Annotated in this window: 103 protein-coding genes (2 of these 103 running past the window's edge); 52 read left to right on the plus strand and 51 right to left on the minus strand. The window is 63.2% G+C overall.

Annotated features, from left to right (window positions below; genetic code table 11):
* The 4 genes from BLQ01_RS14660 to BLQ01_RS22410 form a co-directional block, all read right to left on the minus strand.
* Positions 1–953, minus strand: partial view of a flavin reductase gene (locus BLQ01_RS14660; RefSeq protein ID WP_091552555.1) — the 5' portion only. The gene continues 835 nt to the left of window position 1, outside the view; the window shows 953 of its 1788 coding nt (coding positions 1–953); the start codon lies at positions 951–953; its stop codon lies off the left edge, out of view.
* Between the two features lie 27 nt (positions 954–980).
* Positions 981–2222: a styrene monooxygenase/indole monooxygenase family protein gene (locus BLQ01_RS14665; RefSeq protein WP_091552557.1), complete on the minus strand. Its 1242-nt coding sequence runs from the start codon at positions 2220–2222 to the stop codon at positions 981–983.
* A gap of 64 nt (positions 2223–2286) precedes the next feature.
* Entirely contained in the window at positions 2287–3075 is a 789-nt protein-coding gene (locus tag BLQ01_RS14670; protein WP_026541733.1) for an SDR family oxidoreductase, read from the minus strand.
* A gap of 124 nt (positions 3076–3199) precedes the next feature.
* The gene (locus BLQ01_RS22410) at positions 3200–3349 is read right to left on the minus strand and encodes a hypothetical protein (RefSeq protein ID WP_175493453.1); all 150 of its coding nucleotides are present in this window, start codon (positions 3347–3349) and stop codon (positions 3200–3202) included.
* 215 nt (positions 3350–3564) lie between these two features.
* Here BLQ01_RS22410 and BLQ01_RS14675 point away from each other — a divergent pair, with 215 nt between their 5' ends.
* Positions 3565–4488, plus strand: coding sequence for an AraC family transcriptional regulator (locus tag BLQ01_RS14675; protein WP_254779467.1), 924 nt, complete (start codon positions 3565–3567; stop codon positions 4486–4488).
* A gap of 20 nt (positions 4489–4508) precedes the next feature.
* Here BLQ01_RS14675 and BLQ01_RS14680 read toward each other — a convergent pair whose 3' ends face one another.
* The 3 genes from BLQ01_RS14680 to BLQ01_RS14690 form a co-directional block, all read right to left on the minus strand.
* Positions 4509–5333 carry a Fic family protein gene (locus BLQ01_RS14680; protein WP_091552560.1) on the minus strand — a complete coding sequence of 275 codons (825 nt, stop codon included), beginning with the start codon at positions 5331–5333 and terminating at the stop codon, positions 4509–4511.
* Between the two features lie 18 nt (positions 5334–5351).
* The gene (locus BLQ01_RS14685) at positions 5352–6053 is read right to left on the minus strand and encodes a FadR/GntR family transcriptional regulator (protein ID WP_091552561.1); all 702 of its coding nucleotides are present in this window, start codon (positions 6051–6053) and stop codon (positions 5352–5354) included.
* Between the two features lie 75 nt (positions 6054–6128).
* Positions 6129–6947, minus strand: coding sequence for an alpha/beta fold hydrolase (locus BLQ01_RS14690; RefSeq protein WP_091552563.1), 819 nt, complete (start codon positions 6945–6947; stop codon positions 6129–6131).
* A 129-nt stretch (positions 6948–7076) separates the two neighbouring features.
* On the opposite strand from BLQ01_RS14690, the gene BLQ01_RS14695 reads away from it, so the two are divergent.
* The 5 genes from BLQ01_RS14695 to BLQ01_RS14715 all read left to right on the plus strand — a co-directional run bounded on the left by BLQ01_RS14695 (position 7077) and on the right by BLQ01_RS14715 (position 12425).
* Positions 7077–8600, plus strand: coding sequence for a four-carbon acid sugar kinase family protein (locus BLQ01_RS14695; protein ID WP_091552565.1), 1524 nt, complete (start codon positions 7077–7079; stop codon positions 8598–8600).
* Positions 8601–8635: 35 nt separating this feature from the next.
* On the plus strand, positions 8636–9538 hold the full coding sequence (locus BLQ01_RS14700) for an NAD(P)-dependent oxidoreductase (RefSeq protein ID WP_091552566.1): 903 nt from the start codon (positions 8636–8638) through the stop codon (positions 9536–9538).
* 102 nt (positions 9539–9640) lie between these two features.
* Positions 9641–11107 (plus strand): GntP family transporter, encoded by a 1467-nt coding sequence (locus tag BLQ01_RS14705; RefSeq protein WP_026541739.1) that lies wholly within the window; start codon positions 9641–9643, stop codon positions 11105–11107.
* Positions 11107–11982, plus strand: coding sequence for a class II fructose-bisphosphate aldolase (locus BLQ01_RS14710; protein ID WP_091552568.1), 876 nt, complete (start codon positions 11107–11109; stop codon positions 11980–11982). Before BLQ01_RS14705 ends, BLQ01_RS14710 begins: the two co-directional genes overlap by 1 nt.
* Before the next feature lie 50 nt (positions 11983–12032).
* Positions 12033–12425 (plus strand): DUF1304 domain-containing protein, encoded by a 393-nt coding sequence (locus BLQ01_RS14715; protein ID WP_026541741.1) that lies wholly within the window; start codon positions 12033–12035, stop codon positions 12423–12425.
* Between the two features lie 89 nt (positions 12426–12514).
* Here the strand turns inward: BLQ01_RS14715 and BLQ01_RS14720 are convergent, their stop codons facing one another.
* Positions 12515–12934, minus strand: coding sequence for a VOC family protein (locus tag BLQ01_RS14720; RefSeq protein WP_091552570.1), 420 nt, complete (start codon positions 12932–12934; stop codon positions 12515–12517).
* Positions 12935–13092: 158 nt separating this feature from the next.
* Between BLQ01_RS14720 and BLQ01_RS14725 the strand changes: the two genes are divergently transcribed.
* Both BLQ01_RS14725 and BLQ01_RS14730 read left to right on the plus strand, forming a co-directional pair.
* Positions 13093–14457 (plus strand): acyltransferase family protein, encoded by a 1365-nt coding sequence (locus tag BLQ01_RS14725; RefSeq protein WP_254779468.1) that lies wholly within the window; start codon positions 13093–13095, stop codon positions 14455–14457.
* On the plus strand, positions 14454–14810 hold the full coding sequence (locus BLQ01_RS14730) for a GNAT family N-acetyltransferase (RefSeq protein ID WP_026541744.1): 357 nt from the start codon (positions 14454–14456) through the stop codon (positions 14808–14810). The genes BLQ01_RS14725 and BLQ01_RS14730 overlap by 4 nt, the downstream gene beginning before the upstream one ends.
* 3 nt (positions 14811–14813) lie before the next feature.
* On the opposite strand, the gene BLQ01_RS14735 is transcribed toward BLQ01_RS14730, so the two are convergent.
* Positions 14814–15395, minus strand: coding sequence for a DUF11 domain-containing protein (locus tag BLQ01_RS14735; RefSeq protein WP_091552571.1), 582 nt, complete (start codon positions 15393–15395; stop codon positions 14814–14816).
* A 144-nt stretch (positions 15396–15539) separates the two neighbouring features.
* On the opposite strand from BLQ01_RS14735, the gene BLQ01_RS14740 reads away from it, so the two are divergent.
* The 3 genes from BLQ01_RS14740 to BLQ01_RS14780 all read left to right on the plus strand — a co-directional run bounded on the left by BLQ01_RS14740 (position 15540) and on the right by BLQ01_RS14780 (position 28571).
* Positions 15540–17225, plus strand: coding sequence for a sigma-70 family RNA polymerase sigma factor (locus BLQ01_RS14740; RefSeq protein ID WP_091552573.1), 1686 nt, complete (start codon positions 15540–15542; stop codon positions 17223–17225).
* A gap of 263 nt (positions 17226–17488) precedes the next feature.
* Positions 17489–28051, plus strand: coding sequence for a DUF7507 domain-containing protein (locus BLQ01_RS22670; RefSeq protein ID WP_254779469.1), 10563 nt, complete (start codon positions 17489–17491; stop codon positions 28049–28051).
* Positions 28052–28142: 91 nt separating this feature from the next.
* Complete coding sequence (locus BLQ01_RS14780; protein ID WP_026541746.1) at positions 28143–28571, plus strand: hypothetical protein; 429 nt, start codon at positions 28143–28145, stop codon at positions 28569–28571.
* 49 nt (positions 28572–28620) lie between these two features.
* On the opposite strand, the gene BLQ01_RS14785 is transcribed toward BLQ01_RS14780, so the two are convergent.
* Positions 28621–28980, minus strand: a complete 360-nt coding sequence (locus BLQ01_RS14785; protein ID WP_026547368.1) for a hypothetical protein — start codon at positions 28978–28980, stop codon at positions 28621–28623.
* Positions 28981–29200: 220 nt separating this feature from the next.
* Here BLQ01_RS14785 and BLQ01_RS14790 point away from each other — a divergent pair, with 220 nt between their 5' ends.
* The 4 genes from BLQ01_RS14790 to BLQ01_RS14805 are packed head-to-tail and all read left to right on the plus strand — an operon-like array spanning position 29201 to position 34543.
* Positions 29201–30763: a pyridoxal phosphate-dependent decarboxylase family protein gene (locus BLQ01_RS14790; protein ID WP_091552575.1), complete on the plus strand. Its 1563-nt coding sequence runs from the start codon at positions 29201–29203 to the stop codon at positions 30761–30763.
* Entirely contained in the window at positions 30760–32109 is a 1350-nt protein-coding gene (locus BLQ01_RS14795; RefSeq protein ID WP_091552577.1) for a lysine N(6)-hydroxylase/L-ornithine N(5)-oxygenase family protein, read from the plus strand. Before BLQ01_RS14790 ends, BLQ01_RS14795 begins: the two co-directional genes overlap by 4 nt.
* Complete coding sequence (locus BLQ01_RS14800) at positions 32106–32696, plus strand: GNAT family N-acetyltransferase (RefSeq protein WP_091552579.1); 591 nt, start codon at positions 32106–32108, stop codon at positions 32694–32696. The genes BLQ01_RS14795 and BLQ01_RS14800 overlap by 4 nt, the downstream gene beginning before the upstream one ends.
* The gene (locus BLQ01_RS14805; protein ID WP_302846720.1) at positions 32693–34543 is read left to right on the plus strand and encodes an IucA/IucC family protein; all 1851 of its coding nucleotides are present in this window, start codon (positions 32693–32695) and stop codon (positions 34541–34543) included. Before BLQ01_RS14800 ends, BLQ01_RS14805 begins: the two co-directional genes overlap by 4 nt.
* 56 nt (positions 34544–34599) lie before the next feature.
* On the opposite strand, the gene BLQ01_RS14810 is transcribed toward BLQ01_RS14805, so the two are convergent.
* Entirely contained in the window at positions 34600–35925 is a 1326-nt protein-coding gene (locus BLQ01_RS14810) for a BNR-4 repeat-containing protein (protein ID WP_091552580.1), read from the minus strand.
* Positions 35926–36210: 285 nt separating this feature from the next.
* On the opposite strand from BLQ01_RS14810, the gene BLQ01_RS14815 reads away from it, so the two are divergent.
* From BLQ01_RS14815 to BLQ01_RS14830, 4 genes are all read left to right on the plus strand, one after another.
* Entirely contained in the window at positions 36211–38793 is a 2583-nt protein-coding gene (locus tag BLQ01_RS14815) for a DUF7507 domain-containing protein (RefSeq protein WP_254779470.1), read from the plus strand.
* Positions 38794–38882: 89 nt separating this feature from the next.
* Positions 38883–40364, plus strand: coding sequence for a SpaH/EbpB family LPXTG-anchored major pilin (locus BLQ01_RS14820; RefSeq protein ID WP_026547374.1), 1482 nt, complete (start codon positions 38883–38885; stop codon positions 40362–40364).
* Between the two features lie 115 nt (positions 40365–40479).
* Positions 40480–41559, plus strand: coding sequence for a class C sortase (locus BLQ01_RS14825; protein WP_091552582.1), 1080 nt, complete (start codon positions 40480–40482; stop codon positions 41557–41559).
* Between the two features lie 40 nt (positions 41560–41599).
* Positions 41600–42379 (plus strand): SDR family NAD(P)-dependent oxidoreductase, encoded by a 780-nt coding sequence (locus BLQ01_RS14830; protein WP_026541754.1) that lies wholly within the window; start codon positions 41600–41602, stop codon positions 42377–42379.
* 22 nt (positions 42380–42401) lie between these two features.
* On the opposite strand, the gene BLQ01_RS14835 is transcribed toward BLQ01_RS14830, so the two are convergent.
* Positions 42402–43469 (minus strand): FUSC family protein, encoded by a 1068-nt coding sequence (locus BLQ01_RS14835; RefSeq protein WP_091552584.1) that lies wholly within the window; start codon positions 43467–43469, stop codon positions 42402–42404.
* A gap of 134 nt (positions 43470–43603) precedes the next feature.
* On the opposite strand from BLQ01_RS14835, the gene BLQ01_RS14840 reads away from it, so the two are divergent.
* Positions 43604–44092, plus strand: a complete 489-nt coding sequence (locus BLQ01_RS14840; RefSeq protein ID WP_091552585.1) for an SRPBCC family protein — start codon at positions 43604–43606, stop codon at positions 44090–44092.
* 29 nt (positions 44093–44121) lie between these two features.
* Positions 44122–44622: a GNAT family N-acetyltransferase gene (locus tag BLQ01_RS14845; protein WP_254779471.1), complete on the plus strand. Its 501-nt coding sequence runs from the start codon at positions 44122–44124 to the stop codon at positions 44620–44622.
* A gap of 20 nt (positions 44623–44642) precedes the next feature.
* On the opposite strand, the gene BLQ01_RS14850 is transcribed toward BLQ01_RS14845, so the two are convergent.
* The 3 genes from BLQ01_RS14850 to BLQ01_RS14860 all read right to left on the minus strand — a co-directional run bounded on the left by BLQ01_RS14850 (position 44643) and on the right by BLQ01_RS14860 (position 46729).
* The gene (locus tag BLQ01_RS14850; protein ID WP_091552589.1) at positions 44643–45182 is read right to left on the minus strand and encodes an HPP family protein; all 540 of its coding nucleotides are present in this window, start codon (positions 45180–45182) and stop codon (positions 44643–44645) included.
* A 138-nt stretch (positions 45183–45320) separates the two neighbouring features.
* Positions 45321–45740 carry a VOC family protein gene (locus BLQ01_RS14855; protein WP_026541757.1) on the minus strand — a complete coding sequence of 140 codons (420 nt, stop codon included), beginning with the start codon at positions 45738–45740 and terminating at the stop codon, positions 45321–45323.
* Between the two features lie 68 nt (positions 45741–45808).
* Complete coding sequence (locus tag BLQ01_RS14860) at positions 45809–46729, minus strand: DMT family transporter (protein WP_091552590.1); 921 nt, start codon at positions 46727–46729, stop codon at positions 45809–45811.
* Here BLQ01_RS14860 and BLQ01_RS14865 point away from each other — a divergent pair.
* Complete coding sequence (locus BLQ01_RS14865; protein ID WP_091552591.1) at positions 46728–48143, plus strand: aminotransferase-like domain-containing protein; 1416 nt, start codon at positions 46728–46730, stop codon at positions 48141–48143. The genes BLQ01_RS14860 and BLQ01_RS14865 overlap by 2 nt on opposite strands.
* 129 nt (positions 48144–48272) lie before the next feature.
* On the opposite strand, the gene BLQ01_RS14870 is transcribed toward BLQ01_RS14865, so the two are convergent.
* Positions 48273–49895: an MFS transporter gene (locus BLQ01_RS14870; protein WP_091552593.1), complete on the minus strand. Its 1623-nt coding sequence runs from the start codon at positions 49893–49895 to the stop codon at positions 48273–48275.
* An 817-nt stretch (positions 49896–50712) separates the two neighbouring features.
* Positions 50713–51501, minus strand: a complete 789-nt coding sequence (locus BLQ01_RS14875; RefSeq protein ID WP_091552767.1) for a putative protein N(5)-glutamine methyltransferase — start codon at positions 51499–51501, stop codon at positions 50713–50715.
* Between the two features lie 238 nt (positions 51502–51739).
* On the opposite strand from BLQ01_RS14875, the gene BLQ01_RS14880 reads away from it, so the two are divergent.
* Entirely contained in the window at positions 51740–51973 is a 234-nt protein-coding gene (locus tag BLQ01_RS14880) for a hypothetical protein (protein WP_091552595.1), read from the plus strand.
* Positions 51974–52043: 70 nt separating this feature from the next.
* Positions 52044–52304 (plus strand): hypothetical protein, encoded by a 261-nt coding sequence (locus tag BLQ01_RS14885; protein WP_026547384.1) that lies wholly within the window; start codon positions 52044–52046, stop codon positions 52302–52304.
* 85 nt (positions 52305–52389) lie between these two features.
* On the opposite strand, the gene BLQ01_RS14890 is transcribed toward BLQ01_RS14885, so the two are convergent.
* Positions 52390–54978 (minus strand): ATP-dependent DNA ligase, encoded by a 2589-nt coding sequence (locus BLQ01_RS14890; RefSeq protein ID WP_091552596.1) that lies wholly within the window; start codon positions 54976–54978, stop codon positions 52390–52392.
* Between the two features lie 38 nt (positions 54979–55016).
* On the opposite strand from BLQ01_RS14890, the gene BLQ01_RS14895 reads away from it, so the two are divergent.
* Positions 55017–55883 carry a non-homologous end joining protein Ku gene (locus tag BLQ01_RS14895; RefSeq protein ID WP_026541765.1) on the plus strand — a complete coding sequence of 289 codons (867 nt, stop codon included), beginning with the start codon at positions 55017–55019 and terminating at the stop codon, positions 55881–55883.
* A 79-nt stretch (positions 55884–55962) separates the two neighbouring features.
* Here the strand turns inward: BLQ01_RS14895 and BLQ01_RS14900 are convergent, their stop codons facing one another.
* The 3 genes from BLQ01_RS14900 to BLQ01_RS14910 are packed head-to-tail and all read right to left on the minus strand — an operon-like array spanning position 55963 to position 57491.
* Positions 55963–56229 (minus strand): DUF7218 family protein, encoded by a 267-nt coding sequence (locus BLQ01_RS14900; protein ID WP_026541766.1) that lies wholly within the window; start codon positions 56227–56229, stop codon positions 55963–55965.
* 24 nt (positions 56230–56253) lie between these two features.
* On the minus strand, positions 56254–56961 hold the full coding sequence (locus tag BLQ01_RS14905; RefSeq protein WP_091552769.1) for a DUF6766 family protein: 708 nt from the start codon (positions 56959–56961) through the stop codon (positions 56254–56256).
* A 5-nt stretch (positions 56962–56966) separates the two neighbouring features.
* Complete coding sequence (locus BLQ01_RS14910; RefSeq protein WP_035761033.1) at positions 56967–57491, minus strand: DUF6328 family protein; 525 nt, start codon at positions 57489–57491, stop codon at positions 56967–56969.
* 116 nt (positions 57492–57607) lie between these two features.
* Between BLQ01_RS14910 and BLQ01_RS14915 the strand changes: the two genes are divergently transcribed.
* Positions 57608–57823: a hypothetical protein gene (locus BLQ01_RS14915; RefSeq protein ID WP_026541769.1), complete on the plus strand. Its 216-nt coding sequence runs from the start codon at positions 57608–57610 to the stop codon at positions 57821–57823.
* Positions 57824–57955: 132 nt separating this feature from the next.
* Here the strand turns inward: BLQ01_RS14915 and BLQ01_RS22415 are convergent, their stop codons facing one another.
* Positions 57956–58126, minus strand: a complete 171-nt coding sequence (locus BLQ01_RS22415; RefSeq protein WP_167332885.1) for a hypothetical protein — start codon at positions 58124–58126, stop codon at positions 57956–57958.
* Positions 58127–58435: 309 nt separating this feature from the next.
* On the opposite strand from BLQ01_RS22415, the gene BLQ01_RS14920 reads away from it, so the two are divergent.
* The 4 genes from BLQ01_RS14920 (at position 58436) to BLQ01_RS14935 (ending at position 61207) form a co-directional block, all read left to right on the plus strand.
* Positions 58436–58915, plus strand: a complete 480-nt coding sequence (locus BLQ01_RS14920) for a Dps family protein (protein WP_026541770.1) — start codon at positions 58436–58438, stop codon at positions 58913–58915.
* A 42-nt stretch (positions 58916–58957) separates the two neighbouring features.
* The gene (locus BLQ01_RS14925; protein WP_091552598.1) at positions 58958–59920 is read left to right on the plus strand and encodes a DNA topoisomerase IB; all 963 of its coding nucleotides are present in this window, start codon (positions 58958–58960) and stop codon (positions 59918–59920) included.
* Positions 59921–60055: 135 nt separating this feature from the next.
* A complete protein-coding gene (locus tag BLQ01_RS14930; RefSeq protein ID WP_091552600.1) occupies positions 60056–60613 on the plus strand; it encodes a hypothetical protein in 558 nt (185 codons plus the stop codon).
* A 6-nt stretch (positions 60614–60619) separates the two neighbouring features.
* Positions 60620–61207 carry a TetR/AcrR family transcriptional regulator gene (locus BLQ01_RS14935; protein WP_091552602.1) on the plus strand — a complete coding sequence of 196 codons (588 nt, stop codon included), beginning with the start codon at positions 60620–60622 and terminating at the stop codon, positions 61205–61207.
* 145 nt (positions 61208–61352) lie between these two features.
* Here BLQ01_RS14935 and BLQ01_RS14940 read toward each other — a convergent pair whose 3' ends face one another.
* The 5 genes from BLQ01_RS14940 to BLQ01_RS14960 form a co-directional block, all read right to left on the minus strand.
* Positions 61353–61631 carry an HPr family phosphocarrier protein gene (locus BLQ01_RS14940; protein ID WP_024819123.1) on the minus strand — a complete coding sequence of 93 codons (279 nt, stop codon included), beginning with the start codon at positions 61629–61631 and terminating at the stop codon, positions 61353–61355.
* Between the two features lie 84 nt (positions 61632–61715).
* Positions 61716–63746, minus strand: coding sequence for a PTS fructose transporter subunit IIABC (locus BLQ01_RS14945; protein ID WP_026541774.1), 2031 nt, complete (start codon positions 63744–63746; stop codon positions 61716–61718).
* A complete protein-coding gene (locus BLQ01_RS14950) occupies positions 63743–64735 on the minus strand; it encodes a 1-phosphofructokinase family hexose kinase (protein ID WP_026541775.1) in 993 nt (330 codons plus the stop codon). Before BLQ01_RS14950 ends, BLQ01_RS14945 begins: the two co-directional genes overlap by 4 nt.
* Positions 64732–65523, minus strand: coding sequence for a DeoR/GlpR family DNA-binding transcription regulator (locus tag BLQ01_RS14955; RefSeq protein WP_091552603.1), 792 nt, complete (start codon positions 65521–65523; stop codon positions 64732–64734). The genes BLQ01_RS14950 and BLQ01_RS14955 overlap by 4 nt, the downstream gene beginning before the upstream one ends.
* A 732-nt stretch (positions 65524–66255) precedes the next feature.
* Complete coding sequence (locus BLQ01_RS14960) at positions 66256–66687, minus strand: hypothetical protein (RefSeq protein WP_026541777.1); 432 nt, start codon at positions 66685–66687, stop codon at positions 66256–66258.
* Between the two features lie 179 nt (positions 66688–66866).
* Here BLQ01_RS14960 and BLQ01_RS14965 point away from each other — a divergent pair, with 179 nt between their 5' ends.
* The 3 genes from BLQ01_RS14965 (at position 66867) to BLQ01_RS14975 (ending at position 69537) form a co-directional block, all read left to right on the plus strand.
* Complete coding sequence (locus tag BLQ01_RS14965; RefSeq protein ID WP_026541778.1) at positions 66867–67640, plus strand: GAF and ANTAR domain-containing protein; 774 nt, start codon at positions 66867–66869, stop codon at positions 67638–67640.
* Between the two features lie 218 nt (positions 67641–67858).
* A complete protein-coding gene (locus BLQ01_RS14970) occupies positions 67859–68314 on the plus strand; it encodes a hypothetical protein (RefSeq protein WP_026541779.1) in 456 nt (151 codons plus the stop codon).
* 38 nt (positions 68315–68352) lie between these two features.
* On the plus strand, positions 68353–69537 hold the full coding sequence (locus BLQ01_RS14975) for a glutamate--cysteine ligase 2 (protein WP_091552605.1): 1185 nt from the start codon (positions 68353–68355) through the stop codon (positions 69535–69537).
* A gap of 277 nt (positions 69538–69814) precedes the next feature.
* On the opposite strand, the gene BLQ01_RS14980 is transcribed toward BLQ01_RS14975, so the two are convergent.
* A complete protein-coding gene (locus BLQ01_RS14980; RefSeq protein ID WP_011773069.1) occupies positions 69815–70216 on the minus strand; it encodes a VOC family protein in 402 nt (133 codons plus the stop codon).
* A gap of 10 nt (positions 70217–70226) precedes the next feature.
* Positions 70227–70703 (minus strand): helix-turn-helix transcriptional regulator, encoded by a 477-nt coding sequence (locus BLQ01_RS14985; RefSeq protein WP_091552607.1) that lies wholly within the window; start codon positions 70701–70703, stop codon positions 70227–70229.
* 26 nt (positions 70704–70729) lie between these two features.
* On the opposite strand from BLQ01_RS14985, the gene BLQ01_RS14990 reads away from it, so the two are divergent.
* The 4 genes from BLQ01_RS14990 (at position 70730) to BLQ01_RS15005 (ending at position 75731) form a co-directional block, all read left to right on the plus strand.
* Positions 70730–71347, plus strand: a complete 618-nt coding sequence (locus BLQ01_RS14990; RefSeq protein ID WP_091552771.1) for an alpha/beta hydrolase — start codon at positions 70730–70732, stop codon at positions 71345–71347.
* 239 nt (positions 71348–71586) lie between these two features.
* A complete protein-coding gene (locus BLQ01_RS14995) occupies positions 71587–72606 on the plus strand; it encodes a LacI family DNA-binding transcriptional regulator (protein WP_091552608.1) in 1020 nt (339 codons plus the stop codon).
* A gap of 14 nt (positions 72607–72620) precedes the next feature.
* Complete coding sequence (locus BLQ01_RS15000) at positions 72621–73346, plus strand: HAD family hydrolase (RefSeq protein ID WP_026547399.1); 726 nt, start codon at positions 72621–72623, stop codon at positions 73344–73346.
* A 30-nt stretch (positions 73347–73376) separates the two neighbouring features.
* Positions 73377–75731, plus strand: coding sequence for a glycoside hydrolase family 65 protein (locus BLQ01_RS15005; protein WP_091552610.1), 2355 nt, complete (start codon positions 73377–73379; stop codon positions 75729–75731).
* Positions 75732–75765: 34 nt separating this feature from the next.
* On the opposite strand, the gene BLQ01_RS15010 is transcribed toward BLQ01_RS15005, so the two are convergent.
* Positions 75766–77451 (minus strand): PucR family transcriptional regulator, encoded by a 1686-nt coding sequence (locus BLQ01_RS15010; protein WP_091552611.1) that lies wholly within the window; start codon positions 77449–77451, stop codon positions 75766–75768.
* Between the two features lie 126 nt (positions 77452–77577).
* Here BLQ01_RS15010 and BLQ01_RS15015 point away from each other — a divergent pair, with 126 nt between their 5' ends.
* The 6 genes from BLQ01_RS15015 (at position 77578) to BLQ01_RS15040 (ending at position 83023) form a co-directional block, all read left to right on the plus strand.
* Positions 77578–78873 (plus strand): alpha-hydroxy acid oxidase, encoded by a 1296-nt coding sequence (locus BLQ01_RS15015; protein WP_175493454.1) that lies wholly within the window; start codon positions 77578–77580, stop codon positions 78871–78873.
* Positions 78873–79814, plus strand: coding sequence for a transporter substrate-binding domain-containing protein (locus BLQ01_RS15020; protein ID WP_091552613.1), 942 nt, complete (start codon positions 78873–78875; stop codon positions 79812–79814). The genes BLQ01_RS15015 and BLQ01_RS15020 overlap by 1 nt, the downstream gene beginning before the upstream one ends.
* Positions 79815–79862: 48 nt before the next feature.
* The gene (locus tag BLQ01_RS15025) at positions 79863–80786 is read left to right on the plus strand and encodes an amino acid ABC transporter permease (RefSeq protein ID WP_035761107.1); all 924 of its coding nucleotides are present in this window, start codon (positions 79863–79865) and stop codon (positions 80784–80786) included.
* Entirely contained in the window at positions 80786–81550 is a 765-nt protein-coding gene (locus BLQ01_RS15030; protein WP_026542147.1) for an amino acid ABC transporter ATP-binding protein, read from the plus strand. Before BLQ01_RS15025 ends, BLQ01_RS15030 begins: the two co-directional genes overlap by 1 nt.
* An 88-nt stretch (positions 81551–81638) precedes the next feature.
* Complete coding sequence (locus BLQ01_RS15035; protein WP_026542146.1) at positions 81639–82019, plus strand: RidA family protein; 381 nt, start codon at positions 81639–81641, stop codon at positions 82017–82019.
* A 230-nt stretch (positions 82020–82249) separates the two neighbouring features.
* Positions 82250–83023, plus strand: a complete 774-nt coding sequence (locus tag BLQ01_RS15040) for a sigma-70 family RNA polymerase sigma factor (protein ID WP_091552614.1) — start codon at positions 82250–82252, stop codon at positions 83021–83023.
* Positions 83024–83124: 101 nt separating this feature from the next.
* Here the strand turns inward: BLQ01_RS15040 and BLQ01_RS15045 are convergent, their stop codons facing one another.
* Together BLQ01_RS15045 and BLQ01_RS15050 are read right to left on the minus strand one after the other, a co-directional pair.
* Entirely contained in the window at positions 83125–83601 is a 477-nt protein-coding gene (locus BLQ01_RS15045; protein WP_254779472.1) for a hypothetical protein, read from the minus strand.
* A 225-nt stretch (positions 83602–83826) separates the two neighbouring features.
* Positions 83827–84156, minus strand: coding sequence for a hypothetical protein (locus tag BLQ01_RS15050; RefSeq protein ID WP_139183502.1), 330 nt, complete (start codon positions 84154–84156; stop codon positions 83827–83829).
* Positions 84157–84274: 118 nt separating this feature from the next.
* On the opposite strand from BLQ01_RS15050, the gene BLQ01_RS15055 reads away from it, so the two are divergent.
* A complete protein-coding gene (locus BLQ01_RS15055) occupies positions 84275–84892 on the plus strand; it encodes a hypothetical protein (protein WP_091552618.1) in 618 nt (205 codons plus the stop codon).
* 159 nt (positions 84893–85051) lie between these two features.
* Here BLQ01_RS15055 and BLQ01_RS15060 read toward each other — a convergent pair whose 3' ends face one another.
* Positions 85052–86545: an MFS transporter gene (locus tag BLQ01_RS15060; protein ID WP_254779473.1), complete on the minus strand. Its 1494-nt coding sequence runs from the start codon at positions 86543–86545 to the stop codon at positions 85052–85054.
* A gap of 159 nt (positions 86546–86704) precedes the next feature.
* Between BLQ01_RS15060 and BLQ01_RS15065 the strand changes: the two genes are divergently transcribed.
* Complete coding sequence (locus BLQ01_RS15065; protein WP_254779474.1) at positions 86705–87952, plus strand: glycoside hydrolase family 26 protein; 1248 nt, start codon at positions 86705–86707, stop codon at positions 87950–87952.
* On the opposite strand, the gene BLQ01_RS15070 is transcribed toward BLQ01_RS15065, so the two are convergent.
* Positions 87888–88418 carry a MarR family winged helix-turn-helix transcriptional regulator gene (locus BLQ01_RS15070; RefSeq protein ID WP_081733579.1) on the minus strand — a complete coding sequence of 177 codons (531 nt, stop codon included), beginning with the start codon at positions 88416–88418 and terminating at the stop codon, positions 87888–87890. The two genes, BLQ01_RS15065 and BLQ01_RS15070, sit on opposite strands and share 65 nt — an antisense overlap.
* Before the next feature lie 64 nt (positions 88419–88482).
* Between BLQ01_RS15070 and BLQ01_RS15075 the strand changes: the two genes are divergently transcribed.
* From BLQ01_RS15075 to BLQ01_RS15090, 4 genes are all read left to right on the plus strand, one after another.
* Entirely contained in the window at positions 88483–89247 is a 765-nt protein-coding gene (locus BLQ01_RS15075; protein WP_091552775.1) for a class I SAM-dependent methyltransferase, read from the plus strand.
* Positions 89248–89295: 48 nt separating this feature from the next.
* Positions 89296–90393, plus strand: a complete 1098-nt coding sequence (locus BLQ01_RS15080) for a LysM peptidoglycan-binding domain-containing protein (RefSeq protein ID WP_091552622.1) — start codon at positions 89296–89298, stop codon at positions 90391–90393.
* 228 nt (positions 90394–90621) lie between these two features.
* Entirely contained in the window at positions 90622–91743 is a 1122-nt protein-coding gene (locus BLQ01_RS15085; protein WP_091552623.1) for a PheS-related mystery ligase SrmL, read from the plus strand.
* A 261-nt stretch (positions 91744–92004) separates the two neighbouring features.
* Positions 92005–92340, plus strand: a complete 336-nt coding sequence (locus tag BLQ01_RS15090; RefSeq protein ID WP_091552625.1) for a hypothetical protein — start codon at positions 92005–92007, stop codon at positions 92338–92340.
* A 108-nt stretch (positions 92341–92448) separates the two neighbouring features.
* Here the strand turns inward: BLQ01_RS15090 and BLQ01_RS15095 are convergent, their stop codons facing one another.
* Entirely contained in the window at positions 92449–94203 is a 1755-nt protein-coding gene (locus BLQ01_RS15095; RefSeq protein ID WP_091552777.1) for an HNH endonuclease signature motif containing protein, read from the minus strand.
* A 269-nt stretch (positions 94204–94472) separates the two neighbouring features.
* Positions 94473–95318 carry a TspO/MBR family protein gene (locus tag BLQ01_RS15100; protein WP_091552626.1) on the minus strand — a complete coding sequence of 282 codons (846 nt, stop codon included), beginning with the start codon at positions 95316–95318 and terminating at the stop codon, positions 94473–94475.
* A 176-nt stretch (positions 95319–95494) separates the two neighbouring features.
* Between BLQ01_RS15100 and BLQ01_RS15105 the strand changes: the two genes are divergently transcribed.
* The gene (locus tag BLQ01_RS15105; RefSeq protein ID WP_254779475.1) at positions 95495–96076 is read left to right on the plus strand and encodes a MarR family winged helix-turn-helix transcriptional regulator; all 582 of its coding nucleotides are present in this window, start codon (positions 95495–95497) and stop codon (positions 96074–96076) included.
* On the opposite strand, the gene BLQ01_RS15110 is transcribed toward BLQ01_RS15105, so the two are convergent.
* The 6 genes from BLQ01_RS15110 to idi are packed head-to-tail and all read right to left on the minus strand — an operon-like array spanning position 96071 to position 101963.
* On the minus strand, positions 96071–97282 hold the full coding sequence (locus tag BLQ01_RS15110) for a prenyltransferase (RefSeq protein ID WP_091552627.1): 1212 nt from the start codon (positions 97280–97282) through the stop codon (positions 96071–96073). The two genes, BLQ01_RS15105 and BLQ01_RS15110, sit on opposite strands and share 6 nt — an antisense overlap.
* Entirely contained in the window at positions 97279–97701 is a 423-nt protein-coding gene (locus BLQ01_RS15115) for a lycopene cyclase domain-containing protein (protein ID WP_254779476.1), read from the minus strand. Before BLQ01_RS15115 ends, BLQ01_RS15110 begins: the two co-directional genes overlap by 4 nt.
* Positions 97701–99365 (minus strand): phytoene desaturase family protein, encoded by a 1665-nt coding sequence (gene crtI / locus BLQ01_RS15120; RefSeq protein WP_091552629.1) that lies wholly within the window; start codon positions 99363–99365, stop codon positions 97701–97703. The genes BLQ01_RS15115 and crtI overlap by 1 nt, the downstream gene beginning before the upstream one ends.
* Entirely contained in the window at positions 99362–100285 is a 924-nt protein-coding gene (locus BLQ01_RS15125) for a phytoene/squalene synthase family protein (protein WP_026542135.1), read from the minus strand. The genes crtI and BLQ01_RS15125 overlap by 4 nt, the downstream gene beginning before the upstream one ends.
* On the minus strand, positions 100282–101376 hold the full coding sequence (locus BLQ01_RS15130) for a polyprenyl synthetase family protein (protein WP_091552630.1): 1095 nt from the start codon (positions 101374–101376) through the stop codon (positions 100282–100284). The genes BLQ01_RS15125 and BLQ01_RS15130 overlap by 4 nt, the downstream gene beginning before the upstream one ends.
* Positions 101373–101963 (minus strand): isopentenyl-diphosphate Delta-isomerase, encoded by a 591-nt coding sequence (idi, locus tag BLQ01_RS15135; protein ID WP_091552632.1) that lies wholly within the window; start codon positions 101961–101963, stop codon positions 101373–101375. The genes BLQ01_RS15130 and idi overlap by 4 nt, the downstream gene beginning before the upstream one ends.
* A 104-nt stretch (positions 101964–102067) precedes the next feature.
* Between idi and BLQ01_RS15140 the strand changes: the two genes are divergently transcribed.
* Positions 102068–102652, plus strand: coding sequence for a MarR family winged helix-turn-helix transcriptional regulator (locus BLQ01_RS15140; protein ID WP_026542133.1), 585 nt, complete (start codon positions 102068–102070; stop codon positions 102650–102652).
* Between the two features lie 19 nt (positions 102653–102671).
* On the opposite strand, the gene BLQ01_RS15145 is transcribed toward BLQ01_RS15140, so the two are convergent.
* Positions 102672–103490 carry a CPBP family intramembrane glutamic endopeptidase gene (locus tag BLQ01_RS15145; protein ID WP_091552634.1) on the minus strand — a complete coding sequence of 273 codons (819 nt, stop codon included), beginning with the start codon at positions 103488–103490 and terminating at the stop codon, positions 102672–102674.
* A gap of 202 nt (positions 103491–103692) precedes the next feature.
* Between BLQ01_RS15145 and BLQ01_RS15150 the strand changes: the two genes are divergently transcribed.
* Positions 103693–104838: an EAL domain-containing protein gene (locus BLQ01_RS15150; protein ID WP_026542131.1), complete on the plus strand. Its 1146-nt coding sequence runs from the start codon at positions 103693–103695 to the stop codon at positions 104836–104838.
* Between the two features lie 15 nt (positions 104839–104853).
* Here the strand turns inward: BLQ01_RS15150 and BLQ01_RS15155 are convergent, their stop codons facing one another.
* From BLQ01_RS15155 to BLQ01_RS15190, 8 genes are all read right to left on the minus strand, one after another.
* A complete protein-coding gene (locus tag BLQ01_RS15155) occupies positions 104854–105699 on the minus strand; it encodes an SGNH/GDSL hydrolase family protein (protein ID WP_026547420.1) in 846 nt (281 codons plus the stop codon).
* A gap of 220 nt (positions 105700–105919) precedes the next feature.
* On the minus strand, positions 105920–106897 hold the full coding sequence (locus BLQ01_RS15160; protein ID WP_091552635.1) for an alpha/beta hydrolase fold domain-containing protein: 978 nt from the start codon (positions 106895–106897) through the stop codon (positions 105920–105922).
* A gap of 47 nt (positions 106898–106944) precedes the next feature.
* Positions 106945–108591 (minus strand): GH35 family beta-galactosidase, encoded by a 1647-nt coding sequence (locus tag BLQ01_RS15165; protein ID WP_091552637.1) that lies wholly within the window; start codon positions 108589–108591, stop codon positions 106945–106947.
* A 5-nt stretch (positions 108592–108596) separates the two neighbouring features.
* Complete coding sequence (locus BLQ01_RS15170; RefSeq protein ID WP_254779477.1) at positions 108597–110834, minus strand: glycoside hydrolase family 3 N-terminal domain-containing protein; 2238 nt, start codon at positions 110832–110834, stop codon at positions 108597–108599.
* Entirely contained in the window at positions 110824–111852 is a 1029-nt protein-coding gene (locus BLQ01_RS15175; protein WP_091552640.1) for a Gfo/Idh/MocA family protein, read from the minus strand. The genes BLQ01_RS15170 and BLQ01_RS15175 overlap by 11 nt, the downstream gene beginning before the upstream one ends.
* Positions 111849–112775 (minus strand): alpha/beta hydrolase, encoded by a 927-nt coding sequence (locus BLQ01_RS15180; RefSeq protein ID WP_091552641.1) that lies wholly within the window; start codon positions 112773–112775, stop codon positions 111849–111851. The genes BLQ01_RS15175 and BLQ01_RS15180 overlap by 4 nt, the downstream gene beginning before the upstream one ends.
* 1 nt (position 112776) lies before the next feature.
* Positions 112777–114306 (minus strand): MFS transporter, encoded by a 1530-nt coding sequence (locus BLQ01_RS15185; protein ID WP_254779478.1) that lies wholly within the window; start codon positions 114304–114306, stop codon positions 112777–112779.
* Positions 114303–114672 carry the 3' end of a sugar phosphate isomerase/epimerase family protein gene (locus tag BLQ01_RS15190; protein ID WP_254779479.1) on the minus strand. It continues 524 nt past the right edge of the window, so the window shows 370 of its 894 coding nt (coding positions 525–894); its start codon lies beyond the right edge, outside the window — the gene reads right to left on this strand; it ends in the stop codon at positions 114303–114305. Before BLQ01_RS15190 ends, BLQ01_RS15185 begins: the two co-directional genes overlap by 4 nt.

A 114672-nucleotide genomic window follows, 5' to 3' on the forward strand; every position in this document is an offset into this window, starting at 1 on the left:
AGGACCACAGCGTCGCCGAGCCCGAACACCAGCTTTCCGTTCCCGAGCTCCCCGACAGCGGACCTCACCGTTGGCGTGATGCGCCCCAGAAGCGTGGCGCCGCTATCGGTCAGTTCGGCTGTTGCGAAGTTATCGGCCTCGTGCGGGAAGTGCTCGCGCAGGATTTCCAGCGAACGGTCCAGTTGTTCCTGAGGGGTTTCGATGCCGCTCCAGCGGTCCATGGGACCACCAACCACGCCTTCGAACACCATCATGCGGCACGGTCCGGAAACGGTCAGGCCGGGGAAGGTAAAGAACTCGCCGACGCCGGGGGCCATGGACATGCGGATGGCATCGGCGCCGTTGGAAGTGCTTTGGGGGGCGCTGTTGGAGGTGCTGTCCGGTGACTCATTGCCGGCGACCGGCACAGCACCGGCATCGGCCGTGACGTAATTGAGCGCGAGCACCCGTTGCGGCCGGTCGAAGGGCGATTTCGCCTTGTCCCGCGGGAAGATCTGGCCGATCTCACCCTTGCCAGTGCTGACAATGACCAGCTCATAATCGCGGGCCAGTTCTTCGAGCATGCGGGGGGTGACCTTCTCAATCCGGAAGTCACCCCCGGCGGCCACGAACGTCTCGATCCAGAGGGCGCTCTTGATGCGTTGATCGATCGAGCGGGCGGGGCCATCCAAGGGGGCTTCCCACTCGATGGGCTCGTCCGCATCCACACGGAGGCGGATGGAAGTGATCTCAGGGACGGAGCCGGAGTCGTAGAACCCGTTAAGGGAGGTGCCCAGCTGGGCTTCGGCATCCAGGGCGGTGGAGAACATGCACTGGCTGGACATGACTTTGCCGGTGCGGATCTGGGCTGCGGAACGGTCGGACAAGAGGGTTACCGCATAGCCGTCCCGTTGCAGTCCGAGCGCCAGCTGGGCGCCCGATTCCCCTGCCCCAATGATTGCTATTTTTCGCATGGTTGAGTCCTTTTTAGCAGGGTTGTGCTAAGAAACCTTGGCGGCGGAAAGGCCTGCAAGGTAGTCAGCGGCTTTGTCCGGGTACATGAACCAGTCCTGGAATTCGGGCGGGTGGTTGAAGCCGTTGGCGAAGCGGTGCGCGATGTCCGGCTCGTTGTTCGCGGCGCCAAGGAGTTCAAGGACGTGGGGCGGCGGCGGAGCCAGGAGGGCATTTGTCCAGTGTGCAACGTGCTGGGCGTAATCCCAATAGCGCTCGAACGTGGCCTGCATGAAACCGGCATCGAACGTCCCGCTTCCGTGCTGGAGGATGCTTTCCAGGTACGACGCCGCGCACTTGCTGGCGTTGTTGGAGCCTTGCCCGGTGATGGGATCGTTCAACACCACGACGTCGGCCAGGCCCAGTACCTGCCGTCCGCTGGGCAGCGTAGCAATGGGGTGGCGGACCGTGGGGGCAAAGCGTCCCTGAAGGATGCCATTGGGGTCGGTCAATTCCACGTCCGTGGCCCGTTCGGCTTCCCACGGCAGGAAGGTGTTGAGGATGTCTTTGGAGTTCTGCAGGTGTTCCTCGGGGGAGAGGCCCTTCCACGTATCCATGGGTCCGCCTGGAACTCCTTCGAACACCATGATCTCGCAGGGACCCGTGGTGGTCAGGGCCGGGAAGACGAAGTATTCGCCCACGCCGGGAATGAGGTTGAACGAGACCGCCGAGTACTCTTCGCGGGGTTTCAGGCCCTTGACGTAGGTCAATGCCAAGGCGCGCTGCGGGGCGTCGTAGGTGCTGCGTTCGGCGTCGCGGGTGAAGAGTTGCGCGATTTCGCCCTTGCCGGCCGCCACAATCACCAGATCCGAGTTCTGCGTGTACTTCTCCAGCTCGGCTACTCCGGCGTCCTCGAACACCAGTTCGCCGCCCCGTGCCGTGAACTCTTCCATGAATTTAGGGAACTTCACGCGCTGGTCGATGGACTTGGCGTGGTTGTCCAGGCGGGAAGCCCAGCTGATGGCCTTCCCGCCCGGCAACTCCGGGTGGGGGATGGTGAATGAAATGCCGTCAACGGTGGGCGCGTCCGGCCAGAAATCCAAGCCCAAGGCCCGCTCGTGCTCCAGGGCGTTGTGGAAAATACATTGGCTGGAGGCTACTTTGCCATCATGGATTTCCTCAGGCGTGCGGTTGGAGATGGTGGTGACCTGGAACCCGGCGTCGAGGAGGCCGATGCCGAGCTGTAGTCCTGACTGGCCCGCTCCGACGATGGTGATGTGGCGTTGCGTCATGGTGTTGCCCTTTTCTCTTGGTCTGTGCGGTCTCTGTTGCTGTTGTGCTTGGCTGTCGCTGTTATCAGTTGGCGGCAAGGAGGGGGATGGTTTCCTCGGCGCGTTCCGGTCCCAGGGCGGAGTAGCCGCCGTCGACGGCCCAATCCGCGCCGGTCACGAAACTGGCCTGGTCGCCGGCGAGGAACGCGACGACGTCGCCCACCTCGTGCGGTCGGCCAACGCGCTTGAGTGCATGGAACGGGGCGGCCACGGCGTCGGTCTTTTCGAGGTTCCCGTTGCTCAGGGAGTCCATGATGTTGCTCCACACCCAACCGGGGCTGACCGAGTTTACCCGAATGCCGTCCGGTGCGAAGTCCACGGCCATGCTGCGGGTGACCTGGACCAGGGCTGCTTTGCTGGCCGGGTAGAGCCAGCGCCCGGCCTGGGCCACCGAGCTGGAAATGGAGGTGAAGTTGATGATGGCCCCGTGTCCGGATGCCTTGAGGTAGGGGCGGGCTGCGTTGCTTGCCACTACCGCGCTGACGAGGTTGACGTTGAGTGCTTCGAGCCAGTCTGCCCGGCCTGATGCTCCGCCGTCGTCCTTGTATGTGCAGGCCAGGTTCACCAGGATGTCCAGACTGCCGTGCCGGGCCGCGGTCCCGCTGACCAGCCGGTCCACGGCCGCATCATCGGTGATATCTGTGTGGGAGTAGTGGACTCCTTCGCCCAACCCGGCGGCGAGGGAGGCGCCGTCGGGGTCTATATCCGCAACCACCACCACAGCTCCAGCGTCCCGCAAGGCGGTGACCACGCCCTGGCCCACCTTGGTGGCCCCACCGGTAACTATCGCTGTCCTGCCCTTGAGTGCTGACATGTGCCAAACCCTTTCCTGCGACGATGATGTTACGGAAATATGACGTGCGTCATAGTTGTCCTGCAAGTGACTCTAGGGAGCCGCGGTCTTTCGGAATATCCATTTGGTGCGGGGATTATCCGAATTACGCAGGGTCCTCCTCTTCTTCGTGCCAGCCAACCCAGGCCGCGGAAGTGAGGTGGGTTTCCCTGGCCCGAAGCTCCGCCGCCCAGAGTTCGAAGTGACCCTGTTCCCATTCGTCCCGCCGGTCATGCACCAGCTTGATGTTCTTCACTTGTCCTCACCTCGCTTCCGCAACTGTTGCAGTTCTGTGAGCTGCGTCATACTGGTCCTGAAAGCGACTCTAGAGAGTCGCTGGACTCCGGAATATCCGCTCGGCGCGGGGACCATCCGAAAAGCGAAAAAGACCCGTGCAGCAGAAAAAACCGGTGAAGCAGGTGGCGGATGGTGAGGATTCTTCCTCGTGACGTTTTGCGGGGTCGGCCAACCATGGCCACCACCGACGTAGACCAAGCGCACGCCAAAATTGCTGAGCTGTTCTGCAGCCACGAGCTGGCCCCGAGGGCCCGCCAAGCCTCCGTGGACATGAAGCTACGCTCCCTTCACCGCGGTGATGTGGGAATCGAGTTCCTGGACTACGGCGCGGACGTTCGGATTGAGCCGGAGGGCCTCCAGGATTTCCACCTGGTGCAGATCCCCTTGGCCGGGCATGCGTCCATGCAAGTGGGTGCCAGCACCGTGGACTCAAATCCGGCCATGGCCACCGTTCCTCCGCTGGACAGGCCCTTCTCCATGAGCTGGGACAGCGGCAGTCCGCACATGATTGTGTACGTCAGGCGCTCAGCGCTGGAGCGGGTTGCCTGGCAGCTCAACGGCACGGCGCCGGGTGGACTGGGCTACGGCATGGACCTTTCAGGTACCGCTGGCCGCGCATTCTTGAGGGCCGTCGTCGAACTTCATGACGACATGATCAGCCAGCCGCAGTCTGCGGCTCCCGCCTTTGTTCAGGGTTTATTGGCGGACAGCATGATGTCGCGCCTGCTGATGGCGATGGAGCCGGCCGTCGGGGAAGCCCGGGACGTGGATTCCGAGAGCCGTCTGGTCCGGGAATGCCGTGAACTGCTGGAAAAGCACGCTTTCGAAGAACTGACTGTCCCGGACATCGCTGAGTGCCTGGGCGTTTCGGTCCGCACGCTCCAAACCGCGCTGCGGGCGGAAACGGGAGCGACGCCGTCGGACATGCTCCGCAGTATCCGCCTGGACCGGGCCCGGGAGATGCTGTTGGAGGCCAGTCCCCGTGAGCAAAGCGTGACGGCGGTTGCGGAGTTGTGCGGTTTCACGCACCAAGGGCGCTTCTCTGCGCTGTATGTGAAGGCCTTCGGCGAGCTGCCCAGCGAGAGCTTGCGCCGCTGAGTAGGGGGCCGAGACTATTCTTAATCGCGCAGAATGCGGGGCAGGAATCCCCATTGATCCAATTCCCGAACCAGAAGTGGCGTTAGTTCACTCGGGGCCAGTCGAAGCCGGTAGGATCTCTTCCCCTCGGCGATCGGTTCAATGACGCCGCGGTCCAGGAGCTTTCGAATGGCTTGACTTCGTGTCGCGGCTGAGCCTGTGAATGCTGAACTAAGGTCTGCGGCCTTTACGTCAACCTTGCGCGCGATGATGGTCAAGGCCAGGGCTTCGTCCGCCGTGAAGCGCGAAGAGGCGAGGCCTCTTGCAATTGCGGGAACCAGCAGACCTTCCGTAACGAAGTCCTTGTCACCGAGTTTCGCCAGCCTCCTGAGGTCTGTCAGCAGTCCTTCGAGGACATACGTCGACCAGCGAATCAGGGACTCGGGTTCGAGGGAGTCGGCGTCTTCGAGTCGTTCGTAGTAGAGGGCACGGTTCTCCCCAAATACGGCCGTTGGGTTCAGCGCCCGGTATCCGGCGGTGTCGGAGAACCCTTGCCGCCGCATGGCGGCGTAAGTCATGAGTCTCCCGACACGACCATTGCCATTGCCATTGCCATTGCCGAAAGGATGAATCCAGACGAACCGATGGTGGGCGAGCGCAATCTTGAGGAGCTCGTAGTTTTGATCTACGTCCGCATTGATGAAGTCGAGGAGTGCCGTCATGTCTCCGTGCACACTCCCTGGCGAGGGCGGCCGGTCCGATGAGCCGCTGATGGTGACATCGGCGAGCCTGTAGGCACCAGGTTGGAAATCAATGATTTTCCTAGACCGTGCTAGTGCAGGATTTAAATCGCCCGAGTCCAGCAATTAAGACGCCGGTGCCAGCTACGCCTCCAGCACGTACGTCTTCAGGTCATCCAGTGTCTGCTGCATGTGCGCGTCCATCGCGAGGCGTGCCTCGTTGGCATTCCGGGATTCCAGGGCGGCAGCGATCTTCCGGTGGTGCCCGATCGCATGTTCCTGGATCTCCGGGAAAGCCGAGGTCTCCGTGCGGCGGGCTTCGAGGACCCGGTGCAGCGGTTCGAAAAGTACGGCAACAAAGACGTTGCCGGAGGCGTGCAGAATAACGTCGTGGAAGGCCAGGTCTGCTTCCACAAAGCCGGCGAGGTCGTTGACGTCGTGGGCGGCCTGCATCTTATTGACGTGTTCGGTCAGGGCCGCGAGTTCGGCATCGGAAATGCGCTCTGCGGCGAGCTCGCATGCGCCGGTTTCGAGCATGCGGCGGAGTTCAATGAGCTGGATCGCCGCGGCGGCGTCTTTGGTTCCTTCGGAAGCGGCACGAAGTACGGCTTCCAGCGAAGCCCACTGGTTGAGGGGATTGACGAACGTGCCACGGCCGCGCTCCACACTGAGAATCCGCTGCGCCTCGAGGGTTTTCATGGCCTCGCGCACGGTCATGCGGCTTACCTCGTGTTTGGCACTGAGCTCGAGCTCACCGGGGACCACTGTTCCGGGTGGAAATTCACCCGCGATGATGCGGTCCAGCAACTCATCTGCCACCACGCCCACCAGTGACTTGCGTGCCATGTATCCCCATTTCCTGTACTTCAGACCGTCCGGCTCCCCGCGGATTTCCCTCGGGACGGGCGGTTGTCAGACATCTTACGCTGGCCGTGGCCGGCTTGTTTCCCAAAATCCGGTGAGTGCCTCTACGCATTCCCGGGGTCGTTCCCAGTGGACGTTGTGGCCCGCACCGCTGATGGCTTTCAACTGACGCCCCGGGCCTTCGGCCACGAAGGCGCGCATCTGTTCCATGGGCCGGACCCGGTCATCAGTTCCGGCGATCACCAGCAGTGGTGCGTGGACGCGGCCGGGGACTGAAGGCTCGACGCCGGTCATGGCCGCCAGCGCGCTGGCGTACAGAACCGGGAAGGGGGCATCGAAACCGGTGCTGAGCCGCTCCATGTCTTCTGCGGAAAGGTCCCCGTACCAGGCATTCATGAGCTTCGCTTTGGTCGTGGTGTCGAAGAATCCCTGATTCAGCTGGGTTCTGAGTACGTCCTTGAAGTCCTGGTTTTGCGGCACCGGCGCCATGCCCACCAGGGTCAGCGAGGCCACCAGGTCGGGGCGGGCTGCCGCAAGGGTCAACGAGACACTGCCGCCCATCGAGTGGCCCACCAAGTGGACCGGTTCCTGCGCGGCGCGGGCTGGTCTTCGGGCGTCCAGGGCTGCCGCCACGGAAGCTGCTGCCGAGTCCAGCGTCCACGCGAAATCCGGAGGCAGGGACTCGCCCGGGTGGTAGCCGGGGAGGTCCAGGATCCAGACTTCGCGGCCGGCGTCGAGCAGTTTCGCTGCGAGTGGCTCCCAGTACACCGAGCCGGATGCCCAGCCGTGGATCAGCAGCACGGGAAGCGGCTCACCTGCGGGAATGGCCGGCGTAAGGACTTTCACGAACGGGAGCGGAACATCACTGTCAGCCATGGAGCCAGCCTAGTGATGCGCAGCACCTTGCGCCGTGAAGAGCCGTGTGTCACACTAATTCAAATGTTAGATGTCTGACATCTTACATTCACAAAACCGCTACAGAGATTTCCCACGATGGAGTGCACAGTGACCCTTGAAGCCGACGTTTTGGCCGCTTTCCCGGCGGAAGTCCAGATTCCCGCCCAGTTGGTTGCCGACGCCGTTGCGGCGTCGTCTGCGGCCGCACCCAAGATCCTGGTGGTCCTCGACGACGACCCCACGGGCACGCAGTCCGTTGCGGATCTCGCTGTGCTCACCCGCTGGGAAGTTGCAGACTTCATCTGGGCCTTCACCCACATCCACGAAAACAAGACCAAGCCTGCTGTCTACGTCCTCACCAATACCCGCAGCCTGGACCCGGCCGAAGCCGCCGCCCGGAATGAGGAGATTGTGCGCAACGCCCTCGCCGCAGCGGCCGGCAATGGGGTTGGTCCTCGGCTGCGCCTGGGTTTCGTCAGCCGCAGCGACTCCACCCTCCGTGGCCACTACCCCCTGGAGCCGGACGTCATCGCCGCCACCGTGGCGGCCGAAACCGGTGAAGCTACTGACGGCGTGGTGATCGTTCCAGCATTTCCCGACGCCGGCCGCGTCACCATCGGCGGCGTCCACTACATGCGCGGGACGGGCGACAATGCAGGCACCCTCACCCCTGTTGCCGAGACGGAATTCGCCAAGGACGCGAGCTTCGGCTTCGCCAACTCAGAGATGGCCAAGTATGTGGAGGAGAAGTCCGGCGGCCGCTTCCCCGCCGGCGACGTGATCGTCCTGGACCTGAACATCATCCGGGCCGGAGCTTCCGCCCAGGATCCCACCATCTCCGCAAAGGCCATCGCCGATGCCCTGGAGCCCGCCACCAACTCCACCCCGATCGTGGCCGACATCGTTACCGAGAACGACTTCCGCGCCCTCGCCCTGGGTCTCGAAGAAGCCGAACGCCGCGGCAAGAAGCTCCTGTACCGTGTGGGCCCGCCCTTCGTGAGGGGCCGGATCGGACAGGAAATCCGCAGCGCGCTGACCTCGGAGGAAGCCTACGCAGGCAACACTCCCTCCACAGCCGGCGGCCTGATCGTGGTGGGCTCCCATGTGGGTGTCACCACCCGCCAGCTCAACTCACTGACCGCAGAGCACAGCTCGGCCCGGATCATTGAGATCGACGTCGAGAAACTGATCGCCGGAACCGAAACCGCGGGCGAAGCAGACGCCGACGCCTACATCGAAACCGTCGTCTCCGACGTCGTCGACGCCCTCCACAAAGGCGACGTGATCGTCCACACCAGCCGCCTGCTCATCAAGACCGACGATCCCGCAGCGAGCCTGAAGATCGCCCGCACCGTCTCGGCCGCCGTCGTCGCCGTGGTGAACCGGACGCTGAAGACCTTCCCGCCGCGGTTCGTCATCGCCAAGGGCGGCATCACGTCATCGGACGTGGCCGCGCACGGCCTGGAAATCCGCCACGCCATTGTCCGCGGCCCCATGCTGCCAGGCATCGTCTCGCTCTGGGAGCCGGTGGACGGCCCCGCCAAGGGCATCCCGTACATCGTCTTTGCAGGCAACGTGGGCGATGACCAATCCCTCACCGACGTCACCCGCAAGCTCAGCGCCACTTTCTAGAACCCCAGCCGCAGAAAAATTCAATGGAGAACACCATGACCAGCAGCAACTACACCGTCACCGTCCTGGGCCTGGGCGCCATGGGCCTGCCCATGGCAACCCGCCTCGCCTCCGAGCTCACCGTTCACGGCTTCGACATCGCCGAGCCCAGGCTGGAACTCGCAGCAGCAGCCGGCATCAAGACCTTCGCCTCAGCCCGTGAGGCATCCGATGGCGCCGACGCCCTGCTCCTGGCCGTCCGCAACGGCGAACAACTCAACGACGTCCTCTTCGGTGAGAACGGCGTCGCTTCGGTGTTGAAGCCGGGCGCTGTAGTGATCCTTGGCAGCACCGTGGGCACCGACGCCATCCCCGCCACAGTGGAGAAGCTTGCAGAATACGGGGTGGCCCTGGTGGATGCGCCGCTTTCCGGTGGTCCGAAGCGCGCCGGAGAAGGCGACCTGCTGATCGTTGTCGGCGCCGAACCGGAGGCACTTGAAAAGGCCCGTCCGGCCCTGGAGCTGCTGGCGTCCACACTGAGCATCGTTGGAGACAAGCCCGGCGACGGCCAGGCACTGAAGACCGTCAACCAGCTCCTCTGCGGCGTCCACATTGCCGCCGCAGCCGAGGCCATGGCCCTCGCCGATGCCCTGGGCCTGGACCAGGCCAAGACCCTGGCCGCCCTCGAAGCCGGAGCTGCCGGTTCCTTCATGCTTTCCAACCGCGGCCCGCGCATCCTGGAGGCCTACTCCGAAAACGGCGCCGAGGTCCTGAGCCGCCTCGACATCTTCGTCAAGGACATGGGCATCGTAGGCAAGGCAACCCGCGCCGCGGGCCTCGCCGCCCCCGTTGCCGCCGCAGCAGAACAGCTTTATCTCCTCGGCCAGGCCCAGGGCCTCGCCGCCGCCGACGACTCCGCCGTCATCAAGGTTGTTGCGCCCGCAAAGCGCACCGCTTAAGCACCCCACCCAGAACGCGCGACGACGGCGATCCCCCCTTCGCCGTCGCCGCCACCTCCCGCCGGTCTTCTTTAGACTGGTTTGTCAAAGGAGACACCCCCAATGAATCCCCTCGTTAACTCCTTGATGGTCCGGGCGGCCGATGCCCCACCCATCAAACCCGCAGTGGAGCTGGGAACACCCCTTCTCCTGACCATCGCCGCAGCCGGTATTGCCCTGCTGCTGGTGCTGATCATCCGCTTCAAAATCCAGGCTTTCGTTGCCCTGCTGGCCGTCAGCATTCTGGTAGGCGTCGCAGCCCAGATTCCGCTGAAGGACATCTTCACCGTGGTGACCACCGGCGTTGGCAGCACCATGGGCAAAGTCGCATTGCTGATCGCCCTTGGCGCCATCCTCGGCCGGATGATCGAAGTATCAGGAGGGGTGCAATCACTGGCCACCCACTTCACCCAGAAGCTCGGCGCCAAGCGCGTCGCTGTCGCACTGACCGCCGTCGGCTTCCTTGTGGCGATCCCCGTGTTCTTCGAAGTGGGCGTGATCGTCCTGGTCCCGATCGTCTACGCTTTCGCCAAGATCGCCAATGTGCACCCCATCAAATTCGGCCTGCCCATGGCCGGCATCATGCTGTCCATCCACGTAGCTGTCCCGCCGCACCCGGGCATCGTGGCAGGGGCAGGCGTCTTCGGCGCGGACATCGGGCTCATCACCATGATCTCGCTCATCATCTGCATCCCCCTGGGCTTCCTGTCCTACTGGGTTGCCAGCATCATGAACCGCAAGGACTACGAGCTTCTGCCCGGCGTCAAAAAGCAGGTTGAAGAGTTCGGCTCCGAGTCCCTGGTCCACGTTGGCCACGAAGGTCCCGGCGCCCGTGCAATCGCCCCTCCACGTCCCGGCCTGATCATGTTCCTGATCGCCGCACCGATCGCCCAGATCCTCCTCGGAACCGTCGGCACGCTGACCATCCCCAAGGAGAACTACTGGTATGGCGTGGCCGCGTTCATCGGCAACCCCTTCTTCGCGCTCCTGGTAGCCGTGGCACTCTCCTTCTTCCTGCTCGCCGTCCGCCGCAACTGGTCCCTCAAGGAAACCGGCGAGATCTTCGAAGGCGCATTGCCTCCCATCGCTTCGATCCTGATGGTTGTTGCTGCCGGTGGCGTGTTCGGTGAAGTCCTCCGCACCTCGGGCATCGGCGCAGCACTGTCCCACACCCTGGACAGCCTCGGCCTGCCGGTGATCGTCCTTGGCTTCATCATCTCCCTGGCATTGCGCGCCGCGCAGGGTTCGGCCACCGTGGCAATCGTGACCACAACCGGCCTGCTCACCTCCGCGGTAATGGAGGGCGGTTACACTCCTGCCCAGATCGCCGTCATTGTGATCGCTATCGGCTTCGGTGCGCTGGGCCTGTCCCATGTGACGGACGCAGGCTTCTGGACCGTGATCCGCTACTACGGCCTCACTGTCTCCGACGGCCTCAAGACCTGGACCGTCCTCACCACCATCCTGGGCCTCGCCGGCTTCGTACTGACATACGTTGCCTGGATCCTGGTGGGAGGCCTGGGCCACTGATGCGTGCCAAACTCGACCACCTGGTTGGCTCGGCGCTGACGTCAGGTTCCGCTGTTCCCGCCTTCACCTGCTACGACTTCACCACCGCCCTGGCTGTAGTTTCGGCCGCGGAGGAAGCCCGCTTGGGAGTGATCCTGCTGGTTGCGCCCAAAACAGCATCCACCGCCAACGGCTTGAGGCTCATCGCCGCCCTTCGCGGCCTGGCCGACGACGCCACGGTCCCGGTCTCCGTCCAGCTGGATCATGCCTCGGACCTTGAGGTCATTCTCGAATCCGTGGCTGCCGGTGCCGACGCCGTGCTGGCCGATGGTTCGTCCTTGCCCTACGAGGACAACATCGCCCTGGTCCGCCAAGTCCGTGCCGCGCTGGACGCGGCCGGTGCTGCCGACGTCGTGATTGAAGCGGAACTCGGCGGCCTCGCGGGCGATGAGGACAAGGCTTTCAGCGCCGCTGATTCAGCGCTCGACGCCGGTGCTTCCGTTGCCGGACTCACTGACCCCGCACAGGTGGCGGACTTCGTGGAGCGGACGGGTGCCCAACTCCTGGCTGTGGCTGTGGGCAACGTGCATGGAAAGTACACGGGCGAGCCCAACATCCGCTGGGATGTCCTGCAGGACGTCGCCGCGCAGACCGCAGTCCCGCTGGTGCTGCACGGTGCCTCGGGAATCCCGTCCGATGAGCTCTCAAAGGCACCTTCCATGAACGTTGGCAAAGTGAACTTCAACACTGAACTCCGCACCGGGATTCTTGCCACGCTCGAATCCGAAACCGCAGCCCACCGGGCCGATGGCGAGAACCTGCAAGGCCTGCTGGGCCGGTGGAACGTCTCAGCAGCAACGTTTGCGGGGGCCACGCTGGAGCTGCTCAGCACCTGACGGCAGCGCGGCGCCCGGGCCCGCCATCACAGGGAGGCTAGGATCAAAACATGATCCTAGCCTCCCTGATTTTTGCTGCGATAGCTGCCCTGCTCCACGTCTACATCTTCACCATGGAGTCCATCACCTGGACCAAGCCGAAAACGTGGAAGACGTTCAGCATCACGTCCCAAGCCGATGCTGAAACCACCAAGCCGCTCGCTTACAACCAGGGCTTCTACAACCTGTTCCTGGCCATTGGCGCCCTGATCGGCATCATCGCCGTGGCAATGGGTGCACCCCAGGTGGGCTGGACCTTGGTCTTCAGCAGTTGCGGCTCCATGCTCCTGGCGGCACTGGTCCTTGCAGCGAGTGGCAAAAAGTACCTCCGCGCCGCGACCCTCCAGGGAACCACGCCTTTGCTGGCCGTCGTGCTGGGTGTGCTGGCACTGGCTATCAGCTAGGAACCCGGCCGCCGGCAGGACTTTGGCCGTCAGCCAGGAACCCGGCCGCCGGCAGGACTTTGGCCGCCAGCCAGTAGCCCTCCTCGCGGCTACGACTCCGGCGGACCATCCTGCGCTGCGGCAGCGTCCATCCAGAGAACTTCCCAATGGTGACCGTCCAGGTCGCGGAACGCCCGGCTGTACATGAAGCCGAGATCCTGGGCGTCGTACGTTTCGGATCCGCCGGCCTCCAGCGCTTTGGTGGCCAAGGCATCCACGTCTTCGCGGCTGTCGGCAGAAAGGGCAACAATTGCCGCCGTCGAGTTCTTAGTGTCTGCGATGGGCTGTTTGGTGAACTGGCTGAATTTCTCGTGGGTCAGGAGCATGGCGTAGATGGTGTCGCTGAAGACCACGCAGGCGGCAGTTTCATCGCTGAAGTTTGGGTTGATGGTGTAACCCAGTGCTGTGTAGAAGGCTTTGGATGCCTCGAGGTCGCTGACGGGCAGGTTCACGAAAATCGACGTAGTCATGCCTCTGATCCTGCCGGTGATTTGCCCCCTCGTCCAGACCTTTGTTTCCCGTTGTGGATACCCGTCGAAACCCCGTAACCCCGTGCCTGCTGGCTCCGCCCTTCCACCGGGCGGACAATGGAGACAGCACGCAGAGGCGTGGGTTCCAAGGGAGAGCCATGGAGCGGGAATCGCAAGCGCAGCCCCGCGCGGACCGGGACATGGTTGCGCAGAGGGATCCGGCGATCGACCTTGTCCGCTTCACCTGCCTGCTCCTTGTGGTGGCAGCCCATTGCATGATGGTCAGCCCTGTCCTGCAGAGGGACGGGACGGTGACCACGGGGAATGTGCTCATGGAGCAAAGCTGGTTTACTCCCGTGGCCTGGGCCCTCATGATTGTTCCGCTGTTCTTTGTGCTGGGTGGCGTGACGGGACTTCAGTCATGGCGACGCCTGAAAGCCCGCGGTGGTACCGGATTCGATTTCGCCCAACTCCGTCTCCTGCGGCTGGTCCGCCCCGCCATGGCGCTGCTGGCTGTCATGTGGGGGAGCTTGTGGTTGGCGCTCCTGCTGGGTGTCCACCCCCAGGTCATCCAGCTCATGACCGCCGGCGCTGCCATGCCGCTATGGTTCCTGGCCGCCTACCTCACAGCGCAGCTCAGTGTTCCGCTGCTGGCCCGCCTGCATGAACGCGCACCGTTGCTGACGTTCGCAGCGTTGGTGGCGCTCATCATCACCGTCGACTCCCTCCGTGGCGCCCTTCCCGTGCTGGCTTTTGCCAACATGGTCTTCGTGTGGTGCGCGGTCCAGCAGTTGGGATTCCTGATGGCCGACGGATTCTTCGAACACCGCAGCCGCACGTGGCTGGTGGGGGTCATTGTCTCCAGCAACTTGTTGCTGGGACTCGTGACCGGGGTGGGCGTGTACCCGGGAAACATGGTGGTCAATATCAACCCACCCAACCTTTGCATGCTGCTGTTGGGCATCTCGCAGGCCGCCACGCTCTACATGCTCCGGCCCGGCATCACCTGGCTTGCGGGAGTCGGGTGGGTCCGTACCGTTATTGCGGTGGCGGGCCGCAGGTCCATGACGGTCTACCTCTGGCATCTTCCGCTGCTGGTGGGCATGTCAGGGCTGCTGTTGCTCACCGACCTGCCCAAGCCCCTGGCCGGAACGGGGGAGTGGTGGTGGGCCCGGATCCCTGTATTCCTGGCTGTGGTCGCGGTGCTCGTGCCGGTGGTGTGGCTTTTTGGCCGCCTGGAGAACCGTCCGACGGCGGCAAGCCACGCGCGGGGGCCCTCGCGTACCGCTGTGGTGACGGCCGCCGTCGTCGTCTTGTTCCCGGTCGCAGACGCAGCCTTCAACGGACTGACGCTTGCATTGTTGGGTGGGGGAGCGGCGTGCTTTGCCCTTTCGGTCCTGCTGCTGGGCAGGGTCCCGACGCCGGTCATCCGGCTACCGTCGGCTGCGGACTTGGCGGGGCGGCGCGTTGGAGCGGTGTCCACGTTGCCAGAGCCAGGTTTTAGTGCCAATCTCGAACCATGACCGAGTACACGGATTCACTGGCAGAATCGTTCCGTCCTGGCGTCACTACGGTGCGCAACGACAAATTCCACCGCTATGAGCTGCACGTAGATGGCGAGTTGGCTGTGATTTCCCAGTTCCTTGATCGGCCCGGTCACATCGATTTCATCCACACCGAAACCAAGCCCGGGTTCAACGGCCAGGGCCTGGCAAAAGTCCTCGCACACTTTGCCCTGGACGATGTTGTGGCCTCCGGCAAGCGCATCATTCCGCACTGCCCGTACATCGCTGCATACCTGAAAAAGCACGAAGGCTACGAACAGGACGTTGATTGGCCCGCCGAGAAGCCGGTGGGCCAGCCGGACAACGAATAGGCCCTACGCAGGCACCGACTGCTCAACGTTCTTCCGCCGTTTTCGCATCTGCCCTGCCCTTTCACCCGGGAAGGGCCAGTCCTTTCGTGTGCCGCTGAGGGAGACGATTGCGTCGTTCTCGTCGAAGACCACCTGGCCGCGGCAGGTGGCATGGACCTGCATTGCGCTGACCAGGCTGCCCCCGTGGATATGGTCTGCGTCGGTCACCAGGTAAGAGAAGGTCCTCATCACGGATTGGCCCGGAGCCAGGAGCGGGATGAGAAGGTCGCGCTCAACCGGCTCAGAGCTGTAGCGCAACACCTCCATGCCTTCGTTGGTGAAGGACCGGGGGACCAATGTGACGTCGCGGAGGTGGCTGGCGGAGTTGTTGGTGATCCACGCCGTGAAGATGACGGTATCTCCCGGAATGGCTACGGGCCGGTCCGCTCCGTAGACCAAAGTGGCACGTCCGGCGTTCTTCCGGCGCGCCAGTGGAGCTGAGCGGTGGGGCGGCAATCCGCGGACAATAGCGCCAGGTTGCTGTGCTCCGTCCTTATGGACAGCACGCATCAGTTTCAGGAAGGGGCGGGGGCGGCGGATGTCCATGGTTCCTCGATTCGCACCAGGGTTTGGCAGGGTCACGTTTATTAGTGCAGCCAAGGCGTGAAACGTGATGCGAAAGTGGGAGTTCTCTACAGGCTGGCGACGGTCGATTCAAGTCACACGGTTTGTGATGTCACACTATTGTTTATGGATCAAGTAGTTGCGGTCAGCGCCGATGCGGCGTCACCATTTTCGGCGACGGCTTCCGGCAGCGATCCGCAGCTCATCGCTTTAGTCCGCGAAGGTGATACGAACGCCTTCGACGTCCTCTACCAGCGGCACATGAAAGTGGCGCAATTCGTGGCCCGCTCGCAAACGGATAACCCCAGCGACGCCGATGACGTGGTTGCCGAGTCATTCGCCACCATCTTTCAGTTGCTGACCGAAGGCAAAGGGCCAAAGGAGTTCTTCCGGTCCTATCTCCTCACCGTGGTGCGGCGCACCGCCCACGATCGAAACCGCAAAGCCCGCCGGCTGCCCATGGCGGAAGAAGACGCCATCCTCGACGCCCCGGTGATCGACAACGACCAAGTAGTCAGCGATCTCGAGTCGAGCATGATGGCCAAGGCGTTCAAATCCCTCCCGGAGCGCTGGCAAGCTGTCCTGTGGCACCTGGACATTGAAGGGCTGAAACCTGCAGCGGCTGCTCCTTTCGTTGGCCTGACACCGAACGGTGTTTCAGCCTTGGCGCTGAGGGCAAGGGAAGGCCTTCGCCAGGCCTACCTTCAACAGCACATCAGCCGGACCGTTGATGAAGCCTGTGACGAATACGCCAGCCAGTTGGGAAAGTACGCGCGGAATGCGTTGAAGCGTACGTCCAAGGAAAAGGTCAGCGTGCACCTGGAGAGCTGCGCCAAATGCACGGCGTTGTTGATCGAACTCAATGACATCCAGGGCGGTATGCGCTCCATCCTGTTCCCGTTGCTGACGGGAATCACCTTTACCCCGGCGGGAGCGGCGGCGATAGGACTCGGCGGTACCGCCATGGGTGCAGCCACCGGAAGCACAGCAAGCACAGGCATCCCCGGAAACGCTGGAAACGCTGGAAACACCGCCATCCCGGGGAACAGCGGTACGCATGGCATCCGGGGCCTCAGCAATGCATGGAAGTTGGCTGCTGCGCTGGTGGTGGGCGTCATGGCCTTGGCCGGAAGCTTGATGTGGTTCCTTCAGCCAAGCCCGTCTTCCCAGTCCACGGCGGCGTCGGAGGGCATCTTCAACCTCCCGCCGGCCCAGGAAACGTCTATGCCAACGGCAACCCCGAGCCCCGCGGAGTCTTTGCCCGCCTCCCCGGAGGTTCCCGCTGTTGTGGCTCCGCTGGAAACCCCCTCCACGGACAGTCCGGCAGCAACGGTGCCGCAGCCGCCCGCCGTCGTGGTTCCACCTGCTGTGGCGCCGCGGAAGGCTGTTGTGGTGGACTCCGGTACCGTGACTTCCACCCCCGTGCCTCCCGGCGCGCCGGGGGCACCCGCCACCCAAACGGTTAACGCAACGTTCGCGGCCTCGCAGGGGGCAAACCCTACGGAACGGGAACTTGGAGTGCAGTTCTCGCTCCAGGGGCAGGGCACACCGACCACCGGCCAAGTGGACTTCGCCTTGCCGGACCAGGCAACATTCCTGGCTGGAAAAACTGTTGCAGCCGCAGGGTGGACCTGCGCCGCGGTCTCGTCGGGAGACCGCAACATCCGCTGCAGCACCGCGTCCCTGGCCGGCGATGACCTTACGTTCGTTCTGGGAGTAGCCATGCCCGCTTCCGCCACGACAGGAACGCTGGACTACCGGTTCTCCGGGCAGGGCGTTGTGGCCAAGAACTTCACCAACACCTTCAGCTAGGCAAGCCTCAGCCGTAAGTTACCCAAACGCAGGGCCGCTCCAGGGCGGCCCTGCGTTGTGTGCTGCCGTCGACCCTTATGACCCGTCGGGGCCCCTTTTCTCAAAGTCCTTCCACAGGGTCTTTTCAACTTTTTTGGATTCCCTACGTTTTTTGCGTCACGAAGACTCGTCTCCGTCCACTGGAGTACTGGCGAGTAGCCTAGCTCGATGCCGATTCGCTTCTGTGAGTCGGCCTCTTGCGTGACAAAGAAAAGCGAGAGACCGTGAAACACACACGTCCACAGAAGCTGTTGGCGGCAGTAGTCGCCACAGCCATCATGTCGCTGGGGGTGGGCGGCGCGTTAGCGCCACCGGCCCTGGCGACAGTCCCGGGGTCGCCGGGAATTGCCCAACCAGGAACGCCTGTCTACACCGAGGATTTCTCCAACGAGAACGCCTCCAGCGGTGCCATAAGCATCCTCAACTACACCGGCGGCGCTGACGCTGCCAACGAAACGTACTTTGCCGATACTCCGTACACTCCGGCCGGCGGACAGTGCGATGGCTGGATCCTGAACTCTTCCACGCCGTTGCCAACCACTGATGCAGGGTGTACCAACAACCAGCCGGACGGTTGGAACCAGATACGGCAAATGGCTGCCGCGCTGGGCTTGGCCCAGGGCCAGACAGCTGCGCAATCCTCCACCAACCAAGTCCTGTCCGAGTACACCAACAGCCCCACGGGCCGCATCACCCCGGGTGTGCAGTTCCGGACTGAAGGCAACACGATTCCGGCGATTGAGGGCCACTACTACGCAGTCTCGGCCTACTTCGCGCAGGTCAACTGTCACTCGACCCATGCCAAGGAGACCTTCAGCCTCCTGATTAACGGCACGCGGCAGGTCCTCAGCACCGGCTTGGATCCTTGTGGAACCAACACCACCAACGGTGCCATTACGGAAATCACCAAGCTCCAGTCGGCTGCCTTCCAGATTCCCATGGGCACGTCTCCTTCCCTCGGTCTCGAACTGAGGAATGAAGCCACCAGTGGCTCGGGCAACGACGTAGCCTTTGACCTTCCGCAGATCGTGGACGTCACCCCCCAGGTAGACAAGTCCTTCACCCCGTCCCTTATTGGGCCGCGCGGAATCTCCAAGGTCACTCTGACAGTGACCAACACGGATGACCTGATGGCCAAGAACGACTGGTTCATCACCGACTCCCTCCCTGCCGGCGTAGTTATTGCCGGTACCCCCAACATTGGCGGCACCTGTGTGCAGGCAGCGGGAACCAATCCTCTGGTAACCACCGCTGTTGACGGCAGCAATTCCTTCTCGGTAACCGGCGGCGACCTCGCCCTGGGAATGACGTCCTGCACCATCACGGTGGATGTCACGGCAGCTGCCGAGGGCACTTACGTCAACGGCCCCGCCAACATCGCCACCAACCTGAACCCGCCGGCAGACGCCACCTTGGTAGTGAAGGCTCCGCGCCTTGAACTGACCAAGGCGCTGGATGCCACCCGCCTGATGGATTCGGATCAGTTCACCACTGAGATCCGCACCGGATCGGCCACGGGTCCTGTTGTGAGCAACACTGCCAACGCCACCACCACCGGTGCGGGTTCCACTGTTACCGCAGGTACGGGAACCACTGGCGAATACGTCGCCGACGCAGGTGCAACCTACTACCTGACGGAGTCGGGAACCAACCTCTCCGGTTACAGCAAGGTCATCACCTGTGTTGATGCCAACGGCCTCCAGACCGGACTGCCCAATGGTGCGGTAGTGGATTCTGCTTATTCCTTGGTTCCGGTTGCCGGCGCCGATATCAGCTGTGTTCTCACCAACACGGCCGTCCCGGCCCCGGAGTTGGAATTCACCAAGTCCGCTGACGCTTCAGACATCCAGGATCCCTCTGTTGTGGGTGACCAGATCACCTACACGTTCACGTCCAAAAACACCGGCAACGTGCCGCTGACGGGTGTCACCATCAACGACCCCCTGGCCGGTTTGTCTGCACTGACCTACACCTGGCCGGGAACTCCGGGCACTTTGCTGCCCGGTGAAACCGTGACGGCGATGGCTACCTACGCCATCACCCAGGCGGACATCGATGCAGGACATGTGGCCAACCTTGCCACCACCACGGGCAATCCTCCTACAGGTCCTCCTGTTACCCCGCCGCCTGCAGGTACTGATACCCCGCTGACTCCGGCTCCGGCCATGGAGTTCACCAAGTCTGCTGATGCTTCGGATATCCAGGATCCATCTGTTGTTGGTGACCAGATCACCTACACGTTCACGTCCAAGAACACGGGCAACGTATCCCTGACCAACGTGTCCATCAATGACCCGTTGGCTGGCCTGTCTGCCTTGACGTACACCTGGCCCGGTGCGGCAGGAACCCTCCTGCCCGGCCAGACGGTCACGGCTACGGCAACCTATGCCATCACTCAGGCTGACATCAACGCCGGTCACGTCGCCAACACCGCGACTACCACCGGTACTCCGCCCACCGGTCCCGCGGTAACGCCGCCTCCGGCTGGCACGGATACCCCGCTGACTCCGGCTCCGGCCATGGAGTTCAGCAAGTCCGCGGACGCCTCGGGCATCCAGGACCCGTCGGTTGTTGGTGACCAGATCACCTACACGTTCACCTCGAAGAACACCGGCAACGTTCCGCTGACCAACGTGTCCATCACGGATCCGCTGGCTGGCCTCTCGGCATTGACGTACACCTGGCCCGGCGCAGCAGGAACCCTCCTGCCCGGTGAGACAGTGACGGCTACGGCAACGTACGCCATCACCCAGGCTGACATCACGGCCGGTCACGTCGCGAACTCGGCAACCACTACGGGCACCCCGCCTGTTGGTCCTCCTGTCACGCCTCCTCCGGGAACCACTGACACCCCGTTGACGTCCACTCCGGCCATGCAGTTCAGCAAGTCCGCTGATGCGTCTGCCATCCAGGACCCGTCCGTTGTTGGCGATCAGATCACCTACACGTTCACGTCCAAGAACACGGGCAACGTCCCGCTGACCAACGTGTCCATCAGCGATCCCCTGGTTGGCCTCTCGGCACTGACGTACACCTGGCCGGGCACTCCCGGGGAACTGCTCCCGGGCCAGACCGTGACGGCGACGGCAACGTACGCCATCACCCAGGCTGACATTGATGCCGGACATGTTGCCAACGCGGCCACCACCACGGGTACTCCGCCGGTTGGTCCTCCTGTCACGCCTCCTCCGGGAACAACGGATACTCCGTTGACCTCGGCTCCGGCCATGGAGTTCACCAAGTCGGCAGATGCTTCGGATATCCAGAATCCGTCTGTTGTGGGCGATCAGATCACCTACACGTTCACGTCCAAGAACACGGGCAACGTCAAGCTCACTGGTGTGGTCATTGATGACCCGCTGGCAGGACTGTCGGCACTGACCTACACCTGGCCGGGTACCCCGGGCGAGTTGCTTCCGGGTCAGTCGGTGACGGCTACGGCGACGTACGCCATCACGCAGGCTGATATCGACGCCGGCCATGTCGCCAACGTCGCGACCACCACGGGCACTCCGCCCACTGGTCCGGCTGTGACGCCGCCTCCGGCTGGTACGGACACTCCGTTGACGGCCGGTCCTGCCATGGAGCTGACCAAGTCTGCTGATGCTTCGGCTATCCAGGATCCGTCCGTTGTAGGGGATCAGATCACCTACACGTTCACCTCGAAGAACACGGGCAACGTCAAGCTCACTGGCGTGGTCATCAACGACCCTCTCGCGGGTTTGTCTGCATTGACGTACACCTGGCCGGGAACTCCGGGCGAGTTGCTTCCGGGTCAGTCGGTGACGGCTACGGCAACGTACGCCATCACTCAGGCTGATATCGACGCCGGCCATGTCGCCAACGTCGCGACCACCACGGGCACTCCGCCCACTGGTCCGGCTGTGACGCCGCCTCCGGCTGGTACGGACACCCCGTTGACTCCTGGCCCCGCCTTGGAGTTCAGCAAGTCTGCTGATGCTTCGGCTATCCAGGATCCGTCCGTTGTAGGGGATCAGATCACCTACACGTTCACCTCGAAGAACACGGGCAACGTGAAGCTCACCAACGTATCCATCACGGATCCGCTGGCTGGTCTTTCGGCTCTGACGTACACCTGGCCGGGAACCCCGGGCGAGTTGCTTCCGGGCCAGACCGTCACGGCCACGGCAACGTACAGCATCACGCAGGCTGATATCGACGCCGGTCACGTCGCCAATGCGGCGACCACCACCGGAACTCCTCCGGTTGGTCCTCCTGTAACGCCTCCTCCGGGAACGACGGATACTCCGTTGACCCCGGCTCCGGCCATGGAGTTCAGCAAGTCCGCTGATGCTTCGGCTGTCAAGGATCCGTCTGTTGTGGGTGACCAGATCACCTACACGTTCACCTCGAAGAACACCGGCAACGTGAAGCTCACCAACGTATCCATCACGGATCCGCTGGCTGGTCTTTCGGCACTGACGTACACCTGGCCGGGAACCCCGGGCGAGTTGCTTCCGGGCCAGACCGTCACAGCTACGGCAACGTACAGCATCACGCAGGCTGATATCGACGCCGGTCACGTCGCCAATGCGGCGACCACCACCGGAACTCCTCCGGTTGGTCCTCCTGTAACGCCTCCTCCGGGAACGACGGATACCCCGTTGACCCCGGCTCCGGCCATGGAGTTCACCAAGACGGCTGACGCTTCGGATATCCAGGATCCGTCTGTTGTGGGTGACCAGATCACCTACACGTTCACGTCCAAAAACACCGGCAATGTGAAGCTCACTGGTGTGGTCATCAACGACCCGCTGCCGGGCCTCTCGGCACTGGAATACACCTGGCCGGGTACCCCCGGCGAGTTGCTTCCGGGCCAGACAGTGACCGCTACGGCAACGTATGCGATCACCCAGGCCGACATCAATGCGGGCCATGTCGCGAACACTGCAACCACCGTGGGCACTCCGCCCACCGGTCCCGCAGTGACGCCTCCTCCGGCCGGTACTGATACCCCGCTGACTCCGGCTCCGGCCATGGAATTCAGCAAATCCGCTGACGCTTCCGGTGTTCAGGACCCTTCAGTTGTGGGCGATCGCATCGTCTACACCTTCACGGCGAAGAACAGCGGCAACGTGACCCTGACCAACGTTTCCATCACGGATCCGCTGGCTGGTCTCTCGGCTCTGACGTACACGTGGCCCGGCGTGGCAGGAACCCTCCTGCCTGGCCAGACCGTGACGGCTACGGCAACGTACGCCATCACGCAGGCTGATATCGACGCCGGCCATGTCGCCAACAGCGCCACCACCACGGGTACTCCGCCGGTTGGTCCTCCTGTCACGCCGCCTCCGGGAACTACGGATACTCCGTTGACCCCGGGCCCGGCCATGGAGTTCACCAAGTCCTCGGACGCCTCCGCTATCCAGAACCCGGCAGTTGTTGGTGACCTGATCACTTACTCCTTCACGGCGAAGAACAGCGGCAACGTGACCCTGACCAACGTGTCCATTACGGATCCGCTGGCTGGTCTCTCGGCTCTGACCTACACGTGGCCCGGTGCAGCGGGAACCCTCCTGCCTGGCCAGACCGTGACGGCTACGGCAACGTACGCCATCACCCAGGCTGATATCGACGCCGGCCATGTCGCCAATGCGGCCACCACCACCGGCACTCCGCCGGTTGGTCCCCCTGTAACGCCTCCTCCGGGAACAACGGATACCCCGTTGACTCCGGCTCCGGCGATGCAATTCACCAAGTCGGCCGACGCCTCCGCTATCCAGAACCCGTCCGTTGCAGGTGACCTGATCACCTACACGTTCACGGCGAAGAACAGCGGAAACGTGAAGCTGACGGGTGTTGTCATCAATGACCCGCTGGCTGGTCTGTCAGCCCTGACGTACACCTGGCCGGGCACTCCGGGCGAGTTGCTTCCGGGCCAATCGGTGACGGCTACGGCAACGTACGCCATTACACAGGCTGATATCGACGCCGGTCATGTCGCCAACAGCGCCACGACTACGGGCACTCCTCCCACCGGTCCGCCGGTAACGCCTCCTCCGGGAACCACGGATACCCCGTTGACCCCGGCTCCGGCAATGGAGTTCAGCAAGTCCGCAGATGCCTCGGCAGTCAAGGATCCTTCACAGGTTGGTGACGTCATTACGTACACCTTCTCCGCGAAGAACACTGGCAACGTCAAGCTCACCAACGTATCCATCGCGGATCCGCTGGCTGGCCTCTCCGCGCTGGCTTACACCTGGCCGGGTACCCCCGGTGAGTTGCTGCCCGGGCAGACCGTGACGGCTACGGCAACGTACGCCATCACGCAGGCTGATATCGACGCCGGTCATGTCGCGAACGTTGCGACCACCACGGGCACCCCGCCTGTTGGTCCGCCTGTGACGCCTCCTCCGGGAACGACGGATACTCCGTTGACTCCTGGTCCGGCGATGCAGTTCAGCAAGTCTGCTGATGCTTCGGCAATCCAGGCTCCGTCTGTTGTAGGCGATCAAATCACCTACACGTTCACGGCCAAGAACACCGGCAACGTGAAGCTCACCAACGTATCCATCACGGATCCGCTGGCTGGCCTCTCGGCGCTGGCCTACACCTGGCCGGGTACTCCGGGCGAGCTGCAAGCAGGTCAGACAGTGACCGCTACGGCAACGTATGCGATTACCCAGGCTGATATCGACGCCGGTCATGTCGCCAACAGCGCCACGACTACGGGCACTCCTCCTACCGGTCCGCCGGTAACGCCTCCTCCGGGAACTACGGATACTCCGTTGACCCCGGCTCCGGCGATGGAGTTCAGCAAGTCTGCCGACGCTTCGGCTGTCCAGGATCCTTCGAAGGTTGGCGACGTTATTACGTACACCTTCACCTCGAAGAACACTGGCAACGTGAAGCTCACCGGTGTGGTCATCAATGACCCGCTGGCCGGCTTGTCTGCCCTTGAATACACCTGGCCGGGTACCCCCGGCGAGTTGCTTCCGGGCCAGACCGTGACGGCTACGGCAACGTACGCCGTCACGCAGGCTGATATCGACGCCGGCCATGTTGCCAATGCGGCGACGACTACGGGTACTCCTCCTACCGGTCCGCCGGTAACGCCTCCTCCGGGAACGACGGATACTCCGTTGACTCCGGCTCCGGCGATGGAGTTCAGCAAGTCTGCTGATGCTTCGGCTGTCCAGGATCCTTCAAAGGTTGGTGACGTTATTACGTACACCTTCTCCGCGAAGAACACGGGCAACGTGAAGCTGACCAACGTTTCCATCACGGATCCGCTGGCTGGCCTCTCGGCTCTGGCATACACCTGGCCGGGTACCCCCGGAGAGCTGCAAGCCGGTCAAACGGTAACCGCTACGGCAACGTATGCCATTACCCAGGCTGACATCAATGCAGGTCACGTAGCCAACTCGGCGACAACCACCGGCACCCCGCCTGTTGGTCCTCCTGTCACGCCTCCTCCGGGAACGACGGACACCCCGTTGACCCCGGCACCGGCCATGGAGTTCACCAAGACGGCTGACGCTTCCGGTGTTCAGGACCCCTCGGTTGTGGGCGATCGCATCGTCTACACCTTTACGGCCAAGAACACGGGCAACGTCACGCTGACCAACGTGTCCATCACGGATCCGCTGGCTGGCCTGTCGGCACTGGCTTACACCTGGCCGGGTACTCCGGGCGAGTTGCTGCCGGGCCAGACGGTGACGGCTTCGGCGTCGTATGGCATCACGCAGGCTGATATTGATGCCGGCCATGTTGCCAACAGCGCCACCACCACGGGTACCCCTCCTGTTGGTCCTCCTGTCACGCCTCCTCCGGGAACCACGGATACTCCGTTGACCCCGGCGCCTGCGATGGAGTTCACCAAGAGCTCGGATGCCTCGGCCATTCAGAAACCTGCAGTTGTTGGTGACCAGATCACTTACACCTTCACGGCCAAGAACTCCGGCAATGTCACACTCAAGAACGTCACCATTGACGATCCTTTGGCTGGTCTTTCGGCACTGGCTTACACCTGGCCGGGTACTCCGGGCGAGTTGCAGCCGGGCCAGACGGTGACCGCTACGGCAACGTACGCGATCACCCAGGCTGACATCAACGCCGGCCATGTGGTGAACGCGGCAACAACTACGGGCACTCCGCCTGTTGGTCCGCCGGTAACGCCTCCTCCGGGAACAACGGACACCCCGTTGACCCCGGCTCCGGCGATGCAGTTCACCAAGACCGCTGACGCCTCCGCTGTTCAGGACCCGTCCGTTGCAGGTGACAAGATCACTTACACGTTCACGGCAAAGAACACCGGCAACGTCAACCTCACCAACGTGTCCATCACGGACCCGCTGGCCGGTTTGTCCGCCCTTGAGTACGTTTGGCCGGGCACTCCGGGCGAGCTGCTCCCGGGCCAGACGGTGACGGCTACGGCAACGTACGCCATCACACAGGCTGATATCGACGCCGGACATGTTGCCAACGCGGCGACCACCACCGGCACTCCTCCCACCGGCCCGCCGGTGACGCCTCCTCCGGGAACCACGGATACTCCGTTGACCCCGAAGCCTGCGATGGAGTTCAGCAAGTCTGCGGATGATTCGGCAGTCCAGGATCCTTCCAAGGTGGGCGACGTCATCACGTATGCCTTCTCCGCGAAGAACACTGGCAACGTCACGCTGAAGAACGTCACGATCACCGATCCTTTGGCTGGTCTTTCGGCACTGACGTACACCTGGCCCGGTACCCCGGGTGAGTTGCTGCCCGGGCAGACCGTGACGGCTACGGCAACGTACGCCATCACGCAGGCTGATATCGACGCCGGTCATGTCGCCAACAGCGCCACGACTACGGGCACTCCTCCTACCGGTCCGCCGGTAACGCCTCCTCCGGGAACCACGGATACTCCGTTGACCCCGGCTCCGGCGATGGAGTTCACCAAGTCGGCTGACGCCTCGGCTGTCCAGGATCCTTCAAAGGCCGGTGACGTGATCACGTACACCTTCTCCGCGAAGAACACGGGCAACGTGACACTGACCAACGTTTCCATCACGGATCCGCTGGCTGGCCTCTCGGCACTGACGTACACCTGGCCTGGAGCTGCAGGAACGCTCCTGCCCGGTGAGACGGTAACGGCCTCGGCAACGTACGCCATCACCCAGGCTGATATCGACGCCGGTCATGTCGCCAACAGCGCCACGACCACTGGCACTCCTCCCACCGGTCCGCCGGTAACGCCTCCTCCGGGAACAACGGATACTCCGTTGACCCCGGCTCCGGCAATGGAGTTCACCAAGTCGGCTGACGCCTCGGCTGTTCACGATCCGTCCGTTGCAGGTGACCTGATCACCTACACGTTCACGGCGAAGAACACCGGCAACGTGACGCTGAAGAACGTCTCCATCAGCGATCCACTGGCTGGCCTGTCGGCACTGGCTTACAACTGGCCGGGTACCCCCGGCGAGTTGCTTCCGGGCCAGACCGTGACGGCTACGGCAACATACGCCATCACAGTGGCTGATATCGACGCCGGTCACGTCGCCAACTCGGCGACCACCACGGGTACTCCGCCGGTTGGTCCTCCTGTAACGCCTCCTCCGGGAACAACGGACACCCCGTTGACCCCGGCGCCGGCAATGGAGTTCACCAAGTCCGCGGACGTCTCCGCTGTTCAGAACCCCACCGTTGCGGGTGACAAGATCACCTACAACTTCACGGCCAAGAACACGGGCAACGTGACCCTGACCAACGTTTCCATCACGGATCCGCTGGCTGGCCTCTCGGCATTGACCTACACCTGGCCCGGCGTCGCAGGAACACTGCTGCCCGGTGAGACAGTGAAGGCTACGGCAACGTACGCCATCACCCAGGCTGACATTGATGCCGGCCACGTGGCGAACTCCGCAACCACTACGGGCACACCGCCTGTTGGTCCTCCGGTGACGCCTCCTCCGGGAGAGACGGATACTCCGTTGACCCCGGCTCCGGCCATGGAGTTCAGCAAGACAGCTGTGGCTCCGGCAACGGATGGTCCGTCCAAGGTGGGTGAAGTGATCACCTACAACTTCACGGCCAAGAACACGGGCAATGTGAAGCTCACCAATGTGTCCATCACGGATCCGCTGGCTGGTCTCTCGGCCCTGACGTACACCTGGCCGGGTACCCCGGGCGAGTTGCTTCCGGGCCAGACGGTGACGGCTACGGCAACGTACGCCATCACCCAGGCCGACATCAATGCCGGTCACGTGGCCAACTCGGCCACCACCACCGGAACTCCTCCCACCGGTCCGCCGGTAACGCCTCCGCCGGGTGAAACGGATACCCCGTTGACCCCGAGCGCGGGCTTGGAGTTCACCAAGACGGCCGATGCCTCGGCTGTTGGAGACCCCACCCAGGTGGGTGACGTGATCACGTACACGTTTACCGCCAGGAACACCGGAAACGTCCCGCTGACGGACGTCTCCATCAACGATCCGATGCCGGGCCTTTCGGCCCTGGCTTACACCTGGCCCGGCGTTGCAGGAACCCTGCTGCCCGGTGAGACCGTGACCGCTACGGCAACGTACGCGATCACCCAGGCGGATATCAACGCCGGTGAGGTTGCCAACACGGCAACCGCAACGGGTACGCCTCCGACGGGACCCCCGGTCACCACACCACCTGCAAGTGCTGTTGTGACCTTCCCGCCGGTGGTTCCGAGCCAGCCTTCGGGTCCGTTGGCCAACACGGGAGCTGTCCTCACCGTGTTGCCCATCAGCCTGCTGGTAGTTGGCGCGGGGCTGTTCCTGTTCCTCGTTGGGCGCCGCAAGCGTTCCGAGGCATAGGACAAAAAGTGCGCGGCAATCGGGGCCCCAACCCTGGTTGCCGCGCATTTTCAACCAACGTACAACCCAGAAAGAACCAGGTAGCCACACCATGAAGAAGACTGTTGCGTGCATTGCGGGGGTGCTTGTTTCGGCAGCCGCACTCGCCGGTTGTTCGTCGTCCCCGAGCAACGAGGCGGGGACGTCGCCGTCGTCAACTACAACCCAGGCCGCCACCACCGGTGAGGCAAAACCTGCCAACCCCGGTACCGGCATCATCGAGGCCACCAAGATGACCTCCTGCGATACTGCGCAGGGAAAAGTGACGGCGAAGGGGACCGTGACTCCTCCTGAGGGAACCAAGGGCACGGTCAAGATCACCGTCAGCTGGGTGGACCCGAAAACCTCGGCAGTCCTCGCCCGCGGGGAGCAAACCTTCAAGGACGCTGCAGCGGGCAAGGCCCTTGACTGGGTCGCCAACGCAGAGGTAACCAAACCCGCCACGGAGATCAAGTGCGTCCTGGGGGCCACGGTCCTCTAGGCAAGCAGTTCCAGCAAGCATCATTCCTCAGCGGCCGGTCAGGTATCCATTACCTGGTCGGCCGCTGTTTTTGCCACTGAACCGCGTGCCAGAACAGGAGCGTAGATGTCAGAAGCAGCGCACCAAGAAACGCGTACGGGGTGTACGTCATCAGCATGAAGTTCAGTTGGGCCGACATATTGAACATCGTGGGACCTGACATCGCAGCTCCGGTCTCATTCACCGCCCACACTCCCACCCACAAAAGGCCCGCGTCCAGTACCCACAACGCAATGATGAACGGGTTAATGGGGATTCTCCTGCGTTCCCGGTCCGCAGGCTCCGGCACATGGGGGCTGACGGCCTGCACGGCATTGCCATGCTCGTCGATTTCGCGGAAGCCGATGCGCTCGTGGACGTGGTCCTTCATAGGTCCCCCAACCGTTGACTGCGGATAGTCCTTGCACTAAAGAGTGCCACATTCTGCACCCAGCGGGGCTCGAAAAAAAGTCAATGACGCGCTGCCGGACCATAAAAATACGAGAAACCGCCTTCCAAGCGAAATAGGTCACAAAAGTTTGACGGAAAGGCTTACCTAAGTAAGGCTTACCTTGCTAACAAGCGCCCCAACGCAATGGAAGGAAGCTGACGTGACGTCACCCAGTGTCGAAGAGCGGATCGCTCAGGAGCAGGATTTTGGCTCCAAAGTGGAGCTGGCCCTCGCTGCCACCAACCAGCTGTTCAACGCCCGAAATTCGCCCAGCTACGTCGCGCAGGTTCTGCAGGGAGTCAACGCTGTCTCCACCAAAGTCCAGAGGACCGCGCGGCCGTTCACCGGCGTCGGGCATGCTGAGCTGAAAGCCAAGGTTGGCGCCGTCGATCTGGAACAGCCGCTCCCGGATACTGCGGCAGCGTTGGAGGAACTCGATGAGCTCTACCTCAAGGACGCTGTCTACTTCCATGATTCCCGCTACGCGGCGCACCTGAATTGCCCTGTGGTCATACCCGCATTGGTGGGGGAGGCCGTCCTCTCTGCCGTCAACTCCTCCATGGATACGTGGGACCAGAGCGCCGGCGCCACCATGATCGAGCGCCGCCTCATTGACTGGACCGCGGAGCGCATTGGCTTCACGGACGACGCTGACGGAGTGTTCACGTCCGGCGGCAGCCAGTCCAACTTCCAGGCGCTGCTGATCGCCCGCAATCATGCCGTCGCCAAGCTGCGGGCAGCCAATGGGGACGCCCGCCTGCCGCTGCTGCTGGACAGGCTCCGGATCTTCACCTCCGTGGACAGCCACTTCAGCATCCAGAAGTCAGCATCCATGCTGGGGCTGGGCTTCGACGCAGTCATCGCCGTACCCACCACCGACGACCACCGCATGGATCCCACCGCCCTCGCGGCTGCTTTGGCGGAAGCGCACGACGCCGGGCTGGTCCCGATGGCGGTCGTAGCCACTGCCGGAACCACGGACTTCGGTTCGGTTGACCCGCTGTCCGAAATGGCCGCCTTGGTCCACGCCTACGATTCCTGGTTGCACGTGGATGGCGCCTACGGTGGAGGGCTGATTGTGTCCGGCCGCCACCGCCACCTCCTGGACGGAATCCACCTCGCCGATTCCGTCACTGTCGACTTCCACAAGACCTTCTTCCAGCCTGTCAGTTCCAGCGCAATCCTGGTCCGCAACGGCTCCATGATGGGTCACGTCACCTACTACGCCGACTACTTGAACCCGGAAAGCGCGGCCAAGGCCGAGATTCCCAACCAAGTGGACAAGAGCATCCAGACCACCCGCCGCTTCGATGCCCTGAAGCTGTGGCTGACCCTCCGCATCATGGGCGCCGACGCCATCGGTGCGCTGTTCGATGAGGCAATCGACCTCACCGCCCGGGTGGGAACGCTGCTGGCCGATGACGCGGAATTCGAACTGGTCGCCGCACCGCAACTCAGCACTTTGGTGTTCCGCTACCGCCCCGCCGTGAACGGTGCCCCGCTCGACGAGGACACTGCAGACACCCTCAACCCGGCCATTCGTGCTGCGATCTTCGCTTCGGGCGAGGCCGTCGTGGCCGGCACCAAGGTCGCTGGCCGGCACTACCTGAAATTCACCCTCCTGAACGCCGAGGCAAGCCTGGGGGACATCCAGGAAATCATCGAACTTATCCGCCGAACGGGCAACGCCCTGCTGGCGAACACCATGGAGGCCGCAGCGTGAGCACCCAAGAGACCATCTACGATGTCGCGGGAATCGGCGTCGGTCCGTTCAACCTGGGCCTGGCTGCCTTGAGTGAGCCGGTCGGGGACCTGGACTGCGTGTTCCTGGATCGTCGCGAGTCCTTCGACTGGCACCCCGGCATGATGCTTGAACCGGCGCACCTGCAGGTCCCGTTCATGGCGGACCTCGTGACGCTCGCCGATCCGACGTCGCCGTTCTCCTTCCTGAACTTCCTCAAGCAGACCGGCCGCCTGTACCGCTTCTATATCCGCGAGAACTTCTACCCGCTGCGCGCCGAGTACAACCAGTACTGCCAGTGGGTGGCGGGACAGCTTGAATCCGTTCGTTTTAGCACGGATGTGCTGGATGTAACGTACGACGACGGCGTGTACCGGCTTTCGGTGCAGGGCCCGGGCGGCGCTGAGGTGCTTCGCGCCCGGAAACTGGTCCTTGGTACCGGCACCTCGCCGTACGTCCCGGATTCCTGCGCAGGAATAGTGGAAGCCGGCGGACTTGTCCTCCACAACGCCGACTACCTGTCGAGGAAGAGTGAGCTGCAGTCCAAGCGGAGCATCACGATCGTGGGCAGCGGACAGAGTGCGGCCGAGCTGTACTACGAGTTGCTTCAGGAAATTGACGTGTACGGCTACCAGCTCAACTGGGTCACCCGTTCCGGCCGTTTCTTCCCGCTGGAGTACACCAAGCTCACCCTTGAGATGACGTCGCCGGAGTACGTGGACTACTTCCACTCACTCCCTGGCGAGCAACGCGATTCGCTGATCAAGAGCCAGAAGAACCTGTACAAGGGCATCAACTCGGACCTGATCGATGACATCTATGACCTCCTCTACACCAAGAGCCTCTCCGGCATGGTGGACACCCAGTTGCACACACACTCCTCGCTGACCGCAGCAGAGTGGGACCCGGCTACGGGAACCCACACTCTTCAGTTGCGCCACGAAGAACACGGCCGCGATTACAGCCTTGAGTCCGAGGCCGTGGTCCTCGCTACCGGTTACACCTACAAGGAGCCTGCCTTCCTGTCCGGCATCCAGGACCGGATCCGCCGTGACGCCAAGGGTCGCTTCGACGTCGAGCGCAACTACGGGACCGGCGTCGTACCCGGCGAAATCTTCGTCCAGAACGCCGAGTTGCACACCCACGGCTTCGTCACTCCGGACCTCGGCATGGCGGCCTACCGCAACTCGTGCATCCTGCGTGAAATCACCGGCCGCGAGGTCTATCCGATCGAGCGCAGCATCGCGTTCCAGCAGTTTGGGGCGCCGCCTCCGGTGACTCCCGCAGAACCTGCCGGCCTGCCCGAAACCGCCGGGGTCTCCGTATGAACTTCACATTCCGCCCCGTTGACCCGGTAGCTGACGCACCTGTCCTCCACAGCTGGGTCAGCCAAGAATACGCACGATTCTGGGGCATGGTCTCGGCCAGTGAGCAGGACGTTGTGGAGGAGTACTCAAGGATTGCCGGGTCCGCTCATCACCAAGCGTTCCTGGGGCTCGACGACGGCGTTCCCGCCTTCCTGATGGAGCGGTACCGGCCCGGCTCCTCGCCATTGGCGGACGTTTACGAGGTCCAGCCCGGTGACGTGGGAATGCATCTGCTGGTGTCACCGCCCAGTGGCGAACCCCGGCCCGGTTTCACCACTGCCGTCATGCAGTCCGTTATGGCGGAGCTGTTCGCCGACCCCGCAACCCAGCGGGTCGTCGTCGAGCCTGACGCCCGGAACCACAAGATCCACGTCCTGAACGAAAAGGTGGGCTTCCGCCCACACGGCGTGGTGACGCTTCCCGCCGTCGATCCTGCCGAAGACCATAAGCAGGGGCTCCTGAGCTTCTGCACCCGCGAGGATTTCCTTGCTGCCCTGACCCCGATTCTGGCCGCGCCCGCCGCGGCGACCAGAGGAGAATCCCTGTGACCACCACCGCCGGCACCACCGAAGAGACCCTGAACCAGGCAGCCGCGCCTGTGTCCCACCTGACCCCGGAGCGCTGGGCCATCGCCAACCGGCACCTGGTCCGCAAGGCGATCGCGGAGTTCTCGCACGAGCGCATCCTGGTCCCTGAGCTGATCCGGCAGGAGGGCGCCGGCGGCGGGCTGTACAAGGTAGTCAGCGATGACGACGCAACGGAATACCGTTTTCGCGCACGGGTCCTGGAACTCGAGCACTGGTCAGTCCCCGCGGAATCCATCGTTCGGTTGCGGGACGGCGTAGAGCTTCCGGTGGATGCACTGGACTTCGTTGCCGAATTCCATGAGGCCCTGGCCATCCGCCAGGAAATGCTGCCCGTGTACCTCGAGGAAATCAGCAGCACGCTGGCCAGCCACGCCTACAAGCAGGGCAAGCCCTTCGGCTCGGCAGAATTGGCTGCCGGTGTCACCGGTGGTGCTGACCGGGCCGCGGACTTCCAGGCCATCGAGCACAGCATGACAGAGGGCCATCCGTGCTTCGTGGCCAACAACGGCCGGCTGGGATTCGGGATCGCGGATTACCACGCGTTTGCACCGGAAACCGGGGCAACCGTGAAGCTGCAGTGGATCGCCGTGCACCGCAGCAAGGCCGTATTCACCTCCAGCGCAGGGCTGGATTACCGGACGCACTTCGAGGCCGAACTGGGTCCGGCAACCCTCGCCTGGTACAACGCCGAATTGTCAGCCTCCGGCCTGGACCCCGAGGACTACCTCCTCATGCCTGTGCACCCCTGGCAGTGGGACAACAAGCTTACGGTGACGTTCGCGGCAGAAATCGCCCAGCGCCACATCGTGAACCTTGGCACGGGCGAAGACGCGTACCAGGCACAGCAGTCCATCCGGACGTTCTTCAACACCGACTACCCGGAAAAGGCCTACGTCAAGACGGCTATGTCCGTGTTGAACATGGGCTTCATGCGTGGACTGTCCCCGCAGTACATGAAGGCCACTCCGGCCATCAATGACTGGCTGCAGGAACTGATCGGCAGTGACCAGGAGCTCCAGGACCGGGGCCTGGCCATGATCCGTGAGACTGCAGCCATCGGGTACCACAACCACTACTACGAGGCTGCTTCGGCCAAGGGTTCGCCCTACCGGAAGATGCTCTCAGCCCTGTGGAGGGAAAGTCCGCTGCCGTTGCTCAAAGACGGGCAGCAGCTGGCTACCATGGCGTCGTTGCTGCACGTGGATGTTGCCGGAAACTCCGTGGTGTCTGCGCTCATTCAGCGCTCCGGACTTGCTCCCACCGAGTGGCTTCGCCGCTACTTTGAGGCCTACCTCGTGCCCCTTGTCCATTGCCTCTACGAGTACGAGCTCGCGTTCATGCCGCACGGCGAAAACGTCATCCTGATCCTCGAAGACGGCGTCCCCGTCCAGGCGATCATGAAGGACATCGCCGAGGAAATCGTGGTGATGGGGGACCGGCTGGAACTTCCCGAGGAAGTCTCCCGCATCAAGGCCGAGATCCCTGCCGAGGAAATGGTCCTGGCCATTTTCACCGACGTGTTCGACTGCATCTTCCGGTTCCTGAGCGGGATCCTTGTGGAGGACGGGACGCTGCGCGAGGACGATTTCTGGGGCACTGCCGCCGCCGTAGTGCGCGAATACCAGCAGCGCCACCCGGAACTTGCGGACCAGTTCGCCATGCATGATCTTTTTGCGCCGGACTTCGAGCTCTCCTGCCTCAACCGCCTCCAGCTGAGGAACAACCAGCAGATGCTGGACATTTCGGACCCCTCCGGCGGGCTCCAGATGGCCGGACGCTTGGCCAACCCCTTGGCCAAGTTCGCCTAGGAATCCCCGCGAGGGGTCAGCTCTCGGCACTTTCAGGAGGTTGAGAGGGTCGAGAGCTAACCCCTCGGCGATGAAGTGAGCGCCACGATCTCCGTGGAGTAACTCTGGGACGACTTCATGGACCCACGGAACCAGCACACGGCGTGTACGGACTCATCGCCCGGGACCACCATGGGGCGGAGATTGTCCACCGCGGATCCCTCAGTGATGGCTTCCCATGTCCAACTGGCACCTGAATCCGCCGTGACGCCCCGATAGATTTCATAGTGCTCTGTGGTTTCACCCGTCCGCGGATCCATGGGTGTGGAGATGTAGACGCGGTTCAGGTCATTGGGATCCACAGCACCCAGACCTGTGTAGTCCTGCTCGTGCGGCAGCAGGCCGGGACCGGCGACGGCGAGGGGGTGCAGCTTCCAGCGCGCCCCGTCAAAGCGGGCGTACAGCAGGCGGTGATCGTCGACGTCGAGCATTTGCTCCCGCTGCAGCGGCCCGTTGACGTCGTTGGCCCGGCAAGTGACGATTGCAGCCAGCTCCTTGCCTTGGCGGCGCAGGTCAGTAGTCCAACCGTGGGTGAGGACATCGCCGTCGAGCGTTGTTCCGGCCTCGAAAACGGTGGTCAATGCCGTCTGGTTGATGCCTTCGGATCCGATCACCGGTTTGCTGACCACAGTTCCCGAAGCGTCGTGAAGGGCGTCGTTCTGGAGATAGCCGTGATAAATGCTGTTGTTGAAATCGCGCGGATGGTGGTCCGTGGTGATGAGGTCGATCCTGTCCGCATTGTTCCCGGCATAGCGGGTGTATCCGTTGACGTACCCGATCTTGGGCCGTGTGAAGAGCTTGCCGCCGTAACTCCACGTGCGGCCGTTGTCCTCGGAAACCATTATGGTGGGGTCGTCGTTAATGGCGCGGACAAAGTTGTAAACCCTGCCCTCCAAGCTCAGGAAATGCAGGTTGGAATATGTGGCACCACGGCCCTGCGCCAGTTCTGTCCAGTCGAACTGCTGCTCCGGCTCCCACTCTGAAGCGTCGTGGGGCCGGACCGAAACCCGCCAGCGCGAGTAGTTGTCCGTTTTGTGTTTGGCATACATCGCCACATAGCGCCCATCCGGCCGGATCAGGAGCGCAGGGGCATTATGGTCATCGGCCTCCAGCTGTTCATGGAGCACGTGGACCCGGCTTTGCCCGGTAGCAAGGTCGAGCACCGCAATTTCGATGTTTCCGCCCCTCCGCGCACCCCCGGGGCCGTCCGGCGAGGCCACTGAACCAAGCAACAGGGTGTTGTTGGCGGGGTCGATCAGTGCGCGTTCGTCCTGGAACCAGCACCAGGCGCCGTTGTTGTTGAGGAGAAGTGCGTCCTGCGGGGAGGGGGCGTCGTTGACCATAGCCATCCTTTGCATCGTTTCAATCAGGCCATCCTAACGCTTTCCGCCGGCCATATGGGGGACTCCAGGCAGCACTTTTTGAGCTTCCGGAAGTCGACTCTCAAAAAATTCCAGAAACTGTGACACGTTTTTCGGCCTTGCGGTACTTGACGATCGAAGCCGCCTGCCTGAAGGCAGCGGCACACGATTTGCACACACATTCAGCTGTGTCATTCGTCGGCGTTCGATCAATAAACGGGGGCTGCCAGTGACGTGGATGACTCCGAGTTCTGGAAGGAATCTCCCTTGAAGTCTCCCCTTGGGAAAGCAATGGCATTCTTCGCCGTGCTCATGGTGTTACTTGGGACGCTGTCATTCGGGGTCTTTGGCCCCGGGACGGCGGCCCAGGCATATCAGGTGCCCACCGCGGCCCCCGTCATTTCCAATGGCATTGCCACAACCACCATGCCCGGATCCGGGCTTACTACGACCTATTCCGCATCCGGACTGACTGACGTCTTTGGTGGATCGACCCTGGGCAGTCGAGGGTTCGTGCCCAGCGACTACAACCAAGGGCTCGTTGGGACCCTGCCGACCGTGGAATTCTCCACCGATGCTGTCAACAGCTGCGCAACCACTGGTCCGTGCTCCGGACTAGGCAGCATCACCATCAACTTCAGCCAGCCAGTCCGGAACCCCGTGCTGAACCTCGCAGGGTTGGGCGGCAACTCCGCCTGGGATGAGGGGCTCAACGGCAGCATTGACCGTATCTCCCAACTGCACGCCGTGCTTGGGCTCGCAACCACCGGCCTGACCATGACCAAGCTGTCAGGCGGAAACCTTTCAGTGTCAGGTAACACGATCACTGCCGTGAACGACAGCACATCCGCGCGGTGCAACACCGTGGTCCAATCCTCAACGCCGCAACCGCCGGATGCGGGAGCGACCGCTGCCTGTGGATCCGTCCGGATCAACGGCCTCGTGTCCACCCTGACCTTCAATGTCTCCGCCGTCTTCACCAGGACCACATCGGCCCTCCCGGGGTACTCGGACAACGACCCCCAATCATCGCTGCACAGCGAAGACAACTACGTGATGACTCTTACCGTGCCCCAGGACTTTGGCGACGCCCCCACGAGCTACGACCAAAACAACGCCGCATCTGCCGTCCTTTCCGACGTCACTCTGGGACCCTCTGTGACCGAAGACAACGCACAGGTGGCCAACGGCACCGTTTCCCCGAATGCCAGTGCCACCGCTGCCTTGGATCAGGACAACGGGGTGGTGCTCACCCCCATGACCTTGAGCGCAACGAGTTACTCCACCACTGTGGCAATCAGCGGAGCCGGCAAAGCAGGCACAACCTGTGGATGGATCGACTTCGACAAGGACGCGATTTTCGACAACCCCGCCGAACGGGCCTGCGCAACCTTTGCAGCCGGAGCCACTTCCGCAACCCTGACGTGGGCCACCATTCCCGGCGGCATGACCGCAGGCACAACGTACGCCAGGTTCCGCATCGGCTACACGGCCACACAGATCCAGTCGCCGATCGGTGCATCGAACTCGGGTGAAGTGGAAGACTACGTCTTTACCATCGCCCCCGCTCCGGCGCCGGCGATTTCCTTGGTCAAGTCCGTGGACAAGACAACCTTGGTGGCAGGCCAGACGGCAACCTACACCTTCGTTGCCACCAACACGGGCAACGTGACGCTGACCGGAGTGGTCATCTCCGAGACACAGTTCTCCGGTACCGGAACGATGTCCTCCTTGTCCTACACCTGGCCCGGCGTTGCCGGAACCCTCCTTGCCGGCCAGTCAGTCACGGCGACCGCAACCTATGTGGTGACGCAGGCCGACGTCACGTCTGGTCTGTTGACCAACACCGCGAAGGTTACGGGAACCCCTCCCGTTGGCGTCCCGGTAACGGCCACCAGCAAGGCGCAGGTTACTGCGCCTCCGGCATGGGTCATCAGCAAGGGTGCCACCGTTGGCGGCGTCAGCAATCCGTTGGTGAGCCCGGGGCAGACAATCGTCTACACCGTTACCGCCACCAGTAGCAGCGGACAGATCACCGGGGTAGTCCTCACGGACAACCTGGCGAACGTCCTGGACCAGGCAACCTTCGTTGCCGGATCAGCCACGCTGAAGATCGGCACGGCAGCGGCCACTCCCGTAGCGAATCCGGCCAACGGTTCAACCACCCTGACGACGGCGGCCTTCACCCTCCCGGCGGGCGCCACCGCAACGCTGAGCTACTCAGTAGTGGTCAAGGCTGATGCCTGGAGCGAGGAATTGGTCAATACGGTGACCGGCAGTGGCAGCGTCCCTCCATCCCGGTGTGCAACAGGCGTGACGCCGATTGCGCCGGAATGCATCACCACCCATCGCGTAACCGCCAAGTTCCTGATTGAGAAGCTGGGCGAGTCCTCGGACTCCTCCTGGGTTGCCATGAACGGTTCGTCCTGGGTGCTCAAGACTGACGCTGCGGGCATGCCCGGAACCAACGCCGCCTACACGGTGACGGCCATCCCGGGACAGACAGGCCAGTTCCAGGTGGAAGGCATCAAGCCGGGCACCTATTGGCTGGAAGAGACCAAGGCCCCTGCCGGCTTCAACCTGTTGGCCGAGGCCGTCAGGTTCACGGTGGCAGCGGATGGCGTTGTCACCCTGGGCCAAGGCAGCGGCTCCGGTGTGGTCACCAGCGCGGACCAGGACGGTGACGGGATCTTCCTGGTCAGCGTGCGCGACGTACCGGCCCTGCAGATGCCCGAAACCGGAGGCATCGGCTATTGGCCATTTGCCTTGGCAGGCTCCGCCACGCTGCTCGCAGCCGCCGTCCTGGCTTCCGGAAACCTCCGCCGCAGGAAAGACCAACCGGCCACCTAAGGCACCATGCGTGACACCGCTTCCGGGGAAACGCATGCCAAAAATGTTCACCTCCGAACACCGCACCACCACTAAGAAAGAGGACAGAAGTGAGTAATCACAGCTCACGGCGGCTTTTGAAGACCGCCGCCGCCACCATTACGGGGGCGGTGCTGGCAATGTCGTTCTCCATGGCTCCGGCATCGGCCGCTCCCCTTGTTGACGGTGACCAGACGGGGTCCATCACCGTTCACAAGTTTGAACGTCCGGACACCCCCACCGGCTTGCCCAACAACGGCACCGTGGTTGATACCACCGGCCTCAACCCGCTGGCAGGCATCGAATTCACCATCCAGCAGGTCAACACCATCGACCTGTCCAGCAACGCCGGATGGGAAGCTGCACACAACCTGAGCAGCGTCTTCTCGGCAAGCGACCCGGCAGGTTCCATTTCCGGGGCAGGCTTCACGCTTGGATCCGCGCAGACGGACACCACCGACGCTGCCGGCACTGCTGCTTTCGGAAACCTCCCTGTTGGCCTGTACCTGGTCTCGGAAACGGCGTACCCGTCCGGCGTCACGCCTTCGGCACCGTTCCTGGTTTCCGTTCCGTTGACGGACCCGGACAACAAGGACAACTGGCTTTACGACGTCCACGTGTACCCCAAGAACTCCGTCACGGGTGCAGAGAAGACTGTCACCGATGCTCCTGACATCAAGCTGGGCGACCAGATCGACTACACGATCACCGGTGACATCCCCAACGACGCAGTCATCGACGGCTACAAGATTGTTGATCAGCTCGATACCAAGCTGAGCTACGTCGATGCCACGGCAACGCTGGTTGATGGCACGGTCATCACCAAGGGCACCGACTACACGGTGAACTTCGATGCCGCCACGAACACTGTTTCGGCAGTCTTCACGCCGGCCGGCCTGGCAGTGCTTGCAGCACACAACGACACCCGCGTCCAGCTGGTTGTGAACACCACCGTCAACACCATTGGCGAGATCGAAAACGAAGCCTTGATCTACCCGAACCTGGGCAGCTTCACCACCGCTCCGGGCCAGCCCGGCGGCCCGATCGTCACCCCTCCCGTAGTCACCAAGTGGGGCGAGATCACCCTCCAGAAGGTCAACGAGACCGGTGCTGCACTGGCTGGTGCTTCCTTCTCGGTGTACGCCACCGAGGCTGACGCCCTGGCCGGAACCAACCCCATCACCCTCAACGGCACGAGCACCTTCACCGTTGCTGCTGATGGCACGCTGACCATTTCCGGCCTGCGTTACTCGGGTTGGGCCAACGGCGCAGCTGTTGCTCCCGGCTCGGCTGACTACCGCACGTACTACCTCGTGGAAACCACCGCTCCCTCCGGCTACGAGCTGTTGGCAGAGCCGGTCTCCTTCCTGGTGGATGCAGCAACCACTGCTGTGGGCATCGACCTCGAGGTCAAGAACGTACCGTCCAACGGCGGCTTCGAGCTGCCGCTGACCGGTGGCGTTGGAACCGGTCTGCTGTACGGAGCCGGCCTCCTCCTGGTCGCCGGTGCCAGCCTGCTGTTCGTCCGCACACGCAGGACAACCAACAGCTAACACCTGGGGCCGGCCAAAGCCGTGCTCCTGGTAACAACAGGGTGGGGGAAGACGCATGAACTGCGTTTTCCCCCACTTTGGTTCCTGCATGTACCGTTATCTGCCCAGGATTCAGATGCCACAACTCCCAGCCCGTATCCGCAACCTTCCCCACCATTGGAGCAAACAGCGGCTGTTCATAGTCCTTGCTGCTGTGATCGGTGTGGGGGTGCTCCTGTATCCGACCGCTGCCGCCTGGTTCTCTGACCGGGTCCATGCCACGGAAATCAGCGGCTACGTGGACTCGGTGGAGAACCTCAATCCCTCGCAGCAACAGGCGCTCCTGGACGAGGCCCGCACCTTCAACGACCGCCTCCCGGCAGGGCCCCTCCGCGATCCCTACTCCCTCAATGAAAAGGGGGAGCAGACTGTCATCGGTGCCGGGTCCGAGGCCTACAAGAAGATGCTCGCAGTGGGGCCGGGCGGCATGATGGGCCGGATCAGCATTCCCTCCATCCATGCGGACCTGCCGATTTTTCACGGCACCGACGAGGACGCGCTCTCCAAAGGGGTCGGGCACCTGTTTGGCTCGGCGCTTCCCGTAGGCGGCGAAGGCACCCACAGTGTCCTGACGGGGCACTCCGGCTTTGTCAACGCCACCCTCTTTGACCACGTAGACCAGATGGCCAAAGGCGATGTCTTCAGCATTTCGACCCTGGACGAAACCCTGTACTACAAGGTGGACCAGATCCTGACGGTCCTTCCGGACGAGACAGATGCGCTCCGGAAGGTCGAGGGGAAGGACTACGTCACCCTCATTACGTGCACGCCCAAGGGGGTCAACAGCCACAGGTTGCTGGTGCGGGGCGAACGCACAGAGCCCCCGACCACCGGTGATGGCCAGCAAGTCCTACCCAGTACCGCGATCGATCCCGGCTTTCCCTGGTGGGCCTTAGCCATGCTGGGCATCATTGTTGTTGCTGTGGTGGTGACCCGGCCACGTACCCGCAAGGATCAGGAAGCGGAAACGGCCAGGCATGAAGCCAGGCATGAAGCCGCGCAGGCAGCCGCGCATGCAGCCACGCATGAAGCCCGGCCCGAATCCGCCCAGGCAGCCGCGCCCCAATCCGCCCGGGCAGCCGCCCCTGAAGCCGCGCACGCAGCCGCACCTGAATCCGCCCTTTTGGACGAACTCCTAAATCGTGCCGATCCCTGAACCGGTGCGTTCTTCGCTCCAGCCCTACTAGTCTTGGCGCATGACGACACGAGCCAATGAACTCACTGCCCTGATCACCGGGGCCACGGCCGGGCTCGGTGCTGAATTTGCGCGCCAGCTTGCCGAAGCCGGACATCACGTGGTGCTGGTGGCCCGCGACGAGGACCGCTTGAAGGAAAAGGCCGCCGAGCTCGAACGCGACTTCAGTATCTCGGCGGAGGTCCTTCCCGCTGACCTGACCACCGGCGTCGGGGTTTCGGCAGTTGCCGACCGCCTCAGGGATGCCGCCCGGCCCGTGGACGTGCTGGTCAACAACGCAGGTATAGGTCTTCTGAAGTCTTTTGAACGCAATGACCTGGACGAGGAACGGCGGCACCTGAGGCTGCATGTGCAGACGCCCATGGAGCTGTGCCACGCAGCGTTGGAGGTCATGTTGGCCCGGGGAAAAGGAAGGATCATCAACGTGGCCAGCGTTGCTGCCTTCGCCAACCGCGGCACCTATTCGGCGGCCAAGGCCTGGCAGGTGACCTTCAGCAGGTGGGCCAACATCACGTATGCGAAGTCCGGGGTGCAGGTTACCGCTGTATGCCCCGGTTTCACCCACACTGAATTCCACGACCGCATGGGCATGGACAAGTCGGTAGCCCCCCGCTTTCTCTGGCTGACGGCCGAACGGGTAGTGCGCGAGGGGCTCGAGGACAACGCCAACGGCAAGGGCGTTTCCATCCCGACGCGCCGCTACAAAGTGGTCACCTTCTTTGCCCGGGTTCTCCCGGCCAAGCTGACATCCGGCCCACCCCGCAAACCGCTTGAGCCGTAGCTCTGCTGGAAGGGGAGGGGCCTTACTGCGGAACCCGTCGTGCCCGGACCAGCACCGCCACCGCGATGCCGACTACCGCCCCAACAAAGGTCTCGATGGCGCGCTCCATCACCAGCACGCCAGGATCCATGGGCGCCGCCAGCTGCGCGATCAGCAGTATCACCGGCGTAAAGAACACCATGGCCCACCCATAGTGCCGGGCCATGAAAAGCTCGGTGGGAAACTGGCAAAGGACCACCAGTACGGCCAGCACCACAGCGGTTTGACCGGGGAAGTACTGAAGCGGCGATAGCGGACTGGGGAAAAGTACGACGGCGACCACCGCCAACCCGAGGAACGTCCCCACGATGCGGTGGATGCCCCGGTGAACGCGGCTGGGGAGGTCGGCGCCGGCAAGGGGAACGGCTGCGGCAGCCATGGCCCAGTGGGGATGCCCGCTTCCGCTCAGCACTCCGATGGTCCCGGCCGCACTGACCGCGAGCGAGTAGCGCGCGGCGTGGACCAAGGCAGCCTGGACAAACGCTGCCTGGCGCCGGGGACCGCGGAGGACGGGAACATCGCGGGCCGCACCGGACTCCCACTTGCGGTACCGGAACCAACCGGCAAAGCCGACTACGAGTGAAAAGGCGGCGGACGCGGCCCCGATGAGTACCGCCGTCGTGGGTGGCACGCTGGTTGGCACCGAAGCGCAAGCGCCCAGTGCGAGGATCCCGAAGAACGGGCCAATGGGCTTGAGCCGGACAGCATCGGCGTAAAGCGAGCCGGCACCTGCGAACACCGTAGCTATCAGGACAAGCCACCAGGAGTGAATGTGGTTGACCGAAAGGACGACGCCGATGCCCAGCCCGCCCACCAGCAACAGGGCCGCCTGTGCTTGATGCTTGAGCCTGAGCTGGTGCGTCTCGTTGCGCCCGTACATGCCGGTCAGCGCGCCGAACACGGCGTACATCATGAGGTCCGGGCGGCCGATGAGGATGAGGAACAACCCTGGCACGGCGACGCTGAGCGCAACCCGGACTGCGGAGAGGCGATCATTGTTGGCAGGGCCAAGCCGGTGCAGTTCGCGGGCATGGGTGATGATTGCGGGCACCGGAAAACACCACCGATCAGTTAGGGTCTGCCCTTGAAAATTATCAGGATCCTGCCAGCTGCCGCCATTAGCCCGGTCACAAGCCGTAGCGGACTCCGGCGCGCGGACAGGGCAACGTCTGGGAAGATCGAGATATGCCTGTAGCTTTCGTATGCCGCACCCGCAGTTCCATGTCACCGCAGGAGCTGTTCGATCTCTCCCGCAACATCGACGCCCATGTGGGGTCCATGACCAAGAGCCGCGAGAAGGCAATCGGTGGAGTGACCAGCGGCCTTATCTCCCAAGGCGAAACGGTGACGTGGCAGGCATGGCACCTCGGAGTCCGGTTCCGTATGACCAGCCGCATCACGGGCATGGAGGCACCGTCGTCGTTCTCTGACGAACAGGTGAAAGGCCCTTTCAAGTACCTCCGGCACACACACGAGTTCCGGCCGGATGGCGACGGGACGCTCATGGTGGACACGGTGGAATTCGCTGCACCGTTCGGCCCCTTGGGCAGGCTGGCGGAGAAGCTGGTCCTGGCCCGTTACATGGAGAACCTGATCGGGAAGCGAAACGAATTCCTGGTTGCGCAGGCACCGTCGGCTGCAACTCCGCCGCCCAGTCCGGATTTCCGGCAATGATCAGGCTCGCGCATGCGGACGATCTTCTGATGATGCAGGACATCGAGCGTGCCGCGGGCCAGGCTTTCCGCTCGCTCGGCATGGACTCCGTGGCGGAGGACGAGCCCCTGACGATCGAGGAACTGCACGCTTATGCTGCCGGGGGCCGCGCCTGGGTTTTTGTGGACGGACTCGACTATCCGGTGGCCTACCTTCTGGCCGACGTTGTTGACGGCAACGGCCATGTGGAGCAGGTCAGCGTCCACCCGGACCATGCCCACCAGGGATTGGGCCGTGAGCTGCTGCATGCGGCGCGTGTGTGGACCAGGGGGCACGGAATGCTGCGTCAAACCCTGTGCACGTTCCGCGACGTCCCATGGAATGCCCCGTATTACCGCCGGCTGGGTTTTGAAGTGCTCGACGCCGGAAGTTGGGGCCCGGAGCTGGCCCACCTGATGGAGCACGAAGCTGAGTTGGGCCTGACCCGCTGGCCGCGGGTGGCGATGTGGCGTCCTGCGGTTCCGCCGATCAATTCCGGGCCCGGCGCCTAGCTGGGCTTAGGGCCTGACTACTAGCTGGATTTTTTGGCCGGCTTGGTGCCCAAGGCCATGTTGATTGCCCAGCCGAGCAGGGTGACCAGCACTATGGCGCCGGCCATGCTCAGGAGTTGGGCTGGTGCGGCAAGAATCCCCAGGCTCACAATCAGGGTGGTGGCCCCGGCCGGGGGATGGGGCATCTTGATGGCCGTCAGCACCATGGTGGTGACGGCCACGGAGAGTGCACCCGCAATCACAAAGCGGGGATTGAGTCCGCCGACTGGAGCGGGAGCGGCGTTCATGAGGCCCATTGCGTAGAAACAGCCCACGCCCGCCAACAGGCCGACGCCGTGACCCACCAGGGCATTGAGAGGCCGCGCCGATTTCTGTTCCGGCGACTCGAAAAACAGCATCACCGTGGGTCCCAGGCTCGGGAACAACCACGGCAGGTGTGTCATCAAGCCAACAAGGCCGGCGGCTCCGAGTACCAGGAGGCACAGGATTGCGGCATAGCCGGCCGCGCCCACCTCTCCAGCGGTCGCTTTCGCCCGTTCCAGGACCGGTACCTGTGACATGCTGGACCTCCTCCGACGCAACCCGGACAAAGCCGCACTGTGCTTTGCCCATCGCAGGTGATGTACCCGTCAACGGCCCGGTAAAACGGCGAGCCCCGGTAAAACGGCGAGCCCGGGTAAACGGCAATCAGCCAGGCGTTAGTCCGCCACCAGCTCTACCTCGTAACTGTCCGTGTTGAGCAGGTACGCGGCGTAGTGGTCCGGTCCTCCGGCGTGGGGGTATTTGGACTCGAACATTTCATACCAGCCCGCATCGGCGCCGAGTGCACGGATCCTGTCCACGTTCTGGCGGGTTCCTGCGTGGAAGGCAATGTGGTTCAACCCAGGGTCGGTGCGCCTGTGCGCTGTCCCTGTGATGGCATCGGTCTGTTCCACCACCACGTAAGTGCCATCGAGCTTCCAGCTGCACCCGGTGGGCCACTCTTGAAACGGCACATACCCGAGCTCGCCCAGCAGCCACCCCCACTCTTCCCTTGCCCGTTCAAGGATCGGTACCCAGATTTCAAGATGGTGGATGGACCCTGTGGGCCTTGGGGATTCCGAAGCAACCTCATGCATGCGCCGAGTCTACGAGGTCGGCGCCCGTTCCACATCCGCTGCGCTCGCCGGGTCGCCGCGGGTACTTTCTACTTCCTGAGCCTGACACGTACAGCGGCGCCGGCGCAGAGGATGACGGCGAGACCTCCCACTACGGTGGTCCACGTCATCGGCTCGCCCAGGAGAAGGCCGGCCCACGCGATGGTCATGACGGGTTGGACGAGCTGGATCTGGCTGACTTGGGCCATGGGTCCGATGGCCAGTCCGCGGTACCAGGCAAAGAAGCCCAGGAACATGCTCACCACGCCCAGGTACGCGAAGGACAACCACTGGAGGGGAGTAGCGCCAGGCATTCCGGAGCCCAGGGACAGCGCCGTCAGGAGGATCATGACGGGTGAAGCCACCACCAAAGCCCAGGAGATGGTCTGCCACGCCCCGAGTTCCCTGGCCAGCAACCCGCCTTCCGCGTAGCCAATGGCCGCCGCCACCACGGCACCCAGCAACAGAAGGTCGGCCCAGTGCAGCGAACCGAAACCACCGGACTGCACCAGTGCGAACACCACAGCGGCCACCACGCCCACTGCCGTGAGGACCCAAAAGAGCAGCCGCGGACGTTCCCGCCCCCGGATCACCGCAACAGTCGCCGTGGCTGCCGGCAGCAGCGCGATCACCACTGCTCCATGGCTGGCGGACGTACTGGTCAAGGCGAAGGTGGTCAGCAGCGGGAACCCTGCCACGATTCCTCCGGCCACCACGGCCAGGCGAATCCATTGCCTGCCCCGGGGGAACCGCTGCCGGGTCAGGCCGAGGGCAAGCGCTGCAAGAAGGGCCGCCACCACTGCACGGCCCGCGCCAATGAACAGTGGCGACATGCCGGCCACGGCTACCCGGGTGAGGGGCACCGTGAAGGAGAAAGCGACGACGCCGAGGAGGCCCCACCAGATACCGGTCGAAGTCCGGGTGGATATCACTGGCCGTAAAAGTGTAGTAGCGCTACTATTGTGACTCATGAATAACGATAGCAGTTCCCGGATCGTCTCGGAATTGAAGGAGTGGATCGCCGGGGCTGCTCCGGGAGCCAGGCTGCCGTCCACCCGACACCTCGTGACCGAGTACCAGGCCAGTCCGGTCACCGTCCAAAAAGCGCTGCGGACCCTCACAGCGCAAGGGCTGATCGAGAGCCGTCCGGGCGTTGGAACCTTCGTGAGGGCGTACCGGACCGCCAGGCCCTCGGATTACGGCTGGCAGACAGCGGCATTGCGTGCCGCCCAAACCGCACGGCCTCTGAACTCTGCCGCCATGCGTAGCGCCGCCAATGACGTTATCGCCTTCCACTCCGGCTATCCCGACCGTGAACTCCTTCCGGAACGACTCGTCCGCGCCGCCCTCACTCGTGCCGCAAGGGGAGACGCGGCCCTGTCCAGGCCCCCGGCCCAAGGACTTCCCGAACTCCAGACCTGGTTCGCGCAGGAACTCAGTACCTCAACCCCGGTGGGCGTCACGCCGCCCCAGCCCAGCGACGTCGTGGTTCTCCCCGGCAGCCAAAGCGGACTCAGCTCAATTTTCCGCGGCCTGGTGGGCCACGGCCAACCGCTGCTGGTGGAGTCGCCCAGCTACTGGGGTGCGCTGCTGGCGGCGGGCCAGGCCGGCGTCAACGTCATTCCTGTTCCGTCCGGTCCTGAAGGCCCGGATCCGGAAGAACTGGGCCGGGCGTTCGAGGAATCGGGCGCCCGGTTGTTCTACGCACAGCCCAACTTCGCCAACCCCACGGGCGCGCAATGGTCGACGGAACGGGGTGAGGAAGTCCTGCGCATCGTCCAACGCCACGGAGCTTTCCTAGTGGAGGACGACTGGGCTCATGATTTCGGCATCACGGCCCCGTCGGTTCCGCTGGCCGCCAGGGACGATTCCGGCCACGTGGTCTACATCCGCTCGCTGACCAAGAGCGTTTCACCGTCGATCCGCGTCGCCGCCGTTATCGCCCGGGGGCCGGCCCGCGAACGCATCATGGGTGCACAGGCCGCCGAATCGATGTACGTCAGCGGGCTGCTTCAAGCGGCAGCGCTCGACGTCGTCACCCAGCCAGGGTGGCAGACGCATCTTCGCGGACTCAGCCATCAACTGCAGTCACGCCGCGACCTCCTGGTCACCAGCCTGCGGGAGCATGTTCCGCAGGCCCACCTCAGCCACCTGCCCAAGGGCGGTTTGAACCTGTGGCTGCGGTTGCCGGACGGGTTCGACGTCGATCGCCTCACCAAGGACTGCGAGGCGGCCGGGGTGCTCATTGCCGCGGGCACGGAGTGGTTCCCCGCGGAACCGGAAGGGCCGTACATCCGGCTCAATTTCGCCGGGCCCAACCCGGGCGGATTCCCGGAAGGTGCGCGGATCATCGGCGCAGCAGTGAAGGCCCAGTTGGGGCTTTAACGGCCGCAGCCACCAACCTCAAGGAGAGCGCCTTGGGGTTGGTGGCTACGCTGGGCGGCAGGATCGCCGCGAACTAACCGAGTCGCTTGCAATAAGCGTCGCTATGCAGAAGTTGCAGGCAAAGAGTTCCTAAGCGGGGGTCAGGTCCTTGTTGCCTTTACCGAACACTGCATCATCGATCGGCTGGCCGTCGAACGGCATCTCGTCCAGGTTGATGAGCGGGTTGGTGTCCTGCGTTTCGACGAGCTCGCGTGCCTCGGCCTGGGTGTCCACGCTGGGCATGGAGCCGGGCAGGGGACGCTGGGCGGATTCGCGCAGGAAGTAGATGGCGATTGCGCCCACAATGGACGTGGCCATCAGGTAGTACGCCGGCATCATGTCATCGCCGGTTCCCTCGATCAGGCCCTGCACGATGAACGGCGTGGTTCCACCAAAGATCGCCACCGAGAAGTTGTACGCGATGCCCATTCCGCCATAGCGGCTGGACGTCGGGAACAGTGCCGGCAGGGCAGAGGCCAGGTTGGCGATGTAGAACGTCACCGGGAAGGCGATCAGTGCGAGCCCGGCCAGGGTGGACCAGATTTCGCCAATGCCGATCAGCATGAAGGCCGGAACCGAGAAGACGATGGTGCTGCCTGCGCCAACCCACAGCACGGGGCGGCGGCCGATACGGTCCGAGAGCTTACCGGTCAGCGGGATGCATACGGCCATGATCACCAGGACCGGGATGGTCAGCAGGGTGCCGTGGACGGGATCATAGCCCTTGGAGTCCGTGAGGTACGTGGGCATGTACGACGTCAGGGCGTAACCAACGGTGTTGGCTGCGGCTGCGAGGATCATGGCCAGCACAATCTGGCGCCAGTAGGCCTTGATAATGCCGATGGGTCCCTTGGCAACGGCAGCGTCCTGTGCTGCTGCATCCTTGGCGGAAGCTTCCTGGGCGTCCAGAGTTGCCTGGAACTGGGGGGATTCCTCGATCTTGCTGCGGAAGTACACGGCGATCAGGCCCAGCGGACCGGCGATCAGGAACGGAATCCTCCAACCCCATTCCTCCATGGCTGCCTGTCCGAGCGTGAGCTGCAGGACCGAAACCAGGGCGGCACCAAGGGCAAAGCCGATGTAGCTGCCCATATCCAGGAAGCTGGCAAAGTAGCCGCGGCGCTTATCCGGGGCGTACTCGCTGACAAAGGTTGTGGCACCGGCGTATTCGCCACCGGTGGAGAAGCCCTGGATGAGCTTGAGGATCACCAGCAGTGCGGCGGCCCAGATGCCGATCTGCGCGTAGCCGGGAAGGAGGCCGACGGCGAAGGTACTGGCCGCCATGAGCATCAGTGTTGCTGCGAGGACCTTCTGGCGTCCCACCTTGTCGCCCAGCCAACCGAACACGATGCCACCGAGGGGGCGTGCGATGAAGGTTGCGGCGAAGGTGCCCAGAAGGAAGAGTGTCTGGACGGACTTGTCTGCTTCGGGCAGGAAGACAGGGCCCATGGTGGTGATGAGGTAGCCGAACACGCCGACGTCGTACCATTCCATGGTGTTGCCGACGATGGTGCCGCCGAGTGCTTTGCGCAGCATCGGCTTGTTCACCACGTTGACGTCGGACTCTTTGAGCCGGCGCTTCGGGCGAAGCTTCGTTTTCTTCGTTGCGTTCTTTACTGCGTTTGCGGCGCCCGTGGGGGCTGCCGTTTCCTGGTTTCCGGTGGCGTTCCTTGCGCCATCCGGAGAGACGGACGTGCTTTGGTCTATGGGCATTTGGGCTTCTCCTAGGGAGGTCATTTGCTTGCGACTTCTGCTGCCCCGCTCTGGGCAGGGTTTCAATTTTACGGGTTTTGGGCCGAAAACCCGAGTTGAGATCCGATTTTTGGGCCCTCTGAGGGCGCAAATTGCCTAGGTGTGTTGCATCTCATTACCCGCTCTTGCCCTGCAATCATGCGGATGTCCGGCCGTTTTTGCCCTCCGGAGCGCGTTGTTACCAAATTGTTTAGCTACACCCACGTAACGGGGCTGATTCGGGCCTAAAAGCTGACGGTTTGGAGGAGCCGCGCAGATCGTCGTGCCCACGAGTGCGGCTGACGAGCGGTTGCGTGAGAGCAATGAGTCGATGGCATATTAACGGCGGCCACCGGCTCTACACCGATGGCCACCGCTCCCGGTTAGGGGATGTTGTGCCAGAACAGGCGGACGACATCAACGACTAGTCGGATGATGTTCACCGCCAGATTCCAGGCGCCCCATGGTTCTTCACGTTTCCGTTTGGATTCCATGCCGGCACCTCCTCCCGGAGGAACAGGGCACGGGCTACACGTGTCTATGAGCACAACAACGTTGCGCCCCACGTGCGTAGGGCCATACACTCAAAGTGTTCGGATTTGAGGATATGACCCTCTGACCGCACCAATGAGCGCACCGCGCTGAACAAAGACCCGATTGCACTCGGGTCTTTTGTTCTTTAACGGCACCTCAGGCTCTTGCCTGATGATCCCAGCGTAACGGCCACGAGACACCCCAACGGACATCCGTGCGCAGCTTCAGGCAGGCAAATTGCACGAGAACGGCCGACCCGGGTTGTTCAGTCGCTAGTACCCGACTGCGAGCGTGATCCAAGAACCAAGGTGGCGTCCAAGCCTTCATCGAAAACCACCTCCGGGAGCAACCCAGCTTCTGCCATGATCCCCGCAGTATGCTGCGACTGCTCCTGCGAGGTTTCCATCACCAGAAACCCGCCCGGCCCAAGCCACCCGGCCGCCCCCAGCGCAACCCGCCGTTGGACCGCCAGACCGTCAGTCCCGCCGTCGAGCGCTATCCGAGGCTCGTGCAGCCGCGCTTCGGCCGGCATCATTGAGATGGACTCCGTGGGAACGTACGGTGCGTTTGCGAGCAGAACGTCCACTGTCCCGCGCAGCTCAGCCGGGAGCGCCGCGTACAAGTCCCCGTGATGGACGGTCCCACCACGGGGTTCGATGTTCAGGCGCGCGCAATGGACAGCGTCGGGATCGATGTCCGCCGCATGCAAGCGGCAATTCCCCAACTGATCGCTCACTGCCGCACCCAGCGCTCCGGAACCACAGCAAAGATCAACGACGACGGCACCCGGCTTGGCGAGCATGGCCGCCTTGCGCACCAGGAACTCCGTGCGGCGCCGTGGCACGAACACACCAGGCCGGACCGCCATGCGCGTCCCGCAGAAATCCGCCCAACCAACGATGTGCTCCAAGGGCTGCCCCTTGACCCGTTGTTCCACCAGGCGGTTGAGCTCGTCAGGATGGTTGGCGGCCTCGAGGAGCACCTTAGCTTCGTCTTCTGCGAAAACGCACCCCGCAGCGCGAAGGGTGGCGGCAACGTCGGATCCCCGGTTCATGAAGGCCATGCTAGCCAAGGGGTTCCCAAACTTCCCGGTTCTTGGTTAGGGTATGAGGCATGGGAACACTGATTTTTGAGTAGACCGGCCTTTGCCTCACGGCACTGCCCGAGTTTCACCTGACAAAAATCCACGCCTGTTGAGGCCCTGCCTCCATGCCGTTCCCGAATGCCTTTCCAGAACCGCAACGTCATGGGATACGTGTCTCTTCAGGACTCACACTTCAAGGAGTCCACATATGACTGCCAACCCTTCCGAAAACAACACCCCCGAGACCCCGGCACAGGAGCCCGCAGCCAATGCCCCGGCTTCCGGCGGTATCAAATCCAAGCTGACCGACGCCCAGAAGGCCATGCTGGCCAGCAAGTCCGGAGGCGGTGCGCCGGCTGGCTGGCAAAGCACCGGCAAGGGACACAAGCCCACGTCCGCCAGCGGCAAGCAGGCCAAGACCGAGAAGAAGGTCCGCTGGTAAACGCGGCGGACAGGCACACAGGAAAAGACAGGCACACAAGAAAAGACAGGCACACTGGAAAGGAAGAACCATGACTGCGAATCACGAGTCTGAGCGCATCAATCCTGAGGTTGCAAGCCACTTGGTGGAGTCCATGGGAATGGCGCCGATGCCCGAGCCGACAACCATCGCCGTCGCACTGGGCGGAGACCAGACTAAACAGTGGCCGGACGGCAACGGCAAACGCCGCCACCCGAAGGACCGCGACCAAGCCCACGGCCGCATGGGCCAGGGCGCAGCTGTAACGGCGATCCACAGGACCAGCCGCCCACAGCTGCCGCACTCGTCCTGACAACACCCGCACCACCCCGCGTAGCCAGCCCAACTGAGTGACAGCAAACGTCCCATTGAACCCTCAATGGAGCTTTATCTGTTACTTAGTTGGGCTGGCTTACGTCGTTGGGGGACTTGTCCGGACGCCACCCCCGCCACACGGGATGGCGCAACCGGCCGGGGCCCGTCCATTCCCCGAATGTCACTTCGGCCACCAGCTCAGCGGAGACCCACCGGGCTCCCGCAGCGTCCTCCCTCGGAATATCCGCGAACGGGGAATCCGCTACCACCAGGGGCTCCAATTGCTCCATGACCTCGCGGAGTTGCCAGTCTTTGAAGCCGGTACCGACCCTGCCCACATAGTGCAGCTTGTTGCCGTCGGGAATGCCCAGCAACAAGGAACCGAACGTCCCGCTCCGGGCCCCGGCGCCTGGACGCCAACCACCCACCACCACTTCCTGGCTCTGCTCCAGCTTGAGCTTGAGCCAGGACCTGCTGCGTCGGCCAATGACGTAGCGGCTGTCGGCCTTCTTCGCCATGACACCTTCCAGGCCAAGCTCGGCAGCGCTGGCCATGAGGTCCTCCACATCGTGGTCCAACACCGCTGACAAGTGCAGGGGGCAACCTTTGCGCAGGCGCTTCGCAAAGCCGGAGAGCTTCTGGTGGCGCTCGCTGAACGGCAGCCCGCTCAGGTCCATGCCGGCGTCGTAAAGCAGGTCAAAGAGCATGAGCTGCACCGGGACCGATGCCTGTGCGCGCTTTATGTCGGCCGACTTGACCAGGTTCATCCGGGCCTGGAGCCGGCCAAAGTCGGGGCGGGACCCCTTGCCCAGGGCCACGATCTCTCCGTCGGCCACGAAGTCGCCGTCTGGCCAGCACGCACGGTCCGTCAGTTCCGGGTACGTGGCGGTGAGGTCATTTCCGTTGCGGCTCATGAGGCGGATCCTGCCTTCGGTGCCGGTGATGATCGCCCGGATCCCGTCCCATTTCAGTTCAAACAGCCAGTCGTCGCCACGGAGATCAGCGGTGGTCCCGGAAGTGGCCAGCATGGGGCTGTAATTCGGCATGGGTTGGGGAGCGGCAGGCGCGGTTACAGAGGGCTGTGGCCCGGACTTCGGCGCAGTATGTGAGGACGCCCGCCGACCCCCGGGCTGCTCTTTCATCAAATGGATAAGCCAGTTCTGGCCCGTATTGATCAGCGCAAACCGCTTGGTTCCGCCCAAGCCCCCGCCGGGTTCGCCCGTGAGGGTGGCGATGACTTCCTTGCCGTCGCGCCACTTCTCACACGTGTACTCACCGCGGTCCCAGATGGTCATGGTCCCTGCACCGTATTCGCCCTTGGGAATGACGCCCGCAAAATTGGCGTATTCCATGGGGTGGTCCTCGGTGTGCACCGCCAGATTGTTGCGGTCCGGTGTTTCCGGGACGCCGCGGGGAAGCGCCCATGATGCCAGCACGCCGCCGTGCTCCAGGCGCAGGTCCAAGTGGTACCGGCGGGCGTGGTGCTCCTGGATGACGAAGATGCCGCCCGGCGGTGGAGGGTCGCCGGGCTTCGGCTGTTCGGAGGAGGAGTTTCCGGATCGGGGCCCGCCAGGACCAGCAGCCGACGACGACGGAAACGGCTCCGGGGTCTTCTGCGGATCGCGCATCCCGACATACTTGGCGAGACGGTTCTCCACCGTCACCACGCGCTCGCGGTTTGTGTTGGAACCGCTGGTGCCCGAACCGCTGGTGCCCGAACCGCTCAAAGCCGCCGCGGCGCCGTCGTCGTCATTGTCGTCCTCACCGTGGGGCGGCAGGTGCCGGTCCGAGATGGGCGCGAAATGGTCTTTGCCCGTCCTGACCCGCTTCATCACCGCCTGGAAGTCCAAGTGGTCCAAGGATGCGGAAGCGAGCTCCCGCCAGGTGCGCGGGGCGGCCACTGTGGGGTGTGCCTTGCCCCTGAGCGAGTAGGGGACGATCGTGGTTTTGTTACCGCTGTTCTGGCTCCAGTCCACCAGCACCTTGCCGTGGCGCAGGGACTTCTTCATATCGCTCACCACCAAATCGGGGTGGTCCGATTCCAAGGCGCGGGCCAGTTCGTGAGCGAAGGCCGAAACTTGTTCGGACTTCAAGGTTCCGTCCAGGCCCGTGTAAAGGTGTATGCCTTTGCTGCCGCTGGTCACCGGGACGGGGTCCATGCCCATGTCCTGGAGGATGGAGCGGGCAAGTTTGGCAACCTCGACGCACTCGTGCAGCCCTGCCCCCGGCCCGGGGTCAAGGTCGAGGACAAAGCGGTCGGGGCGGAGGGGCTTGCCGGAGGGGTCGACTTGCCACTGCGGAACATGGATTTCCAGCGAGGCGATCTGGGCCATCCACGTGAGCGTGGCCAGGTTGTTCACCATGGGGTAAACGTTGACGTGGTCCGAATGCTGGATGGCCGCCCGGGGAATCCAGCGGGGCGCGGAGTCCTCGAGATTCTTTTGGAAGAAGACCTGCCCGGGATTTTCGGCGGTGCCTACTCCGTTGACCCAGCGCTTGCGGGTGACGGGCCGGTTGGCAGCGGCGGGGATGAGGAAGGGCGCCACGGCGGCGTAGTACTCCAGCACTTCGGCCTTGGTGGTGCCGGTTTCCGGGTAGATGATTTTTCCCAGGTTGGTGAGCGTGAGCTCGTGGCCTTCCACGTTCACGCGCTCCTGTTGCTTGCCTGCCACCTCTTCTCCTCTGCTGTGTTGTGCTGTTGACTGGGTGCATGAGGGCCATATGGAAGGGATCTATCGCGTTCGGTCTGGTCAACGTACCAGTGAAGCTCTACAGTGCCACGGAGGACCACGATATAAGCCTGCACCAAGTCCACAATAAGGACGGCGGGCGCATTCGGTACCAGCGGAAATGCGAAATTTGCGGCGAAGTGGTGGCCTACGAGGATATTGACAAGGCCTACGAAGAAGAGGGCCGCACGGTGGTTTTGACCTCCACCGAATTGAAGTCGTTGCCGGAGGAGAACAGCCGGGAAATCGAGGTGGTGGAGTTTATCCCCGCCGAGCAGCTGGACCCCATCATGTATGAGCGCAGTTATTTCCTGGAACCGGATTCCAAATCGCCCAAGGCTTATATGTTGCTGCGGCAAACCTTGGAGGACACGGACAGGATCGCAATCGTCCAGTACGCGCTTCGGCAGAAAACGCGGTTGGGTGCACTGCGCGTGCGGGGCGACGTCCTCCTGCTGCAGGCATTGCTGTGGGGAGACGAGGTCCGTGAAGCCAAGTTCCCGTCGTTGGAGACCGACATCAAGATCTCGGACAAGGAACTGGAGATGTCCTCGGCCCTGGTGGAATCCATGGCTCATGACTTTGATCCCGATGAGTACACCGATGACTACCAGGTCCAGTTGAAGACGCTGATCGAGGCCAAGCTGGAAAAGGGCGAGGCCCTGGATACCGAGGCCACCTTCGGTGCCGTGGAAGGCGAAGGGGAGGGTGGCGACGTCATCGACCTCATGGAGGCACTGAAGCGCAGCCTGGACAAGAAACGCGGCAAGGAAAAAGCGGACGACGACGCCGCTGCCGCCGGCAAAACCGCCACCAAACCAAAGGCGCGGGCCAAGAAAAAGGCGTGAACCGGCGTCGTAAATAAACCCATCAACATCCCAAAAAGCAGCGGCCGCGGTGCGAGCGGTCGCTGCTTCTTAACTGCTGTCAGTGATTTCTCAGCATGGAGATAAGCTCGGATTTCTTCTTGTCGGAATAGCCTTTGAGGCCTAATTCCTTGGCGCGGGACTTCAGTTTGTCCACCGTCCAGTCATCGTAATCGCCGGACTTACCGCCCTTGCTTCCTACTTCCTTGCGGCCCTTGGCAGCAGCGGCATTGGAGACGCGGGCCGCTTTCTCCTTGGAGGCGCCATCCTCGCGGAGCTCTTCATAAAGTTCGGGATCTTTCAAACTGGAGTTTTTCTTTCCTGGCATGATGCATTCCTTTCTCGGATGTGGCTAGGCGCCCGTCTCATAGTGGGGCTCTGCAACAGGCTTCGACTCGGGCGAACCCCGCTCCCGGAGGTATACGGAGGCCCCCACCAGAACGGCTACGGCAAGGAATTCGCTTTGCCAGTTCTGGAAGGACTCAAACCAGAACTGGCTGGAACCCATGTACTCCCAGGTGGAGACCTCGGTAAGGCCGTGGCTGCGCTGTTCGTCGTTGTAGGCGGCCGTACCGCCGAATGCGTGCAAGGTGAACGAGAGCAGGAAAAGCAGGCCGAGGAGGCCGGAAAGCGAGTGCTCGTAGACCTTCAGGACCCAGCCGCCCCGGCGCACCGGCCAAGGGGTCTTTGCGGTCATTTTGGCGTCACGGGGGTCCTCATCCTGGGGCGCGTCCTTATCCACAGGCTTCGACTCCGACGATCCCCTCTGGAACAGGAATACCGTCAGGACCACGTACATGGCCATTTGAAGGAACTCCGACTCCCAGTTCTCGAAGACGGCTTCCCAGAAGCTTCCCGAAGTCAGGAAATCGGTCAGGCTCGTTGCCGGTTCACCATGCGCTTGCTGTTCTTCGCTGTAATTGGCGGCCCCTGAAAGGATCATTCCGCCGAGGAAAAAGACGAACAGGCCCGCATTGACCAGCAGCAGGCCGTGGTCTTTGACCCAATTGCGCTTTTGGGCCTTGCCGGATGTCTGTTCGTGTTGGGCAGGTCGCAGCATCTTTTTCACACCTCTCGCGCAGTTCCGTTATTGCCTTCCCCGTTTCGGACGGCGCGGCGGTGCAGCCACACCGGGGTTCCCACCACCAGGAGCAGAAGCACCAGGATGATGAATCCTCCGGCCACTAGTCCGGATGTCCGGCCGGCGGTGAAATCGAACACCAAGGTGGCCGATCCAACGATCAGCAACGCCACACCGGCCAATGCCCACTTGGTGACGACGTCGGCTGTCGAAACCAGCGTGGCTTTGAGGCCCCTGCGGAACAGCCGGCGGTGGACACTGACGGGGAGCACTATGAGGACGGTGGTCAGCGCCGCCACCATCACGTTGAAGAGGTAGAGGCTCCGTTGCCAGTCGTCCAGATATTCGAAGCGTCCCTGGAAGGGCAGCGTCAACAGGAAACCGCCCAGAATCTGGACCCCGGTCTGGAGCACCCGCAATTCCTGGATCAATTCCATCCAGTTGCGGTCCATACGCTCCTCAACGGATTCGTTGCGGCCGGTTCTGGGAGCCTGCTCCGGCTCTATCATCTCTGCACCTCCAAGATGGTTTTGGTGGACGACGACCATACACGGGACTACGGTCGAACTGTCAGCATTCCTCGATTTTGCATCGGGGCCTCATCGCCATTTCCAAGGAGGAAGCAATGAGCCAGGACGAACACCGCGTGGAACCGGACAGCGAGCCCGGCGGCTACGGTACACCCACCCCGGAACAGGAAATGCCTGGCCAGGGTGATGAACGCGAGACGCCGGAACGGCCGGCCCAGGGAGTCCCCGATACTGCCGTGGACGAGATTCCCACACCCCAGGACTCCGATGCTGCCCCACCGCCCTCAGCCACCGGGGATGCCCCGGGCTGAGGCTGATGATGCCCGAGGGCCGTTCCCGCCACACTTGCAGTGGTGGGAACAGCCCTCGTGGTCTGTAAGTGCAGATGTGGCCTTTAAGTGCAGATGGAGTACCCGTTGAGTCCGGGTGGGGTCCAGCGGTGCCTAAACCGTATGTCCCCTGCGACCTGACATGAAGCTCAGCAACCAGCCGATGGCTGCGACAACAAGGAGGACGACGCCAACCCACAGCAACCAGTTAAGGGCCTGGGAGAAGCCGCCTACAAGGAGGAGAACAATTGCTACTACACCAGCAATGATCAGAAGTGTATTCATGGTCAGCACATTCCTTTCTGGGGGAATCTTTGATGAATCGCGGATTCCCAACTATGCATTCCGATTTACTTCGATTGAGTTATGCCGGTACTCCAAGGCGTTCGGCCGCCTCAAAGTGCCTTTACCGCATTTGGCTCCCCAAGCTCCGCTGGGAGCCAAGTTCGCCAGTTGTGAACACTAACACTCCTCATTGTACTACTAAGCATCCTTATGAAAGGCTTATGCCAGTCGTCACTTGATGATTGGGCAGTTGCCGCAGAAATTTTGCGGCGCATTTTTGGCTCACATGAACGTCCATGAGAGGAACACATGAAAGCGTCACAGCAGCTTGCAGACAACCTTCAGATCGTCCTGACCGACCTCATCGAGCTGCAGCTCCAGGGGAAGCAGGCGCACTGGAACATTGTGGGACCGAACTTCCGGGATCTTCACCTTCAACTGGATGAGCTGGTCCTGGCCACGCGCCAGTTTGCCGACGACACCGCCGAACGTATGCGCGCACTCCATGCCCTGCCGGATGGCCGCAGTGCCACCATCGCCAAGGGCACGCGCCTGGAGGAGTTCCCTGCCGGCCTGGTCAACACCAAGAACGCCGTCAAGCTGGTCACGGACCGCGTAGAGCGCGCTGTGCAGACCATGCGCGATGTCCATGACGAGGTGGATGAGGAAGATCCCACCACCGCTGACCTGCTGCACGCGTTCATCTCCCGCCTTGAGCAGTTGGTGTGGATGATCAACGCAGAAATCATGAACGCCGGCGCTTCCGTCACGGATCCGGACGAAGCCTAGAACGCCACGGACCGGGTGGATCACGAGTAGGGCGGAAGAGCCGTGCCCAGGCTGAAGCGCAGCGACTTGTCCAAGCCCGGCATCGTGCGCCGCAGGGTAGGAAAAGGGTTCAGCTACCGGCACCCGGACGGGAGCCTGGTCGGCAAGGAGGATCGCCAGCGCATTAATGCGCTGGCGATCCCGCCTGCATGGACCGATGTGTGGATCAGTCCTTTCGAGAACGGACACATCCTGGCTACCGGAGTCGACGACGCCGGGCGCAGCCAATACATCTACCACCCCACCTGGCGGGAGCGGAAAGACACCGAGAAATTCATTCGCGCCGCCAAGCTGGGACTGGTGCTGCCGGCGATCCGGCGCAACGTCACCGTCCACCTGCAAAACATGGACGATCCCCGGCAACAGACCCTCGCCGCCGCCGTGCGGCTGATGGACCTCGGCGCGCTCCGGGTTGGCTCCGAGGTGTACATGAAGCAGAACGGTTCCTACGGGCTCACTACGCTTCGATGCCGCCATGCACGGGTTCAGGGGCAGGACGTCTTCCTGAAGTTCCCAGGCAAGAGTGGCCAACTGTGGGACAAATCCATCCACGACCCCGCCTTGGCCGCCTTCCTGGAACCACTGGCCGAGCGCCCGGGCAAGGAGCGCCTGCTTGCCTACCTTTCGGAGGGAACCTGGGTCTCCGTGGATGCCTCCATGATTAACGGATACTTGCGAGGCATCACCGGCGATGCCTACTCATCCAAGGATTTCCGGACCTGGAAGGGTACGGCCGCGGCGGCCCTTTGCCTGATCAAGTCCGGCCATAAGGGAACCCCCCGCCAAGCAATTGTCCGGGCCATCAAGGAAGCCTCAGAGATATTGGGCAACACCCCGTCCGTGGCCCGCTCCTCCTACGTGGACCCGCGCATCATCGAGGCCTACCTCGAGGGGGAACTGAAGGAAGTCAAGCCCACCGAAGCTTCGGTTGCGGCCTTCCTTAACGGTGAAACGCCGGGCGGGTAGCCCGGAGGGTCACCCGGATCCCTCCAACTGCCCCGGGTCCTGAGGGCGGTCCCGGGCCCTGGGTTTGTTCCAGGAGCTTTGTGAGTACACTCGTACTAATAAAGATCGGCATGAACGAGCCTTGGGGAGCAGTGAATGATTCTGGTCGCAATCGTGGTGTGCGAAGTTGCGTTTTGGGTAGCGATTATCGCCGGGCTCGCAGCGCGGTACCTGCTCAGGAGGCCCCGACTCGGTGGAGCCCTGCTGATCCTTGCTCCGGTGATCGACGCCGTCCTGCTCGCCTTGGTGGCAGTTGATCTGCTCGGCGGGGGAACGGCCTCATGGCAGCACGGGCTGGCAGCCATCTATATCGGCGTCTCCATCGCGTACGGCAAGCGCATGGTGGCATGGGCCGATGGGCACTTCCACCACCGGTTTGCGGGCGGCCCCGCTCCGGAACGCGTCACAGGCTCCCGCTACACGGTCAAATGCTGGCGGGATGTGCTTCTAACTGCGTTGGCGGTAGTCATCGCCGGCGCAACCCTGGGCGCGATCATCCTTCTGGTCAATGACGCAGAACGAACCGCAGCCCTCGCCGGGTTCTTTCGCATCCTGGGGATCATCTTTGCCATCGACTTCCTCTGGGCTGTGAGTTACACAATCTGGCCCAAGAAGGCCGCCCGGTCCTTGCCCGCTGCTGCCTCTTCGCACTGAAACACCATGCCGCGCAGAATCGACGCCGAAGCACGCACCGCTGAGATAGCGGAGGCGTCTTTACGGGTCCTCGAACGTCATGGGCTCGTGGGCTTGTCAGTCCGCGGGGTGGCAGCGGAAGCAGGCATTGCTGCTGCCTCGTTGCGGCGGTCATTTGCTACGCAGCACGCCCTTCGGGAGTACTGCCTGCAACTCATCGAGGATCGGGTCACCGCCAGGATCTCGGCGCTCGGGCTGACCGGCCGCGAACTCGTTGATGGGCTGCTGTTGCAACTGCTCCCCCTCGACAAAGAGCGGCGCTTGGAACTGGTGGCGCAGGTCCAACTCGGTGTTCTTTCCCTCACCGACAGCCATCTCCGTCCTGCGGCGACCAGGCTGAGCGAAGCAGTCGATCGAGCGTGCCACGCAGCTGTGCAGATCCTGATCGAGGCGGGCCTGTTCCATAGCGGGCGCGATCCCGGCTACGAAGCGCAGCGGCTGCGGGCACTCCTTGATGGAATCGCCATGCAAGGACTGTGGAGCGGGGAGTTGCCGGCTTCAAGCCACATGCCCGGCGTGCTCGCGCGCCATCTCGACTCACTCGCCAACCCGTAAGCCCTCACGCAGTGACAGCAGACGACGGCGTACTGCGGATGACGGCGACAACCCCGACTTGCCCACACCACAAAGAAAGAGCCTGGCGACTCCCACATCAGGAAGTCGCCAGGCTCTTTCTTTGGCGCTGAAGATTAAGTAATCGCTACTCGGCGTCGTGGTCCGTTTCCAGGATCTTGACCAGGCTGTCCAGTGCGGCGTCCGCACCTTCACCCTCGGCGCGCAGCACCACGACGTCTCCGTGGGAGGCGCCCAGGCTCATGAGTGACAGGATGCTGGCAGCGTCCATGGCGTCATCGGCGGGTTCACCTTGGCGTGCGATGGTGACGTCGATATCCAGGTCTCCGGCTGCCTCAGCGAAGATGGCTGCCGGGCGGGCGTGCAGGCCGACGCGGCTTGCGATGGTGGCTGTACGTTCTGGCATTGGTGCTCCTTTTTGTGAAGGGTGGCGGTTGTCGGTGGTGGCTTTGTGGGAAGTCTAGACCGTGGAGGCCTGGACGGGGTGACGCTAGACGCTTGCTGTGGCCGGTGCGGGTTCTGCTGCTTCTACCGGCTTCTTGACGGCCCAGCGCTTGAGTGCGATGACGGCCAGGGCGCTGACCACCATGCCTGCGACGATCGAGACAATGAACATCAGCAGGTTGCCGATGGCGAAGAAGACAAACAGGCCGCCGTGCGGTGCTTGGGAAGTTACACCGGTAGCCATGCAAAGGGCTCCGGTGAGGGCGCCGCCCAGCATGCTGGCCGGGATGACGCGCAGCGGGTCTGCTGCTGCGAAAGGAATGGCACCTTCGGAGATGAAGGAGGCTCCCAGCAGCCAGGCTGCCTTGCCGTTCTCACGCTCGTTGAGGGTGAAGACTCTCTTGTCCAGGGCGGTAGCCAATGCCATGGCAAGCGGGGGAACCATGCCGGCAGCCATGACCGTGCCCATGATCATCCACGGAGCCTGGTTGTCTGAACTGCCGGCACTCAGGCCGGCGACTGCGAACGCGTAGGCAACCTTGTTGACCGGGCCGCCGAGGTCGAAACACATCATGAGGCCAAGAATGATGCCGAGAACAACGGCGGAGGCGCCGCTCATGCCGGTCAACCAAGTGTTCAAGGCTACTGTGAGGCCGGCGATGGGGCCGCCGAGGACCAGGAACATCAAGCCGGAGGCAACGATTGAAGCAAGCAGCGGGATGATAACCACGGGCATCAGGCCACGGAGCCAGCGCGGCACCTGCCAGGTTCCGATCAGGTGCGCGATGTAGCCGGCCAGGAGGCCGCCCACAATGCCACCAAGGAACCCTGCACCCATGAACCCTGAAACGGCGCCTGCAACGAAGCCGGGGGCGATGCCGGGCCGGTCGGCGATGGCGTAGGCGATGTAGCCGGCCAGCGCCGGGACAAGGAAGCCCATGGAGAGGGCACCAATTTTGAACAAGACCGCGCCGAGGTAGATGGTGAGTCCGCCCTCGGGCAGGTTGCCGAAGTTGTTCTCGAGAACCACCTTGTCTGCGACTCCGGTGATGTCGTAGCCGCCGAGCAGGAAGCCAAGCGCAATCAGCAGGCCACCGCCGGCCACGAACGGAATCATGTAGCTCACGCCGGTCAGGAGGGCGCGCTTCAGCTTCTGGCCGATGTGCTCGCCCTTCTCCTCCTCGGCGCGCTCAGCCTGGTCTTCAGCGCCGGCATGGGGAACGCGGCGTGCCCGGGGATCGTTGGCGGCAGCGAGTGCTTCCTCCACCATCTTGGTGGGTTCGTCGATGCCGCGCTTGACGGGAGCATTGATGACCGGCTTGCCGGCGAAGCGCTCCTTGCCACGAACATCAACGTCGACGGCGAAAATTACGGCGTCAGCTGCTGCAATCACGGCCGGGTCCAGCGGCTTGGCACCGGATGACCCCTGGGTCTCCACCTGGAGGTCGACGCCCATTTCCTTGGCAGCAGCCACCAGTGAGTCGGCAGCCATGTACGTGTGCGCAATGCCGGTGGGGCAAGCTGTCACGGCCACAATGCGCTTGGGTGCGGAAGCCGCCGTCGTGCCGGCGCCAGAGCCGGAAACCGCGGCAGGTGCGGCAGCATGTGCGGGTGCGGCAGCCGGCTTATCGGCCAGCGCGCCGTCCACGAGGTCAACAATGTCCTGCTCAGTGGCCGCCGCACGCAGCGCTGCGGTGAAGTCCTTTTTGATCAGGGACCGGGCCAGCTTGGAGAGCAGCTTCAGGTGTTCCTGGTCCGCGCCGTCCGGGGCTGCGATGAAGAAAATGAGGTCCGCGGGACCGTCCTTGGCGCCGAAATCCACCTTGTGGGACAAGCGGGCCATGGCAAGGGCCGGTTCCTGGACCGCTGCGGAACGGCAGTGCGGGATCGCGATGCCGCCGGGGACGCCGGTGGCTGTCTTCTGCTCGCGGGCGAAGGCGTCGGCGAAGAGGCCTTCAACCTCGGAAGCACGGCCGGAGGCGGCAACCTTGCCGGCCAGGACGCGGATGACGTCGGCGGGGGAGTCGCCCAGGTTTTGGTCGAGGGTGACCAATTGGGGTGTGATCAGCTGGGTCACTGTGAGTCCTTCTGGAGGGCCGTGATGGTTACGGCGTCTGGGGTTGTCTGGTGGACTGCCGGGACAGTGGAGCCTGGCAGCGAAGCAGCAGCGGCACCATGTGCCACGGCTTGACGAAGGCAGTCCTGCGCAGAGCCGCCTTGGGTTGCAGCCAGCAAGTAGCCGGCAAGTGAAGAGTCCCCGGCGCCCACCGTGCTGACGGCTTTGATGGGCGGATGCGTGGCGAGCCACGCCCCGTCCGCCGTCACCAGGATTGCTCCCTTGGACCCGAGTGTTGCGAGAACGGCACCTACACCGCTGGCGACGACGGCGGCTGCGGCTTCAGCGGCTTTGGCCGGATCCGCTTCCAATTCGTCAGCAGTGGAGACGTTGGTGAAGCCGGCGGCGGCAGCGAGCTCTGCGAGCTCTTCCGCGTTCGGCTTGAGGAGGTCCGGTTTCCCTGCGGCGTCGCCCACCAAGGCGGCCGCAAGGGGTGCCCCGGAGGAGTCGATGGCGATGCCGGGCGTTGCCGTTCCGTCCGCGTTCGACCGGAGCCGACGCGCGATTGTGGCGTAGAAATCCGCAGGCACTCCTGGTGGGAGCGATCCTGCCAGTACTACCCAGCTGGCGCCACGGGAGCGCTCCAGCAGCAACCCGATCAGGGCTTCCTGCTGTTCACCGCTCAGTTCCGGGCCGGGTTCGTTGATCTTGGTGGTGACACCGTCCGGTTCGGTGAGCGTGACGTTGCTGCGCAGCGCCTGGCCGATGGGAAGCGCGGCGAACGGCACGCCGCCGTCGTGCAGTCCGGAAAGGACGGGGTCCGAGTCTGCGCCCGGAAGAACTGCCACGGTGTCGAGGCCGGAGGCCACGAGCGCCCGCGAAACGTTGACGCCCTTCCCACCGGATTCCTGGTGGACGGCCACCGCACGCTGCACTTCACCGCGGGCCAGGGCGCCGGGGAGTTCAACCGTGCGGTCAAGGCTGGGGTTGGCGGTCAAGGTGACAATCATGCGATCACCACGTCGACGCCGGCATCGGCCAACGCCGCGGCGAGCTCGGGGGAGGGTTGGCTGTCTGTAATCAAGGTGTCAACATCCTTCAACGTTGCGAACTGGACCAGTGTTTCGGAGTCCAGCTTGGAAGAGTCGGCCAAGGCCACCACCCGACGGGCTGAGGTGACGAAGGCGGCCTTGACCGCGGCTTCCTCAGGATCGGGGGTGCTGAGACCGAAGGTTGCGTGGATGCCATTGGCTCCCACAAAAGCGATGTCCGGGCGAAGTTTGTAGGCGGCCTCCACTGTGGACTGCCCGACGGCGGCCTGCGTCAGTCCGCGGACACGCCCACCAAGGATCTGGAGTGCTATCCCCGGGGTGGAGGAGAGCTTGCCGGCAATGGGAATGGCGTGCGTGATGACCACAAGTTCATCGTTTCCGTTGGCCGGTGGTGTCCGCTGGGCCAGCAGGTCCGCCAGCGTTTCGGTGGTGGAGCCGGCATCGAGCAGGATGCTGCCCGTGGTGAGTTCCGGAATGAGCCCAAGGGCTGCGTTGGCAATGCGGAGTTTCTCGATCTGGCGCTGTACGGCGCGTTCAAGAATGCTTTCCTCGCGGGTGCTGAGGCGGTCCGAGGGTACGGCGCCTCCGTGGACGCGGCGCAGGTTCCCGGAAACTTCAAGGGCTGCGAGATCCCGGCGGACTGTTTCAGTGGTGATGCTGAAACGGTCGGCAAGGTCAGTGACGCTCACCCGTCCGCGCTCTGCGACGAGTGCGGAGATCAGTTGCTGGCGTTCTTCGGCGAACACTTACCCTCCATTGCGGTCAAGCCGGACATTCAAGACGCCCACTTCCGTGACTGCTGTCACAACGATGTGGAATTGCTTGACTCTATCTTTGTTTATGTTGGTAAGTCAAGAGAAACCAACATAAACAAAGATTGAAGGGCTCACCGCTTTGGTCGCAGCAACTTCCGGGCACAACAAAGGGCATGCCGTGCTCCCTGTAGCGCAGCATGCCCTTGTTCGGATCCTGACTGGGGGATTTGCCGGGATCCGGTCTGTGGTGTGCCCCCCTAGGTCAAGGGAGTCGGTGGCTCGCCCTGGCCGGGCTGCGACGGAACCGCAGGTCCCGGCGTCGGGGGTTCAGGCGTGGGGTCCGGAACGGGCGGCGGCCCTGGCTCCGGCAAGGGAACGGGCTCGGGGGTAGGTCCTGGCTCGCGGGTTGGATCTGTGCCCGGACCGCGGGAGGGGCCAGGGTAGGACGGGTCCGGAGGAAATTCGCTCATGGTCAGGCGCTCCTTCGACGCGACGAATGCTGCGGTCTCAGGCTCTCCGGGACAGAGGACGGGTAGCGGCTGGAATCCCAGCCGGAACTCCGGTAGTCGATGGGCAGGTTGTCCGGATCCGGCGGATCGGGAAGCTTGCGCCTGTTGGCCGGCCTGAGCTGTGAGGCCGTGGATGAAGATTCTTTCCTCTGTGATTCCGTGTGCATGCTATCCCTCCCGCTAGCTCCAGATACGGTGTTGCGGCCGCTGATCCTCATTCCGGGATCTCCATGCGGAATCCGCAGTGGCATCCGAGGATGCGTGTGTTGATAAGTACTTCGTACATCCGCAGTTGGCCGCCGGGCTTGAGGACCAAGGGGGCCTGGATCCTGCGAAGCTCACAACTCTTGGTTTTCATGGGCTCGCCGCAGTGCAGATACTGCCCGCCAAACTGCAATACGCCCTGGTTCACGCCCGGACGGTTCAGGATCAGCGCCACGCGCTGGACCGATGCCACCTGCTGATAGGCGTACCTGCAGGCATTGCACTCGTAGGTCACTTCGACCATGTTGGGCGCAGGCGGGTAATGCGATTGGATGGAGTTCACCAGCAGGTCTTTGTCGTTGTTGCAGCGCTGGCACCACAACGGCTCATCAGGCGGTTGGTGGGCTTCGTCTGGAACTCTGGACGCTGGCTGGGCCGGCATGGGTCTGTACCTCTGCATCGAAAAAATGCGGGACGCCCGTCTGCATGAGCTGGAAAGCCTGGGTCCTGTGATGGGGACTGTTAGCTAGATTGTGCACATAGGTGCACCGCATATGCAAGGATTTTGTAGGCATCCAAAAAGGGGTGACAAGCTGAACCACTACGACCGTAAACTAAGGCATGGACGAAATGAACGTTGAATTAGCGCTGCCTGATGCTGCATCGGCGCCAGACGAAATTTCGGTGCCGGAGCAACTGCAGGACCTGGTGATTGACAGCGAAGACGTGGGCGGGTTCCTTGGCGATCTCGCGGTCTTCTCGGCGGCAGCCGTGTCCAGGGCTGTTGGCGTGCCAGTCCATTGCGGGATCACCGTCAGCCGCCGTCGACGCACCGCAACGGTGGCCGGAAGCACCCAGGAAGCCAAGCTGATCGATGAAGTCCAGCAGGCCTACGGGGACGGACCGTGCCTGGAGGCAATGAGAAGCCATTCCACCGTGCACGTTCCTGACACTTCCATCGAGGAACGGTGGAAGGAGTACTGCACGGTGATCGCGGAACGCGGGCACCTGTCTGCACTCTGCGTGCCGCTGGAACTGGATGAAGGCGCAACTGCTGCGCTGAACTTCTTTGCTCCCCAGGCCGGTGTCTTTGATGACGCCACCATCCAAAACTGTGAACTGTACGCAAGCCAGGCGGAGCGCTCGCTGAGGTTGGCCGTGCGCATCGGGGTAAAGCAGCAGCACGCCGACGACCTCCAGGATGCCATGCAGTCCCGGACCGTCATTGACCTGGCCTGCGGCATCATCATGGGGCAGAACCGCTGTACCCAGGAGGAAGCGTTCGAGATCCTCAAGAAGGCCTCCAGCACCCGGAACCAGAAGCTGCGTGAGGTCGCAGAGTCCCTGGTCACCAGTGTGGCCAAGCAGGCTCCCGTGGCCCATTTCGAGCCCTGATCCGGAGGACCGGCCGGCCTGTGGCCAGACCGTGACTTGTGACGCGCACCACTGGTGATCTACATTTTAGGTGGGTTAAGCAGATAGCCCTTGGAGCCTCATGTCACCTGGTGCCATCACGGATGGTCCAAGAACTGCACCTTTTAGCCGTGGCCGCTTTCGGCCGGCACTGACGTGCAGGCATGCTGGCTCCTTGGAGAAGTAAAAGGAGAACGGCAATGACGCTTGGATCCCTGCCCGTCCCAAAACCTGCCAGAGGGACGGATCCCGCAACCGGTGAAACCGGAGCGCGGCCCTGGTGCACAGTATGCGGCACTGATTCGTACATTTTTGTTGAAACGGTGGTTGAGGCCCAACCGAATCGGTCCGAGGTAGTAGAAGTCAGCTACACCTGCAGCGAGTGCGATACGTTCTATGCCCACGCTGTGCCGCTGGTGGCCTTGGTGCCTGAGATCCAACGGGAATTTCTTTCCACTTCCGCAGCAGGACTTTGGTTCAGCTGCACCCACTGCGGCGATCCCATGACCTTGGGACGCCCCACTGAACGGGTGATTGAGGCGCCCCGGACCACCGATGATCCGGAAAGCCCCAGCCTTCTGGAGGTCTACTTGCAGACGCAGGTGCTGCATTGCCGTTGCGGTTTCCAAATGGAGGTTCCACGCCACATTGGATGATCGCCGTCTCTGAATAACCAACAGCGGGAGGGGTGGCCATGCGTACGTTTGGTGTCGAAGAGGAACTGTTGATCGCAGATCCCGCGGACGGAATGCCGTTGGCGCTGGCCGCAGACCTCCTGGACGTTGCTGCCCCGCACTTTGATGAGGCGCAGGACGGGGACAGCGCCGGTGCAGACGGAGGCGGTGCCCATGGAAGCGGTGCCGGAAACGCGACGCTGAAGTCGGAGTTCAAGCAGGAGCAGGTGGAAGTCAACTCGCGGCCCTGCCGAACTGCCGCCGAACTCAGGGCCGAGATCCGTGCCGGACGCGCATTGTCCGATAAAGCTGCGCGGGCCGTGGGGGCGCGAGTGGCGGCCTTGGCCACACCACCCGTTTTCCACGCCACACCCACCATGGGGAACCAGCGGTACGCGGCCATGGGGACTGAATTCGGGCTGATTTCCCGTGAGCAGCTCACCTGCGGTTTCCATGTCCACGTGTCCATCGAATCCCCGGACGAAGGAGTAGCCGCCCTGGACCGGATGCGGCACTGGCTGCCCGTGCTCCTGGCCTTGAGCGCCAATTCTCCCTTCTGGATGGGGGCCGACACAGGCTTTTCCAGTTATCGCACGCAGATTTGGAACAGATGGCCCACTGCGGGTCCCATGGATGTTTTCGGTTCCGCTGAGGGCTATCAAGTCATGCTCTCGGAGCTGCTGGGGACTGGAGTTCCTTTGGATGAGGGCATGATCTACTTCGATGCCCGGCTCTCCAAAGGGCATCCCACTGTCGAACTGCGCATAGCGGACGTGTGCCTCTATGCCGAGGACGCCCTCACCATCGCCGTGATTGCCCGGGCCTTGGTGGAGACCTCGGCGGCCGAGTGGCGGCAGGGAAAACCGGCATCAAGCACGCTCACGCCGGTCATCCGGATGGCGAATTGGAAAGCCAGCCGCTTCGGCACCAACCACCAGTTGCTGCACCCGTTGGAACAGCGCCCCTATCCCGCTGCCGATGTTGCCGGCGCGCTGCTCCGACACGTTCGCCCGGCGCTCACAGCCACCGGTGATCTTGCCCTCGCCCGGGCAGGCGTGGCGAACATTCTCCGCCGGGGCACCGGCGAACGGCTGCAACGCCAGGCGTACAGCCAGCGTCGCCGGTTGTCCGACGTCGTATCCGCCGCCATTGCCTCCACCCACCAGGACGGCGAACGGTCCGACGCCGGGGTGCTGAGTCACTAGGGAAAGTACTGCAGGCGAAGAAGTACGGCGGGCGAACAAGTACGGCGGGTGCGGCGGCAGCGGGCAGACAGCACGGCAGGCGAACGGACACCAGGCAGACAGCACGACGGCGGCAGGTCGCCTCGGGTGCGGCGGCAACCGGCAGACAGTACGACGGCGGCGGGTCGCCTCGGATGCGGCGGCAACCGGCCGCCGTCGTAATGCCGCCGTGGAAGACGAGGGTTGAGCCCGGCAACCGGCCGCGTACAGCCGGAGCAGAACCCTGGCGTTAAGCCCGTCAGCCCTGGTTGATACGGATCATATTGCCGGATGGGTCGCGGAAGGCGCAGTCGCGCGGTCCCCAGGGCTGATCGATGGGTTCCTGGAGAACTTCGGCTCCTGACGCGCGGAGCTTCTCGAACGTAGCGTCCAGGTCATCCGTGGTGAACACCAGCATGGGCATAACACCCTTGGTCAGGAGTTCCTGGATGGCATCGCCGTCGGCCTGTGAACGGCCGGCGTGCGGCGGGGAAAGCACCAGTTCAAGATCCGGCTGGGCGTCGCTGCCGATGGTGACCCAGCGCTGGCCGTCCGAGCCGACGTCGTTCCTTACGTCGAAACCCAGGGCGTCGCGGTAGAAGGCGAGCGACTCATCCACATCGTTGACGGTGACATGTGCATACTTCAATGAAATGTTCATGAATCACACGCTATTGCAGCTGTGGCGCGGGCGCTTCTTCAATCCTGCTCAGTCCATCAGGAGCCGAAACCGGAGCCGAAGTTTTGCCCCCATTTCGTTCGGGCCGCGTGTGCTGCTTGGCGATACAGGAAGGCATGGCCTTGACGGCGTGGTGTTCGCGCGAGCGGTATTCGCTGGGGTTGATGCCAACGATTTCCGTGAATCGCGTGCTGAAGGAGCCCAGCGACGTACAGCCGACTTCCATGCAGGCGTCCGTGACGCTGGTGCCTGCCCGGAGCAGGGCCATGGCCCGTTCGATCCGCCGGGTCATGAGGTAGTTGTAGGGGGATTCGCCGTAGGCGGCCTTGAACTGGCGGGAGAAATGCGCGGGGGACATGAGTGCTCCGGCGGCCATGGTGGGCACATCCAGAGGACGCGCATACTCGCGGTCAATGAAGTCGCGGGCGCGCCGCAGATGAGCCAGGTTGGCCAGTTCCTGCGGAGTCATGGCGCCAGTCTACTAGGCTCATGCCCATGGATTCAGTGGTGTGGTCAAAGCCCGAAAGCCAGCGCGCGGGCACTCCGCTGCTGGTGATGATGCACGGTTATGGAACCAGCGAGCAACGCATGGTGGACCTCTTTCCGCATCTTCCCGGCGAGTTCACGTGCGCTGCACTTCGCGGTCCGAAAGTGATCGGCGACGACTACGGCTGGTTCCTGTTGGACTACTTCCTTACCAACGACTTTGCTGATGTGATTGCGTCCACCAACGCGGTGTTCAACTGGATCAACTCGGTCAAGGACAATCACAGCAGCGTGAGCCTGCTGGGGTATTCGCAGGGCATGGCCATGGCCAGTACGCTCCTGCGGTTGCGGCCCCAGGCCTTCAAGGCCACGGTGGGCCTGTCCGGCTTTGTGCTGGAGAACGACCTCCTTGCCCTGAGCGAGTCCTTTGACAGCCCGCCCCCGTTCTTCTGGGGACGGGATAAGGGCGACCCCGTGATCAACGAGGACGCGATCGCCCACACTGCGGAATGGCTGGAAGCCAACGTCGCGTTGACGGCACGGACTTATCCGGGGATGGGCCACAGGATCGAACCGCCGGAGCTGGTGGACGTCAGTGCGTTCCTGAAGTTCTACGTCTTGGGATGAAGTTCTGGGGTGATGTTCCGGGTTGAAGTTACGGGTTGATGTTCTGGGTTTGATCCCCGGATTAGACGGCATCCGGACTCATGAATCAACCTCTTGGTGAGATTCGCGTCACAATTTCGCATTCGGCCGCACTCTATTGAATGACAAAATTGTAAGCGCTTACACTTTTGGCTGGTGACCCGGTACGGGTTGCATGCGAAGGCGTTAGGCGAGCGTGGAAAGGGCTGAGGCCGTGTTGCATGGTTAGCACTCACAGGGCGACAATCCAGGACGTGGCCGTCCTCTCCGGGTTGTCCATTTGCACGGTATCCCGGGCCCTCAGGAACCTCCCGAACGTTTCCGAACGGGAACAAGAACAGGCAGCCGGTGCTGCCGCCAAGCTGGGCTACAAGGCTCTGGCTGCAGCGTCCAGGCCGGCGGCCGGCAGGGCGGGTTCAGTGGCCATCGTGGCACCCACTGCCACGTCCTGGTTCTTCGCCCAGGCCGTGGAGGCAGCTGAGGAAGTCCTCGGCGACAGCGGCTATGACACCGTACTGATCAGCCTGCGCAACCAGGACAGCGTGCGGCGGCAGTTCTTCGCAGACCTGGGAAACCTCGCGCAGAGAGTGGACGGGCTCCTCCTGCTCACCATGGACCTGGTGCCCGGCGAGGTGGCCGCGTTGGAGGCGTGCGGACTGGCGATAGCCAGCGTGGGCATGGAAAATGTTCCGTGGGACAATGTAGCTATCGATGACGAACACGCAGCCTGGCAGGCAACCCAACACCTGCTGGGGCTGGGCCATTGGGACTTGGCCGTTCTCTCGAGCAATGAACACCCGGTTGCGACGGAGACTCCACGGTTCCGTGGCTTCAAGCGTGCACTGGATGAACACCACCTCACCGTCCACCCGGACCTTGTGGTGTGTGCGGGGCCAAGCATCGATGACGGCCGGCGGGCAATGACGGAACTCATCGCCCGCGGCGCGAGCCCCACGGCGGTGTTCGCACATTGCGACGAAGCCGCGTTCGGTGCGTTGAAGGCGCTCCGCGAATACGGTTTATCCGTGCCCAAGAACGTGTCAGTGATCGGAATGGACAACCACCCCATGAGTGGGTTCCTTGGGTTGAGCACCGTGGCGCAGCCCGTGGCAGACCAAGGCGCCTTCGCAGCGAACCTGCTGTGCGAACGACTCCTGAATACCGAAACCCCCCACCAGCCCTCCAACCATCTGCTCGATACCAAGCTCATCGAACGCAAAACCACGCGCCACAAGCGCTGAACGGATTACTGCACATGACTGATCTTCGTAATGCCTGGACAGGCGCTTCAGCACTGTTGTTCGACCTCGACGGCGTGCTGACGCCCACTGCCGTGGTGCACGAGCATGCGTGGCAGGAGCTTTTCGATGACTATCTGGCCAAAGCCGGTCACCCGCAGGGGTATCGGGAGAGTGACTACTTCGACCACATTGACGGCAAGCCGCGGTTCGACGGCGTGCGTGATTTCCTGGCATCCCGTGGCATCACCTTGCCCGAAGGCCCGGTCCACGACGACCCCGCGAACCAGACCGTGCAGGGCCTGGGCAACCGCAAGAACGCCATCTTCAACGAGATCGTCAACTCCCGCGGTGTTGAACCCTACGAGGGGTCGGTCAAGTTCATCAACGCCGCGCTGGAGCTTGGATTGAAGGTGGCGGTAGTTTCGTCCTCCCGGAACGCGCCGGCTGTCTTGAAGGCCGCCGGCCTGGACCACCACTTCGAGGTGGTGGTGGACGGCCAGGTGGCTGCCGCCGTCGGACTTCCCGGTAAGCCGGACCCGGCCACGTACGTCTATGGCGCGGGCCTGCTGGGCGTGCCTGTGGAGGAATGCATTGTGGTGGAGGACGCGGTGTCCGGCGTCCAAGCCGGCGCAGGCGCCAATTTTTACGCCGTGATCGGTGTGGACCGCGGGGCGGGCCGCCAGACACTGCTCGACGCCGGCGCCACGCTGGTGGTCGACGACCTCAACGATCTTCTCTGACCCTACTTTTTCGAAGGACTTCAACCGCCCATGGCACTCATCAGCACCGATCGGCTGCGCTTCCCCTGCGAGCCCTGGAAGCTCGTGGAGAATATCCACGTCCCCGGTGACGAGGGGACGCTGGAAACGCTGTTCGCGCTTGGCAACGGCCACCTTGGCATCCGCGGCTCGCATTCAACAGCGGGCGATTCCGAACTTCCCGGTACGTTCATCAACGGTTTCCACGAGATCTGGGATATCAAGCATGCCGAGAATGCCTACGGTTTTGCCCGGACCGGCCAGCGGATTGTGTATGTTCCCGATGCCAACAACTTCACGGTTTCCATTGATGGCGAAGCCCTGAGCCTGGCGGAGTCTGCCGTGGTTGACTACCACCGCAGCGTCGACTTTTCCACAGGCATCTACGAAGAATCCATCACCTGGGCCTGCCGCTCGGGCGCTACCGTCACCACGGTGGAGCGACGCGCAGTCGGGTTCGATTCGCGCGGATGCCTGGGCCTGGAATTGTCTCTGACGGCTGACCGGGTGGTGTCCGCGGACATCACCTCCGGCATCGTGAACCGTCAGGACCAGCCTGTGGAGGACCACTCGGCCCACGACCCCCGCCGTTCGGGCCGGCACGCCGGGCGTGTGCTGCTGCCCCTGCACCTTCAAGGTGCCGACGGCTCCCTGCGCCTCGCCTGGGAGACCTCCGAATCGCGCCAGCGCGTCGCCATGGCCGTGGACCATTGGATCTCGGCCGAAGGCCAGCCGTTCGAGACCCTGGTGGGCGAGGACGACTCATCCGTCCGCTACGTTCTGGCAATCCACGACGGCGAGACGTTCCGTTTGGAGAAAACGGTCAGTTACGTGGTGGCCGGGTCCTCTAACGCCGAAGACCGGGGCGAAAGCCTGGCAGCCGACGCCGAAGCGAACCTGGTGCCGTTCGCGGACATCCTGGCCCAGAGCAAGGCGCATTACGACGAGTACTGGACCACGGCCGACATCCTGGTCGGTGGCCAGCCCGAAATGCAGCAGGCGGTCCGCTGGGGACTCTTCCAGCTGGCACAGGCCACCGCGCGTGCAGGGGTGGCTGGCATCCCGGCGAAGGGCGTGAGCGGCTCCGGCTACGAGGGCCACTACTTCTGGGACCAGGAGATCTACCTCCTGCCGTACCTGACGTACACCAACCCCTGTGGTGCCCGGAAAGTCCTGGAATCACGGCACGCCATGCTGCCCGATGCGCGGGTACGGGCCAAGGAACTCAGCGTGGACGGTGCTCTGTTCCCCTGGCGGACCATCAACGGCCTTGAAGCCAGCGCCTACTACGCGGCCGGAACTGCCCAGTTCCACATTGCCGCGGCCATCGCCTTTGCAGCCAACCGCTACGAATGGGCCAGCGCCGATGCCACCTTCCGCGACGAACTGGGTGCGGACCTGCTGATCGAGACAGCCCGCATGTGGGCATCGCTGGGCTTCTTCGGCAAGGACGGCATGTTCCACATCCACGGCGTCACGGGCCCGGATGAGTACACGGCCGTGGTCAATGACAACCTGTACACCAACGTGATGGCCCGCTTTAACCTTCGTGCCGCCGCTGCGTTGGAACACGAAGGCATTGCCGACACGGAGCGTTTGGTGTGGCGCCAGGCAGCCGAACGGATGTCCCTGCCCTACGATCCGCACCTGCAGCTCCACAGCCAGGACAACGACTTCATGACACTGGAGCCGTGGGACTGGAACACCCCCAAGTCCAAGTACCCGTTGTTGCTGAACTTCCACCCGCTGGTGATCTACCGGCACCAGGTCCTCAAGCAGGCCGACACCGTACTGGCGATGTTCCTTCAGTGGCAGGACTTCTCGGCCGAGGAAAAGCAGCGCGCTTTCGACTTCTACGATCCCATCACTACAGGCGACTCCACCTTGTCCGCCTGTGTCCAGGGCATCATGGCCGCCGAGGTGGGCTACGGCGACGTCGCGCTCCAGCACTTCACCGAGGCACTGTTCATCGACCTGGACAACTCGCACGGCAACACGATCGACGGCGTCCACATCGCCTCCACCGGAGGGATCTGGAGCTCCTTGGTCTGTGGTTTCGCCGGCATGCGGGACCAGGGCGAGGTGCTGCGCTTCGATCCGCGCCTTCCCGTGGAATGGGAAGGGCTGTCGTTCCGGCTCAAGGTCCAGGGACGGCTGCTGGCCGTGGACCTGGCACAGGGTTCAATCGGGCTCACGCTCGTCTCCGGACCCGGCTACAGTGACGAACCCCTGCGCATTGAGGTGCGGGAACACGTGGTCACCGTGGGCGCCGACACCGTTACTGTTCCGCTCGAAACGGTACCGGTGCCACCGCCGTCGATCTTCCCCAGCCTCTTCCCGACGGCGGGACTTCCCATCATCCGCTAAGGCGCGGGCTGCGTGGGATAACTGTGAACCGGGCTCACTTCGAGGCCAGGTCCATGGTGGTCAGGCGCAGCCACAGCCAGAGCCGTTTCTGCGGATCCGCCAGGTCCAGGTTGAAGTCCTCGGCCAGGCGGGTCACGCGGTACCTGACCGTGTTGTTGTGGACATGGAGTTGTGCGGCCATGGCCGAGATGTTGCCGTTGCTCGCCAGATAGGCGCGGAGGGTGTCCAGGTAGTCTGTTTGCTGCTCGGCATCCCGTGCCTGGATCCTGGCGATCTCATCCGTGCCGTCCAGCCCGTTCTCCTCGATGAACGCCCCCACTTTGATCAGGTTCAATGGGATCTGGAAGTCCTCATAGAGGGCAACCCCCGGCGGATTCCCGGACACCCGTGCGTTCCCACTGCGCGAGTTGCCGGCACCCCGGCCCTTCCCGCTGCGGGTGTGCAGGTTCAGCAGGTGGTTCAGCGTCTGGACTGCCTCGGACCGGGATCGGGGAAGATCCTCAATGCCATCGGCGATGCCCCCTACCGTGGCGATGACCGGGTAGGAGCTGATGGTGTGCGAGTACGCCTGGATTTCCTGGATGATCCGTCCATGCACCGCCCGGGGCGAGTTCCCCTTGCCGCCCGGCAGGAGCGCATAAACCACTGAACCCAGCAGAGCGCTGTGGCCGGTGCCGAACTGGACATTGCACACCGTGGTCACCAGATGCAGGAGCCGGTGGATGTCACGGACGGATTCCAGGCTTCCGGTCTCCGGGCGGACAATCGAAAACGCTGCTACGGCCAGCCCGTTGGCAGTGTCCAGTCCCAGTTGGGCGGCGGCGAACGCGGCGTGCGGAGTGTCGTCCATGAGTGTTCGGATCAGGTCCGCGTTGCGTCGCTCCCCGAAGTCCGAAGCGGAGCGGGCGTGCAGCATGTGCAAACCGGCCAGCGGCGCCATCCGGTCCAGTGCGTTAAGCGCAGCTGCCCGGTTTTCCTCGCCGGGATCGATGATCCAGATGGAACCCAGCAGCTCGCCTCCAGCCCGGACGGCGAGCGCAAGGCGGGCCATGCCGTCCTCGGGCGCCGGCACCAGCACCGCTCCCGGGGCCGCGTAGACGATCTTGAAATCCTGGTCGAACGCCGGAGGGGTGGTCTCTTCCAGGGTGAGCGTAGTGATGCGCCGCAGCTCATCGATGGGTTGGCCCGGCAGGGTGGAGTAGCCAAGGATGCGGCCCAGCGGATCCACGATGCTGGCGGCGCCGTTGGTGATGGACGCCGCGGCGTTGGCGAAAGCGTAGAGGTCTCCCAGCCGGACCCCGGCCACTGAGTCGGCTGCGGCACCCATGACGGAGGCCCTGGCCAGTGCCACCAGCCGGGTCCAGTCCGCGTCATCCGGTGCTACCAGCACGGACAGTCCATAGTCCAGGGCGGCTGAACGGAGCTGCTCCATCTTTGCGCCATGCGCTTTGACGATCACTGCCGCGGCGTTGCTGTTCGCTGCCCGGTGGAGGAGCTGATCGAAGTCCGGTGAGCCGTAGGTGCATCCGACGGCAAGGATGATGCGGTCATCCACGCTGGACCAGTGGTCCAGGGGATCGTACATCAGCACGTCCGATACGGGATGGCCCAGGTTTTCCGGGGTGGGGTTGGCGTTGACCAGGTCCGCTTGCATCAGCTGGATGCAATCGGAGAGCCGTACTGCCGCCTGCTGGATCCCGGGTTGCTGGGCTGCGTCCATAGCTGGACGTTATCACAGGGCTATTTGTGATCTTGTGGAGGATTTCACATATAGAGGACATGAGATCTACGTCACTATTGGGAAAGGAGCTGGGCGGTAAGCCCGGCATGAACCCAGAGGACTCCCATGAAATTCAAGGACATCAAGGCACTCGCCTCGGTGCAGGGACCGGCCCGCTCCACCGGGGAGCGCCTGGCCCGGAAATGCTACAGCGTGGAGGACATGCGGAAGCTGGCAGCCAAGCGCCTTCCCAAAAGCATCTTCGACTACATCGAAGGAGGGGGCGAGGACGAGGTTTCGCTCCGGCGCAACCGGTCCTCGTTCGATGAGTGGTCCTTCCTTCCCAAGTGGGGATCCGTGGACAACCTGGACCTCAGCTCAACGCTCTTGGGCGGACCCGTCTCCATGCCGGTGACCCTCTCGCCCACAGGCGGGACGCGCCTGTTCCACCCCCAGGGTGAGTCCGCGGCGGCCCGGGCCGCGCTCGCCGATGGCATTCCCTACGGCTTGGCCCACCTCAGCACCACCACCATGGAAAATGTCAGTGCCGCTGCGCCGGGCCTCCGCCGGTGGTTCAACCTGGAGCCCACGCCGGACAAAGCGCTGCTGCAGGCCGTCCTGGACCGCGTGTCCGCGGCCGGCTACGAAGCCCTGCTGGTCAACGTTGACTGCCGGGCCATCGGCCACAGGGAGCGGGACTACCGCAACGGGTTTACCGCACCTCCGTCCATCAAACCGAAAACCGTGGTGGAAGGAATGCTGCACCCTGCCTGGGCGCTGGGGTTCCTGGCCAACGACGCCATAGCTTTCCCCAACCTCGATGCCGACACCCCGGAGGGTCCTTTGGCCAGCTCCCCGGACATGTGGCGCACGCTGCTGGCCGGTTCCTACGAACCCACGGACTGGGACGACATCCAGGATCTGCGCGAACGCTGGAACGGGCCGATCATCCTCAAAGGTGTGGTCAATCCGAACGACGTCGCGCTGGCTGTTGCGCTGGGCATCGACGCCATCCAGGTCAGCAACCACGGCGGACGGCAACTGGACCACATGGCCACTGCGCTGGATGTCCTTCCCGACATCGTGGACAGGGCTGCCGGGCAGCTGGAAATCATCGTCGACGGCGGCATCCGCCGGGGTTCGGACGTGGTCAAGGCCCTGGCGCTGGGTGCTGATGCCTGCTCTATCGGGCGCCCCTATCTTTACGGGCTTGCGGCCGCCGGGGAAGCCGGCGTGGCCCACGTCCTGAAAATGTTCCGATCCGAAATCACCCGCACCATGATGCTCCTGGGAGTATCCACCGTTGAAGAACTGCGTACCGAAGTCCGGGACCTGATCCGGCACCGCAATGAAGCTTTCACCCGCACCCAACCAACCCCCAAGGCCGACCCCATGGGCCTTGCACACCTGAGGACTCCCTGATGACGAATGTCTCCGCACCCCGCTGCACCAAACGTGCCTTACCCGCCGTCGTTGTGACAGCAGCCATCATGCTGGCAGTGACGGCATGCAACCCCGCCGGCAACGCACCGGCGTCGGACTCTTCCGGCGGAACCGCAGCAGCAGGCACAGGCGTGCCCGCGCTGGAAGTGAACCAGGCCGCCGTCGAGCTCCTTCCGGAATCCATCAAGACATCCAAAGTGCTGCGCGTGGCCATCCCCACCAACGAGCAGCCAACCCAGTTCTACCGTGAAGGCACGCAGGAAATGACCGGGACCAACCCGGACGTGGCCCGCCTCATCGGCCAGGCATTGGGTGTCAAGGTGGAGATCCAGGTGGCTAACTTCGACTCCATCATTCCCGGCCTGGCGGCAAACCGTTATGACATGACCGTTTCCTCCATGACCCCCACGGAGAAACGCATGGAAGTCCTGGATTTTGTCGACTACATGCAGATCGGCAGCGCGATCGCCGTACCCAAGGGCAATCCCGCAGGCATCAAGGACCAGAACGCGCTTTGCGGCAAGAAGGTTGGCCTGTTGACCGGCTCCTACCAGCTGACCGTCAACGTTCCCGACTACGACGCTGCCTGTGCTGCCGCCGGCAAGGACGCCATCCAGAAGAGTGAATTCCAGGACACCCGGCAGGCGATTTCTGCGCTGGGCAGCGGACGACTGGACACTGTGCTGGCCGACTCGCCCATCCTGAACTTTGCCGCCACCCAAAATCCGCAGATCGAGATTGCCCACACCTACGAGTTCGCTCCCGTGGGGGTGGGCGTGCCGAAGGAATCCGGCCTGGTGAAATCCGTCTCCGCCGCACTGGATGCCGTGATCAAGAGCGACTCATACATCAAGGTCCTCGGGAAGTACGGGCTTGAAACCAGTGCCATCACCGAAGCCCGCGTCAACGTCGCGCAGTAGTTGAATTCGAACCCAGTAGTGAAAACTCCCAATAAAGAGGCAGTGGCTATGCAGCAGCAACCCTCAACTCCAGATACCAAGGACTCCGCAGCGGTGGTTTCCGGTGATGCGATTCCCGTGGTGCCCTTGAAACATCCTGTGCGTTTGGTCCTGGCTGTGGTCCTCGTCCTGCTGGCTCTGGGGGCCGCGTGGGACGTCGCAGTCAACCAGCGCTACAGGTGGGACGTGGTGGCCTCCTACCTGTTCGCCCCGCAGATCCTGGCCGGCGCCGGGCTGACGATCGTGCTCACTGTGGTGTCCATGACGGTGGGTATCGCCCTTGGCACGCTGCTGGCGATCATGAGACTCTCCGACAACCCCATCCTGAGCACCATCAGCCGCGGCTACATCTGGTTCTTCCGGGGTACGCCCCTGCTGGTCCAGTTGATCTTCTGGTACAACATTGCAGCGCTCTACCCGGTGATTGCCTTCGGGCTTCCGTTCGGCGGACCGTCAGTGGTCCTCGGATCAGCGAACGTCCTGATCTCCCCGTTGGGGGCCGCGCTCCTGGGGTTGTCCTTGAACGAGGCAGCCTACATGGCCGAAATCATCCGTGGCGGCATCGGTTCCGTGGACAAGGGACAATACGATGCCGCCCGTGCACTGGGCATGAGCGGCGGGAAGCTCATGAGCCGGGTGATCCTGCCGCAAGCCATGCGCGTGGTGCTGCCACCCACCGGCAACCAGGTCATCTCCATGCTGAAGGGCACGTCCCTGGTGAGCGTCCTTGCGATCTCCGACCTTCTCTACTCAGCCCAGATCATCTACGCGAACAACTACCAAACCATCCCGCTGCTCATTGTTGCCAGCCTCTGGTACCTGCTCATGACCACCGTCCTGAGCTTCTTCCAAAACAAACTCGAACGCAGGTACGGGCGCGGCTTTGATGCAGCACCGCGACGGATCCGCAAGCCCAGGACAAGGACAGCATGATGACAACGGCCATGGTGGAAGCCCGGGGCGTCCGGAAGAACTTTGGTGTTATCGAAATCCTGAAAGGCATTGACCTCAGGGTTGAAAAGGGATCGGTGACCTGCCTGATCGGCCCGTCCGGTTCCGGCAAGACCACGTTCCTGCGGTGCATCAACCACCTTGAAAAAGTTGACGCCGGACGGCTTTACGTCGACGAGCACTTGGTGGGCTACACCGAGCGCAACGGGAAGCTTTACGAAATGAAGGAGCGCCAGACAGCCCGCTCGAGGCTCAATGCCGGCATGGTGTTCCAGCGCTTCAACCTCTTCCCGCACATGACCGTGCTGGAGAACATCATCGAGGCACCCGTGCATGTTCTGGGCCGGCCCCGCCGTGAAGTGGTGGTGGAGGCGCAGGTGCTGCTGGACCGGGTGGGCTTGGGCAACCGCGGCCACTCCTACCCGCAGGAGCTTTCCGGCGGTCAGCAGCAGCGCATCGCGATCGCCAGGGCACTGGCCATGAAGCCCAAGCTGATGCTCTTCGACGAGCCCACCTCGGCCCTTGACCCGGAGTTGGTAGGCGAAGTCCTGGACGTGATGAAGTCCCTGGCGGAGGCCGGAATGACCATGGTGGTGGTCACGCACGAGCTCGGTTTCGCGCGCCAGGTTGCCGATCAAGTGGTGTTCATGGACGGCGGCGTAGTGGTGGAAAGCGGTCCACCCGAGCAAGTCCTGGGCAGCCCCCAACACGACCGCACCAAGGCATTTCTCTCAAAAGTTCTGTAACCCCCAAACATTTGTCCAGTGTGCGTTCGGCAGCACACGTTCCCTCCGCAGCACACGTCCCCTCCGCTTAACGAAAGGCATCACCAACATGACGCGTCACCAGGTGGTCACCGACCTCGCACCCAGCCCGGCCGGCCCTTACTCCCAGGCCATCGTGGCCAACGGATTCCTGTACACCGCCGGCCAGACGCCCCACGATCCCACTACGGACGAGCGCGTAGGAATCACCATCGAGGAACAGACCATCCGGGCCATGGAGAACCTGGCCAAAGTACTTGGCGCGCACGGCCTGGACTTCTCCCACGTGGTCAAAGCCACCGTGCACCTGCATCACCCACGCCGTGACATCGACGGCTTCAACGCCGTCTACGAAAAGTACGTCGTTGCCCCTTACCCGGCGCGGACCACCGTGGGTTCGTTCCTGGGAGACTTCCTGGTGGAGATCGACGTCGTAGCGGCCCTCCCGTAACCGACTACCCCCACTGCCGGAGGTACTAGCCGGGTACCAGGCGGAGGTACTAGGCGGAGGTACCAGCCGGGGGTACTTGCGGGGGTATTTCAGCACCTTTCACGCGGCCCCGTCCGATGCCGGACATTGCGCATTGGGCGGGGCCTTCCTTGACTGCGCCCTCATCAGGGCTGCAGAACAGCAGTTCCCTCCAACCCTGATCCATGCCCTCCCTACCCTGAAAGGCCGTCATGTCCGCCCAAGCCCTGCCCTGCCCAAACCGCGGTGACCCTGCTTCCGCCCAACCATTGAACGACCAACAGTTGCTGGCATTGGTTCGTGGCGGTGACGTTGCCGCCTTCGGCGAACTGTTCATCCGTTACCGGCGGGTGGGAGGTTTCGTGGCCCGCGCGGAATCAGACAACCCCAGCGATGCCGCAGACATTGTGGGCGAAGCGTTCGCCGCCGTCTTCCAAGCGATCGTTGAGGGCCGCGGTCCGGTGGAGTCGTTCCGGTCCTACCTGTTGACCACAATCCGGCGGATGGCCCACCGGAAGAACCAGAAGGCAACAAGGCTGGTCCTGATCGACTCGGGTACCGTGGATGCCTTTGCTTTTTCCGGCGACGACCACGTCCTTGGGACCCACGAGTCCATCATTTTGGTGCGTGCTTTCCGCGAGCTGCCCAGGCGCTGGCAGGACGTGCTCTGGTACGTCGACGTCGAAGGACTGAAACCCGCGCAGGCTGGTCCGCTTCTTGGCCTGACCCCGAATGCGCTCTCCGCCTTGGCCATACGGGCGCGCGAGGGCCTCCGCCAGATGTACCTGCAGAAGCACGTCGGCCAGGCCACTGTCCAGTCCTGCACCGAATACCTGCGATACCTGGGCAGGTATGTCAGAAACGGACTGCGCGGAAACGCCCAAGCCAGGGTCCGGGAGCACACTGAACGCTGCGCCCACTGTTCAGCCGTCCTCGCGGAACTCCGCGAGCTTCAGGCGTCCATGCGGACCACCACAAACAAGTAGGGGGAGCAGCGCGTGCCGGGAAGTGGGCCACCGTGTGCTGGAACTGCGGCAGCACATGCGGGAAGTGGAGCAGTCCATTCCGGCAGATACCAATGCCCGTACTAGGCGACGTCGGAGCTGATGTGATCCCCGCCGGCAGACGGATCCCCACTGGCAGGCTGGTCCCCACTGGCAGGCAGATCCAAATCAGCCGGCCGGCTCCCGTCGGCACCCTGGGCCCCCACTACGCCCTGGACCCCCACTACGCCCTGGACCCCCACTAAACGCCTGCGCTCCAGCTCGCAGTTGATCAGGTCCAGCAGCGCCTGTGCCGGTTCGGACAAGTGATGTGTATCCGGTGAGCCGAGCTGGTCGCAGTGAATGAGGACGTGGCGGATGCGTTCCAGTTCACGGGACGGCACCAACGGCCAGCGGTGGAACAGCTGCCGGACTGCTATCGCTCCAAGGAGGGCATCGGGCTTGTTTGCCGCGTTGTGGTTTCCGTGCTGTGCAGCGGCTCGTCGTCTGGCGATACTGGCTGCCGAGAGCGCAACGCCGTGGGCCATGAGATTCTCGGCCTTGAGTGAATTCGGGGCCATGGGGGACCTCCCCGGGGTAGAGCGAAGGAAGCCGTTGCCTGACTACGAAATCAGCTTACAGAATGTGAGTTATGTCATGTCAATCATTACGTAAGGCTGCCGCCGTCGTGATCTACAATTCCGTTCCGCGGGCTGTGGCGGCGGGCTTGTGATGAGCTCCAGACGCGGCACCGTTCCTATGGACCGACCCCATGTTGGCCGACCAGTGAAGCGACCCGGCCTGCGTTAAAAGCCGCGCCGGACCGCCGTTTTGTCTAGATCGGAGTGATGCCGGGCCCGGCGGAGAAAGCTGCCGAGCGCCTCTGTTTCCGACTCGGTGCGAAGTATTGAGAAGTCCATGATCCCAGCGCGCTCGTCAGTGTCCCACACGCGCCAGCCCGTGCCGTCACGATCGATCCAGGCCGAACGTTCGGCGCGGCCGGTCCGACCGAACCAGTTCGCAGTTGCCACGCGAACTGTGGCCAGATATTCCGCTACCCTCGCCATGGTCAGGGATTCGGGGTCCGCCAGCAACTCGTCCAAGCCGTGCAGGTAGTGCAGCTCTTGATTGTGCATGATCCCAGTATCGTTCGGTTTGCGGTGGGATCCGGTCATTGCCTGCTGCCAACCAACGTGCCGGAGCGCGTCGGCGGGTCGGCCTCGGATTCAAAATCAATGAATACATAGTGGAGCAATGAGCCGCGCCAACCGAACCGCTACCCAGGCTGCCCTGATTGCCGCTATCCTTCTGGCGCTCGTCTCGTGTGCCGCTCCGGTGCCATTGTCCGAGGCGTCCTCACAGTCCATCCCACACGACGCGGACAGTGGACAGACCATCGCCGAAGCCCGCGGGGCCATAGATGCCATCCCCGGAATTTCGGTCACCAGCTTTACCGGCGGAGGGCCGCCGAACGTGAAGGGAAACACCGGGTACGCCGTGGCGTTCGCCATTGAACCCGGATACGCCCTCGTCTACGGCGACTTGCTCATCGACTACATCATCCGCAACGTTTGGGCTGTGGGGGAAGGCTACATGCCGAACACCCAGATCCAGATCAGCGCGAGTACCGCTGACGGGGAGCCGTTTTTCGACCTTGCAGCCGCAGCTGTTGGCTCGGCCTGGGTCAGCCCAAAGACCTCGGCCACTCCGTCGCAACACAGCACCGTCATCATCCCACTCAGCGCTGACGACCCCGAAGGGGCCCGGAACCTCATGAACTTCAAGCGTGACGGTTCCTGGCCGGGCGTCATCCCGAAGCCCCTCCCGGACCGCATCACCCGCTTGGAAACCGCCCCCGCGCCGGCGGGATGAATAACCATTCCTGGTGTGGCCCAGCAGGCGGAAATCGACGACGTTGCCCCGGACGCGGCGCCGCCACTTGCAACGCGGTGACGGCACCCGCGATGCGGCACCCGCGATGCGGCGCCAGCGCCCGCGGCCACCCGCGGCGCCGGCGCCGGCGCCGTGCAGCTAGCCCAAGTGGACGTGCGGGGTATCGCCTGTTCCGCTGAAGGTTTTACGATCGATCCTGATCAGGAGTAATGCGATCGGTAAGATCAAAACCGCTACGCCGGCCGCCCAAAGGAACACCATCGAGTAGCCCGCGGTCAGCGCTGCCAGGGGCTCACCGCCGGCGGCCACGGTGGCTGCGGCTGCGATGGCGCTGAAGAGTGCGATGCCCAGCGAGCCGCCAATCTGCTGTGACGCGTTGACCAGGGCGCTGGCCACTCCGGCGTCGTCCTTATCGACGCCGAAGAGGGCGAGGTTCTGCATGGGGACAAAAACCAGGCCCAGCCCGATGCCCATCAGGATCAACGCAGGCAGCATGTTTACCGCATACGTCCCATCCGGCGTGACCTGGGTGAGCCACAGCATGGCTGCGGCCATGAAGACCGGACCAAGTGCACTCGGGATTTTGGCGCCCAGTTTTGGCAGGTTTTTCGCAACGATGCCCGCCGTGATGATCAGCACCACTGTCATGGGCAACGACGCGATTCCGGCCGCGAACGGCGCGAAGCCCAGGACAATTTGGAGATAGAAGTTGATAAACAGGATGCCGCCGATCAGCACTGCACCGGCGAGGAAAGAGGCCAGAAAGGCAGCGGCGCGGTTGCGTTCGGTGGCCACGTGCAGCGGCAGCAGGGGGTTCTTGACCTTGCGCTCGACGGCGACGAACAGGACCAGCAACAGCACACCTGCCGCGATGAAGCCCCAGGATTCCACTGCACCCCAACCGTGCTCGGCGTTGGCGAAGCCGTAGACCAGGGAGCCCAGGCCCAAAGCGGCAAGAACGACGCCGGGCCAGTCGTATTTGGTGGAACCTCCGGCTTTGCTTTCACCCACCAAAGTCCACACGCCGATCAGCGCGATGATCGCGATGGGGACATTGACGAAGAAGCACCACCGCCATGAGACGAACTCGGTAAGGAAGCCACCCAGCAGGACACCCACCGCTGCGCCGACGCCACTGATGGATCCAAAGATGGCGAAGGCGGTACCGCGGTCCTTGCCGCCGGGAAAGGCCACCGTCAGGAGCGCCAGGGCGGCCGGGGCGAGGAGCGCTGCAAAGATGCCTTGCAGGGCGCGGGCGCCGATCAGTTCCCAGGGCTGCTGGGCCAGGCCTCCGATGAGCGATGCCACTGCGAAGCCTGCTGAGGCGGTGAGGAAGGTCCGCTTCCGTCCCCAGAAGTCGGAGATCCGCCCGCCCAGCAGGAGGAAGGCGCCGAAAACCAGGGCGTAGGCCGTGACCACCCATGAGCGGGTGGAGTCGCTGATGCCCATTTCCAGCTGGAGCCGGGGGAGTGCCAGGTTCACGATGGTGCCGTCCAGGACCACCATGAACTGGGCGAGGGCCAGGAAGGGGAGGGCTCGCCAGCCGATGCTTTTGCTGTTTTTTCCGCCCGGTGGGGTCCCGTTGCTTGTTGGGGCTTGAGTGCCCGATGTCCCCAGTACTTGTGATGCCACGCGTCACCCATTCTTGAAAGTAGTAATACTTATAAAAGTATAAGTACTTTGAGGTGCAGGCGTAAGCGATCAGACAGTGAGATGCGTCCCAGTTCCATCAAAGGCAGGCACCTTACTAGGATGGGGAAAACCGCAGGCGGGAAAGGGTTGGGATTTATCGTGGGGGAACAACCGGAAGCGGGTCGGGATGCCCGGAAGGCTAACCGCGCCGAACTGTGGCGGGCCTTTGCCTTGCCTGCTGTGATTGGTCTGGCAGTCCTTGGAATTGCGGCAGTGAACTTCGCAAATGGCCTGACGGAAAAGCAAGCCCAAACCGCATCCGGGTTGAAAGCCTGCGAAGTCCTTCCCCGGGCTGCCCTCGCTCCGGAGTCCGGCGCACTGTTCGGCGTAAACCTGGACTGGCATAACAAATCGCTGGCCGATTTCGCCAAGGACCTGGGCCACAAACCGGCAGTCAGCGTCTCGTTCACAGGCTTTCCGCTGACTACCAAGGACGAGGATGATCTCCGGCGGGCAGTAGAACAGATTCGAGCCGACGGCCAGATGATGCTTTTGACGCTGGAACCGCACAATGGACTTGCCACCATCACTGAGGAAACCGCCACAGCCTTGGCGAAGGACCTCGCCGAATTCAACGACGACGGTGTCCCCGTCATCGTGCGGTTCGCCCACGAGATGAACGGTTCCTGGTACGCCTGGTCCCAGCAGCCCCAAGCGTATAAGGAAGCATTCCAGACGCTTGCCAACGCCGTGCACTCCACCGCGCCAGGGTCGGCAATGATGTGGGCTCCCAACTACGGCGGCGGCTACCCCTTCGCCGGTGGGCAGTTCGAAGCTAAACCAGGCACGCCGGAATTTGCCGCCCTGGACACCAACGGCGACTCCGCACTGACCATGGACGATGACTCCTACGCGCCCTACTACCCGGGCGATGACGCTGTGGACTGGGTCGGCATGTCGCTGTACCACTGGGGCAACACATATCCATGGGGTGAAAATGAACTCCCCGAACCCCGCAAGTTTGCCGACCAACTCACCGGAAACTACCGCGGTGCCAATGGTGATGACAGCCTGCTCCCGGATTTCTACGGCGTATACGGCACCCAACGTGGCAAACCCGTGGCTATCCCTGAGACGGCCGCCCTCTTCGCACCATCAGCCGGTGGCGAGTCCGAAGCCGCCATCAAGGAAGCGTGGTGGAGCCAGCTCTTCAGCCCCGGGACGCATCAGCAATTCCCGCAACTCAAGATGATCAACTGGTTCGAGTGGGACAAGGAGGAAGTGGAAGTAAAGGGCCGGGTGGATTGGACCGTAACCAACGCGCCCGGGATTCGTGATTCCTTTACCGCAGCGCTCCCGGACTGGTTCCGCTTCGGTCCCGGGGAGGCGTGCCAACCCCGGCAGTGACAACTGGCGCAGGCGTCTGTTCAGGCTCGGCCAGGAACGACGCCAGCCGCTCCAACGCCGGGAGGCTCGCCGCGATCTGCTCCCGTTCTTCCGGAAGCAGGCGGGCGCTCGCGGCGTTGAGGGCGTCCGCCCAAGAACCCTCCAGGAGCGATTTGATCCGCCGGGACTCGTCTGTTGGGTGGAGGGAGACGTAACGCTTGTCCGTGGCATCCTTGACCCGGGTGACCATCCCGACCGCCACAAGCTCGCGCAGTTGCGAGCTCACGTTGCTCAGCTGCCTGCCGAGCCGGGCCGCTACCTCGGCAACGGTGATGCCCGGATGCGATTCAACAACCCGCAGTATCTCGAGCATGCCGTTCGAAATGGGAGGCAGGCCGGTCTCGTTGAGCGACTTGCGCCGGATGTCGGACGAGATGTCGATCATGCAGGCGGCCAAGGCCTTATGGTCCACGGTCTCTTTTCCCATTCCACAAGCATAGGTGGGGGTGGACCCCTTCAATCTGCCCGCCGTCGCCTGCGATACTCGCAGCATGATCAACCAGCAACAGCTCTGGGACCACCATGCCGCAAAGCAGTACGACACTCCCGGCGAGGGAATGTTCTCCCCTGGGGTGCTTGGTCCCACTGTTGAGGTCTTGTCGGAACTTGCGGCGGGCGGTCCCGCCGTCGAATTTGCCATTGGTACCGGACGGGTTGCAATACCGCTGCAGGAAGCGGGGGTGCCGGTCAGCGGTATTGAGTTATCCCACGCGATGATCGCGCGCCTGCGCGAGAAAGTGGGGGAGGAACGCATCCCGGTGGTCCAGGGCGATATGGCCGAGGCTTCGATAGGTGCCGATTACACGTTGGCATTCCTGGTTTTCAACACCATCGCCAATCTCCTGACACAGGAGGAACAAGTCCGGTGTTTCCACAACGCTGCCCGCCACTTGGCACCCGGCGGCCGGTTCGTCGTCGAGCTCTGGGTACCGCAGCTGCGTTCACTGCCGCCCGGGCACGGCGGGACAGTGGAAGTGAGCCGGCCAGGGTACCTCCTGGTGGACACCTACGACGTTCTTCGGCAGCACGTCATCTCACACCACGTGCAGTTCGGCCCCGAACTTTCGGACGGGCGCGAAGCACAGATCGGGCGGACTCCACACCGTTACATCTGGCCGGCCGAACTCGACCTCATGGCACGGATAGCCGGCTTCGAGCTCGAATCCCGTTGGGCCGATTGGGATCGCAGCGAGTTCACTGCAGAGTCCCGCAGCCACGTGTCCGTGTATCGGCTGCCTGACCAGCGGATGACCTGAGCGGCGGAAGACCTGAGCGGCGGATGACCAGCGCGGCAGTATGCTCGAATGGTTGCCGGGCATGACGCCGCGGCACGCTGTATTGGGGGAATAGTGAAATTCAGGTTCAAGGCTGCCTTGGTCGCGGTGGTTCTTTCCACCGGGTTGGTTGCGTGCACCTCGCAGGATGCACCCAGTGACCTGAATCCGCCGGTGCCCGCCGAGGCTTCGCCCACAGACTCCGCTGCCGACGCACCCACGGCTGCGGCGTCCGCCCCCAGAGCGTCCTCTGCCGACGACGCCCCGGCTGCGCTGGGCGACACCGTTGCCGATTCCTTCGGCAACGCGCTCTTTTACACGACGGTCGACGGCGACACCCTCACCAACGTCGCGGCCTCCTTTGGGCTCTCCTCCGCGAAGCTTGCCGGCTTCAACGGAGTCGTAGCTGACACGCCACTCGGATCCGGAACCAAGCTCCGCCTCATCCCGGGACCCGGGCCAATCACTGGTGCCACGGGAGAAGCCACCGAGGATGCATCCGGCATCCCTACGAGCTACGTCATCGCGGCGGGCGACACCCTGGACGGGATCTCCTACCGTTTCGGAATCAGCGGCAAGCAGTTGGCCGAAGCCAACAAGGTCCCTTACGTGTACGAGCAAGGCAACACGTACTTCATCCGTTCAGGACACACCATCCAGCTGCAAAAGAAGCCTGTGGACAGCCGTTCAGGTGCCGGCGACACCATCAACAATTCCTTCGGTCAGCCCATTTTCTACACCACAGTGGACGGTGATTCCTTTGACAGCCTCGGCTACCAGTTCAGGTCCACCACCGAACAATTGCTGATGTACAACCCTTCCCTCTCAGCCGGCATGCCCATCCCTGCCGGCACGAAAATGAGGTTGATTCCCGGAGATCTTGCCATCGAGGGCGCCCGGGGCACCTTCACCGCAGACGCTGATGGAATCCCTTTGACGTACACGACGGCGGTTGGAGACACGGAGCGGCAAGTTGCCTTCCGGTTCAGCGTAGTCGACCTCAGTTCAGCGAACAGGCCCCTGACGGGCACCGCTGGCTCCTGGTACGAGGTTGTCGACCGGCCGAACGGGGTGCTCGCGCCCGGACAAACCGTCAGCCTGGCTCTCAACAAACCCATCAACAGGTAGGCCGCGGGTGGGTTGCCTGCGGGTGGGTAGCCTGCGGGTTAAGGAAACGCTCCGGGGCTGTGCCAGTTCCCCTGACAGGGGTAGAGTCGGCGCATGCCTTCTACGCGCCGATTTACTTGCCCCCGACCGCTCTCCGGTCGCGAGGGCTGGATGGCGCGCGCCTAGGTCCTGGCGGCGGAGCGGGTCGGGGGAGGAAGCCCCTCACCCATCTCAATCCAAGGACCAGCAATGCCTACCTATCTCACCCCTGCACAGCTTCACGCAGCCTTGAACGTCCGGGACCTTTCGAATCCCGACCAAGGCCACCATGCAATGCAATCGCTCCTCAGCGACGTGGTGCACGGTCTACGCGAGCAGTGGAACGTGCCCCAGCAAACAGTTCGACACAGTCCATTGGTCAGCGTTGCCGACAACTACGATCGACTGGGTTTCAGCCCGGCCGACGTCACTCGCGACCAACGGTATTCCCGCTACGTCAGCCCTACGGTCATGTTGCGGAGTCACACATCAGCTTCCATTCCTGCGCTCCTGCGGGGGCTTGATCCGTCCCAGCCCCTGGACGAGCTCTGGGTGATCCCCGGCCTTGTCTATCGGCGTGACTCCATAGACCGCACCCACGTCGGCACGCCCCATCAGGTGGACTTGTGGCGCGTTGGTTCCACCACTGCCCTGGGCTCCAAGCATCTCCAGGAAATGATCGATTCCTTGGTGACGGCGGTACTCCCGGACGCTCAATGGAGGGCAGTTCCGTCTCCGCACCCCTACACGTACGGGGGCTTGCAGATTGACGTCCGCTGCGACGGCGAGTGGATGGAACTGGCGGAGTGCGGGCTCATGGCCCCGAAGCTCTTCCTTGATGCGGGTCTGGATCCGGGAAAGTGGTCGGGCCTGGCCTTGGGGATGGGATTGGACCGTGCCCTCATGCTCCGCAAAGGCATTCCCGATATCAGGCTGCTCAGGTCGTCGACCCCTGGGATCCAACAGCAAATGCTGGACTTGTCACCGTGGAAACCGTCCTCCAGGATGCCTTCGATCCGAAGAGACCTTTCCATTGTTGTTGACAGCGGTGTGGACGATGAGGTGCTCGGAGACCGGGTTCGTTCGGCTCTGGGGGAGAGGGCTGAGGACCTGGAAAGCGTGGAACTGATGGCACTCACGCCAAGCCAGGAGCTTCCCGCGGCCGCGAGGAATCGGCTCCGTATCCGCGACGGGCAGTCCAACGCCCTGATTCGGATGGTGATGCGTCCCCTTGCCAGGACAATGACCGATCCAGAAGCGAATCGGGTCCGGGACGATGTCTACCTGGCCCTGCACGAAGGCCCCGTCAAGGAACTCATTTCGGGCCGATAGGGCTGGGCTGCCGGGCAGGAGGATTGTGCTGCAGGCCAGACAAGCCGCGTGACAGGCGAGGTTTGCTGCGCTGTGCCGGGTTCTGGGCGCGGCGTTTGCGGTGCAGGCCAGGAGGGTTTGCGCTGCAAACTAGACAAGCCGCGTGGCAGGCGAGGGATGTAGGGCTGTGCCGGTGGTCCGCTTTGGCTGCCGGCACAGCGGACCATAGATGAGCCAACGCTGGCGAAAAGGCACTGCGTGTGGGATTGCTAGTCTGAAGTCATGACCCGTCGCCTTGCAGCCTTGTCCGCCGTCCCCGTCGTGTTGCTGCTCGCGGGCTGCGGAGCCGTGGAGGAAGCAGCCACCAGCGCGGCCAGTGACGCCGCATCCAAGGCCGCTACCGCCGCTGCCGATGAAGTAACCAAGCAGATCTGCGCCGTGGTCCAGGACGGATTGGTGGGTGTCGAGGATAAGCAGGTACTGGCGGGCCTGGTAACAGCTGCCGATGCCGCAGGCGTGCCGTCGGACATCACCACGCCCCTTCGCCAGATCGCCGACGCCGGGGACCAGGTTCCGGCCGAGTCCGTCCAGGCACTGAAGAGTGCTTGCCCGGCTTAAAGCTGTTCAAGATCCTGCGGAGTCAGTTGGGTAGTTCTCCCAGGCATGGCGCACGCGTGCTGGCGGGGGATGTTCGACCGGAGATAGGCTGCCGCGCCCCGCAGGGTGTCAAGGCTCCTCGCGCCCAGCAGGTAGCAGGGTGTGTTCGTGCCCTGCCGATGGGAGGCTGCCGTGCCCTGCCGGTGGCAGGGTGTGTTCGTGCCCTGCCAGTGGGAGGCTGCCGTGCCCTGCCGGTGCCAGGGTGTTTTCGTACCCCGGCAACGGCGGCGCTTTTGACTGATAGACGTGTCCGGTAGGAGTTCGGACCTCCAAGGTGTGCGTTTGGCCGTCGGAAGTACTCGAACTCCATCCGGGGTTTTCCTTGTTGTGATTGCACGCCTCGCACAGCCCTGCACCGTTGTTCATGGTGGTGGTCCCGCCGTCGTGCCAGGGAACCACGTGATCCAGATGCCTGATGGGGGCATCGCAATAAGGGGTCCGGCAGGTGTGGTCGCGGGTCTCGATGAAGCGACGTAACCGATGTGGGAAGATCCTCGCTTTGGAATCCATGGTCAGGAGTTCGCCACTTCCCGGCGCGGTGTAAAGGCGACGGATCAAGACCCGGAACTCTTCTTCCTCCAGCGCATCCGTATCCAGACGGCTTTGGCTGGCGGACCCGGCAACCGCCGCATTCGAGGGCACGGGTGGGGTCCCGGCCAGTGACGTGGACCCAGCCCTCTTGCGGGACGTGGGTTGGGGTTGTTCGTGGGGTGTGGTGTGCGGGGTGGGTTGGTCGCGGGATGTGGATAGCGGCGTGGGTTGGGGGCGTGTACGGGGTGTGGTGAACGGCGCGCGTGCGGACTCTGCGCCCGACCACACCAGCTTTTCCGATGCGTCATGCCTCTTTGATGCGGGTGGTGCTCCATGCCCGCCGGAGCCGTCGGTCAGCAGGACTCTTGCCCATTCAGCGGGGACGATTCCGTACCCTTGGATGCGGGCCGGTTCGCTGTCACCTTGGAAGAGGGTGCGGTCTGTCATGACGAGCTGGAGGTCGATCCCTGAGATCCCGCCTGGCGTTCCGGTGGCGCGCTCGACGAGGGTATCGGCCATAATCTGTCCACGGTTTCGGCCGTCGCCTGTCGAACGGGCCGAATCTGCGTGCCGGCTAAGGGCAGCATAGGCCGCGACCCCTTGAGCCACCGGCAGCAACGCGGTCAGGATGGTCATGGTGTCCGGAGCCGGGCGGAGACTGACCCTCCGTTCTGAAGCGGCGTGGCTGGCCCTCTGGGTGACCGAGCGCGGATCACGCCTGTAAGCCGCAGCTTTCGCCGCAGCAACGATGTTCCGGTCACCGGATCCGTTGAATGTTCCCGTGTCTGGTGCAAGTTCTTCATCCACGGCGAAACGGTCTTCAACGCTGAGGCACGCAGTCTCCTTGACCAACAGGGTGGCACGCCATTCATTGAGCTGACCCGTTTCAAGCGCTGCCATGGTTCGTGGCATTTCGGTGACAAGAGCCTTGGCAAGTCCGAGCAGGCGGGACCCACGGTTGGGCGATTCACGCCGGGCCAGGGCTACCTGCGCAGCGACTCCCCGGCCCTGCTCCGCTGGGGGGACGCCGGCTTCGGCCTGTTCCCTGCGCTGAGCAAGATCCAACGCGACAGCTGCCCTGGCCTGCCGGGCGGTGATGGCGGATTTCAGGTCTTCGAGGACGCGAATCTCGTTGACGAGCTCTTGGCTGTTGGAACTCGCGGGCACCGAAGCAAGTGCGGCGGCCAGGGCACTCAACGCAACACCGGGCTGAGCCGGCTCATAAAGCGTCGAGGCTTCGACAGGCAGGGGCAGCTCGTTGCCGCCCGCTTGCCCGTGCCGAATCCGCTCCATGTGCCAACTCTTCCAGCCACGGGAAGCGCCCATCAGGTGTGAATTCATCTATGTGGAAAACATCGGGTGTTGAAGCGACACAGGCCGTGCTTCAGCAGCCGCTGTGTGCTTGTCCGGTTGCACGGGCCCACAAACAGAACCGCAGGGCCAAGCCCGGCGCTCTTTGCGTCGGAAGGCTGGATGACCACCGTCTAGACCCCGCCGGGCCCGGGTCAGCAGGGCCAAGCCCCCGGGCTCAGCTTCCGTGGGCTCTGCTTCCGACAGCTGGGCTACCTAAGGCCGGACGTCGGAGCCCCAGCCCCGGCCCCGGCCCTAGCCCGCGCCCCAGCCCCCGCCAGAACCACCCGGGTACGCACGGTGATCGCGGCCCCGAGGACCAGTGCAGCAGCGACGGCCGCAGCAATCGCGGTGGGGAACGACTCGGGTGCGTCAGCGCTGCGGCCGACGGTGATCCAGGCAAGGCCCCAGGCAATGGCGGCGGCCAAGGCCAGGCGCCCGTGGCCTTTGATGGCCAAAGCGACTCCCACGGCGGCCACTACAACCAACACCGCTACTGACCAGAACTCGGGCCGCAAACCGAACCCTGCGAATCCGGAGGCCTTCAACGCAGCTGCGATGTTGGCGCATACGGCCACGCTGGTCCACCCGAGGTACAAGCCCAACGTTCCATCGACCACCACTGCCTCAATCCACGAGGCGGCACGGCTCTGGCTGTAGCGGAGGAATGACAGAACCAGCGTCACAAGCAACGCCAGAATGACGACGACGCTGACCAGGAGCCAACCGGCTTGAACCGACAGGATCCAGGCCGCATTCAGGATCATGGACACGGCCACGATCCAACCCAGGGACCGTTGCCGGGGATTGGTCCGCTGCGACGGCAACCACTGCCATACCGTATAAGCCAGCAACCCGGTGTACACCACCGACCAGATGGAGAAGGCAGGAGTCGCGGGCGCCAGGAGGGTGGAATCGGCGGCCAGCGCGCCGCCTGCTGCCTGCGCGATGGGGGTTCCGCCGAAAACTCCGACGCCGATCATCGAGCCAACGATGCAGATCACCAAGCTGGCGGTGACAGTGATCTGCCGGGCGAGGTCCGAACGTTCTGTTGCCATGTGCAGTGCCTCTTTCCTTGTGGGTCGTGCGGGGGTCGTGGGTGGGTCGTGCGGGGGTCGTGCCTGGGACGCGCTGTTCACGTGGGCCGCTGAGCACTGTCATGCATTCAGGTCCCGCGTGACTTACTATCAAATTGCTAGTGAAACAAGCTTTACGCTTACCAAAGGAACATCGGATGGACTCGGAAGGCCACGCAAAGGGCTACTGGTACGGCAAAGACCCAGGTCAGAAGGCCATAGCCATCGACGTGCTGAATGCCTTGCGTGATTACCGGGCCTCCGAGCAGGCGATGCGCCGCAGGACCCGCTCGTCCATGGGAATGGGTGAGAAGGACCTGCTGGCCTTGCGTTACCTGTTCGAAGCCGAGGCCTCGGGCGCGGTGATGAAGCCGAAGGATTTGGGCGACAAGCTTGGCATAACGTCGGCGTCCATGACCACCCTGATTGACCGTTTGGTGGAGTCGGGCCATATTCGTCGCGAACCCCACCCCACTGATCGTCGTGCCCTGGTGCTGAGGGCAACGCCCGGTTCGGACCAGGAAGTGCGGCACACCCTGGGCGGAATGCACCGCCGGATGCTGGATGCGGCGTCCGCCTTGAGCCCGGACGAGTCGCGGATCGTGGTGAACTTCCTGCAGCACATGCGCGAGGCATTGGACACCATCGATGAAGAGCCTGGAGACTCTGCACAGACCGGCGACTCCGTACAGACCGGACACCCTGTGAAGACCGGAACCGCAGAACCCGCCGAATCATGAGGTGAGGCTCCACTGCAGAATGAAGACGAGAGTCACCAGGAACCCTGACCCGTAGTTGAGCCAGATGAACCGCCGCCACGCCACATTGGTGCGTGCCGCCGTCGTATCCGTGACGTTCCAATAGGGCGCGCAATTGACGATGTACGGTATGGCGATAATCGCCGCGAGCGGCCCGGGCCAGGGCGTGGCCAGCATGGCCAGTCCCGCAACAAGCCACAGCCCGACGGCGACCCTCACCGTCCGGCGGGCGCCGAAGACTGTTGCTATGGAGCCGATGCCGGCCTGACGGTCGGGTTCGATGTCCTGGACGGCGCCGAAAGCATGCGCGGCCATGCCCCACAGGAAGAAGGCCGCGAGCAGGATGACCAGGCCCGGCGTCACGTCGGCTCCCGCTATGGCCAAACCGACGACGGCGGGACTCACAAAGTGGGTACTGGACGTCAGCGAGTCCAAGACCGGGCGTTCCTTGAAGCGGAGTCCGGCCACCGAGTATGCCACGACGGCGAATGCGCTTACTGCCAGGCTGATCCACGCGGCAGGTCCCCCCGCGAACGCCAATACCAGCAGGAACGGCACGTTGGTGATCGCCGCGAGCCACAGCATGGGCCGGTGCAGGCGGGGCTGGAGGAGGGCGCCTTCCATGCCGCCCTTGCGCGGGTTTTTCAGGTCCGACTCGTAGTCGAAAACGTCGTTGATCCCATACATGGCCAGGTTGTACGGAATGAGGAAGTAGAAGGTGCCCACGATCAGTACCCAGTCGATCTCGCGGGTAGTGAGCAGCATCGCCGCCGCGAACGGGTAGGCGGTGTTGATCCAGCTGACGGGCCGGGACGCGAGGAGCGCTTGGGGGACGAGGCCTTTGAGCCCCGACTCGGCACGGCCTTCGCTGGTTTGCTCCCGCTTCCGTGTCAGCCACATCCACAACCCTGGAAGCGCCACGACACCGGCCAGGGGGTAAGCAAAGTCCTCGATCGGAGCGAGCCCTGCTTTGATGCCGAGAATGTGGGATGGGTCGTAGTGGAAGAGTTCCATGCCGATCATGACCGAGTCGAACACGGCGGTCAGGACGGCCAACGCCGCGAACGCGAGTCCTACGGCTTTCCAGTGTTTGCCCGTTTCCCCGGGGCGGGCGCCACGGCGGGCGAAGACCAGGCCGGCAACGGCTGCTGCGGCGATGAAGGCGAGCGCAAGCCACAGGTACGTCATACGTTCTCCCGCGCTTTCGTGGCGGGGGTGCCTGTCGTGCCTGCGGGGGCAGCGGGGTTGGTGTCGATCCCGCCCGTCGTCCCCCCATGCCCGCCATGCCGCGCAACCCGCCTGTCAATCAACCGCCGGGCTCCCGTGTAGAGGACCATAGTGCACAGCACCAGGAACAGCAGGAACACCGGTTCTTCAATGGGAAGTTCCGGTGCGATCAACAAGCCCGTGGCGATGGTGCCTTGGCCTCGCAGGAAGATCCCCAGGCCGATTCCGGCGAGGTCCCAAGCGAGCAGGAACAAGACGCCGACGGCGGTGACGATCGCCGCCGCTGTGGCATCGCGCCAGAAGAACAGGCGGAAGCGGTGGTCGAGCAGGAGCATGCAGGTGATGCCTGCCAGCAGCGAGAGAAGATAAAGAACACCCATCAGCCAATCCTGCTGGCTACAGGCTTCACAGTGGTAGGTCCGGCACTGTGGTCGCCGCGGATTCGCTTGAGGACCAGTTCTGCGCTGATCAGGCACATGGGCACTCCCACGCCCGGCGCGGTGGTGGCGCCGGCGTAGTACAGGCCTTGCACACGCTTGGAGGCGTTCTGGGCCCGGAACATGGCGCTTTGGCGCAAGGTATGCGCCGGGCCCAGCATGCCGCCGCGCCACGAGTTGTATTGCCGTGCGAAATCGGCCGGGCCAATGGTGTGCCGGACCACGATCCTGCTGCGGAGGTCCGGGATGTTGGCCCATTGGGCGATTTGATCGATCGCTGCGTCCGCTGTCCGTTCTATGAGGGCGTCTCCGTTGCCATCGGGACCACCTGCTCCCAGCTGGGGATCTGCGGGTACAGGAACCAGGACGAAGAGGTTCTCGTGCCCCTGTGGCGCTACGCCGGGGTCGGTCTCGCTGGGTTTGCAGACATAAATGGATGCGGGGTCCGGGATGCTTGTTTCCGCACCGAAGATGGCCTCGAAGTTGGCTTCCCAGTCTTTGGTGAAGAACAGGGAATGGTGGGGAAGTTCCGGCACTGCGCCCTTCACGCCCAGCATCACCAGGACGGCGCCGGGCCCGCTGGTGCGGCTGGACCAGTACTTGTTGTTGTAGCTCCGGTCCCTGACGCCCAGCAGCTGGGTTTCGGTGTAGTGCAGGTCCGCACCGGAAACCACCAGGTCCGCAACGCTGTAGTGCTCGGCGCCGGAACCATCCCGCCACTTGACCCCCGTGACTTCGCGGCGGTCCTTGCCTGAAAGCGCAGGCGGGAGCTTCACGCCGTCAAAGCGGCCCACCTTCCTTGTCAGCGGAGCTTCCCGTGTGGTGATCTTCAAGGCTTCTGAGCTGGTGTGGATCCTGACGCCTGCGTCCACGGCCAAGGCTTCAAGCCTGTTCACGAGCTCCCAAAAGCCACCCATCGGATACTGCACGCCGTCGCCCAGGTCCAGGGCGCTCATCAAGTGGTACATGGCGGGAGCAGCAGCCGGATTGGTCCCAAGGAAGACGGCCGGGTAGCCCAGCACCTGGCGGAGCACGGGGTGCTGGAACCGCTGGGACACGAACTTATCCAGCGGTGTGAGGAGCAGTTGCGCCAGCTTGGGCAGGCTGCGCAGCACTTCCGGATGCAGCAGTCCCTGCGGCCTGGTGAACGGGTTGTACAGGAAAAACCGTTCAGCCATTTCCGTGGTGCGCCGCGCAGAAGCGAGGTAGGAGCTGAGCTCTTTGGCGCTGCCCGGCTCCACCTGCTCGAAGGTTTTCAGAACCTGTTCGCTACCCAACGGGATTGTCAGCGGTACTGTCAGCGGATCCGGCCGGATGCCGTCGTGGTTTGGCTCGCTGAAGACGCGGTACGCGGGACTAAGGGTCTGCAGGTCCAGTTGTTCGGCTGCGCTGGTACCGAGCAGCTTGAAGAAATGGTCGAAGACTCCCGGCATCAAGTACCAGGACGGGCCGGTATCGAACCGGAAGCCGTCCCGTTCGAGGCTTCCAGCGCGGCCGCCCACGGTGTCGCGCTGCTCCAGGAGCTGGACTTCGTGGCCTTCGTGGGCAAGCAGGGCGGCGGTGGCAAGGCCGGCAATGCCGCCGCCGATCACTACGGTCCGGGTCATCGGTGCAGCTCCATCCATGTCGAGGCTACGGCGCGGGCGGCGAGCCCGGCCTTCACAGCGTCCGGCACGCGGACCCGGGAACGGTACAGCTCGTCCACCGTGGTCTGCTCAATCCTGTCCGTGAGGGCCTGGAACAATGCCAACGCGCTCCGGACGGCGGCCCTGGCGTCCCGGGGGAGCATCGGAATAACAGCGTTGGCATCAGCCAGCTGCGCCCGTACGGTCCTGACCCACTCCACCCTGTCGTGCTCCTCAAGGAAGTCCGAAGTACCAAGGTAGTTGCGGCCCAGCCGGGAGGTGTCGTCCGCCAGGTCACGGAGGAAGTTGATGTTTTGGAAAGCAGCGCCCAACCTGCTGGCGCCGTAGCGCAACGCGGCGGCGTCGCCGTCGTCGATGTTTTCATCCCGCATGAAAACGCGCAGGCACATCAACCCCACCACCTCGGCGGAACCGTGCACGTAGCCGTCATGGGCGTCCGCGTCGAAACGGAGCGGCTGCGCTTGCTCCTGAACGGAAGTGGTGGCTGAGGTGCGCTCGCCGAGGTCCATCCGCATTGAAGCGAAGAAGGGATCGATGAGTGACTCGTCGATCCCCGCGCTCCTGGCGGTCTGGGCAAAAGCATGGATGATGAGATCGCTGCTGTAGCCGAGCTTGACCGCGCGGTGGGTCTCATCGATGAAGTGCGCCAGGGCATCGCACTGTTCCTGGTAACTGAGGCCGGCTTCGGCAGTGACGCCGTCCACCAGTTCATCCGCCACGCGCACCAGGGCGTAGATGTTGCGGACGTGCTGGCGGTGCCGGCTGCCCAGCAGCCTGCAGGCCAGGCCGAAGGACGTTGAATAGGCGGCGATCACCTGGTTGGCTGCGCGCTCGGCTGTCCGGGTGAAATGGGTGAACGAGGTATCGGTGGCGACGCTCATGATTGCCGTCCTTCCAGCTGCCCGGCGAGATCAAGCAGTACGTTGCGTGCACCCTGCGGGATGGTGCTGGTGAGCTGATGGGTGAAGGCCTCCATCTGGTCCTCGATGAGGCCCTGGACAAACGCCTCCGCTCCGCAGTCGGTGAGGTGGCGGCGGACGTGCTCGCCTTCCTCGCCGTTGAGCCCGGGCCTGCCGAAGAGGGGAGCGATGTGCGGCCAGGTGCTGGTGGTCCGTGCATGGGCGATGATGGCCGTTTCCTTGCCTTCGCGCAGGTCGGAAAAGGGATCCTTGCCGTGGCGGCGGGGATCCCCGAAAGTGGACAAGAGGTCATCCTGCAACTGGAATGCCAGGCCAAGGTGCCTGCCGGCAGTTGCGAGCGCAGTTTCGACGGCGAAGTCCGCACCGGCGAGCGCTGCGGCGGCACGCAACGGGAGCTCGAATGTATAGGTGGCGGTTTTGTACCCGCACATCACCAGGATCGTTTCGAGGTCAGGGGCGATGACACCGTCCCCGAGCCCAACGTCCAATTGTTCGCCGGCCACGGTCTCGTTGATGGTGTGTTCCAGGAGATCCAGGAGGCGGAGACGTAATTCGTGCGGGAGGTCCGCGCGGGCGAACGCCTGGTGGGTGGCGGCGAGCAGCATGTCTCCCATCAGGATTCCACCGGTCTGGGCCCAATGGAGGCCGCCGTCCGGGCGGGGGAGTTCCCCGGCTTCTGCAAGGAGTGAGCCGATCAGGTTGGGATGCCCGCGGCGGACGAGGTCGCCGTCGATCACGTCATCGTGCAGGAGGAAGGCGTAGTGAAGGAGCTCGATGGCGGCTGCGATGCTGATGGCGGTTTCGCGTTGGCCGGATTCCTGGTTCCTGGTGGAGCTGCCATGCTGGAGGGCGTCGTAGGTTTCCATGAGCAGCAGGGGCCGGACGAATTTGCCGCCGAGCACGTTCTGGCCGGCCAGTCCCCACAGCCTGGCGAAACTGGGTCCGTATGCCGTGGCGGCGCTGGTCCGTTTCCCGATCAATCCGGTCAGCTCGTCCTCGATGGCGCCGCAAAGGTCTGTGCGGCTGCGGACGGCTCCGGAGGTGACGGTCATGCCTGGGCTCCGTGGTGGAGGTGGGCTGCCTCGTGGAGGTGGGCTGCGTCGTGGACCGGCAGGGCCTGCACATCAAGCAGTTGGGGGAACTGCAGCCCGAGCCAGGGGCTGAAGGCGGAGGGGGTGTGGGCCAGGGCATCTTCGAGCAGCGCCGGGGAGATCCAGGCCCAGTCGGCAACCTCGGCTGGATTCGGTCTCAGCGGCCCGCTGATACGGGCGACGAATACCGGGCAGACCTCGTTCTCGACGATGCCGGTGGGGTCCACCGCCCTGTAGCGGAAGTCCGGGAGGACCAGTTCGATCCTGTTGGCATCCACCCCGAGTTCGAACTGTGCCCGCCGGATTACGGCGTCCTCGAACTCCTCGCCAGGTGCCGGGTGGCCGCAGAAACTGTTGGTCCATACTCCGGGCCAAGTCTTCTTTTCCGGTGAGCGGCGGGTGAGGAGGACTTCGCCGCCGTCGTTGATCAGGTAGCAGGAGAAGGCCAGGTGCAGAGGGGTGTCGGTTGTGTGCACCCCCGCTTTTGCTGCCTCCCCGATGGGTGTTCCGGCGTCGTCCAGGAGGACCACCATCTCTGTCGCGTTCATCCTGCGCCTACCTCCTACACCCGGTGCCTTAGAGAAACTTGAATATTGCTAGACAAGCTAGAAGAAAGGCTACCATGTAGGAAGTTAGGTGTAACATACTCAACATGTCCAGTCCTGAAGAGATTCCTGAAGAAGCCGGTACCCCGGTTTCCTCCGGCATCTACCATCTGGACGCCAACGATCCCCATGGGGAACTTGTGGACCGCTCCGGACTTTCAGACCAGGACGTCCAGCAAATCAGCGACCTCATGGCCGCGCTCGGACGGCTCCGCGATGCCGAACAACGCCTCACCGATGCCTCCCTCCGGTACATGAAGCTCAACCAATCAGACATGCGCGCGCTGCACTACCTGATTGTCTGCGCCAACCACGGCGTGATCGCCACCCCTGGCGCAATCGCCTCACGACTGAACATATCGACGGCGTCAACCACCAAGCTGCTCGACCGGCTGGAACGCGCGGGTCACGTCACCCGACGCGCCCACCCCTCGGACCGCAGGGCGCTCGCGATCGCCATCACTCCCGAAACACACGAGGCAGCAATGCGGACAGTAGGGCGGCAGCAGGCAAAGCGGTTCCTCGCTGCAGCCAGGCTCACTCCGGATGAACGCAGGACCGTGATGCGCTTCCTCGATGACATGGCACAGGAGATCGAAGTCTCCGAAGAGGCATGGTCAGGGATCCAGTAGTCCTGATACCGGCAAGAGGCTAATACAGGAAAATCGGCAGCCAATCCCTGTTGTGGGCGTGCACCAACGCCAGGAACAACACGAAGTCGAACAGCAGGTGCACGGACACGACGTACGTGAATGACTTGGTCAGCTTGAACGTGTAGCCCTGGAGAAGCGCGAAGGGGAACGTCAGCAAAGGACCCCAGGACTGGTAGCCGATCTCCCACAGGAATGAGGAGAAGACCACGGCCTGCAGCAGGTTGGCGAGCCAGTCGGGAAAATGCCGGCGCAGCAGCGTGAACGTGGTGCAGATGAAGAACAGCTCATCCCAGATTCCCACGGCATTGACGCCCAGGAAGAGCCGCCAGAAGATGTCAGGATCCGAGGCGTCAGGCCAGTTTTGGTAGACACCGGTGCTGATCAGGTACACGGGCAGGATGAAGTAGCCCAACGCCACCACGCCCACCAGGTACAGCTTCGCTGCCAGGGGCCATTTCCGTCCCGTGTTAACGGGGAACTTGATGATGTCTTCCCGGTAAACGAAGCGGGACACCAGCCACGGCGCCAGGACTGCCAACGCCAACGCCCCACCCATCAGGGCCATATGCTGCGTACTGAGGTCCGCATTGAGCGGGACCAGGCTGAAAATGGTCATCCCTGCCGCGATCAAGGCCAGATGCCGCATCAATTCGCGGTCAATAACCGCGGCGGTGGCAACACTTGCCAGCAGCATACCGTAGCCCGGCAGGTCATTTTCCAACGCAAAGAGGGGGATGCCGGACAGGGAAAGCAGCGCCGCCGGAAGCAGCTTCCAGCTGAGCGCGGTCCAGGGTGCTTCCGTTGAAAGGGACGTCACCCCCTAAGCATCTCAGGGCCGGTGGTTGGACGACACCGGTTTTGCCTGCACCGGTTTTGCGCGCACCGGTTTTGCGCTTCCGGAGGGGCGGCGACACAACGGCGAAGTGTTCTTCTGTATTATTCGTGACAGGGCCCACACATGGGCCGGTCTTGTAGTTGTCTGGCTCTGCCAGCGGGGGATACACATAAAGGAATAGCTGATGGCTCAAGAAGAGGGCTCTCTTTCACCGGATGGCGGTGCGGACTCCGCACTCCCTGACGACGCCGGCGCGTCACCACCTGCTGCAGCGTCACCACACGCTGAAGCGCCTGAGGCACCACCTGCTGATGCCACCATGCAGGAGCAGGTGGAGGAGATTATCGACTCCATCCTTGCCGACACCGAGCCCCGCAGCGAAGCCGCCAGAACCAGGCTCCGCGCCTTGACTGAGGCGTATCCCGAGGACCCCCGGCGTGCACTGTTGGAGCACTTGCTGGAAACGCGCAAAGAGACCCCACCGGCGTCCACCGTGCCGGTTCACCTCGAGTCCGCCAGCGTGCATCTGGAATCCGCAGACGCGGCTCGTACGGTATCGGTCCCCGTCAGCCATGAGGTCCGCGAAGGAATCCAATCGGTCCTTGCGGACAAACTCCTCCTGACAGCATTCCAGCCCGTCCATGCCCTGCCCAACGGCGAGGTAGTGGGCGTGGAGGCGCTCACCCGGTTTGTCGGTGAAGACGGCGCCGGAGCCGATGTCTGGTTCAGTGAGGCTGCTGCTGCGGGGCTGGGCACCGAGCTGGAGATCGCAGCCCTCCACTGTGCCCTTACCGCGGCGCATGACGTTCCCCACACCATGTCCGTGGCCCTCAACCTCACCCCGGCAACCTCAAGTGATCCCCGGGTCCGGAACCTGCTGGCCGCCGCGGCACTGGCCCCTGACCGGATCATCGTTGAACTCACAGGCAGCCTTGCCGACGTCGGAGGCCAAACCGGCCGCGAGGGGCTTGGCCCGCTGCGCGCCTTGGGCCTGCGCCTGGCCATCAGCGCTTCAGGAGCGGCATTGGTTTCCCTGGAAAGGGTGGAACAGTTGCGCCCGGACATCATCAAATTGGACCGCCACCTGATCGAAGGCATCGAAAGCAGCCAAGGCCAAAGAGTCCGGGCCAAGGCGATTGTTGAGCTTGCACGGGAAATCGGGGCCGAAGTCATTGCCGTCGGCGTTGAGACGGCCGAAGAACTTGAGGAAGTCACGGCGCTCAAGATCACAGCCGCACAGGGATACCTCCTTGGACGTCCTTCGGTTCATCCCCTCGACTGGTCGGCGTGGAGCATCCGGGCACAGACAGAAGCCCAACCGGCAAGCTGACGTGAAGCCGGGGGCTTACTTCAGGGCGCCCCCTGGCATGTTGTGGGGATCGCTGCCCACGAAAGTTCCGGGAAGCATCCCGGCGCCGAAGACCGGCCCCGGTTCAGGCCGCTTGGGGTGCCTGCCGTCGTCGTCGTTGTGATGCCTCAGGCGGCGCACCACCCAGGGGACGAGGTGTTCGCGGGCCCAGACGATGTCGCCCGCCCGTGCCTGGCGCCAACTGCGCTCGGGCAACTGCTTGGGAATCAAGGGCTCCAGGGAATGGTGGACGTTGAGGGTGTCGAGCACCATGATGGCGATGGTGTGCTGCCCCAGCGGGGAGAAGTGGAGCCGGTCCGGGTCCCACATCTGCGGGTCGGTGAGTTGCCGCAATGCCCAAAGATCGGCCACCACGGCATCATGGCGGGCGGCCACCACCCGGATGTTCTCGTTGTAGATGGCCACCTTGCCGCGGGCCAGCCCCAACACCGGGGTGGCGCCCCAGTCCGGCCCGGTGAACAGGACAATCGTGGCGCCGGTGGAGGCGAGCGTTTCCACGCCGGCGTCCAGTTCCAGGGCCAATTTGTCGGGATCGCTCCTATGGAAAAGCAGGTCATTGCCGCCGGCGTTGAGGGTGATGAGGTCCGGTTTCAAGGCCAGTGCCGGTCCAACCTGCTCCTCGAGGATCTGGTGGAGCAACTTCCCGCTGATGGCCAGGTTGGCGTACGCGAAGTCCTGATGGCCGACGCTTAGTTCCTCGGCAACCCGGTCCGCCCAGCCGCGAAGGCCGCCGGGGCTCCGTGGCTCGGGATCGCCCAAGCCTTCGGTGAAGGAGTCACCCAACGCCACATAACGGCTCCACGGGTGCCGGCCAGCGTTCATCTCCCCATAGTGCGCGGATCAAGGCCTGGATCCAAGGGGTGCTGCGGGGATTTCCGGCGGGTTTGCCGGCTCCCGACGCCCCTCCGGTTTGCTGGCCAACTGCCTGCCTGGGACTTTCGCGCCGAAGCCGCCCGCCGTCGTCGTGCCTTCCCAGCAGGAGTACGACGACGGCAGGCGGCTTTTGCGCGCGGGAACGGCGGGGCCGCTCCGGAAGTTGACGTTACCGACCCCGCGGGCGCAGCCTGTCTGCGATTCGTTCCAGTGCCTGGTTCACTGGGGCGAAAGTTGCCGGCAGGTTCAGGAAGCCATGCAGCATTCCCGGAATCCTGGCCTGCTCCACGTCCACGCCGCAGGCTGCAAGCAAGGCACTGAACGCCTCACCGGAAGCCCGTAATTCGTCGTATTCGGCGTTCAATACCAAGGTTGGTCCGAGGCCGTCCAGGTCTGCGTTGGCGGGCATGGCGTAGCCGGGAGCGGGAACATCGCTTGACGTTCCCAGATAGTTCTCCGTTGCAGAGTCGATCATCCGCGGCGTGAGCCGCATGGCGTCCGGCAGTTCCGATAATGCGGTCCTGAGCGAGGCCGAGGGCGCGGGAGGCGCGGCATGCATCAACGGATACACCAGCACAAGCTGGTCCGGCACCCAGTGGTCCTCATCCCTGAGCCTCAGGGCAGCGGCAGCGGCCAGGTTGGCACCAGCGCTGGCGCCACCCAGGCAAAGCGACGTGATGCCCAATTCCACCATGTTTGCCTGCACCCATCGGATGGCGGCGACGACGTCGTCAAGGGGCACCGGGTAGTGCACGCCGTTAACTGCCAGCCGATAGTCCACGCTGACGATCGTCGCCGATGCCCGTTGGACCAATTGACGGGCAGTCCAGTCGGCCTCCTTGGTGTCCAGGTCCCCAAACTGGAAGGCACCGCCATGCATCCACACCAGTGCGTGTCCTGAACGGGTGTCCGGGGACTGTCCTGCAGGGGACTGTCCTGCTGGGGTGTAAATGCGGACGGGAACCGGCCCATGGGGGCCGGGCACGGAAACCATCCGGGTGGTGGCAGCTGGTGGGGGAGGCGCATCGGGGTAGGCGTCAAAGGCCGCCATCTGCGCCCTCATGGACGGATCGCTGAGCCCGGCTTCCAATGATGGGATCCCGTCCAGCAAGGGCAGCCGATGGGCGATGTCAGGGTGAAACGGCATGGAGTTCCTCTCCTGGTGCTTGCGTCCTTGTGCTTACGGCCTTGTGTTTACGGCTGGATCCCGGCGTTGACGAGGATACGGACCCTCACGGCGGTGATGTGCTTGTCGGAGAGGATTTCCAAGCGTTCGTCCCCGTTGAGGAACCGTCCTTCCTTCAGCCTGGAGCCGGTAGCGGTCAACTCCCTCACAGAGTCAAGCTCAACGTCGCAACCGGCTTTGTGGAAGTCCACCTGTGCCCCCTGGCCCACCACGATGAATTCCGTGGGATTGATGGCAAGGACCATCCCGAAGGGTCGTGCGTCTCCCGGGGTGGGGCCGTGGGTGGCGGCCACGGTTTCTTCCAGGAGTTCCGGCGCCGGGGGGACCCGCACACCTGCGTCCAGGAGCATGCCTTCGAGGAGCTTCCTTGAATTACGGACAGTAATGTCGGTACCGGCCACGGTGGTACTGAGGGACTCCTGGTCCGGGTCAAGGGCGAAACCAAAGATCCGGTCGTCGCGCTGGGCGTCCACAATCTCCGGAGTCAGGGAAGTAATGATGGAGCAGGCTGCACTGAACTGGTTGCCTTCCCTGCCTTCTTCCACGCCGAAGACGTTGTAGCCCAGGCCTCCGAAGCCGCCAATTGCCAGGAATGCATCTCCGGCGCGGAAACGCGCCTCCGGGATGAACAAGGGATTGGAAGCGGAGGCATATTGGCGCATGACCTCCTCTGCGTTGGGGACGTAGATATCCGGTGCCAGGAAGTCGATGGCCGGCGCGGCAGCCCGCCACACCGGGACCATGCCGGCCGTCGGTCCCCCACTGGGGTACTGGCCGGGCAGGTCCTGGCCACGTTGCGGGCCGATCCAGGCGTTTGCGTACGCGGGGAGGGGCAGCACTTCCTTTCCAGCAGCCGCCAAACCTCCTACGAAGGAAGCGAATCCCCACGCCATGAAGGTTTCCTCAGCAACAGGGTTGTCATCGCCGAAGCAGTCCGCCCAGCTTTTGCTGCTGTCCGGACTCAAGCCAAGGGCCTCCACAAACTCCTGGTCAAAGGATTCCGGAGCTTGGTAAACCGCAGCAATCAATTTCTCAGGGACCGGTGCGTTCCATGCGGCCTCGCCGAGCGGACTGTGGTCCCTTCCCGCACCCAGCAGGCCCACTTCGTTCTCAACCTGGACCATGATGACTGTATGGTCCGGATCGATCGTGGCCACATGCTTCAACAGGGCAACGTAGGCAGCCCGGTCCGCTTCAAAAAGGTCCCGGGAGAAGACAGACAAGCTTGGCCGCGGCATGGACCCGGGGTAGGAGAAGGGTGTCTTCAGGGGTTTGGCGCCCCTGTCAGCGCGAGGGAAACGTTCACGATCTGCCCGAACCCAGCTGGGGGCATAGGTGGAGAAAGCATTCTTGAAGGCCCCGAACCAGATCATGACCAGGCGGACGCCAGTGGATCGTGCGTCCTCCACCAGGCTGTCCACGATCGAAAAGTCGAGTTCCCCCTCCACTGGTTCCACCTGTTCCCAGGACACAGGAGCGATCACGGTATTGATTCCGGCCTTTGCCAGCTTCTCCCAGATGGGCGACATGTAATCCCGGTTTGATGCACTCGAGTTGTGCAGTTCGCCTCCGATGCAGAGGAACGGCTTCCCATCCACAATGAGGCGGGTGTGGCTGCCTGTGCGTTCAAGGTGCGGGAGGTTCTGGTGTGGCATGGTGGTCAGTCCTTAATGCTTGAGGGCCGGGTAGGGATGTCTGCAGGGAAACCTGTTGGGGAAGGGGGTGTGACCATGAGGTCGAACAGCTGGGTGGCAGTGCCGTCGCCAATTCCTATCCGGAAGGAACCTGGCTCCACGAGGTAACCGGTCCCGGGATCGTTGGTCCAGAAACCCAGGTCATCGAAGCCCACGGACAGGGACACCCGCCGTTCTTCTCCAGCCGGTACGAACACGCGTTTGAAGCCGCGCAAACGCCTGACCGGCTGGGTCACACTTGCCAGGAGGTCGGAGACATAGAGCTGGACCACCTCTTCGCCGTCCCTCGTCCCGGTGTTGTGAAGGATGGTTGTAAAAGAGAGCCGCGCTCCGGCTTTGAGCTCGTCCAGGGTCAGTGATAGTTCCTGGTCCGGGGACGACTCCAGCTCAAAAGTGGTGTAGCCAAGCCCATATCCGAAGCCGAATTGCGGGCCCAATTCCAGGTCCAGGTATTTGGACTTGAAGTAGTCATCGGTGTTGTTGGGACCGGTCAGCCCCACGTCCGGCCGTTGGTGGGCGAGGGAGCCTCCCGTGCGGGCGGGCCTGCCGGTTGATTCGTGGTTGTAATAGACGGGCACTTGACCCACTGATCGCGGGAAAGACATGGGAAGTTTGCCGGCGGGATTGACAGTGCCGGTGAGGACATCCGAGATCGCTTTTCCGGCCTCTGTGCCCAGGTGCCATGCCAGGAGAAGGGCAGGACATTGGTCAATCCATCCGCTGACCACCAACGGACGGCCCGTCATCAGGACTACGGCAAATGGGGTGCCCGAGCCGGCAATGGCATGGATCAATTTTTCCTGGTCTCCGGGCAGGTCCAATGAACTCCGCGAGCTCGCCTCCCCGGAAAGGTCACTGGGTTCCCCGACGGCGACGATCACCAGGTCCGCCTCAGCGGCGGCAGCAGCTGCTTCAGCCTGAAGGCCGGGATCGGAATCAAAGAAGGTGGCACCGGGCAAGGTGGTCACTACCGACTCCGGCAGGGCTGCGGCGAGCGATTCGGCAATTGAGGTGGTGGTGGGGCTGGCGAAGTACTGCACCCACGCACCCAGGTGGTCCTTGCTTTCAGCGTAAGGACCCACCACCAGCACGCGTTGTCCACGTGGCTTCAACGGCAGGACGTCGGAGTCGTTCTTCAGCAGGACGGTGCAACGGGCGGCAGTGGCCCTGGCGGCCGCCAGGGAGGCTTCATCAGGACCGGTTGCGGCTGCGGACTCGTCCACATAAGGGTTCTCGAACAGGCCCAGCGCTTCCTTGAGCCGCAGCACACGGAGTACGGCGTCGTCCAAGCGCGCGGGATCCACCACGCCCTCCTCGATCAGGGGCTCACCCCCGCTCAGCAACGAGCCGCCCATCTCCACATCGAGCCCGGCGGAAAGTGCCAGCCGCCCGGCGTCGGACGCGTTGGCGGCGACGCCATGCTCAACCAGTTCGCCGACGCCACCGGCGTCAGCAACAACGATCCCGGCGTGTCCCCACTCGTCCTTCAAGACAGTGGTGAGCAGCTCCCGGTTGGCGTGCATCGGCACCCCTGAAACTGCATTGAAGCTCGCCATGACACTGGCAACCCCCGCCTTGACCGCGATCCTGAATGGCTCAAGATACACGTTGCGGAGCCGTTGAACAGAGATGTCCGTGGTGTTGTAGTCGCGGCCTCCTTCTGCCGCACTGTAGCCAACAAAGTGCTTGGCGCAGGCGGCTATGGACGTATTCGACGCAAGGTCCCCACCTTGGTACCCCCGGATCTTGGCCTCCCCGAAGACGGCGTTGAGGAAGGGGTCTTCGCCAAACCCTTCCACGACGCGTCCCCACCGCGGGTCCCGGGATACATCGATCATGGGTGAAAAAGTCCAGTTGACCCCGCTGGACCGGGCTTCTTTGGCAGAGAGCCTGGCATCTGTTGCGGCAACTTCGGGATCGAAGCTGGCCGCCTGCGCCAGAGGGGTGGGGAAGATGGTGAACTGTCCGTGGACAACGTCCAGGCCGATGAGGAGCGGGATGCCGTGCCGGCTCTCCTCAACGGCGATCCGTTGGAGGTCATTGGTGGCCTTCGCCGACGGGGGCCAGAAAAGCGCACCGGCACCGCTTCGTGCAAGGTCCCCCGCTTCTGCGGAGTCGGGCCTCCAGACGATCTGGAGCTGCGCGAGCTTCTCGGCGTAGGTCATTGATGCCAGGATCTGTTCCGGCTGTACTCTAACTTTCACGGTGAGGATCCTCCTGGGACGGTTGGTGGATCTGGTGCCTGATGAGGTCCAGTGTGCGCATGATGGCCAGGGAGTCGCTCAGGGGCATCACGGTGCCCTCGGGTTTGCCGGCTTCGATAAGCCCATGGAACTCGAGAATTTCGTACCTGAGTCCGCCGCCAACAATGGGCGCGTGAATGGTGTGGGACTGCTGGAGCCCCGGCCCTGAGGGGTTGTAGCGTGAAACGGTCAGCTCGTTGGGACAATGATGCGGGGCCGGCAGTTCGATGATGCCTTCGGTCCCCAGTATCCGTGCGTTATTGGGCAGCACGGTGGACATTGATGAGCTGATGTATCCGGTTGCACCGTCGCTGAAGGACAAAAGCGCCGTCGCGTCCAGGTCCACCCCGCTGGTGCTACTGCGGCCGAACGCGGCGACGGCCGGTTCATCGCCCAGGAGCCAGTGCGAGAGCTGAACAGGGTAGACGCCCATCTCCAGCAGGCTTCCGCCGCCAAGGGCGGGATCGTACAACTGCGGCCGCGCCCGCGGCCCAGCCTCCGGAATCGGGAAACCGAAGGACGCTTCAACCTTCCGGACCTTTCCGATCGCACCGTCGTCCACCAGCCGCTTCAGCTCAACGAACGCAGGAAGGAACCGGGACCACATGGCCTCCATCAGCACTGTCCCGGTTCGCTTGGCGGTTTGGGACAGATCGAGGGCTTCGGCGTGGGTGGACGTAAAGGGTTTTTCCACCAGGACGTGTTTGCCCGCCTCCAGAAACAGAGTGGCATGCTCGTGATGCAATCCTGCAGGGGTGGAAACGTACACCGCGTCGATGGTGGGGTCATGGGCAAGGTCCTGGAAGGACAGGTGCTGTTTGGGGACGCCGAATTCGGAACAGAACTTCCCCGAGGCCGCGGCGGTCCGGGACGCTGCAGCAGCCAGGGAGGCAGAGGGGACGTCGGCAAGGGCCTGCGCGAATTCACGGGCAATGGTTCCCGTGCCGGCGAGCCCCCATCTCACGGTTGGTGCAGTCATTTCGTTCCCAAAACCGGAGACGGCGTCTTGAGTATCCCGGCCAGGAACTCGATTGCCGTGCCAACGTGCACTTCAGGATCGCCCGCGTAGAAAACATGGTGAAGTCCAGGGACAGTAATCAGGTGCACGTCTGCGTTTACTTGTTTTAGGGCCTGGGCCAGCTGCTGACTTTGGCTCACCGGTACCAGCCGGTCCGCCTCCCCGTGGATGAGGAGCATCGGGGGTGCGTCGGAGCGCACGTAGGACAGCGGGGACATCCGCCTGAGCCCTTCCTCATACGGCCAGGGTGATCCTTCGAGCATGATTTCGGTCGGAGTAAGGGGCTGGGTGGCATTGACTGGCAGATCAGACGTGGGCGGCAATGTTGCTGCGTTGGTTATGGGGTAGAAGCACACTGCGGCTCTGACGTCGCTCGACACGCCGGTCGCCCCGATATCACCTTCAAGGTCAGGGCCGTTGACGAGAGCCACGAGCGCCGCGAGGTGCCCCCCGGCCGATTCGCCCCATACTGCGATGTGGTCAGCATCGATGCCGAGCTGGGGTGCGAACGTCCGCAGGTAACGGACGGCGGCTTTCGAGTCGTGCAGTTGCGCTGGGAAGGGTGCTTCGCGCGAATGCCGGTAGTCGATGGTTGCTACGGCTAACCCTGCGTCGATTGCTGATTGGAAGACGAGGTTGGGGTCCCAGTCGCCGGGAGGTTGGCTGCGTGCGCCGAAAATCCATGCGCCGCCGTGAATCCAGACGACCAGTGGCACCGGGGAGGAGGCGTCCGCCGGTACGTAGAGGTCGAGTTCGAGGGCCCGGTAGCCGTCGATTGAGGCATAGATCAGTCCTCTATGGGCTACCGCGTTGCTAGGTGGATCAGCCAGTGCCGCCGGTGGAAGGAATGCCGGCAGGAACGCCCCGGTAATGTCGTTGGTCATGTTAGTCCTTTGCTTGCAGTGCCAGATCGGCGGAGTAGGTTACAGCCGCTGTTGGTTCATCCGAAAGCCGTCCATCGGGGAGCAGCAACGCTGCAATGAAACCCAGGATGTAGACGCCGGCCAAGGCAAGGAAAACGGGAGAAAAGACGTCGTGGTAAATCGCTGCGATCTCAGCCTGCAAGGCGGGGTCTGCGGCGTGGACCAAGGCAGGGGTCAGGGTTTGGGAATCGAGCCCGGTTGGCAAGAGCGATGCGACGCCGAACCCCACCACTCCGCCCACTACGGCTGATCCCACGGTGGATCCGATCTGCCCGCTGAGTCCGGCGGTTGCGGTTGCGGCGCCAAGTTCACTGCGTGGTGCAGCACCTTGCACGATCGCAATGGCCAGGCTCATGAACGCTCCAGTGCCGAGGCCAACGAACGCCATGATCAACGCCGGTACCCACAGCGGCGCACCCCCCGGGAGCAGGGACATGGCTCCGAGTCCGAGTGCTCCCATCACCGTTCCTATGATGGGAAAAACGCGGTAACGGCCAGTCCGCGACGCAAGCCAGCCCGACACCAGATTGCCCACCAACATTCCCAGCACGGTGGCGATGGGAACCAGCCCCGAGATGGTGGCACTCACGCCATAAGCCATCTGGAAATACGTTGGCAGGTACGCCGTGGCTGAAATGAGCCCAGCACCCATCACAGCTGAGAGTCCCACGCCAGCACTGAAGGTGCGGTTGCGGAACAAATGAACCGGGATGATGGGGTTCTGTTGACCACGCTCGACGACGACAAGCCCGCCCAGCGCTGCTACGCCGGCTCCAAGGGCGATCCATGCTGCGGAGTTCCCGGAGCTGAACCACGCAACTGCCAGCACCACCGCCACAAGGACAGCGGTGAGCAGCACTGCTCCAACGACGTCGAACCGTTTCTTGCCCGCCGGTTCGATGTGCGGAACGGCAATAACTGCCAGGAGAAGTGCGGCAAGCCCCACCGGAACGTTGATCCAAAACACCCAGGGCCACCCCCAGTGGTCCGTGATCAGGCCCCCGAGGAGCGGCCCGATCAGAATTGCCACCGGGAAGGCTGCGCCGATCAGTGAGAGGTACGCAGGACGCTGCCTTGGCGTGGTGACCTCGGCAACGATCGTCTGCGACATCAGCTGAAGACCCGCGGCGCTCATGCCCTGCAGGACCCGGGCGACGACGAGCTGGGTCATGTCATGCGCGAGGCCGCATATGAAGGAAGCTGCAACGAAGCCGATGAGCGCAAGGAGGAAGACCATACGCGGTCCCACCCGATCGCCAAGCCCTCCGAGTACCGGGAGCAGGACGGTACTGGCGAGCGTGTAGCCCACCACCACCCAGCTCATGTGCTGGAGGGCTCCGAGTTCGCCGGCGACAGTGGCCAAGGACGTCGAAACGATGGTGTGATCAAGGGCTCCAAGGAATGACACCGCCAGGAGCGCTGCCATGAGGAGCCGGAGACGAGTCGGAGAGATCTGGACTGTGCTGCCGTCGCTGCTGCGCACTTCGGTCACGGCGTCCCGGCGATCTCGGCCTCCAGGCTGTGCAGAAGAGCATGCTGCCGGCGAACTTGTTCGATGGATCGGTAAGGCAGCCGATCGCCTTCATATTCGCTGGAAAGGTAACCCGACCACTCGTTCTCCTTCAGGGTCTGAAGGATCTCGCGCCAAGGAATCTGGCCGTCTACCAGGTCATCATTGATGTCGAAGAACTTGGCCTGAATGAACGACACGTACGGGAGAACATCCACCAGGTCCGACATGGGAACGGCAAGGGGTTTACGCCAGCCTTCTTCCTGGGCTTCTTCGCTGAGGCCGTCATGCTTGGCGGTGGTGATTGCCCTTTGGAAGATGCCGGTGTCGATCAGCAGGCGGAAGTTC

It is taken from the genome of Arthrobacter sp. UNCCL28, assembly GCF_900102805.1.
In the GTDB taxonomy this organism is placed as follows: Bacteria; Actinomycetota; Actinomycetes; order Actinomycetales; family Micrococcaceae; genus Arthrobacter; species Arthrobacter nicotinovorans_A.

Bases quoted from the DNA above. Each gene is read 5' to 3' on its own strand.
- BLQ01_RS14665 (WP_091552557.1), bottom strand. From the start codon at position 2,222: ATGACGCAACGCCACATCACCATCGTCGGAGCGGGCCAGTCAGGACTA.
- BLQ01_RS14670 (WP_026541733.1), bottom strand. From the start codon at position 3,075: ATGTCAGCACTCAAGGGCAGGACAGCGATAGTTACCGGTGGGGCCACC.
- BLQ01_RS14675 (WP_254779467.1), top strand. From the start codon at position 3,565: ATGGCCACCACCGACGTAGACCAAGCGCACGCCAAAATTGCTGAGCTG.
- BLQ01_RS14685 (WP_091552561.1), bottom strand. From the start codon at position 6,053: ATGGCACGCAAGTCACTGGTGGGCGTGGTGGCAGATGAGTTGCTGGAC.
- BLQ01_RS14690 (WP_091552563.1), bottom strand. From the start codon at position 6,947: ATGGCTGACAGTGATGTTCCGCTCCCGTTCGTGAAAGTCCTTACGCCG.
- BLQ01_RS14700 (WP_091552566.1), top strand. From the start codon at position 8,636: ATGACCAGCAGCAACTACACCGTCACCGTCCTGGGCCTGGGCGCCATG.
- BLQ01_RS14705 (WP_026541739.1), top strand. From the start codon at position 9,641: ATGAATCCCCTCGTTAACTCCTTGATGGTCCGGGCGGCCGATGCCCCA.
- BLQ01_RS14710 (WP_091552568.1), top strand. From the start codon at position 11,107: ATGCGTGCCAAACTCGACCACCTGGTTGGCTCGGCGCTGACGTCAGGT.
- BLQ01_RS14715 (WP_026541741.1), top strand. From the start codon at position 12,033: ATGATCCTAGCCTCCCTGATTTTTGCTGCGATAGCTGCCCTGCTCCAC.
- BLQ01_RS14720 (WP_091552570.1), bottom strand. From the start codon at position 12,934: ATGACTACGTCGATTTTCGTGAACCTGCCCGTCAGCGACCTCGAGGCA.
- BLQ01_RS14725 (WP_254779468.1), top strand. From the start codon at position 13,093: ATGGAGCGGGAATCGCAAGCGCAGCCCCGCGCGGACCGGGACATGGTT.
- BLQ01_RS14730 (WP_026541744.1), top strand. From the start codon at position 14,454: ATGACCGAGTACACGGATTCACTGGCAGAATCGTTCCGTCCTGGCGTC.
- BLQ01_RS14735 (WP_091552571.1), bottom strand. From the start codon at position 15,395: ATGGACATCCGCCGCCCCCGCCCCTTCCTGAAACTGATGCGTGCTGTC.
- BLQ01_RS14740 (WP_091552573.1), top strand. From the start codon at position 15,540: ATGGATCAAGTAGTTGCGGTCAGCGCCGATGCGGCGTCACCATTTTCG.
- BLQ01_RS14780 (WP_026541746.1), top strand. From the start codon at position 28,143: ATGAAGAAGACTGTTGCGTGCATTGCGGGGGTGCTTGTTTCGGCAGCC.
- BLQ01_RS14785 (WP_026547368.1), bottom strand. From the start codon at position 28,980: ATGAAGGACCACGTCCACGAGCGCATCGGCTTCCGCGAAATCGACGAG.
- BLQ01_RS14800 (WP_091552579.1), top strand. From the start codon at position 32,106: ATGAACTTCACATTCCGCCCCGTTGACCCGGTAGCTGACGCACCTGTC.
- BLQ01_RS14810 (WP_091552580.1), bottom strand. From the start codon at position 35,925: ATGGTCAACGACGCCCCCTCCCCGCAGGACGCACTTCTCCTCAACAAC.
- BLQ01_RS14825 (WP_091552582.1), top strand. From the start codon at position 40,480: ATGCCACAACTCCCAGCCCGTATCCGCAACCTTCCCCACCATTGGAGC.
- BLQ01_RS14830 (WP_026541754.1), top strand. From the start codon at position 41,600: ATGACGACACGAGCCAATGAACTCACTGCCCTGATCACCGGGGCCACG.
- BLQ01_RS14840 (WP_091552585.1), top strand. From the start codon at position 43,604: ATGCCTGTAGCTTTCGTATGCCGCACCCGCAGTTCCATGTCACCGCAG.
- BLQ01_RS14845 (WP_254779471.1), top strand. From the start codon at position 44,122: ATGATGCAGGACATCGAGCGTGCCGCGGGCCAGGCTTTCCGCTCGCTC.
- BLQ01_RS14850 (WP_091552589.1), bottom strand. From the start codon at position 45,182: ATGTCACAGGTACCGGTCCTGGAACGGGCGAAAGCGACCGCTGGAGAG.
- BLQ01_RS14855 (WP_026541757.1), bottom strand. From the start codon at position 45,740: ATGCATGAGGTTGCTTCGGAATCCCCAAGGCCCACAGGGTCCATCCAC.
- BLQ01_RS14865 (WP_091552591.1), top strand. From the start codon at position 46,728: ATGAATAACGATAGCAGTTCCCGGATCGTCTCGGAATTGAAGGAGTGG.
- BLQ01_RS14860 (WP_091552590.1), bottom strand. From the start codon at position 46,729: ATGAGTCACAATAGTAGCGCTACTACACTTTTACGGCCAGTGATATCC.
- BLQ01_RS14870 (WP_091552593.1), bottom strand. From the start codon at position 49,895: ATGCCCATAGACCAAAGCACGTCCGTCTCTCCGGATGGCGCAAGGAAC.
- BLQ01_RS14875 (WP_091552767.1), bottom strand. From the start codon at position 51,501: ATGAACCGGGGATCCGACGTTGCCGCCACCCTTCGCGCTGCGGGGTGC.
- BLQ01_RS14880 (WP_091552595.1), top strand. From the start codon at position 51,740: ATGACTGCCAACCCTTCCGAAAACAACACCCCCGAGACCCCGGCACAG.
- BLQ01_RS14885 (WP_026547384.1), top strand. From the start codon at position 52,044: ATGACTGCGAATCACGAGTCTGAGCGCATCAATCCTGAGGTTGCAAGC.
- BLQ01_RS14895 (WP_026541765.1), top strand. From the start codon at position 55,017: ATGAGGGCCATATGGAAGGGATCTATCGCGTTCGGTCTGGTCAACGTA.
- BLQ01_RS14900 (WP_026541766.1), bottom strand. From the start codon at position 56,229: ATGCCAGGAAAGAAAAACTCCAGTTTGAAAGATCCCGAACTTTATGAA.
- BLQ01_RS14905 (WP_091552769.1), bottom strand. From the start codon at position 56,961: ATGCTGCGACCTGCCCAACACGAACAGACATCCGGCAAGGCCCAAAAG.
- BLQ01_RS14910 (WP_035761033.1), bottom strand. From the start codon at position 57,491: ATGATAGAGCCGGAGCAGGCTCCCAGAACCGGCCGCAACGAATCCGTT.
- BLQ01_RS14915 (WP_026541769.1), top strand. From the start codon at position 57,608: ATGAGCCAGGACGAACACCGCGTGGAACCGGACAGCGAGCCCGGCGGC.
- BLQ01_RS22415 (WP_167332885.1), bottom strand. From the start codon at position 58,126: ATGAATACACTTCTGATCATTGCTGGTGTAGTAGCAATTGTTCTCCTC.
- BLQ01_RS14920 (WP_026541770.1), top strand. From the start codon at position 58,436: ATGAAAGCGTCACAGCAGCTTGCAGACAACCTTCAGATCGTCCTGACC.
- BLQ01_RS14930 (WP_091552600.1), top strand. From the start codon at position 60,056: ATGATTCTGGTCGCAATCGTGGTGTGCGAAGTTGCGTTTTGGGTAGCG.
- BLQ01_RS14935 (WP_091552602.1), top strand. From the start codon at position 60,620: ATGCCGCGCAGAATCGACGCCGAAGCACGCACCGCTGAGATAGCGGAG.
- BLQ01_RS14940 (WP_024819123.1), bottom strand. From the start codon at position 61,631: ATGCCAGAACGTACAGCCACCATCGCAAGCCGCGTCGGCCTGCACGCC.
- BLQ01_RS14950 (WP_026541775.1), bottom strand. From the start codon at position 64,735: ATGATTGTCACCTTGACCGCCAACCCCAGCCTTGACCGCACGGTTGAA.
- BLQ01_RS14960 (WP_026541777.1), bottom strand. From the start codon at position 66,687: ATGCCGGCCCAGCCAGCGTCCAGAGTTCCAGACGAAGCCCACCAACCG.
- BLQ01_RS14965 (WP_026541778.1), top strand. From the start codon at position 66,867: ATGGACGAAATGAACGTTGAATTAGCGCTGCCTGATGCTGCATCGGCG.
- BLQ01_RS14970 (WP_026541779.1), top strand. From the start codon at position 67,859: ATGACGCTTGGATCCCTGCCCGTCCCAAAACCTGCCAGAGGGACGGAT.
- BLQ01_RS14975 (WP_091552605.1), top strand. From the start codon at position 68,353: ATGCGTACGTTTGGTGTCGAAGAGGAACTGTTGATCGCAGATCCCGCG.
- BLQ01_RS14980 (WP_011773069.1), bottom strand. From the start codon at position 70,216: ATGAACATTTCATTGAAGTATGCACATGTCACCGTCAACGATGTGGAT.
- BLQ01_RS14985 (WP_091552607.1), bottom strand. From the start codon at position 70,703: ATGACTCCGCAGGAACTGGCCAACCTGGCTCATCTGCGGCGCGCCCGC.
- BLQ01_RS14990 (WP_091552771.1), top strand. From the start codon at position 70,730: ATGGATTCAGTGGTGTGGTCAAAGCCCGAAAGCCAGCGCGCGGGCACT.
- BLQ01_RS14995 (WP_091552608.1), top strand. From the start codon at position 71,587: ATGGTTAGCACTCACAGGGCGACAATCCAGGACGTGGCCGTCCTCTCC.
- BLQ01_RS15000 (WP_026547399.1), top strand. From the start codon at position 72,621: ATGACTGATCTTCGTAATGCCTGGACAGGCGCTTCAGCACTGTTGTTC.
- BLQ01_RS15005 (WP_091552610.1), top strand. From the start codon at position 73,377: ATGGCACTCATCAGCACCGATCGGCTGCGCTTCCCCTGCGAGCCCTGG.
- BLQ01_RS15010 (WP_091552611.1), bottom strand. From the start codon at position 77,451: ATGGACGCAGCCCAGCAACCCGGGATCCAGCAGGCGGCAGTACGGCTC.
- BLQ01_RS15015 (WP_175493454.1), top strand. From the start codon at position 77,578: ATGAAATTCAAGGACATCAAGGCACTCGCCTCGGTGCAGGGACCGGCC.
- BLQ01_RS15020 (WP_091552613.1), top strand. From the start codon at position 78,873: ATGACGAATGTCTCCGCACCCCGCTGCACCAAACGTGCCTTACCCGCC.
- BLQ01_RS15025 (WP_035761107.1), top strand. From the start codon at position 79,863: ATGCAGCAGCAACCCTCAACTCCAGATACCAAGGACTCCGCAGCGGTG.
- BLQ01_RS15030 (WP_026542147.1), top strand. From the start codon at position 80,786: ATGACAACGGCCATGGTGGAAGCCCGGGGCGTCCGGAAGAACTTTGGT.
- BLQ01_RS15035 (WP_026542146.1), top strand. From the start codon at position 81,639: ATGACGCGTCACCAGGTGGTCACCGACCTCGCACCCAGCCCGGCCGGC.
- BLQ01_RS15040 (WP_091552614.1), top strand. From the start codon at position 82,250: ATGTCCGCCCAAGCCCTGCCCTGCCCAAACCGCGGTGACCCTGCTTCC.
- BLQ01_RS15045 (WP_254779472.1), bottom strand. From the start codon at position 83,601: ATGGCCCCGAATTCACTCAAGGCCGAGAATCTCATGGCCCACGGCGTT.
- BLQ01_RS15050 (WP_139183502.1), bottom strand. From the start codon at position 84,156: ATGCACAATCAAGAGCTGCACTACCTGCACGGCTTGGACGAGTTGCTG.
- BLQ01_RS15055 (WP_091552618.1), top strand. From the start codon at position 84,275: ATGAGCCGCGCCAACCGAACCGCTACCCAGGCTGCCCTGATTGCCGCT.
- BLQ01_RS15070 (WP_081733579.1), bottom strand. From the start codon at position 88,418: ATGGGAAAAGAGACCGTGGACCATAAGGCCTTGGCCGCCTGCATGATC.
- BLQ01_RS15075 (WP_091552775.1), top strand. From the start codon at position 88,483: ATGATCAACCAGCAACAGCTCTGGGACCACCATGCCGCAAAGCAGTAC.
- BLQ01_RS15080 (WP_091552622.1), top strand. From the start codon at position 89,296: ATGGTTGCCGGGCATGACGCCGCGGCACGCTGTATTGGGGGAATAGTG.
- BLQ01_RS15085 (WP_091552623.1), top strand. From the start codon at position 90,622: ATGCCTACCTATCTCACCCCTGCACAGCTTCACGCAGCCTTGAACGTC.
- BLQ01_RS15090 (WP_091552625.1), top strand. From the start codon at position 92,005: ATGACCCGTCGCCTTGCAGCCTTGTCCGCCGTCCCCGTCGTGTTGCTG.
- BLQ01_RS15095 (WP_091552777.1), bottom strand. From the start codon at position 94,203: ATGGAGCGGATTCGGCACGGGCAAGCGGGCGGCAACGAGCTGCCCCTG.
- BLQ01_RS15100 (WP_091552626.1), bottom strand. From the start codon at position 95,318: ATGGCAACAGAACGTTCGGACCTCGCCCGGCAGATCACTGTCACCGCC.
- BLQ01_RS15105 (WP_254779475.1), top strand. From the start codon at position 95,495: ATGGACTCGGAAGGCCACGCAAAGGGCTACTGGTACGGCAAAGACCCA.
- BLQ01_RS15110 (WP_091552627.1), bottom strand. From the start codon at position 97,282: ATGACGTACCTGTGGCTTGCGCTCGCCTTCATCGCCGCAGCAGCCGTT.
- BLQ01_RS15115 (WP_254779476.1), bottom strand. From the start codon at position 97,701: ATGGGTGTTCTTTATCTTCTCTCGCTGCTGGCAGGCATCACCTGCATG.
- crtI (WP_091552629.1), bottom strand. From the start codon at position 99,365: ATGACCCGGACCGTAGTGATCGGCGGCGGCATTGCCGGCCTTGCCACC.
- BLQ01_RS15125 (WP_026542135.1), bottom strand. From the start codon at position 100,285: ATGAGCGTCGCCACCGATACCTCGTTCACCCATTTCACCCGGACAGCC.
- BLQ01_RS15130 (WP_091552630.1), bottom strand. From the start codon at position 101,376: ATGACCGTCACCTCCGGAGCCGTCCGCAGCCGCACAGACCTTTGCGGC.
- idi (WP_091552632.1), bottom strand. From the start codon at position 101,963: ATGAACGCGACAGAGATGGTGGTCCTCCTGGACGACGCCGGAACACCC.
- BLQ01_RS15140 (WP_026542133.1), top strand. From the start codon at position 102,068: ATGTCCAGTCCTGAAGAGATTCCTGAAGAAGCCGGTACCCCGGTTTCC.
- BLQ01_RS15150 (WP_026542131.1), top strand. From the start codon at position 103,693: ATGGCTCAAGAAGAGGGCTCTCTTTCACCGGATGGCGGTGCGGACTCC.
- BLQ01_RS15155 (WP_026547420.1), bottom strand. From the start codon at position 105,699: ATGAACGCTGGCCGGCACCCGTGGAGCCGTTATGTGGCGTTGGGTGAC.
- BLQ01_RS15160 (WP_091552635.1), bottom strand. From the start codon at position 106,897: ATGCCGTTTCACCCTGACATCGCCCATCGGCTGCCCTTGCTGGACGGG.
- BLQ01_RS15165 (WP_091552637.1), bottom strand. From the start codon at position 108,591: ATGCCACACCAGAACCTCCCGCACCTTGAACGCACAGGCAGCCACACC.
- BLQ01_RS15175 (WP_091552640.1), bottom strand. From the start codon at position 111,852: ATGACTGCACCAACCGTGAGATGGGGGCTCGCCGGCACGGGAACCATT.
- BLQ01_RS15180 (WP_091552641.1), bottom strand. From the start codon at position 112,775: ATGACCAACGACATTACCGGGGCGTTCCTGCCGGCATTCCTTCCACCG.